Raw genomic sequence first — 115,343 nt, forward strand, 5'->3', positions numbered from 1 at the left:
CCGTCTCGGGCGTTGCGTCCCTCGGCCCGGCGGAGCCGGCCGCGTCCCTCGGCCCGGCGGAGCCGGCCGCCCCGGGCGCCGCGTCCCCCGGCTCCGGGGAAACAGCCGCCCCCGGGGCCTCTTCCAGGATCACGTGGGCGTTGGTTCCGCCGATTCCGAAGGCCGAGACCCCCGCGCGCCGCGGTCGGGTCGAAGCCGGCCAGGGCCGGGGGGCCGTCAGCAGTTCCACCCGGCCCGAGGACCAGTCGACGTGCGGCGTGGGCGACTCGGCGTGCAGGGTCCGCGGCAGCTCCCCGTGCCGCATGGCCTGCACCATCTTGATGACGCCGGCGACTCCGGCCGCCGCCTGCGTGTGCCCGAGGTTGGACTTGACCGACCCGAGCCACAGCGGCTCCTCCCGGTCCTGCCCGTACGTGGCCAGGAGGGCCTGCGCCTCGATGGGGTCGCCCAGCGTGGTGCCCGTGCCGTGGGCCTCCACCGCGTCCACGTCACCGGGGCGCAGCCCCGCGTCCGCCAGCGCCTGCCGGATCAGCCGCCGCTGGGCGGGGCCGTGGGGCGCGGTGAGCCCGTTGGACGCGCCGTCGGAGTTGACGGCGGAGCCGCGGAGCACGGCCAGCACCGGATGGCCGCCTCGCCGCGCGTCCGACAACCGCTCCAGCAGCACGAGCCCCACGCCCTCGCCCCAGGCCGTACCGCCCGCCGCCGCCGAGAACGACTTGCAGCGCCCGTCCGGCGACAGCCCGCGCTGCCGGCTGAACGCGAGGAACGACTTGGGCGTCGCCATCACCGTGACCCCGCCGGCCAGCGCCAGCGAGCACTCGCCCGAGCGCAGCGACCGCGCCGCCCAGTGCAGCGCCACCAGCGAGGACGAGCACGCGGTGTCGACGGTGATGGCGGGACCGCGCAGACCGTACACGTACGACAGCCGCCCGGAGGCCACACTGCCCGTCGAACCGAGCCCCAGGTGCGCCTCCAGCTCCTGGGGACGGGTGAGGCGGGTGGCGTAGTCGCCGTACATCACGCCCACGAACACACCGGTGTCGCTCTCGCGCACCGACGCCGGGTCGATCCCGGCCCGCTCCCACACCTCCCAGGACGTCTCCAGGAGCAGCCGCTGCTGCGGATCCGTCGCGAGCGCCTCGCGCGGCGAGATCCCGAACAGCCCGGCGTCGAACTCCGCGGCCCGGTGCAGGAACCCGCCGTGCCGCGTGTACGACGTGCCGATCCGGTCGGGATCGGGGTCGTACAGGGCGTCCAGGTCCCAGCCCCGGTCGGCCGGGAACTCCGAGATGGCGTCCCGCCCCCGCGACACCAACTCCCACAGGTCCTCGGGGGATTCGACGTCACCGGGGTACCGGCACGCCATGGCGACGATGACGACGGGATCGTCCTCGGCGGACCCGTCCTGTCCGCTCTCCGGCCCCGGGCGGTCCTCGGGCCGGGCTTCGAGGAGCACGACCCTCAGGTACCGGGCGACCGCCTCCGGCGTCGGGTGGTCGAAGACCAGCGTCGACGGCAGGTCCAGGCCGGTCAGCGCGGCGAGCCGGTCCACCAGTTCGACGGCGCCGACGGACGTCATGCCGAGATCGGCGAAGGGACTGTCCGGGCCGGGCGGCTCGTCCGGGGCGAGCCGGCACACCTCGGCCGTCTCGGCGAGCACCGTCTCGCGCAACGCGCGCTGCCGGTCGTCCCGCGACAGCGACAGGAGCCGCTCGCGCAGGGTGGTGGACATGCTGCCGGCGGTGGCCTCGTGCGCGGCGGCGGGCGTGGTGCCGGCGGTGGGGGAGGCGGCCTCGTGCGGGGCCGTGGGCCCGGTGCCGCCCGTGCGGGAGGCGGCCCCCGCCGGGGCGTTCAGCTCGTGCCGGGCGATCTTGCCGGACGCGGTGCGCGGGACGGCGGTGATCTCGCGGATCCGGGCCGGCACCTTGTAGTCGGCCAGGAGGTCCCGGCACGCGGCGAGCACCCGCCGGGGATCCATCCCGTCCGGGCCCGGTACGACGAAGGCGACCGGCACCTCACCGAGCACGTCGTGCGGCTCCCCCACGACCACGGCGTCGGACACGCCGGGACACCGCAGCAGGGCCTGCTCGATCTCCGTCGGGTGGATGTTCTCGCCGCCCCGGATGATCAGCTCGCTGACCCGCCCGGTGAGCCGCAGGTGGCCGTGCTCGACGCGGCGGCCGAGGTCACCGGTGCGGTACCAGCCGTCCCGCAGCGCGGCCGCAGTCGCCTCGGGCCGGCCGTGGTAACCGGTCATCAGGCCGGGCGAACGCACCCAGACCTCGCCCTCCTCACCGTCGGGGACGTCCGCGCCGCTCCCCGAATCGACGACACGCACCTCCACCCCCGGCACGGGCGGCCCGCAGGAACCGTCGACCCGGGGCCCCTCGGGCCGATTGACCGCGATCATGCCGCAGGTCTCGGTGCTGCCGTACGCGTCGAGCAGCGGCGCCCCCAGGGTCTCCTCCACGGCCGCGCGCAGCGCGGGACCACTCGGCGCGCCCGCCACGAGGCACAGCCGCGGCGCCGGCGGGGCCGCACCGGGCGAGTCGACCAGCCCGTGGTACGTCGCCGGCACGCCCGCCAGCAGGGTGAAGGGGCCGCCGAGTTCCTCGTACGCCGTGAGCAGCTCCCGCCGCAGACCGCCCGGCGCCGGCAGTTCCCCGGCGATCCTCGCGCTCGCGCCCACGGCCGTCACGCCCAGGATCGCCAGCGAGTGGCTGAAACTGTGGAACAGGGGGAGCGGCCACAGCAGCCGGTCGTCGGACGAGAGACCGAACACCGGGGCGTAGCAGGCGGCCACGGACCACAGCGCGGCCCGCTGTGTGGACAGCACGCCCTTCGGCCGGTGGGTGGTGCCCGAGGTGTAGAGCATCCAGGCCGGATCGTCGAGGCCGAGCGCGTCGATCTCGGCGGTCCCGTGGCTCTCGGTCCCGTCGCTCTCGGACCCGCCGCTTACGTCCGCGCCGCTCTCCGCCGCGCTGTCGAGCAGCTGGACGTCCGCCGGGACCGGGCCGGCCCCCGCGACCAGGACGCCCAGGCCGTCGTACGGCGGTCCCAGGCGCCGCAGCCGGGCGAGGCGCGGGGCGTCCGTGATGACGAACGCGGCACCGCTGTCCTGGAGGAAGTGGGCCAGCTCCGCGTCCGAGGACCGAGGGTTGAGCGGGACGCCGATCACCCCGGCCCGCAGGACGGCGAGGCAGCTTTCCACCGTCTCCACACGGTTGCCGAGGCAGATCGCGACACGGTCGCCGCGGCGCAGCCCCGTCCGGACGAGGTACGCCGCCAGGCCCCGGGCGCGCCGCTCCAGCGCGCCGTAGGTGACGCTGCGCGAGGAGTCGGCGTACGCGACCCGCCCCGGCGCCGCCCCGGCGTGCTCCTTCAACAGGTCCGCCACCGGCCTGATCAGCTCGTCACGCTCCATGTCCCCCGCCCTCCAAATCCCCGACCGCACAACGATGTTGAGCGTACGCGGACGCGCCGGCGACGACCTCCGGACGACGCCGGGGCGGAGGTGGTGAAACACGGGTGAAAACCCTGTGGAAGCGGTGTCGGTGGGGGCGTTTATGCTGCTCCGAACGATCACGCGGGACCAGGGGAGGGCGCGGCATGTTCGGCAAGCTGTTCGGCAGGGGGGCGGAGAGACCGGTGGCGGATCCGCACGCCCTTCCGGTCCCGCGCAGGCAGAAGAGCGGGATGTACACACTGCGCGCGCTCGGGGACGCGCGGGTGCTCGCGTTGGTCGAGGCGGCCGACGCCGGTGACTGGGAGGCGGTCAAGGCCGCGCTGGCGCCCTTCGATCTCGGCCGCGACCACCAGGTCCTGGGCGAGCTGGCCGAACTGGACGGCGTGCAGGACTGGATCGGCCGGGCCGTCGAGGAGGACAAGGAGCACCGGGCGACGGCCCTGCTGATATCCGGCACGCGCCACATCATCTGGGGCTGGGAGGCACGCACCGCCGCGCGTGCCGTCGACGTCACGCAGGAGCAGTGGCGGGTCTTCCACGAGCGGCTCCACATCGCCGAGGAGCAGCTGCTCGAAGCCGCCGAACTGCGGCCGGAGTGGGTCACCCCGTGGCGCCGCCTCCTCACCTCGGGCCGCGGCATGTCGCTGGGATCCGCCGTCAACGAGACCCGGCTCGGGGCCGCCCTGCGCCGCGACCCGCTGGACCTGGAGACCCACATCGAGTGGGTGTCGCAGCTGCAGCCCCGCTGGGGCGGCGAGCCGGGGCAGGCCCTGGCGTTCGCCCAGGAGGCGGCCGCCCGCGCCCCGGAGGGCCACCGCCTCGGCTGTGTGCTCGCCATGGCGTACATCGAGGAGTGGGTCGAGTCGGAGCGCGGAGACTACCTGGAAACCGACGAGATCCGGGCGCAGTTGCGGGAGGCGGCCGACCACAGCATCCTCCACCCCGCCTACGTGTGGCGCCCGGGCTGGCAGCACGACTTCAACATCTTCGCCATGGCCCTGTCGCTGGCCGGCGAGCGCCACACGGTCCGGCGCGTCTTCCAGACCCTGGACGGCGCCTACACCAAGTGGCCCTGGACGTACTTCGGCGAGCCCGAGAAGCAGTTCGCCCGCCACCATCGCCGCGCCTGACCAGCCACCGTCGCGCCTGACCACCCGGCCGGCCCGGCGCACCACGCACCCGGCGCCGCCCCCTCGGAGCACACACCGGTCCCGCACCGCCCGTCCATTCACCGGACCCGGCTCCGGTGCCGTACGCCCGTAAACCCGTCACCCCTCGCACTTCCGGACTGCCGATGACTCTGCCCGACACCGCCGCGACCCCGGCCGGCGCCGACCGCACCTTCCAGGTGGATCTGCGCGGCCTCGTCGACCTCCTCTCCCACCACCTCTATTCCAGCCCCCGCGTCTACCTGCGCGAACTCATGCAGAACGCGGTGGACGCGCTGACCGCCCGGCACACCCTCGAACCGGCCGCCCCCGCCGACGCCTTCGGTGTCCGCCTGTACGCCGACGGTGCGGTGGTCCGCGTCGAGGACGACGGCGTCGGACTCACCGAGGCCGACGTCCACAGCTTCCTCGCCACCATCGGCCGCAGCAGCAAGCGCGCCGACCGGATCGCCGAGCAGCGCGGCGACTTCATCGGCCAGTTCGGCATCGGCCTGCTCTCCTGCTTCCTGGTCGCCGACGAGATCCACGTCCTGAGCCGCTCGGCCCGCACCCCGGACGCCCCGGCCGTGGAGTGGCGCGGACGCGGCGACGGCAGCTACACCGTCCGCACCCTGCCCGCCTCCGCCCGCCCCCGGCCCGGCACCACCGTCACGCTGACCCCGCGCGCCGACGCGGGCGAGTGGACCCGCCCGGCCCAGGTGCACGCCCTGGCCCGCCACTTCGGGTCCCTGCTGCGCCACCCGGTGACCTTCGACGACGGCACGGCCGGCCCCGGCGCCCCGGGCGCGTCCGTCAACCCCGAGCCCGCCCCCTGGGCGCGCACGTACCCCACCCCGGGAGCCCGTTCCCGCGCCCTGGCCGCGTACGGCGAGGAGGTGTTCGGCTTCAAGCCGCTGGACACCATCGAGCTGGACCTGCCGGCCGTCGGCCTGAAGGGCATCGCCTGTGTGCTGCCCGAGACGGTCCCGGCCGGGCGCCGCCACGGCCACCGGGTGCACGTCAAGGGCATGCTGCTCTCCGAGCAGGCCGAGGAGATCCTGCCCGACTGGGCGTTCTTCGTCCGCTGCGTCCTCGACGCCGAGAGCCTGCGCCCGACGGCGTCCCGCGAGTCCCTGTACGAGGACGACACCCTCGCCGCCGTCCGCGACGCCCTCGCCGAGCGGCTGCGCGCCTGGATCGCCCGGGCCGCCGCCAGCGACCCGGACCTGCTGCACCGCTTCCTCCAGGCCCACCACCTGGCCGTGAAGTCCCTCGCCGTGCACGACGACGAGATCCTGCGGATGCTGCTGCCCTGGCTGCCGTTCGAGACCACCGACGGGCACTGCACCCTCGACGAGTTCGCGCGCACCCACCGCACCGTGCTGGTGACGTCGACCGTGGAGGAGTTCCGCCAGGTCGCGGCGATCGCCTCGGCCGCCGGACTCGGCGTCGTCAACGGCGGCTACACCTACGACCGCGAACTGGTCCACCGCCTGCCCGAGGTCAGGCCCGAGGTCGCCGTCGCCGACCTCGACCCGGCGACCCTCACCGCCCACCTCGACCCCGTCGACCGCGAGACGGAACTCGCCGCCGCGGCCTACCTCGCCCAGGCCCGCGACGCCCTCGCCGTCTTCGACTGCGACGTCGCGCTGCGCACCTTCCAGCCCGCCTCCGCCCCCGCCCTCCTCGTCGACAGCCGCGAGGCCCGGCACGAGCGCACCCGCTCCCAGCTCGCCCGCGAGCAGGAGGGCGGCCTGTGGGGCGACATCCTCGGCGCCCTGCGCCAGGAGGCCCCGCGGGCCCAGCTGATCCTCAACCAGCTCAACCCGCTGGTGCGCACCGCCGTCACCATCGACGAGCCCGAACTGGCCCGCACCAGCGCCGAAGCCCTCTACGGACAGGCCGCGATGCTGTCCCGCCGCCCGCTGAGGCCCGCCGAGTCGAGCCTCATCAACCGCTCCTTCCTCGACCTCCTCGCCCACGCCCTCCGCAAGGACAGCTGACGATGCCGACGACCGCACCCCAGACCATCGACGAGCTGTACCAGGCGCTCCAGGAGAACGACCGGCGCCCCTACGGCCGTACCCGTACCGTCACGGCCGAGGAACTCGTCGACGCCGCCGAGCAGTTCGAGGAGCCCGTCCCGCTCGTCCACGCGCTCCTCGAACTCCAGGAGGCGTACACCTACGGCTCCGAACCCCGCAAGTCGCCCGTCGTCTTCGCGCGCCTGCTCACCCTCTTCGACGAGCAGCCCGACGTCTTCACCGAGAATCTGCGGCACCTGCTGTTCTGGCGGTTCAAGTGGGTGGCCAACGCCCTGCGCCAGCTGCCCGAGATACCGCTGCCCAGCCTGCGCCAGTGGCTGACGGAGATGCGCGACCGGTACGAGAAGGAGGGGCTCGGCCTCCAGCCCTACTACGGGCAGGCGTACCAGCTCGCCGCCCACGTCGGCGAGGACACCACCCTCGCCTACGAGCTGTGGGCGGGCCGCACCCGCACCCGGCTCAGCGACTGCGAGGCCTGCGAGACCTGCCAGCGGGCCCTGTACCACCTCGCCGCGGGCGACGACGAGCGGGCGCTGCGCGCCTGGGAGCCCGTCCTGGCCGGCAAGGAGTCCTGCCAGGAGGAGCCGGCCCGCTCCGTGTCGCACGCGCTGCTGCCCCTGCTGCGCACCGGCCGCACCGACCGGGCCCGCGAACTGCACCTCGCCGGCTACCGCGGCTGCCGCCGCAACCCCTCGATGTCCGGCGAGGTCGGCCGGCATCTGGAGTTCTGCGCGCTCACCGGCAACGAGGCGCGCGGCCTGGAACTGCTCGCCGAGAACCGGAACCTGTTCGACGAGGTCGACTCGCCGCTGGACCAGCTCGACTTCCTCACCGGCGTCGAGGTCCTCCTCCAGCGCGTCGAGTCGCTCGGCCACGGCGAGTTGCCCGCCGCCGGATACGCGGGCCGCACCTGGACCGTGGCCGCACTGCGCGCCGAGGTGCGCGGCCGCGCCGACGACCTCGCCGCCCGCTTCGACGCCCGCAACGGCACCACCACCCACACCGACCGCCGCACGACCCGCCTCGACCGGGCTCCGCTCCTGGACGCGCTGGAACTGACCCTGCGCACCCGCGCCCTCGACGACGTGGCCCCGGCCGCCCCGGCTGCCCCCGCCCCCGCCGCCCGCACGGCCGCCCCCGTCCCCGAGTCGCTGCCCGAACTCATCGTCCGGGCCAGGGCCCTGGAGGAGCAGGGGCACCCGGACGGACGCGCCTGCTGGGCGCGGCTGCGCACCCTCGTCACCGCCCGCGACTACACCCACCCCGACGACCCGGCCGTCGGCCCGCTCGTGCGCCTGCGCGCGGACCTGCTGGCCGACGAGGCGAGCCGGGCCGGCGACAAGGACGAGTTCGCCGACTCCGCCGCCCTCTTCGAGGAGGCCGCGGCCCTGTACGACGACGCGGGCCTGCCCGGTCACGCCGCGGTCGCTCGCGCCGGCGCGCTGTTCGCCACCGCCGAGATCCCCCCGGAGGGCCCCGCCGAGGGCCCGGAGAGGGCCGAGGCGAAGGCCGCCGCGCTGACCGCCGCCCACGCCGCCATGGTCCGCCTGCAGGAGGAGACGCCCGGCCTCGCCCCGCAGCAGGAGTCCCGCCTGCTGCGGATGCGGGCGACCGCGTTCGGCCTGCGCCTGCAGGCCTCGGGGAGCGAGGAGCACGCCGCCGCGGCCTTCGCCGAGGTGGAGCTGCTGCACGCCTTCGCCACCCGGCACGACATCGCCGGGCAGATCTCCGGCGCCCTGCTGCTGCGGGCCGGCACGCACGCCATCTCCGGCGACCTGCCGACCGCGGTCACCGAGATCGACGCCCTCCTCGACCGGCTGAAGACGCACGGCCCCGCCTGGCACCTGCCCCGCACGCTCGGCCTGCGCGCCCGGCTCCAGCTCGGCCTGCGGGACGCGCAGGCCGCGCACGCCGACCTGACCGAAGCCCTGCGGCTGGCCGCCGACTGGCCGGCCGACGCGGTCGACACCGCCCGCCTCCACGGTGAACTGGCCGAGGTCTGCATGCACCTGGGCCGCACCGACGAGGCGCTGCGGCACCTGACGCGCTCGGCGGAACTGGACCTGCGCCACGGCAGCCGCACGGACGCGTACTGCGCCTACAGCAACGCGGCCCAGCTCAGCCTCGACCTCGGCCGCGTCGAGGACAGCATCGCCCTGCTCGACTCCCTGCTGGCCGAGCCGGACGTCGCCGCCGGAGAACTGGACGACCGGCTCGTCGCCCAGCTGCGCCTGACCCGCGCCCGGGCGCTGCACGCGGGGGAGGACCTCAAGGCCGCCACCGCCGAGTTCGCCGCCCTCGCGGCCGAGTCGGCCGGCTGGGACGACGACCCGGGCAGCCACGCCATGATCGCCGCGGAGACGGCCGTACTCCTCGGCGAGTCCGGCGAGTTCGGCCGCGCCCGCGAGGTCGCGGACCAGGCGCTCGCCGCCCACGCCCGGGCACCGCGCCACGAGCAGCTCAGCAACTGCCTGCGCGAACTCGCCCGCCTCCAGGCCCAGCAGCAGGGCCCCGACGGTCTGGCCGGCGCCCGGGCCTTCCTCGCCGACGCCGGCCGGATCGCCGACGAGGCCCGCGCCGCGGGGTTCGAGGCCCACGGCCGCTCCCTGGACACGGCCCTGGCCTACGAACACGGGCGGGTCAACGCCTACGCCCGCGAGTACGAGGACGCCCTCGCCGCCCTGGAGAAGGCCCTCGCCCTCCTCGGCGAGCCGGGAGCGGACCAGGACCAGGCCGGCGAGTGGGCCGAGTGCGTCCGCCTCGCGGGTGCCGTGGAGGGCATCTACCTCGAACGCCCCGCGCCCGCCCTCGCCCGTCTCGACGCGGCGGTCTCCCGGCTGACCGCCCTGGGCCACACCGAGGAGACCGAGTCCCTGACCGCCCTGGTGGACCGACTGCGCGACGAGGACTGACCCGCAGGCAGAAGCCCCCCTTCGGTGGCCGCCCGGGCCACCGGAGGGGGGCTCGGGCGGCGCCGCCGGAACTGCCGAACGGGGGACGACCCCGGAAGCATGGCGCAAGGGCGAGGTCGGACGGGAAGGTTCCCGGGGCACCCGGACCGGGAGCAGCGTCACGACAAGGAGCGTCCGCCATGGGTACCGCCGTCCACGTCCCGCAGACCCGGGACATGATCGGGGACGAGCTCTCCGGAGACGAGGCGTTCACCGCCCTGCGCCACTACGGCGGGTTGCGGCTGCTGGCCGACTCCTTCGCCCGGTTCCGCTACGCCGACGGTTTCACCAACGCCCGGGCCCTCGCCTTCCAGGTGGTGGTCGGGCTGGTTCCCTGCACCGTCGCGCTGGTCGGGCTGGCCACGTCGGTGCACACCGAGGGCGTGGGCCGGGTCATCGAGCTCACGCTCGGCCGGATCGTGCCCGGCGCCAGCGCCGAGATCGTCGAGGACGCCTTCGAGGGGACGCGGCGCACCGCCCACGGCGATGTCTGGAGCACGCTCGCCCTCTGGCTCGGTCTGGGCTTCGCGCTGCTCAACCTCGCCTCGGCCATGGGCCAGATCGAGCGCGGCGCCAACCGCATCTACGGCATCGAGCGCGACCGTCCCTTCCCGCGCAAGTACACCCGGGCGATCGTTCTCGCGCTCGCCGCCGGTCTGCCCCTGGTGCTGGGGTTCGTCGTCCTCGTCGCCGGCGAGGCCGTGGGCGACGCGGTGGCGGACACCGCCGGGTGGGCGGGCGGCGGCGCGCAGTGGTGGGAGGTGCTCGACGTCCCCGTCGGGCTCGCGCTGGCCTGGGTGGCCTCCGCCGTGATCTTCCGCTGGTCGCCCCGCCGCGTCCAGCCCGGCTACACCTGGCTGGCCTTCGGCTCGGCCGTGCATCTGCTGCTGTGGGTGGCGGCCACCTGGCTGCTCGCGCTGTACGTCGAGGAGAGCGGTGCCTTCGGCGCCGTGTACGGGCCGCTCACCGCCTTCATCGCCCTGCTGCTGTGGGCGAACCTCACGGCCGTCGCGCTCTTCCTCGGCATCGCGTTCGCCGCCCAGCTCGAAGCGGCCCGCGCCGGCATCGAGACGGCGGTCCGGCCGGACCCCGGCCCCGGCGCGTGAGACGGCCGCCGCCTCAGCCGGGCCGGCACACCGACGGCCCGCCGGGGCCGGCCCGGGTTCCCCCGGCCGGCCCCGGCGGGAAGATCACCGTGCCCGGCTCGATCCGCACGGTGAGGAAGGCGGGCGGCCCCCGTCACGCCTCGGCGTGGATGACGGTCTCGGACGGTTCCGCGGCGACGATGAGCACCCCCTGCTCCTCGCCGGACGGCAGCGAGGCACGGCGGACGAGGCTCTCCCACTCGCCGGGCCACACGGTCGTGGCGTCCCACAGGATCCCCTCCAGGAGCACACCGTCCAGCTTGGCGCTGCTGAGGTCCGCCCCGACGAAGTCGCTGCTCGCCCGCTCCACCTCGGCGACGGCCTTGGCCAGGGCGTCCGCCTGGTCGCAGCCCTGGGTCAGATCGTCGATGAGGTCCTGAGCGACCGCGTCCACACCGAACACATAGCCGGGCGAGGACGACTCGAGGGTGAGGATCGCCGGTTCCAGCTCCTCGTCGAGCAACTGCTGGATGCGGTGCAGGTCGTGCAGCAGCCGCTCGGCGGGCTCGGCGAGCACCGACTCGACGGCCACCAGGTAGTCCAGGCCGGTGAGCGTCACCGGTGGCCGCTGCGGCTTGGGCAGCCGGGACATCGCCCGCAGGCTCTCCCGGAGCTGCTCGACCACCAGCTCCGCTTCGGCGACGGTCCGGGCGGTGCCCTCCAGCAGGTCGGTCAGGTTCTGCACCATGCGGACCGCCGCCCGCATGCCCGCGGCCAGGTCGGCCGGCCAGTAGCGGTGGGCCAGCCGCAGCGCCTCCTGACGGTACTTCACCCGCACCGGCGAGGGCCGGTTGAAGAGCGGGCCCCGTTCCGCGAGGCGTGCCTCGAGCTCCGGGTTCCGCTGGGCCAGGGCGGCGCGGGCCTCACGGGACCGGCGCCGGGTGACCGCATGCCCGATCGAGCGGTGGGCGGCTGCCAGCAGACGGTCCAGCGCCAGGTCCGGGGGACGCAGTTCGGGCGGCCCGCCCTGTGCGGTGACGCGGTCGGTGACGGCGGTCCCCAACCGGTCGTGGACACGGGCCAGCAGCGTGTCCAGCACGTCCTCGCGGCAGAACGGCGACCCGGGCGTACGCGCATCGCGGTCCGTCACGTCGCCCTCCTCTCCTCGTGGTGACGGCCTTCCAGACGCAGGCCCTCCTTCAGGGCCGCTCTGGCCCGGGCCAGGTTCTGACGCACGGCGGCCCGGGTGGTTCCCATGGCGCGGGCGCTCTCCTCGGTGGTGAAGCCGTCGAGGTGCCAGGCCATGGCGGCGCGCTGCTTGGCCGGCAGCTGGAGCAGCAGGGAGATCACCCGGCGCTCCTCCTCCCCGAGCTCGGCCGCGTGGGCCGGGGTCTGCCAGCGCAGGGTGGTCTCCGGCTCGGGCATGTCGGCGCAGGCGTCCTCCGGTTTGACCTGCTGGCTCACCCAGGACCGCCAGGCGACGGTGCGCAGCCAGGCACGGGGGTGCGTCAACGACAGACCCGGCGCGCACATCTGGGTGAAGGCGTCCTGGGCCGCGTCCTGCGCCTCCGCCCAGGACGCGCCGTGCAGCAGCAGGAACCGGACCAGCGCCGGGTACTGCTCGTGGTGGAGCGCCTCGGCGAGTTCGATGCCGGGCAGGGGCGCCGGGCTGATCTCGACATGGTCGACGAGATCGATCTCAGTACTGAGCGCGTCCTCCACGGCGCCCACCCCCGTTCCCGTCGGCTGGCACCGGGCGCGCGGGGCGGCCGGGGCGCACCTGTCGCGCCGTGAGGCAGCGGATCCGGTCGGTCTGCCCGGACTCGGTGATGCGCGCTATCTCCACATCGGCGTTCAGACGCCGTTGGGCGACCTTCACAACGCCGTTGACAACGGTGACGGCCACGGTCACCACCGCTCCGACGATCACAGGATCCATGCCGCACATTCCCCTTCCGGAAGGCTCGCTCGGGTACCGCCCGCGTCTCGCACGCACCACAACAGTGCTGATTACCACGGCAGTTGTGACATTTACCTGGTCACGGCTCGCGGAATCCGGCCCTCCGGCGGCGACCGGGTCCGGCCGCCGGGGGCGTCAGGGATCCGTCAAAGCCGCGGGCGTGGCCGTATGGGAGCCGTCAACGAGTGGCCCGGTCCCGTCCGGAAGGGGTTTTGCTTCAGTCGTCCCTCTCACCGCACCTCACTCAGGAGTTCGCGATGGCCGACCTGGCCTTCGTCGTCACCGCCCTCGCCGGTTTCGCGCTGGTGGCTCTCGTCGCCAAGGGGGTGACGAAGCTGTGACCGCCGAGAACGTCGTCGGCCTGGTCGTCGCCGTCGCCCTGCTGGGCTACCTCGTCCTCGCCCTGATCTTCCCGGAGAGGTTCTGAGATGGGCCCCGTCCTCGCCGGAGTGCTCCAGCTGCTGGCCCTTGTCGGCGCGCTGGCGCTGGTCCACGTCCCCGCCGGCACCTACATGGCCCGGGTCTACTCCTCGACGAAGCACCTGCGGGTGGAGAAGTGGATCTACCGGAGTATCGGTGCCGACCCGGACGCCGGGATGACCTGGCCCGCGTACCTGCGCGGGGTCCTCGCCTTCTCGGCCGTCGGCGTCCTGTTCCTCTACCTGCTCATGCGGCTCCAGGGCGTCCTGCCGGGCTCGCTCGGCTTCGCCTCGGTCGGCCCGGCGCAGTCGTTCAACACGGCCGTGTCGTTCGTGACCAACACCGACTGGCAGTCGTACTACGGCGAGCAGACCATGGGGCACGTCGTGCAGACGGCCGGTCTGGCCGTGCAGAACTTCCTGTCCGCGGCGGTCGGGATGGCCGTCGCCGTGGCGCTGGTGCGCGGCTTCGCCCGGTCCCGCACCGGTGAACTGGGCAACTTCTGGGCGGACCTGGTGCGCGGTGTCACCCGCGTCCTGCTGCCGGGCGCCTGCGTCGCGGCGATCGTGCTCGTCGCCTGCGGTGCCGTCCAGAACTTCTCCGGCATCCACGAGGTCGGCCAGTTCCTGGGCGGTCCGCAGCAGTGGAACGGCGGCGCGGTCGCCTCGCAGGAGGCCATCAAGGAGCTGGGCACCAACGGCGGCGGCTACTTCAACGCCAACTCCGCCCACCCCTTCGAGAACCCGACGCCCTTCACCAACCTCTTCGAGATCTTCCTGCTCCTGGTGATCCCGTTCTCGCTGCCCCGCACCTTCGGCGTGCTCGTCGGGAACGTGAAGCAGGGGTACGCGATCCTCGCCACGATGGCCACGATCTGGCTGGGCTTCGTGGCGCTGATGATGTGGACGGAGTTCGCGCACCACGGCCCCGCGCTCCAGGCCGCCGGCGGGGCGATGGAGGGCAAGGAGGTCCGCTTCGGCGTCGGCTCGTCCTCGATCTTCGCGGTGTCCACGACCCTGACCTCGACCGGCGCCGTGGACTCCTTCCACTCCTCCTTCACCGGCCTCGGCGGAGGCATCGCGATGCTCTCGATGATGCTGGGCGAGATCGCGCCCGGCGGCACCGGCTCCGGCCTCTACGGCATGCTGGTCCTCGCCGTCATCGCGGTGTTCATCGCCGGCCTGATGGTCGGCCGCACCCCCGAGTACCTGGGCAAGAAGATCGGCGCGCGGGAGATGAAGCTCGCCGCCTGCTACATCCTGGTCACCCCGGCCCTGGTGCTCGTCTGCACGGCGGCCTCCATGGCGCTGCCGACACCGCCGCACTCGATGCTCAACCCGGGCGCGCACGGCTTCTCCGAGGTCCTGTACGCCTTCACCTCCGCCGCCAACAACAACGGCTCGGCCTTCGCCGGCCTGAACGCGAACACCGACTGGTACAACACCATGACCGGACTCGCGATGCTGCTCGGCCGCTTCCTGCCCATGGTCTTCGTCCTGGCGCTGGCCGGCTCGCTCGCCGGGCAGCGGCCGGTCCCGGTCACCGCGGGCACCCTGCGCACCGAGAAACCGCTGTTCACCGGGTTGCTGGTCGGCGCGGTGCTGATCATCACCGGTCTGACGTACTTCCCCGCCCTCGCCCTGGGCCCGCTCGCGGAGGGACTGGCCTCATGACCACGCGCACCGAACCGGTGCCCCGCCAGGACACGCCGCCGGAGCACCGGGCTCCCGAGGGCCGGGTCGGCGCGGGCCTCTTCGAACCCCGGCAGTTGCTCACGTCCCTGCCGGACGCGTTCCGCAAGCTCGACCCCCGGGTGATGGTCAAGTCGCCGGTGATGTTCGTGGTGTGGGTCGGGTCCCTGCTCACCACGGTCTTCTCCTTCGAGGACCCCGGCGACTGGTTCGGCTGGACCATCAGCGCCTGGCTGTGGCTCACCGTCCTCTTCGCCAACCTGGCCGAGGCGGTCGCCGAGGGCAGGGGCAAGGCGCAGGCCGCCACCCTGCGCCGGGCCAGGACCGACAGCGTGGCCCGCCGGGCGGACGGCACCGTCGTCCCCGGCACCGAGCTGAGGATCGGCGACCTGGTCGTCTGCGAGGCCGGCGACACCATCCCCGGCGACGGTGACGTCGTCGAGGGCGTCGCGTCGGTCGACGAGTCGGCCATCACCGGCGAGTCCGCCCCGGTCATCCGGGAGTCCGGCGGCGACCGCTGCGCCGTCACCGGCGGTACGAAGGTGCTGTCCGACCGGATCGTCGTCAGGATCACGACGAAGCCGGGGGAGACCTTCATCGACCGGATGATCGGCCTGGTCGAGGGCGCGGCACGCCAGCGCACACCCAACGAGATCGCGCTGAACATCCTCCTCGCCTCGCTGACGATCGTCTTCCTGCTCGCCTGCGCCACCCTGCCGCCCTTCGCGGACCACGCCGGTACGCACCTTTCGATGGTCGTGCTGGTCGCCCTGCTGGTGTGCCTCATCCCGACCACGATCGGCGCGCTGCTGTCGGCGATCGGCATCGCGGGCATGGACCGGCTGGTGCAGCGCAACGTGCTCGCCATGTCCGGTCGGGCGGTGGAGGCCGCGGGCGATGTGTCGACGCTGCTGCTGGACAAGACCGGCACCATCACGCACGGCAACCGGCAGGCCGCCGCGTTCGTCCCCGTGCGCGGTGTCACCGAGGCCGAACTCGCCGCCGCGGCACGGCTGTCGTCGCTGGCCGACGAGACACCCGAGGGCCGTTCCGTCGTCGTCCTCGCCGAGGAGCGGCACGGACTGCGCGAGCGCGAGCTCGTCGGCGCCCGGTGGGTCGCCTTCACCGCGCAGACCCGCATGTCGGGTGTCGACGTCGACGGCCGCAAGGTCCGCAAGGGCGCCACGGCCTCGGTCACCGCCTGGGTCGAGGAGCAGGGCGGCACGGTCGCCGCGGACGCGGACGACATCGCCCGCCGGATCTCCGCCTCGGGCGGCACCCCGCTCCTCGTCGCGGTCGAGGACGCCGACGGCGCCCGGGTGCTGGGCGTCATCCACCTCAAGGACGTGGTCAAGGACGGCATGCGCGAGCGGTTCGGCGAACTGCGCCGCATGGGCATCAGGACCGTCATGATCACCGGCGACAACCCGCTGACCGCGAAGGCGATCGCCGAGGAGGCAGGCGTCGACGACTTCCTCGCCGAGGCCACCCCCGAGGACAAGATGGCCCTCATCAAGCGCGAGCAGGCGGGCGGCAAGCTCGTCGCGATGACCGGCGACGGCACCAACGACGCCCCGGCCCTCGCCCAGGCGGACGTCGGCGTGGCGATGAACACGGGCACGTCGGCCGCCAAGGAGGCCGGCAACATGGTCGACCTCGACTCCGACCCGACCAAACTCATCGAGATCGTCGAGATCGGCAAGCAACTCCTCATCACGCGGGGCGCGTTGACGACGTTCTCCATCGCCAACGACGTCGCCAAGTACTTCGCGATCATCCCGGCGCTGTTCGCGGCCGTCTACCCGGGCCTGGACAAGCTCAACATCATGCGGCTGTCCTCGCCCGACTCCGCGATCCTGTCGGCCGTCGTCTTCAACGCGCTGATCATCATCGCGCTGGTGCCGCTGTCCCTGAAGGGCGTGCGGTACCGGCCGGTCAGCGCGGACAGGATGCTGCGCCGCAATCTCGCCGTCTACGGCCTCGGCGGCCTGATCGCGCCCTTCATCGGCATCAAGCTCATCGACCTGCTCATCTCGCTCATCCCCGGGATCGGGTGAAGGACATGAACAACTCCGTGACGAACACCGCCCGGCTGCTGGGCGCGGGGCTGCGCGCCCTGTTGGTGCTGACCCTGGTGACCGGCGTCATCTATCCGCTGGTGATCACCGGCATCGCGCAGGGGCTGTTCCCCGGCCAGGCGAACGGCTCCGAGATCAGGTCGGACGGCAGGGTCGTCGGCTCGTCCCTCATCGGCCAGTCGTACGACCTGCCGCTCAAGAAGGGGCAGGAGGCCCCCGAGCCGGACCTGAAGTGGTTCCAGGGGCGTCCCGCCCACGGGCTCGGCACCAACACCCTCAACACGCGGTACCGGCTGCTGCTGTCGGGCGCCACCAACCTGGCCGCCGACAACCCCGAACTCGTCCGGCAGGTCGAGGCCGCCAAGGCCGCGGTCATCAAGGAGAACTCGGTGCCCGGCCACCCGGTCAGGGCCTCCGAGATCCCGGCCGACGCGGTGACCTCGTCCGGCTCGGGCCTGGATCCGGACATCTCCCCGCAGTACGCCGCCCTGCAGATCCGCCGGGTCGCCGAGCGGAACGGCCTGCCCGTCGCCGAGGTCCGCAGGCTCGTCGAGGAGCACACCGAGGGCCGCACCCTGGGCTTCATGGGCGAGCCCCGGGTGAACGTCCTCGAACTCAACATCGCGCTCAAGGAGCTGGTGGCCAGGAGGTGACGGCCCCGGGCGGGGCCGGAAAGCGGGGCTTTCGGGGGCCGTGAGCCGGGCGTGATGAGAGGGTTGTCTCATGTCCACCTCAACGTCCGCCCGGCGGGTCCCGCTGGCCGCCGCGGCCCTCGTCCTCGCCGCGGGCCTCACCCTCACCGCCTGCGGTACGGAGCACGCCTCGGGACCGGCGGCCGGAGCCGCTCCCGGCAGCACCGGCGTGCCCTCGCCCGCCACCGGCACGTCGTCGCCCCCCACCGGCTCGCCCTCGCCGACCAGCGGAACGCCCGGTGCCGCGGGAGCGTCGCCGTACGTGGAGCCGGGGGCCGGTGACGGGGCCCCGCACTACCAGGAGAACAACGCCCACCGGCTGCCCGGCGAGATGTCCCCCGCCCACGCCAAGGACGCCGAGCGGGAGGCCGACCGCATCAGGCCGGTGCTCAAGCGGCTGTGGGAACAGCACACGTGGGACCCCGCGTCGGTGCGGACGGCCCTGCTCCGGCTCGGCTACGAGGAGGAGCGCGTCGCCAAGGACGGCACCCGGCTCGGTGGGGAGCTCACCATCACGGGGATGCGCTCGCGCTACGAGAACGGCGGCTACGTCACGCCGGAGGGGGCGATGGTCGGACTGCGCGTCCATGACGACGCCTGCGTCACGGCGTTCGTGCAGAAGTCGAACTTCCAGGCGCTGGCCAACGGCCCCTACCTGGAGACCGGCTGCTTCCCCCCGCCCTTCGCCCACTGAGCCCTCCGGGGCGCCGCGACGGCCGGACCCTCGCCACGCCCGTCCCTCACCCGTCCGTACGCTCTGTGCGGGGCGCGAACGGGACGCGGCCCCCAGCATGGAGGAGGCCGGGACGCCCGCGCCGGCGGGTCGGCGACGCCTGTGGGGACGGGCGGCCGCCCCGCCCGGGTACGCGCGAGGGAGAGGTATGACCGCGGCAGCTCCGCCCGGAACTGCTGGACCACCGCAGCGACGCCCGGTCGGTGGAGGCCAGGTACCTGTTCGAGCACGCGGGCGGGAAGCGGAACCGCCGCGCGAGCCTGCTGGCGGCCGAGGGCATCGGCGGCAGCGACTCCCGCGACCTCATGACCATCCGCACCGAGTACCCGTACCAGACGCTGGACCTGGTCCGGAGAACGCGGAGCGCCCGGCCTTCCGCCTCTGGGCCGCCTACGTGCCCGAGGACGCCGAGCAGCGCACCTGTCACACCTACGGCCTGCTCATGATCGAGAAACCCCGGATGCCGGGCGCGCTCCACCTGGCCTGGCCGTTCATCAAGCGGTTCACCGAGCGGGTGTTCGCCGAGGACCGCATGGCCGTCGAAGCCGAGCAGCGCACCACGGCGCCGACCCTGATCCTGGACGTCCGCGAGGTGCTGCGCGGCAACGGCGTCCCGCTCCGGCCCGCCGCGTGCGGCACCGGGCGGGCCTGCGCCGGCTGAGGAGACGCCGCGACGGCGTACTGCCTGACGCGTGCCGCGCTCACGCCCCCGACAGCGCCGCGATGCCCGCGTCGAAGGTGATCGGCGGCTCGAACCCCAGGTCGCGGCGGGCGGCTTCGACGCTGAACCAGTGCGGGTGCAGCAGCTCCGCGACGAGGAAGCGGCTCAGGGCGTGGGTGCGGGCGAGGCCGGTCAGCCGCAGGGCGGAATCGCAGGCGGTCGCGGCGGCCCGGGCCAGCGGGCGCGGCACGCCGCACCAGGCGGCGTCGATCCCGGCCGCCCGCAGGAAATGGGCGGTGATCTCGCGCAGTGGGCGCGGCTCGTCCTGGGTGATGAAGTAGGCGCGGCCCCCGATGGGGCGGCCCTCCCGGAGCCCGTCCAGGGCGAGCAGGTGGGCGTGGGCGGCGGTGTGCAGATGGGTCGTGTCGACGAGGTTGCCGCCGTCGCCGGGCATCACCAGCCGGCCCGCGCGCACGGCCCGCGCCAGGGACGGGGCGAAGTGCGGGTCGCCGGGCCCCCAGATGATGTGGGGGCGCAGGGAGACGGTGGCCAGGCCGGGGGAGTGGGCGGCCAGCACGAGGGCTTCCGCGACGGCCTTGGTGCGCGGGTAGGCGGCCAGGTGCCGGTCGGGGTAGGGGCAGCGCTCGTCCGCGTTCTCCAGCCCACCGGGCCGGAAGACGACGCTGGCGGTCGACGTGTGGACCAGCGTGCCGACCCCGTGGGCGCGGCACTGGTCGATGACGTTGCGGGTGCCGAGGACGTTGGTCCTCCAGTACGGCGCGAGCGGGCCGCTGACCCCGGCGAGGGCGGCGTTGTGGAGGACGGCGTCACAGCCGGCGACCGCGCGGGAGACGGCGGCGGGGTCGGCCAGGTCTCCTTGGTGGTGCCGGACACCGAGGCCCTCCAGGGCGGGGCTCGGGCGGCGGCCGAGGGAGGAGACCTCGGTGCCGCGGGCGACGAGCCGGCGGCAGATCTCCTGCCCCAGGAAGCCGCTTCCGCCGGTGACCAGGACCCTCAAGGCCGGCCTCCCGTGGCGGCGTACGCGGCGAGCCGGGCACGGTCGATCTTGGAGTTGTGGCGGATGTCGGTCGGGAAGCGCGGGCGGAAGAGCACGGTGGCGATGTTCCGGGCGTGCGGATGGCCGCCGAGGGCGGCGCGCAGCGCGTCCACGACCGCCTCCTTCCGCGCGCCGCGCTCCGGTTCGACGCAGAGCACGGCCCGCTGCCGCCCGGCGGGGCCGACCCCGACCAGGGCGGTGCGGCGGACGCCGGGGGCGGTGTCGGCGGCGGCCTCGATGTCCTCGGTGGTGAGGGTGAAGCCCGCGCCGGTCACGAGATGGGCCGTGCGGCCGAGGTACCACAGGCGGCCGTCGTCGTCGAGGCGTCCCAGGTCGCCGGTGCGATGCCACAGGGCCCCGTCCGTGAGCGACTTGGCGGCGTCCGTGGCGTCGGGGCGGGCGTGGTAGGCCGGACTGACCATGGGCCCGGCGACGGCGATCTCCCCGAGCCCGGTGCCGTCCGCGTCGAGGACGCGCGCCCTGACACCGGGCAGGGGGTGGCCCAGACAGGTGCCGGCGTGCCCCGCCGGAGGTTTCACGCGCAACGCGTCGGCGTCGATCGCGGCGACCGGCAGGCACTCGGTGGCGCCGTAGACGCTGAGGATCTCCGCCCCGGGCGGAAGGGCCTGCGCCAGCATGTCGACGAGCCGGGGGCGGAGGGGCGCGCCGAACGACAGCACGCGGCGGACCGAGGGCAGCGTCAGGCCGTGGCGGACGCAGTGCCCGGCGATCAGGGCGAGGACCGCCGGTGAGCCGAGGACGAGGGTCGCCCGGTGGCCCAGGAGCGGCCCGACCAGGTGTCCCGGGGGCGTGCGGGCCGGGGCCAGATGGTCGACCTGCGGGGCGACGGTCGTCACGCCGAGCAGCGGGCCCAGCGCGGCGAACGGCAGGAAGCAGGACAGCAGCACGTCACCCGCCTCGGCGCCGAGCACGGCGTCCAGGGCGGCGAGCTGTCCGGCCAGGGTCGAGTGGCGGTACTCCACGCCCTTGGGCTGGCCGGTGGACCCCGAGGTGAAGGCGATCATCGCCAGATCGTCCGGCCGCGGTTCCGGGAGGCCCGGAGCCGGGCCGCTGCCGTCCGGCACCTCCAACGGCAGGCTCTCCCCCAGGAACCGGCCGCGGCCCGGGAAGCCGCGGCCGGTGACCAGAGCCGTACGGACCCGGCCGCGGCCCCAGCCCAGGGCCCGCCGCGCCACATGGGCCAGGGGCTCCCCGATGAACACACCGGGGGCGATCTCGTCCAGGCAGCGCCGCACCTCCGCGCGCGGCTCGATCAGCACGGGGACGGCGCCGAGCGAGATCAACGCGTAGACGGACGCCACGAGCCGGTAGGCGTCCCGGGTCATGACCACGGCCTTGTCGCCGCGCCGCACCCCGGCCGCCCGGAGCGCGTCGGCGGTGCGGCGGCAGCCGTCCAGCAGCTGGGCCGCCGTCACCTCCTCGGTGGACAGGGCGCCGGCGCAGCGGACGAGGACGGTCGCCCGCGGGTGCTCGGTGAGCCGGGCCAGGCGGGTGAAGACACGATCGGGTGCGACGGTCATCGCTGTCCTCGCAGGAAGTCGCGGATGTGGACGCCGAGTTCGGCCCCGGCGTCGTCCATCACCAGATGGCCGGCACGGGGGAAGCGGTGGACGACGGCGTGCGGGTGGCGGCGGATCCACTCGTCGAGGACCAGCGGCGTGAAGACCGGATCACGCATGCCCCAGCCGAGGAGCAGGGGCGGCCGTCCCAGGTCGTCCGCCCCCTCGGGCGGGGTGAGCAGCCGCCACGCCGCGTCCTCGGGGCCCCGGGGGATCGCGCGGACGAACTCGGTGATCGCCCGGCGGTTGTCGCGGCGGAGATGGGGCAGCAGGTAGGCGCGCCGCTCGGCGGCGCTCAGCCGGTGGGTGACGCCGACCCGGACCGTGGCCCGGGCGAAGGCGTTGGTGGCGTGGACGGCGGCGGCCACCGGCCGGTGGTCCCGGATCCAGCGCAGGTAGAACGGTAGCCGGTAGCCGTCGGGCCAGGGGAAGGCGATGGTGTTGAGGACCACCAGGCGGGAGACGACGCCCGGGTTGCGCAGCAGCCACGCGAAGCCCAGCGGGCCGCCCCAGTCGTGCACGACGAACGTCCACCCCCTCGGCGGGACGCCCTCGTCACGGACCAGATGGCGGTACAGGGCGTCCAGGTGGTCCAGTTGGTACAGGTAGCGGTCCGCCGGGCCGGGCGGCGGCGCCAGGTGCTGGGACAGGCCGAGGCCGGGCAGGTCCGGGGCCAGGCACCGGGCGTGCGGGACCAGCGTGGGCAGCAGCTTGCGCCAGGCGTAGCTCCAGGTCGGGTTGCCGTGCAGGAACAGCAGCGGCACGCCGCTGCCGACGTCGAGGTAGTGCTGGCCGGTCGACGGAACGAGCCGCCAGTGCTCGCGCGCCGGGTAGCCGGGCAGCAGTTCCTGCAGGACGGAGGTGCGCGCGGCGGCGGACAGGCGCCGGCTGTCGGCGGTCACCAGCGCACCAGCGCCAGACCGAAGCTCATGCCGCTGGCCAGGCCGAGCATCGCCACGGTGTCACCGGGCTCGATGCGGTCGGTCTCCCGTGCCTTGACCAGTTGCAGGGGCAGGGAGGCCGCGGCGCAGTTGCCGTGTTCGGCGACGGCGGGCAGGCACCGGTCGGCGGGCAGGGGCAGTTTGTCGACCATCTCCTGGTACTGCGGCATGCCGATCTGGTGGAAGGCGATGAAGGCGCTGGAGCGGACGGCCGCCAACTCCCGCTCCGCCGCCTGCCGGAGGAACGTCAGGCCCTCCACCGCGGTCGTGCGCAGCAGGTCGCCGTTGAGCCGGATCGTCAGGTGCTCGTCGTCGAACGCCCGGGGGTGTATCGAGCCGCCGCCGCTCACCGTGCAGGCGTTCCAGGCGGTGGAGTCCGCGGCGAACCGCAGGGCGAGCACCCCCGGGTCGCCGTCCCCGGCGGGCCCGGCGGTGAGGAGCAGGGCGGCGCCGGCGTCGGAGACCGTGTAGCCGGGCATGGCCCGCAACAGGGCCTCGTGGTCGGGGACGTGCCAGCGCGTCACCATGGACCCCACCTCGCCGCAGGCGATGAGCACCGTGCGGTAGCGGCGCGTGGCGATGAACGCGCTCGCCACCTCCATGGCGTTGAGGACGCTGTTGCAGGCGTTCTTCACGTCGAACACCGGGCAGCTGGCGCCGAGTTTGGCGGCCACGAGGTGGCAGGTCGACGGTTCGAGCATGTCGTGGCAGGTGGCGGCGAACAGCAGCAGATCCACCCGGTCGATGGTCGTCCCGGCGTCGGCGAGCGCCTTGCGGGCGGCCGCGACCGCGAGGTCCGAGGCGCACACCCCCGGCTCGCCGGCGTGGACACCGCGCACACCGGTGATGTCCTCCAGGAGGCCGGGCGGCGGGACGTAGGGGCTTCCGGCGGCGGCGATCCCGGCCCGGATCTCCTCCATGGTCCGGTAGCGGGACGGCAGATGGACGGCGACGGCTGTCAAGCGGGCACGCGGAGCTTCGAGCACCGCGCCACCGTAACGGCCGGTCACGCACGGTGACATGACGATCACTCGTGTGGCGGACCGGGATCACACCCACGGGTGAAACGAACCTTGGCCGACGGGCCGCCAGGGCAGTGTCACCCCGCTCGGACGACGAACCCAGGGCAGCAGGGGGGCAGTTCATGGCGGTGGGACGGGACGACCGGTCGGTGGCGGTGGTGGGCATCGGCTGCCGGCTGCCGGGTGGGATCACCGACCTGGACGCGCTGTGGGCGGCGCTGCGGGACGAGCGCGACCTCATCGGGGAGATGCCGCCGGACCGGTTTCCCAAGGACCGGTTCGTCGATCCGGGGGCGGTGCGGCCCGGCCGCAGCTACACCGCCGCCGGCGGCTTCCTCGACGACATCGCGTCCTTCGACGCCGCGTACTTCGGCATCTCGCCCAAGGAGGCGGCCCACCTCGACCCGCAGCAGCGGCTGCTGCTGGAGATGGCCGCCGAGGCGCTGGACGACGCCGCCCTCCCGGCCGAGGCGCTCGCCGGGTCCGACACCTGCGTGTACATGGGCGTCTCCGACCCGGCCTACGGCACCGTCCAGTCGATCCTGGAGGACCACACCAGCCCGCACACCATGCCCGGCGGCACCCTGTCCATCGTGGCGAACCGCCTGTCGTACGCCTTCGACCTGCGCGGCCCCAGCATGGTCATCGACACGGCCTGCTCCTCGTCCCTGGTGGCACTGGACCGCGCCTGCCGCACCCTGCGGGAGGGCACCAGCCGCGTCGCCCTGGCCGGCGGTGTCAACGTGCTCGTGAACCCGTTCTCGTACGCCGGGTTCTCCTACGCGGGCATGCTGTCGCGGCGCGGCCGCTGCGCGGCCTTCTCCGCCGACGCCGACGGCTTCGTACGGGCCGAGGGCGGCGCGGTCCTCGTGTTGAAGCGGCTGGCGGACGCGGTGGCCGACGGCGACCGGATCCACGCCGTCCTCGCCGGCACCGGCAGCAACTGCGACGGCCGCACCACCGGCATGACACTGCCCAGCTCGCAGGGCCAGGAGGCGTTGCTGCGGGCGGTGTGCGAGGAGGCCGGCATCGGCCCGGACGACCTGGTCTACTTCGAGGCGCACGGCACCGGCACACCCGTCGGCGACCCCGCCGAGGCCCGCGCCGTCGGCCGCGCCCTCGGCACCCGGCGCGGCGCCGGACCGCTGCCCATCGGCTCGGTCAAGTCCAACCTGGGCCATCTGGAGCCCGCGGCGGGCATGGCCGGACTGCTCAAGGCGATCCTGGTGCTCCGCCACCGGACCGCCCCCGCCTCGCTGCACGCCCTGCCGCTCAACCCGGCCATCGACTTCGGTGCCCTCGGCCTGGCGCCCACCGTCACACCGGTGCAACTGCCCCGCGGGGAACGCGCCGCGGTGGGAGTGAACTCCTTCGGCTTCGGCGGCGCCAACGCCCACGCCATCGTCGTACCGCCTCCTCCCGGGCCGCCCGCGCCGCAGCCGGTGGACCGGCCCCTGCCGGTGGTGGTCTCCGCGCGGTCGCCCAAGGCACTGCGGGAGCTGACCGCGCGGATGGCCGAACGGCTGCGCGGCGCGGCACCGGAGGAGTTCTACGACCTCGCCCGCACCAGCACGCTGCGGCGCAGCGCCCACCCGCACCGTGCCGCCGTGCTCGCCGCCGACGCGGGGCAGGCCGCCGACGCGCTGGACAACCTCTTCACCGACGCGCCGGCCGGCGGGGCCGTGGCCCGCAGGGCCGAGCGGGGCGCCGTGGCGTTCGTCTACTCCGGCAACGCCTCCCAGTGGCCGGGGATGGCCGCCGGACTGATGGCGGCCGAGGCCGTCTTCCGCGCCGCCGTGGAGGAGACCGACGCCGCGCTGGCCCCGCATCTGGGCTGGTCCGTCGCGAAGGAGCTGGAGCGCCCCACCGCGGCACGCTGGGCGCGCACCGAGATCGCCCAGCCGGTGCTGTTCGCCGTGCAGACGGGCCTGACCGCCCTCCTGGCCTCCCAGGGACTGCGCCCCGCCGCGGTCGCCGGGCACAGCGTCGGCGAGGTGGCCGCCGCCCACGCGGCCGGGGCGCTGACCCTGGAGCAGGCCGCGCTGGTGCTGGCCCAGCGCAGCCGCACCCAGGCCACCACCGCGGGCCGGGGCCGCATGGCCGCCGTCGGGCTGGCCGAGGACGCGGTCCGAGCGGAACTGGCCCGCTTCGACGGGGCGTTGGAGATCGCCGGGATCAACAGCGACCACGACGTCACGGTGGCCGGGGACCCCGACGCGCTGGCCGCCCTCGGCGCCGGCCTGACGGCCCGGGACGTCTTCTTCCGCGAACTGGACCTGGACTACGCCTTCCACAGCCGCGTCATGGACCCCATCGAGGAACCGCTGTGCGCCGCCCTCGCCGGCCTGACCCCCGGCGAGGCACGGGTGCCGTTCGTCTCCACCGTCACGGGCACCCCGCTGGCCGGGCCGGAGCTCGACGCGGCGTACTGGTGGCGCAACGTGCGCGAACCGGTCCGCTTCGCCGAGGCCATGGGCCGGCTCGCGGACGAGGGCGTCGGCATCGTCGTGGAGATCGGACCGCATCCGGTCCTGCGCCCCTACCTGCGCCGCACGGCTCTGACGTACGTGCCGACCCTGCACCGGGACGGGGACGGGCCGCGCGAGGCCACGGCCGCCGTCGCCGCCCTGCTCGCGGCCGGCGCCGACGTGGACTGGCAGACCCACTTCCCGCACCCCGGCCGGGTCGCCGACCTGCCCGCCTACCCCTGGCAGCGCGACCGGCACTGGCACGGCACCCCGCAGGACCTCGTCCTGCACACCAGCGGCACCGGGGCCCTGGACCACCCCCTGCTCGGCGAACGCCAGCCCGCGCCCCACCCCCTGTGGCACGGCGGCGTCGAACCCCAGCTCGTGCCCTGGCTGGGCGACCACCGGGTCGGCGGCAACGTGCTCATGCCCGCCGCCGCGTACGTGGAGATGGCCGTCACGGCCGGACTGCGGGCGCTGGACCGCCCGGTGGAGGTGCGGCACCTGGAGATCTCCCGCCCCTTCGCGATCGCGTGGCCCGACCCGGCGGGAGCCGCGCTCCAGACCGCCGTCACCCCCGCCGACGGCACCCTGACCATCAGCAGCAGGGACACCCGCGACACCGAGGTCCAGCCGGTCGTCCGCGCCCAGGTGCGCACCCGGCTGGGCACCGCCCCCGCACCGCTGGACATCGCCGCGGTGAAAGCCCGCTGCCCCCGCGCCCTCACCGGCCCGGACTACTACGAGCACTGCCACCGCGTCGGACTGGAACTCGGCCCGGGGTTCCAGCTCCTGCACAGCCTGGACGTCGGCGACGGCGAACTCCTCGCCCGGTACCGGCTCGACCACCCCGCCGACGGCTACACCGTCCACCCCGTCCTGCTGGACGGCCCCCTGCAGGCCACCGTCGCCCTGGCCGACCGGCCGACCCCGGAAGCCGCCGGCTACCTGCCCTCGGCCTTCGGCGCGGTCCGGGTGTGGCGCACCCCCGCGCAGGAGGGCGTCGTCCACCTGCGGCGCCGCAGCCGCAGCGCCAACGAGATCTGCTGGGACATCACCTACGCCGACCTCGACGGCACCGTCAGCGCCCAGATCGACAAGTGCCGCACCCGGCGCGCCCGCCTCTCCGACCACGCCCCGCTGACCGTCCAGCGCACCGTCCTGCGCGCGGCCCCGCACCCCTCGACGCCCGCCCCGCCGTCCCCGCTGCCCGCTCCGGCCGCACTGGCCAAGGCCGCCCGAGGCCGTATCGCCGCCGCCCGCGCCGCATGGGAGGACAGCGGCCACGCGGCCTTCACCGCCGCCGCCGAAAGGGCCGGCGCGGCCTGCTGGGCAGCGGTCCTGCGCGACCTGACGCCCCGCCCCGGCGAGCCGTTCACCATGCCGGACCTGGTCGGCCGGGGTCTGGCACCGCGCCACCGCAGGCTGGTACGCCTGATGCTCCCCCTGCTGGCCGAGCACCGCCTGGCGGAGGCCGACGGGGAGACCTGGCGGCTGACCGACGCCACACCGTCCCCCGAGGAGTCGCTGCGGAGCCTGGTGGCGGAGCACCCGCGGTTCGGTCCGGTCGCCCTGCTGATCAACAGTCAGCTGCGGCAGCTGCCCGAGGTGCTGCGCGGCGACCTCGACCCCCGCGACCTGCTGTCCGTCGGCGACACCTTCCTCGAACAGTGGCAGGAGACCGCACCCGCCCACCGCTTCACCCACCGCGTCGTGCAGGCCCTGCTCGACCGGATCGTCCACGACTGGCCCGCCGACCGCCCCCTGCGCGTCCTGGAGGTGGGCGCGACCACCACGGCCCTGACCGCCGCCGTGCTGCCGCTGCTCCCGGCCGACCGCGCCCACTACACCTGCACCGCCCCGTCCAACGCCCCCTTCGCCCGCGCCCGGCACCGCTTCGCCGCCTGCCCCTTCATCGAGTACCGCACCCTCGACCCGGACGCCGACCCGGCCGTCCAGGGCTTCGCACCGGCGAGCTTCGACCTCGTCCTGGCCGGCGACGCCCTGCACGCCACGGCCGACCTGGCCCCCACGCTGGGACACGTGCGCTCGCTCCTCGCCCCCGGCGGCCACCTGCTCGCCACCGAACGGCACCACGACCGGCTCGACGCCCTGCTGCTCGGCGGACTGGAGTCCTGGTGGAAGCGCGGTGACCGGGCCCTGCGCCCCACCACCCGGCTGCTGCCCCACGACGCCTGGATCCCCCTGCTGGAGCGGTGCGGCTTCACCGCCCCCTGGCAGACCGGGCCCGCCGACCACTCGGTCGTGGCGGCCGCCGCACCAGCCGCTCCGGCGGCCCCGCCCGCCCTGCCCGCACCACCGCCCGACACGGCCTGGATCGTCGCCACGGAGACCGACACCGAGACCCCCACCGCACGCGAACTGGCCGCACTGCTCGGCCCGGCGACCGTCCTGACCGCCCCCGCCGACACCGGCGCATGGACGACGGCCCTGCCCGCCGAGGCCGCGCCGCGCATCGTCCTGCTCCTCGCCGAGCCCGACCCGCGGCAGCTCGTCGCCCGGACCACCCACCGCGCGAGCGTCCTGAGCGCCCTGGCCGCCGCCTGCCGCACCCGGCCCGAGGACCGCCCGCCCCAGGTGTGGCTGGTCACCCGCCCCACCGGCCTCTTTCCCGCCCCGGAACGCCCCGCGCACCCCGAGGACGCCGCCGTCTGGGGCGCCGCCCGCACCCTGGCCAACGAACAGCCCGGCCTGGGACTGCGGCGCGTCTCCCTCGACCGCACCGCCGACCCGGCCGCCGACGCCCGGCGGCTGGCCGCGGAACTGCTCACCCCGGGCCACTCCCCGGACGGGACCGACGGCGCCGACGAGGACGAGGTCGTCCTCACACCGTCCGGCCGCTTCACCCCCCGGCACGTCGAGCACCCGGCCGACGAGCCCCCCGCCGTCCGCACCGGCGCCCCCTTCTTCCTGGAGACCCGCGACCCCGGACCGGCCCGGCGCCTGATCTGGCGGGAGACCGCCGTCCCCCTCCCCGGCCCCGGGGAAGTCGCCGTCGAGCTGCGCGCGGTCGCGCTGAACTACCGCGACCCGCTGCGGGCCAACGGCCTGCTGCCGCCCGAAGCCGTGGAGGACAGCCCCCTCAGCCGCGGCCTCGGCACCGACGGTGCCGGGATCGTGTGCGCCGTCGGACCCGGCGTGACCGGCTTCGCGGTCGGCGACCGGGTCTGCGGTGTCGTCCCCGCGGCCCTCGCCTCCCACGGCGTCACCTCCGCCCACGCCCTGCTGAAGATCCCCGACGGCATGAGCCATGCCGAGGCGGCGACCTTCCCCGTCGCCTTCCTGACGATCCACCACGCCCTGGTCGAGCAGGCCCGCCTGGCAGCCGGGGAGACGGTGCTCGTGCACGGCGGCGCCGGAGCCGTGGGCCTGGCCGCCCTGCAGTGCGCCCACGCCCGGGGCGCCCGCGTCATCGCCACCGCCGGCACCGAGACCAAGCGGAACCTGCTGCGCAGCCTCGGAGTCCGGCACGTACTGGACTCACGCAGCCTGGACTTCGTCCCGCGCGTCCGCGAAGTCACCGAAGGGCGGGGCGTCGACGTCGTCGTCAACTCCCTCAGCGGTGAGGCGATCGCCCACGGCCTGGACCTGCTGCGCCCCAACGGCCGCTTCGTCGAACTGGGGAAACGCGACATCTACCTCAACAACACGCTGCCGCTGCGCCCCTTCGACCGCAGCCTGACCTTCATCGGCTTCAACCTCGACCACGTCCTCCTGGATCCCGAACGCGGTGCCCGCCTCGTCGCGGACCTCGTCTCCCACATCGACCGCGGCGTCTACCGGCCACTGCCGCACACGGTCCACCCCGCCGCCCGGGTGGAGGAGGCCTTCCAGGTCCTCCAGCACTCCCGGCACATCGGCAAGGTCGTCGTCTCCTTCGAGCACCCGCTGGACGAGCCCGTCCCCGTCCGCCCCGCACCCCACGTGCCCGCCCTCGACGCCGACGGCACCTACCTCGTGACCGGCGGCGCGAGCGGCTTCGGCGCCGCCACCGCACGGTGGCTGGCCGACCACGGCGCCCGGCACCTGGCGCTGGTCTCCCGCCGCGGCCAGGCCACCCCCGAGGCCCCGGCCCTGCTGGAGGAACTGGCCCGGCGCGGCGTCCACGCCACCGCCCACGCCGCCGACGTCACCGACGAGGCGGCGCTGCGCCGGGTCGTCGACGCGGTCGACGCCACCGGGCACCGGCTCCGCGGGGTCGTCCACGCCGCGATGCACCTCGACGACGCGGCCCTGGCGGACCTCACCGACGACCGGTTCACCGCCGTCCTCGCCCCCAAGGCCGACGGCGCGGCCCTGCTCCACCGCGTCACCGCGGACCACGACCTCGACCTGTTCCTCACCTACTCCTCGATCGCCGCCGCCGTCGGCAACGCCGGCCAGGCCCCGTACGCGGCCGGCAACGCCTACCTGGAGGCCCAGACCCGGGCCCGCCGCGCCCAGGGCCGGCCGGCCACGACCCTCGCCTTCGGCCCGATCGGCGAGACCGGATACGTCGCCCGGCACGGCATCGGCGACGCCATGGCCGAACGGGGCTTCCAGCCCCTCTCCGTCGCCGAGGCCCTCGCCACCGCCGGCGGCCTGCTCCAGCAGGGCACCGACGTGGCGGGCATCGGCCGCTACCGCTGGAGCCGCGCCCGCCGCCTGCTGCCAGCCCTGGCCACGGCCCGCTTCACCGGCATCGTCCCGGCGGACGCCGCCCCCGACCCGGAGGGCCGCGCCGACCTGCTGCGGGAACTGTCCGCCATGACATCCGACGACGCCCGGGCCGCCATCGCCCGGACCCTGACCCGGCTGCTCGCCGCCGTCCTGCACAGCGACCCCGACGAACTGGACCCGTCCCGGCCGGTGACCGACTTCGGCCTCGACTCGCTGCTGAGCACCGAGTTCCTGGTGCGGGCCGGCGAGCACTTCGACGTCCGCCTCACGGCCGCCGAGCTGATGAGCAGCGACCGGACACTGACCCACCTCGCCCACCTCGTGCACACCCGCCTGGACCTGACGTGACGCCGGACACCGTCCGGAAGCCGCCTCCCCACGGCGGGGAGACGGCCCCCGGGCCGGCGCTACAGCACCTCGGCCCGCCCGGCGGTGTCGTCGAGGAACCCGCCCGACTGGTGCTCCCACAGCTTCGCGTAGGCCCCGTCGAGCGCGAGCAGCTCCTGGTGCGTGCCCTGCTCCACGATCCGGCCGCGGTCCAGGACGACCAACTGGTCCATGCCCGCGACCGTGCTCAGCCGGTGCGCCACCACCAGCGCGGTCCGCCCCTCCATGAGCCGCCACAGCGCCTCCTGGACGAGCAGCTCGCTCTCCGAGTCCAGGGCGCTGGTCGCCTCGTCCAGCAGCAGGATCGGCGCGTCCCGCAGGATCGCCCGGGCGAGGGCGACGCGCTGGCGCTGACCGCCGGACAGCTTGACGCCCCGCTCGCCCACCATGGTGTCGAAGCCGTCCGGCAGCGCGTCGGCGAACTCCGTGACGTGCGCCGCCTCGGCCGCCCGGCGGACCTCGGCCTCACTGGCGTCCGGCCGGGCGAACGCGATGTTCTCCCGCAGGGTGCGGTGGAACATCGCCGGGTCCTGCGGCACGTAGGCGATCTGACCGCGCAGGTCGGCCTGGCGCAGCCGGCTGATGTCCTGGCCGCCGATCAGGATGCGGCCGCCGTCGATGTCCGTCATCCGCAGCAGCAGCCGGGTCAGCGAGGTCTTGCCGCCGCCGGACCGGCCCACGAGGCCGAGCTTCGCCCCGCTCGGCACGGTCAGGTCGAGCCCGTCGAACAGCGGCCGGCCACCCCGGTGCGCGAACGTCACCTTCTCGAAGCGGACATCGGCCGCCCGCGGCCGCAGCGGCTCCGGTTCCGGCGGGTCGAGGACGGTCGGCGGCGTCAGGAGCAGCTCGGTGAACTGCGCGGCCTCCGTCATCGAGCTCTCCAGCCGGCGGTAGATCTGATTGAAGTCGAACATGATGCGGGTCGCGTTGGTGTAGTACGTGAAGGCGACCACGATCCCCTCCACACCGAGGGAGCCTCCGGCGAGCGTCACCGCGAGCAGCAGACCCACCGTGTTGGTGACCACGGACATCGGCGCGACCAGCGTGTCGATGCGCAGATTGCCGTAGTCCCACGAGCGCAGGGTGAGCCGGCGTGACGTGGCGACCCGGGAGCGGTGCTCGGCGGCCTCGCGCTCCTCTGCGGCGAACGCCCGCACCGTGTCCATGTTCATCAGGCTGTCGGCGACATGGCCCGACACCCGGGCGATCGCCTCCTCACGCTCGTCGACGAGCCGCTGCCGCCGGCGGATGAGCGGCACGACCAGCACCGCCGTCAGCGCGATCATGGACAGCAGGCCGACGACGAGCAGCGGCTCGTAGCGCCACAGCACCACCGCGCCGAACGTCAGCGGCACGAAGCTGCCCATGATCTGGAACGTCAGCGTGTCCACGAACGGCTCGAAGCGGGAGGCGAAGCTGAGGACCCGCTTGGTCAGCGAGCCGGCGAAGTTGTCGTGGAAGAACGTGGCGTCCTTGGCGAACAGCTCGTCCATCCCGATGACGTACAGGTGCTCGATGCCGAGGGCGTCGAGCCGGTTGAGGCAGTGCAGGGCGATGCGCCACAGTGCCTCCGCGACCAGCAGGACCCCGGCGAAGCCCAGCACGTACGGCAGTGCCGAGGCGACGGTGACGTCCTTGTCACCGGCTATGTCGCCGACGAGCTTGGCGACGATCAGCGGCGCGACGTAGTTGATGCCGATGTTGCCCAGCGCCGAGAGCAGCATCGCGGGAGCCGTCCACCGGCGGAGCCGGGCCAACTCCCGTCCGTAGTAACGAAGTGCGAGAAGCACCGAGCGCTTGCCCGGCTGAACCCTGCGTGTTCCAGGCGTTTCCATCCCACCCCTGTGTCGTCCTGTGGCCCGCCGCCACGCGCTGTGGGCGGGCAGGGGCCATCGCCGCAACGGATGTGTGGATTTCGGTTCGAGTCCGGAAGTGTCCCGCGACGGCGACCGCTCAGTCCAAGTGTTTTCCGGCCCGGCGGTGGTGTGCGGGGAGCGCCAAGGGGCACGGCGGGCGGACTCAGGACGCGGGGTCGCTGTGCGGGCGCAGAGTGAAGACCTGGTCGAGACCGACGAGGGTGAGGACGCGCAGCAGGTGCGCCGGTACGGCGGCCAGGACGGCGTCGGCCTCCGCGGCCAGGGCGTGCTGGCGGGCGGCGAGGAGGGCGGTGATGCCGGAGGAGTCGCAGAACTCCAGCCCGGACAGGTCGAGGACGAGGCACTGTCCCGGCGCGAGGGGCAGCAGGCCGATCCTGCGGCGCAGTTCGGGGGCCTGGTTGAAGTCCAGGTCACCGGCCACGCGCAGGACGGGGCCGGTCGCGGTGGAGCGGTGGTCGATGGTCAGCGGCTTCATGAGGTGGGGCTCGTGGTCGGGCGTATCGGGGTCGGGGCGGCGGGGACGCCGAGGGCGAGCAGGGCCGTGTCGTCGTCAAGACCGTCGCCGAAGCTCTCCAGCAGCCCGGTCAGCGCGGTGATGACCTCGCGTGGTCCGGCGGGGGCGCGGTCGGCGCCGAAGGCGCGCAGGGCGTCCTCGCCGTAGAGGGCGTCGCGGGCGGGGCCGGTCCGGGCCTCGGTGAGGCCGTCGGTGTACAGCACCAGCGTGTCGCCGGCGGCCAGGACGGTCTCCGCCGTGCCGATCGGCGCGCCGGGCAGGATGCCGACGAGCATGCCGCCGGGGGTGGGCAGGTACCCGGCGCTGCCGTCGGACCGCAGGACGAGCGCCGGCGGGTGGCCGCCGGAGGCGATGCGCACGGTCGCGGACCCGTCCTCGCCGCCGGGCTCGACGACGCCGAAGACGCAGGTGCAGTAGCGGGGGTCGCCGTCGGCGGTGTACCGCTCGTGGAGCACGGCGTTGAGCGTGGCCAGGGCGGCGGCCGGCTCCGGATCGTGGTGCGCGGCCGCCCGGAGGGTGTAGCGGGTCAGCGAGGTGAGGGAGGCGGCCTCGGGGCCCTTGCCGCACACGTCGCCGAGGAAGAACGCCCACCGGTCGCCGGCGACGGGGAACAGGTCGTAGAAGTCGCCGCCGAGCTGGTCGGGCGCGGCCGTGTGGTAGTGGACGGCCGTCTCCAGGCCCGGTACGGCGGGCAGCGAGTCCGGCACGAGGGACTGCTGCAGGACGGCGAGCGCGGCGGCCAGCCGGGTCCGGTCGGCTTCGGCCTGCCGCCGGGCCTGGTCCGCCTCGGCATGGGCCCGCTCGGACTCGGCACGGGCCCGCTCCGCTTCCGCCCGGGCCTGCTCGGCCTCGACGCGGGCCTGCTCGGCGTCCTTGCGGCGGCGCAGCAGTTCCTCTTCGTAGGAGCGGCGGTCGGAGGCGTCGAAGACGGTGGTGCGGATCAGCAGGGGCTCGCCGCCGGTGCCGTGCTTGACCACGGCGGAGACCAGCACCGGCAGCCGGCCGCCGCCCTGCCTCCTCATCTCCAGCGCGACGCCGCGCAGCTCGCCCTGCATGCGCAGCAGCGGCGCGAAGTGCGTCTCGTGGTACAGCCTGCCGCCGACGGTGAGCAGATCCGCGAAGCGCCTGCGGCCCACCACGGCCTCGCGTTCCAGGCCGAGCCAGTCCAGCAGCGTCGCGTTGATCTTGGCGATGGTGCCGTCCATCATCGTGGACAGATAGCCGCACGGCGCCGACTCGTACAGGTCCTCCGCGCTGTCCTCCAACAGCGCGGAGAACGCCGCGTCCGTACCGGGCCCGTTCCCCGCGGGCTCCGGCATCCCGCCCGCGCGGCACATCACTGCCGGGACTCCAGGAAGCCGAGGATCGCCTCGGCGGTGGCCTCCGGCGCGCTCAGCTGCGGGCAGTGCCCCGTGGCGGCGAGCGTGACCAGGCGGGACGAGGGGATCGCCGCGTGCACGTAGGCGCCGACCTCGCGGGGCGCGATGGCGTCCTGCTCGCACTCCAGCACCAGCGTCGGCACGGACACGCTCTTCAGGTCCTGGCGGCTGTCGGAGAGGAAGGTCGTACGGGCGAAGACCCGGGCGATGTCGGGGTCGGTGGCGCAGAAGCTGTTGGTCAGCTCCCGGCCCAGCTCCGGCCGGTCCGGGTTCCCCATGATCACCGGGGCCATCGCGGACGACCAGCCCAGGTAGTTCGCCTCCAGGGAGTCCAGCAGTTCGTCGATGTCCGCCGTGCTGAAGCCGCCGCGGTAGCCCTCGTCGTCGATGTAGCAGGGCGAGGGCGTCACCATCACGAGCGCCCCGATCCGCTCGGGCGCGGCCTGCGCCGCCAGCACCCCGGCCATGGCGCTGACCGAGTGCCCCACGAACACCGCCCGCCGCAGGTCAAGCTCCTCGCACACGTCGACGACGTCCGCCGCGTAGCCGTGCAGCGACGCGTACCTCTCCTCGCTCCACGCCGACAGGTCCGAGCCGCCGGAGCCGACGTAGTCGAACAGCACGACCCGGTACCGCTCCGCCAGCGCGGGCACCACCAGGCGCCACATGTTCTGGTCGCAGCCGAACCCGTGGGCCAGGAGCAGCACCGGCGCGTCGTCGCGACCGGTGATGTGCACGTTGTTCCGGCGGCGGATGTCCATGCCCCCATGCTCCCACCTCAGCCGGAACCCTCCGACCGCGGGCCCCTGAGCAGCGGGATCGTCCTCCCCGGGAGCCTGACCGGCCGGCCGGGGAACGCGTCAGCCCAGGTACAGCGGGAGCCTCGCGGACAGCTCGCCGAGCTCGGCCCGCTCCGCCTCGGTCGGCGCCCGCCGCCCGGTGCCGACCAGCAGCGCGTCCACGTCGTGGAGCGACGCGGGGAACGGACTCCCCACGATCCGCTCCAGCAGCTCGCGGGACCGGGTGAGCGCCTCCGCCGGCGGCTGCTCCGGGTCCGGCAGGTACGCGATCAGGTCGAGGTGGTGCAGCGTCCACTCCAGGACGTACACCGAGAGGTAGTCGGCCACCGTGAGGACCTCGTCGCGGGTGCCGACCCTGGCGGCCGGGTCGGCGAGCAGGGCGGCGCGGCCGGCGGCGGAGCCGACGTCGTCCAGGTGGAACGTGAGCAGGTGCGGCTCCTGGTACGCCGCGGCCAGCCGGACCGTCAGCGCGTCGAGCGGGTCGTCGCCCGTCGGCGGTGTGCCGGAGACCTCCCAGTAGGTCACCGCGTCCCGGGTCGGCTCCCGGTCGGAAGGGGTGGCGAGGGTGATCAGGACGTCCTGGGCGTCGATGACCAGATGGCACACCAGGTCCCGCACCAGCCAGCCGGCGCAGCCGGACGGCCGGGCGAAGTCCTCGTCGGAGAGAGAGGCGACAGCCTCGCGCAACGCCGTCCAGGAGCGTGAGAAGAGATCCACCTCGGCAACGTAGTGCGGCGCCGCGAGCGTGGACAAGCGAATTCGGGGCAACCGGCTGGGTACCGAGGGCGTCGCGACCGTTGACGCGGACGGCTCCCGCGGACCACGGTGAGTAACCGGGCACGGGTGGCGCATCGGTGAAGCCCGCGATCCCCAGGGGGTGAGCATGACGGTCCTGCAGAACCCCGGAGTACCCGCCGCGAACGGCGAGCCGGCGGAGCAGCTCGTGTCGCCGGTCGACTCGCACACCGAGTGGGACCCGCTGGAGGAGATCATCGTCGGACGCCTCGAAGGCGCCACGATCCCCTCCGACCACCCGGTGGTGACCTGCAACGTGCCCCCCTGGGCCGGGCGGCTTCAGGGGCTCGCCGCGGGCTTCCGGTACCCGCGGATGCTCATCGAGAAGGCGCAGCAGGAGATCGACGGGTTCGTCACCCTGCTGGAGTCCCTCGGCGTCACCGTCCGGCGCCCGGACGCGGTCGACCACCGGCGCCGCTTCGCCACCCCCGACTGGTCCTCACGCGGCTTCTGCAACACCTGTCCCCGGGACAGCATGCTCGTGATCGGCGACGAGATCATCGAGACCCCGATGGCGTGGCCCTGCCGGTACTTCGAGACGCACTCCTACCGCCCCATCCTCAAGGACTACTTCCGGCGCGGCGCGCGCTGGACCGCGGCCCCCAAACCGCAGCTCACGGACGAGCTGTTCGATCCGGACTTCCGCGTCCCGGAGGACGGCGACCCCATGCGGTACATCCTCACCGAGTTCGAACCCGTCTTCGATGCGGCGGACTTCGTCCGGGCGGGCCGCGACCTGTTCGTCACGCGCAGCAACGTCACCAACGCGATGGGCATCGAGTGGCTGCGCCGCCACCTCGGGCCGGGGTACCGCATCCACGAGATCGAGAGCCGCTGCCGCACGCCCATGCACATCGACACCACGTTCGTCCTGCTCGCGCCCGGAAAGGTGCTGGTCAACCCCGAGTACATCGACGTCGACCGGCTGCCCGGCATCCTGGACTCCTGGGACGTCCTGGTCGCCCCCGAGCCCGACCCGATCGACGAGCGGCTCCTCAAGGTCACCTCGATGTGCGGCAAGTGGCTCAGCATGAACGTGCTGATGGTCGACGAGCGGCGGGTGATCGCCGAGCGGCACCACACCGGCATGCTGCGCGCGCTGGAGAAGTGGGGCTTCGAGCCGATCCCGTGCGACCTGCTGCACTACGCGCCGTTCGGCGGCTCGTTCCACTGCGCGACGCTCGACGTCCGCCGCCGCGGCTCGCTCCAGTCGTACTTCGACTGACCGGCGCGCCCTCCTCGTCAGCCGCCGCTCCCGGCCGCCCCCAGCCGCTGTCCCGCCGCGAGGGCGGCCAGCTCGTCCGGCGTACGCGGGCCCGGCGCCGACTCGGTCAGCACGCCCTGAGCCCGGAGGAGTTCCGCCGCGGCGGCGCCCCACGGCAGCCGCAGCCCCGCCTCCCGGAGGAGATCGGTGCGGGCCAGTGCCACCGGCGCGGGCCCGGTGCGCACGCCGGACGGGGTGAGGAGCGCCGCGTCGTCGGCCCAGCGCAGGGCGAGATCGACGTCGTGGGTGGCCATCACGACCGTGGTGCCCCGGGCGCGGAGCCCGTCGAGCGTGCCGAGGAGCCGTTCCTGGCCGTCGGGGTCGAGCCCGGCCGTCGGCTCGTCGAGGACGAGGACCCGGGGCCGCATGGCGACCGCGCCGGCGATGGCGGTCCGCTTGCGCTGCCCGTAGGAGAGCAGATGGGTGGGCCGGTCGGCCAGGGCGGCGATGTCCAGGGCGTCGAGCGCCTCGGCCACCCGCGCCCGCACCTCCGCGTCGTCCAGGCCGAGGTTCAGCGGCCCGAACGACACGTCCTGCTCGACGGAGGCCGCGAACAACTGGTCGTCCGGGTCCTGCACCACCAGCTGGACGGTCGTCCGCAGCCGGGTCAGGCCCCTGCGGTCGTACGTCACCGGCTGCCCGTCGACCGTCAGCCGGCCCTCGCGCGGCCTCAGTCCGCCGCTGAGCAGCCGCATCAGCGTGGTCTTGCCGCTGCCGTTGCGGCCGAGCAGCGCGAGCGCGCGCCCCTCGCGGATCTCGAAGTGGAGGCCGCTGAGCACGGCCGGGCCGTCCTCGTAGGCGAAGGACGCGCCCCGCAGGGCGACCAGGGCGGCCTCGCTCATGTCAGCGGCCTTTCCAGCACGAAGGTGAGGACGGCCAGCGCCGCGAGGAGCGCGCAACTGGCCGTGGTGAAACGGACGGAGACCCGGGCCTCGGGCACCAGGACGCGCAGGGTGCCGTCGTAGCCGCGCCCGGCGAGACCGGCCTGGAGGCGGGCCGCCCGGTCGAAGGCCCGGACGAACGCGGTGGCGCCCAGCCCGGCCAGGGACCGCCACTCCGCGGCCCGGCTGGTGTGCCCGAGCCGGGCGGCCTGGGCGTCCCGGACGCGGCGCACGGAGTCCAGGAGCAGGAAGCTCATCCGGTACGTCACCAGCGCGACGTCGACGACGGGCGCGGGCACGCCCGCCCGCACCAGGCGGGGCAGCAGGTCGGACATCGGCGTGGTGAAGGCGAACAGCAGCACGCCCAGGGAGGCCGCCGAGGTGCGCAGCAGCAACTCGGCGGCCCGCACCGGCCCGTCACCGGCGAGGGAGACGAAGCGCCCCGGCCCGCCGACCTGGACGAGCAGGGTGAGCGCGCCCGTCACGCAGAAGCCGAGCGGCACCCGGTAGGCCCGCCACAGCCGCCGCCCGGGCACACCGGCCGGCCCCAGCAGCAGGGACAGCGCCGCCACGAGCACCAGGGCCGCGCCCGGCCAGGGCGGCAGCGAGACCGCCAGCACGGTGAGGCCGAGTCCGAGCACGGCCTTGTCCACGGGGTGGCGGCGGCGCCAGCGACTGCCGTGCGCCGCCGCGTCGATCGGCAGCACGCGGCTCAGGCCCCTTCGGCCGGGGACTCCCCGGGGACGCCCACGGCACCCCCGTCAGCGGCCTGTTGACGGGCCGCGGCCCGTTCCTCGCCCTGGCGGCGGCCGCGCCGCAGGCCGAAGTAGTAGGCGAGGACCCCCGCGCCGATCGCCGCCTGGAGGGCGAACAGCGCCGACTCGATCTCCCCGGACGGCGGCTCGTACAGCGGTGAGAACCAGGGCTCGTAGCCCGGGTCCAGCTCGGTGATCGCCGTCTCCGCCTGGGCGTCGGCGCCGGTGAACGGTTCCTTCTTGTGGTCGCCGAGGCCGAGCGCGAGCGGCAGCACGGCGAGCGCGGCCACGGCGAGCAGCAGCACCAGGTTGATCTTCGTGTTCCGGCTCATCGGGCCACCGCCTCGGTGCCGGTCCGCGACCGCTTCCCGGCGAGGAGCACGCCCAGCCGGGTCAGTTCGCCCTTGCTGGACTGCATCAGCAGCCGCATCACGAGGACGGTCAGCAGGCCCTCGCTCACCGCGAGCGGGATCTGTGTGACGGCGAAGATGGAACCGAACTTGCCGAGCGCGCCGAGGAATCCGCTGCCCGGGTCGGGGAACGCGAGCGCCAGCTGCACGCTGGTGACGCAGTAGGTGGTCAGGTCGGCGACGAACGCCCCGCAGAACACGGCCGCCATCAGCGGCGCGTCGTACCGCCGCAGCAGCCGGTAGACCGCGTATCCGGCCCAGGGTCCGACGATCGCCATGGAGAAGACGTTGGCGCCGAGCGTGGTGAGGCCGCCGTGCGCGAGCAGCAGGGCCTGGAAGAGCAGGGTGATGGTGCCCAGCACCGCCATGATGGGCGGGCGGAACAGGATGGCTCCCAGCCCCGTGCCGGTGGGGTGGGAGCAACTGCCGGTGACGGACGGCAGTTTCAGGGCGGACAGGACGAACGTGAAGGCGCCGGAGGCACCGAGGAGCAGTGTGCTCTCGGGGTGCTCGCGCACTTCACGGGTGAGCGACCGGACTCCGTGGACGACGAACGGCGCCGACGCGACGCTCCAGGCGACCGCGTGCGCCGGAGGCAGGAAACCCTCGGCAATGTGCATGGCTCAGCAGACCCTCTCCAGCACCTCGTGGATGGTTGACGCGCCTTGGCCGGTCTCCTGGCTGACGGGTACCACCGCCCGTGCTCCGCCTTCCCGGGTCCTTCAGGACCCAGTGGCTGCCCGTGAGGGCCGGAGCCGGACTTCCCGATTCACAGTGGCGAGGGCCGCACCGGCATCACACCGGATTTCCCGTTCACCAAGGCGTGGTGACAATAAGGCCGGGATAAGGACGATGACAAGCCACGCAGGGGGCGCGTGAGGGGGCGCCCGCTCGCACACCGGCGCATGACGCCGCGGATCCACGCGAGACGGACGGCGCCCCGGCCGTCGGAGGGCGGGCCGGCTCCGGGACGGGGGCACCCCGGCCGTCGGAGGGCGGGTCGTGTCAGTCGTCGCCCCCGTCGTCCCCGTCGTCGTCGCCGTCCCCGACCGGCCGGACGTGGCGCGGGATCTCCTGCCGCGGCTTCTCCGCCTTCTCCGGCGCGCCGGTGGCCGCCTCCTGCGTGGGGGCCGCGGGGCTGGGGGTCGGCGAGGGGGCGGCCGGGGCTGTGGACGGAGTCGTGGCCGGGGTGACATCGGCCACGGTGCCGGCGGTCGGAGCGGTGGCCGTCCCCGGGTCGGAGGAGAGGGGCGAGGCCGGGCCGTCGGCGGGGGTGGCGGCCGGGCTGCTCGCGGACGGTGACGCGTCCGGTTCCGTGCCCTTGGTCGCCGTGTTGTCGGGGGAGAACCAGAGCATGCCGGCGAGCATCGCGGCGACGAAGAGGGCCGCCGCGGCGATCGTCGCGGCCGCTCGGTGGTTGCCGAGGCCCCCGCGGGGCGCGGAGCGGCGGCCACGCCCGGCCTGGGGCGTACGGGTGGTGTGCAGCGAGGGGGCGCCGGGCAGCGCGTAGGTGGTCACGCTGCGGGGCTCGGCCGGAGCGTACGCTCCCGGCGCGGCGGACGGCACCGGGGACGCGGCCTCCGGCAGCGGCTCGGGCAGCCCCCGCCAGGCGCCGCCGGCGAACCACTCGGCGGCCTGCTGGGCCGAGGGCCGGTCCTCGGGCTGCTTGGCGAGGAGCCCGAGGAGGTAGTTCTCGAAGGCCGGCGGCAGCCCGGCGACCCCCAGTTCCCGGGGCGGCACGGGGGCGCTGTCGAGGTGCTGGTGGAGGAGTGCGACGGCGGTGTCCGCCTGGAACGGCGGTCGGCCGCTGAGGAGCTGGTAGAGCACGCACCCCAGGGAGTACATGTCGGAGGCGGGCCCGGCGGGCTGCCCCAGGGCGCGTTCGGGCGCGAGGTAGAGGCCGGTGCCCACGATCTGGCCGGTGGCGGTGAGCGCGGCGCCGGGATCGTCGAGGAAGCGCGCGATGCCGAAGTCGCCGATCTTCAGGGTGCCGCCCGTGTCCAGCAGCAGGTTGGCGGGCTTGATGTCGCGGTGGACGATGCCCTGCGCGTGCGCGGCGGCGAGTCCCGCGGCGGCCTGGGCGGCGAGGTCGGCCACCCGTCCGGCCGGGAGCGCGCCCGACGCGGCCAGCACCCCGGCGAGGCTGTCGCCCTCGACCAGCTCCATCACCAGGTACAGCCGGTTGTCGTACTCGCCGAAGTCCAGCACACCGACCAGGTTCGGGTGGTTGAGGCGCCCGGCGGTCTGGGCCTCCAGGCGGAACCGGGAGGCCGCCGTGGCGTCGGTGTCCTGGGGCAGCAGCAGCTTGACCGCCACCGCTCTGGCGAGCGTCTCGTCGTACGCGCGCCAGACCTCTCCCATTCCACCGCGCCCGATCTCAACATCCAGCCGGTAGCGGCCCGCTAGCAGCACTCGTCCTCGTCTCATGCGTGTGGGAAGGTTGCCGCAGACCGAACTCCCCGCGTTCGCACGGGGATTGGTGGGGGGTGCCGCAGCCGACCCAGGATACTGGCGCCGGATGATCAGTGTGTTCCTCGGCGGTGATCCCGGACGGAACGGTCCCGGAAAACCCGGGGGAGCGCCGTCGCCCTGCGGAGTGACGCTCCCGTCCGCCCGGTTGCCGGGCCCGGTCAGGCCGCCGGGGCCGACCGTCCCTCCCGGCGGGGCAGCAGCGCCACCGCCAGCGCCGGCACGGCCGCGAGGACCAGCCACGGCACCGCGGCCGGCAGGCCCGAGTCGAGCAGGGAGCCGGTGGCGGCGCTGCCGACGAGCACGATCAGGCCGGAGACGGAGGACAGCGCACCCATGTACAGGCCGAGCCGGCCCTCCTCGGCGAGGTCGGGGACCCAGGCGCGGGCGGCGGGCACCACCAGCATCTGCCCCACGGTGAGCAGCACGACGAACCCGGCGGCCGGCAGCAGCCCGGCCGTGCCCGTCCACCCGGCGGGTCGGGCGGCGGCCACCACCGCGAAGCCCGAGGCGATCAGCAGCAGCCCGGCGGCCATGGAGCGGCGCAGGTCGAGCCGGTCGCCCGCCCAGCGGGTCACCGGGAGCTGGGCGAACACCACGAGCACCGACGACAGGGCGAACAACCAGGACAGCGGCGCCTGGGAGCCCGCCGCGCGCTGCACCTCGTCCGGCAGGGCCAGGTACAGCTGGTTGTAGGCGAGCAGGTACGTGCCGTACGCGCAGCACAGGGCCAGGAAGCGGCGGTTGCGCAGCAGCACGCGCGCTCCGCCCCGCTCCCGGACGCGGACCCGGCCGGGGATGTGCTGCGGCATCAGCCACAGGTGCCCGGCGAGGACGAGCACGAAGACCGCGGCACCGGCCAGGCACGCGGTGCGGAAGTCGACGGCGAGCAGCAGCGCGCCGAGCAGCGGTCCGACGAAGGCCCCGGCCTGCCCCGCCACGCTGAACAGGGCGAGCACCCGCGTGCGCGGGCCGTGCCCCTCCTCCTCCCAGGCCACCGCCTGGCGGGCCACCTCGGACTCCACGGCGGGGGAGAACAGCGCGGCGGCGAAACCGATCACCAGCACCGCCCCGATCACGGCCCAGCTCGCCTCCGCGTACCCGAGCCACGCGAACCCGGCGACGCGCAGCACGCAGCCGGCCAGCACGACCGGCCGCACGCCCCACCGGTCGACGAGCCAGCCGCCGACCACGAACAGCCCCTGCTGGCTGAAGGTGCGCAGCCCGAGGACGAACCCGACCAGCCAGCCCGCCATGCCGATGGCGGTGCCGAGGTGCTCGGCGAGGAACGGCAGGACGGCGTAGAAGCCGATGTTGAAGGCGAGCTGGGTGAGGATCAGCAGCCGCAGCAGTGGGGACAGGTCCCGCCAGAGCCGCCAGGTGCTCTCGCGCGGGGCGCGGGGGGCCTTGGGCGTACGGGAGGTTCGGCGGGGCAGCACGCGGGATATGCGGTCGGTCATCGTTCTTCTGTCGGTGAGGGGGACACGGGGACGAGGAGGGCGTCGGGGCGGTTCCGCCCCCGGCCCGGGGCGGAACCGCCCGGTTCCCCGGGCGGCCCGGCCGGGCTTTCGGGCCGCTCGCGCCGCCGGGGCAGCCGTACGCCGCCCGCGGCCGTCACCGCGAGCGCCCCGAGCAGGGCGAGGACGGCGGCGGGGAAGAGGACGGCCCAGGGGGCGCGCTCGGCGTACGGCTGGTTCTCGGCGAGCAGCAGGCCCCACTCGGGCGAGGGCGGCTGGGCGCCCAGGCCGAGGAAGCCGAGCGCCGCGAGACTCAGCGCGATGCCGGGCAGCCGGATCAGCGCGTGCCGGGCCACCGGCGGCAGCACGGCGGGCAGCAGTTCGTGCCACAGCAGGTAGCGGCGCCCGGCGCCCAGCGCGCGGGTGGCGGCCAGGTGGGTGGTCGCCCGTTCCTGGCGCAGCAGGGAGGAGGTGTGCGCGGCCAGCGGGGCCCAGGCCACGACGCCCACGGCGAACGCCGGTGTCCAGGGGCCGCTGCCCGCGACGCCGGCGACGAGCAGACCGGCCAGGACGGGCGGCACGGCGCTGACGAGGTCGACCAGCGGCCCGGACAGCCGCGGCAGCAGCCCCAGCAGCAGGCCCACGGCCAGCGCGGCGGCGCTCACCGCGAGGGCGGTGCCGAGGGTGGTCAGCGCGCCGTGGGAGACCCGGGCGAGGACGTCCCGGCCGAGCGCGTCCGTGCCGAACGGGTGCGCCGGGGAGGGGGCTTGCAGCCGGCCCAGGGCGTCCAGGGCGAGCGCGTCACGGGGCAGGCCGAAGCCGATGACGGCGGCGAGCAGCGCCCCGTACAGCAGGGGCAGCGTGCGTGGCGCGGGCGGACCGGGGGGGTGCAGGGAGTGCAGGGCGCCGTCGCGCAGCGCGGGCCCGATCAGCAGCCGGGCCGTGAGCCGGGCGAGGAGCCCGGCGGCGGCCGCGAGCAGGACGAGGGCGAGCGTGCCGGTCTGCAGCACGGGCAGGTCCTGGGCCAGGGCGGCCTGCAGGGTGAGCCGGCCCAGGCCCGGGATGTCGAAGATCTGCTCGACGGCGACCGAGCCGCCGGTCAGGCCGACCACGAACAGGCCCAGGTTCGGCAGCAGCGCGGGCACGCAGCGGCGCACCGCCTGCCGCGCCACGGACTTCGGCGGCACCCCGCGCGCAGCGGCGGCCAGCGCCCAGGGCTCGGCGAACGCGCCGGGCAGCAGGTCGTCCAGCATCCGCCCGAGAACCGCCCCGGCGGGCAGACCGAGGGCCAGGGAGGGCAGCACCATCCACTGCGGCCCGTACCAGCCCAGGGCCGGCAGCCAGCCCAACTGCACGCCGATCACGGAGGCCAGCACCGAGGCGACGAGGAACTCGGGCAGCGCCGCCAGCACGGCGGTCGCCGTGCCGCCGGGGCCGCGCGTACCGAGCCGCCGCCGCGAGCCGAGCCGGAGCGTACGGGCGCACACCGCCGCCGTGCCCGCCGCGACCACGAGGGCTCCCGCCATCAGCAGCAGCGACGCGCCGAGCGCCTGCACCACGCCGGGCAGCACCTGCGTGCCGGACACCCACGAGGTGCCCGCGTCCCCGTGCAGCAGCCCGCCCAGCCAGCGGCCGAGCAGGGCCGGCGGGCCGTCGTCGAGGCCGAGTTGGTCACGGACGGCCCGCAGCGTCTCGGGTGTCGGGTCGCGGTCGGCCGAGCGGGCCTTGAGCACGGTCAGTGCCGGGTCGGTGCGCGACAGCCACGGCAGCAGGCCGATCGCGCCCACCAGGGCGGCCATGAGGACGGCCCGCCACAGCAGCGTCGGGCCCCCGCCCCGCGCGAGGACGCGCAGGGCGGCGAGGCCCCTGGTCACGGAGGACGATTTCGACACCACTGTGCTCAGGCGAAGGGGATCTCGAAGTGCACGACCCCGCTGCCCCCGCCGGGCACGTCCTCGCGCTCGTCGCACAGCACCTTGCCCAGCGCCAGCCACAGGCCCATCGCGCCGGGTGAGTGCGGATACGTGTGCAGGTAGACGGACCGGTAACCGCCGTCGGCCCGCGCGAACTCCAGCAGTCCCGCCACGAGTTCCCGGGCCAGGCCCCGCCGCCGGTGCTCGGGGCGCACGTACACCCGCCGCAGCTGCGCGGTCTCACCCGAGGGGAACCGCTCGGCCAGCCAGCGCGGGTTCGGCGGATGCGCCGGCCCGCGCGCGTCGAGCGCCGCCGTGGCCGCCACCGTCCCGTCGCGCTCGTCGACGGCCACCAGGAGCGTGTGCCGCGGCGGCGCGAGGTAGAACGACACCGGGTCGATGATGTCGGCGTGCCACCGCGGCACGTAACCGGTGTCGAAGTCGCGGTACACGGTGTCGAGCATCACCACCCGGGCCCCGTCGACGTCGGCTGCCGTGGCTTCCCTGATGGTGTAGTCGCGCATTTGCGCATCATATGCAAGAAGGTTTACGGCTCAACCGGGGGGAGTCGACGGTCGGTCGGGGGCGAAGCCGGGTCAACCCCGTGCTGCGGGATGTTCAGCAGTCCAGGTGACCTGCCGCGTTCCGCGAGCGGGGGAGGGAAAGCATGCGGGTGATCGCTGCCCGGCCTGCCCGCCTGCCGCCTGCCCCTCCTGCCGCCTGCCCGCCCTCAGCCCGAAGGGGTTCGCCCGTGTCTCTCACCGCCCCCGCGCAGCCCGCAGCCGACACGCCGCTGCTGTCGCAGAGCCCCGTCGACATCCGGCCGCAGGCCACCGACGTCTCGGCCGTGCCGCCGCTGCGCCTGCGGCATCCGGCACGGCTCGCGCTGAGCCTGCGCTTCGAACGGCCCCGTGAGCACCGGCCCGACTGCGACCGGCCCGAGGAGGGCACGGTGAAGGCCGAGCCGCCGACCGGCGCGGGGTGCCTGCTGAGCGTCGGCGACGCCACCTACCGGCTGGAGGACGTCCACTGGCACACCCCCTCCGAGCACACCGTCGGCGGGGTGGCGTTCCCGATGGAACAGCACCTGAAGTACGCACGGACGCTCGGGGACGAAGCGGAGACCGGGGCCGGTGCGAAGGAGTACGCGGTGCTGGGCGTCTTCCTCCATCCGGGCGAGGCCAACGACTCCCTGGACCGGCTGCTGGCCTCGGCCCGCCGCCGCGAGGAGCCCTGGCAGGTGCCCGGTGTGACGCTCGACGCGCTGCTGCCGCCCTGCACCGAGTCGTACCGCTACCTCGGTTCCACCACCACCTGCCCCTACGTCACCGGAGTGCGCTGGACGGTGCTCACCCATCCGGTGCAGGCGTCCGCCGCGGCGCTGGCGCACTACCGGAGCCTCTTCCCGGAGGGCAACGCCCGTGCGGTGCAGCCGCTCGGGGACCGGCGCATCGCCGGGGACCGGCATCGCTGGTGGTGACGCGGCAGGCTCAGCTCTCCGCCGGGGTGAGCACCACGAAGTCCGCGTTCGCCGGGTCGAGGCAGACGGCCAGCCGGCCGACGCCCTCCGCGTCCTCGGGGCCCATCTGCACGCTGCCGCCGTTCTCCCTCACCCTGGCCACCGCCGCGTCGCAGTCCTCGACCGCGAAGACCGGGTGCCAGTACGGCTGTCCGTTCGCCAGCGAGAGGTTCTCCTTGCCCATCTCCATGAGGCCGCCGTGCATGCGCTCCTCGGGCAGGCCGGCGGGGGTGATGAGCGTGTACGTGCCCCCGCCGCCGGGCAGCGGCATGTCGCTGAACTGCCAGCCGAAGAGGCCGCCGTAGAACTCCTTCGCCGCCGCGGCGTCGCTCGTGTACAGCTCCACCCACGACAGCGAGCCCGGCTGGTCCACCAGCTCCATGCCCCGGTTCGTCCCCGGCTGCCAGACGGCGAACTGGCCGCCCAGGGGGTCGCTGAACTGCGCCATGCGGCCCCATTCGTCGAGGTCCATCGGCGCCACCCGCACGATGCCGCCCGCCTGCTGTACGGCCTGGGTCGTGGCGTCCGCGTCGGTGACGCAGTAGTAGAGCATCCAGGCCGAGCGGGCGCCCTCCTCGGTGAGCTTGCCGAGTCCGGCGACGGTCTTGCCGTCCTTCTTGAACATCCCGCCTTCGAAGTCCTCGCTCTCGCCCATGGACTCGTACTCCCAGCCGAGCACCGCGCCGTAGAAGGCCGCGGCGGCGGGGACGTCCGGGGCGCCAAGGTCGAGCCAGCAGGGGGAACCGGGGGCGTACTCGGTGGTGATCATGGCGATGCATCCCTTTCGCAGGTCCTGTCTGCCCAGCGTGGCACCGGCCGCTGACACTCGCCCGTCGGCCGCGTCCCCGGCCGGGGGAGTTCCGGTGAGGGGTGGCCCGGCCGTGGGAAAATCGGGCCGGTCGCCCGGCCGGGTGGTGGCGGAGTTCTGTGCGGTGAGGGTGGTGGGCGGCGTGGTCGCCGACTGGGAGTGGGACGACACGCTGTTCTCCGGGACGGCCGCCTACTACGAGCGGGGGCGGCTGCCGTACGCGCCCGGGCTGGCGGACGCGCTCGCCGAGGCGCTGCGGCTCGACGGGCGGGGGCGCCTCATCGACGTGGGCTGCGGGCCCGGGATCATCGCGCTGCGCCTCGCGCATCTGTTCGGCGAGATCGTCGGCGTGGACCCGGACGGCGGCATGATCGCCGAAGCCGCGCGCGGAGCCGCCGACCGGGGCGTCGCGGACAAGTCCCGGTGGGTGCGGGCCCGTGCCGAAGCCCTGCCCGCGGGGCTCGGCACGTTCTCCGTCGCCGTCTTCGGTCAGTCCTTCCACTGGATGGACCGGGACCTGGTCGCGGCGGCCGTCCGCCCCATGCTCCGGCCCGGTGGGGCCCTCGTGCACATCTCCGACCTGAAGACGGAGGTCCGGACCGTCGACGGCCTGCCGCACCCGGCGGTCCCCTACGCGGCGGTGGACGAACTGGTCAGGCGTTACCTGGGGCCGGTGCGGCGAGCGGGCCGCGGCGTGCTGCCGCGAGGGACGCCGGGCGGTGAGGCCGAGGTGTTCGCCCGGGCGGGATTCACCGGCCCCCGGCGGCTCGTCGTGCCCGGCGGGCAGGCGCTGGAGCGGAGCGTCGACGACGTCGTCGCCTGGGTGTTCTCGATGTCGTACTCGGCTCCGCACCTGTTCGAAGGGCGCCGGGACGACTTCGAGGCGGATCTGCGCCGGCTGCTGCGGGAGGCCTCCGCGTCGGGCCGGTTCTCCGAACGGGGCCCGAGCACGGAGGTCTTCGTGTGGGGGAAGGGCCCGTCCGCGGGCTGACCGGCCCGGGCCGCGTCAGTGGACGGACAGCCCGCCGTCGACGAAGACCGACTGCCCGGTGATGTAGGAGGAGGCCGGGCTCGCCAGGAAGACCGCCGCGCCCGCGAAGTCCTCGGCCAGGCCGTTGCGCCCGATCATCGTGCGGGCGGCGAGGGCGGCCACCTTCTCCGGGTCCGACGACAGCCGCGCGTTGAGCGGTGTCATGACGAAGCCAGGGACCAGGACGTTGCAGGTGACGCCGCGCGGCGACCACGCCTCCGCCTGGGACCGCGCCAGTGCCTCCAGCCCGCCCTTGGAGGCGCCGTAGGCACCGCTCTGGACGAACGCCCGGTGCGCCTGCTGCGAGCTGATGTGCAGGATCCGCCCGTACCCGCGCTCCGCCATGCCGGGGCCGAAGCGCTGCCCCAGCAGGAAGGGCGCCTCCAGGTTGACGGCCATCGTGGCGTCCCAGACGTCCTCGGTGAGCTCGTCCATCGGCGGACGCAGGTTGATGCCGGCGCTGCTGACGAGGATGTCGGGCTCCCCGAACGCCTCGACCGCCCGCTCGGCGGCCGTCCGCACCCCCGCGCGTGTGCTCAGGTCCGCGCTCACGGACGCGGCGCGGCAGCCCTGGGCCGTCAGTTCCCCGACCGTCGCCGTCAGGCCGGCCTCGGTGCGGGCCACGACCACGACGCTGGCCCCGGCCCGGGCGAGGGCGCCGGTGATGGCGCGGCCGATGCCCGAGCTGCCGCCCGTGATCACCGCGACCCGGCCCTCCAGGGAGAACAGCTCGGAGAGATAGGCCTGTGTCTGCCGGGTCGACCGCGGCGGCTGCGTCGTCATGGCGAGCACTCTAGATCGACTCGGCGTCACGACCTCTGGCGGTATACCCCTAGGGGGTATACGCTCGGAGTCATGGACCACACCACTCACAACCCCGCGGAGCACTCGCACGGGACGGCGTCCTGGGGGACCGCCGTGAAGGCGACACTGCACTGTCTGACCGGGTGTGCGATCGGCGAGATCCTCGGCATGGTGATCGGCACCGCGCTGGGATGGGGCAACCTGCCCACCATGGTGCTGGCGATCGGGCTGGCGTTCCTCTTCGGCTACTCGTTCACCCTGTTCGCCGTCCTGCGGGCCGGCCTCGGGCTCGCGGCGGCGGTCAAGGTCGCGCTGGCCGCGGACACGGTCTCGATCACGGTGATGGAGTTCGTCGACAACGCGATCATCGCCCTGACCCCGGGCGCGATGGACGCCCACCTGACGGACGCGCTGTTCTGGTCCGCGCTGCTGGGTGGTTTCGTCGTCGCCTTCGTGATCACGACCCCGGTCAACAAGTGGATGATCGGCCGGGGCAAGGGCCACGCCGTCGTCCACGCCCACCACTGACGCGACGCCGTCCGGCGCTCAGCCCCTGATCCCCGTTCCTGGACAGTGGCCTGAATCACATCTCGCCGATTGAGTGTCCCGGGAGTATGTCCGTACCCATGGGGGACGGGGCGGGGCCGGATGCGAGGATGAGGCGCCATGACAGCTGGGTGGTGTGCTCGCGCGATACGGGCCGCGGTGTTCGCGGCCGTCTGTGTCGTGCTCGCCGCCCTGGGCCACGTCATGATGTCCGGCGACCACGTGCCCCTGCCGACCCTGGTGGCCGGCTGGGCCGCCACGGGTGCGGCGGGCTGGTGCCTGGCGGGCCGCGAGCGCGGCCTCCGCCTCGTGGTCGCCGTCGCCGTCGCCGTCCAGACGGCCCTGCACTCGGCGTTCTCGCTCGCACCGCAGGCGCAGGGCACCGGACCGGCCACCGGAACCCCCGCCCCGGGCGCGCACTCCATGGACATGGCATCCATGGGACACGGCGCGGACTCCCTGGAGTCCATGTCCGCGCACATGGGACACATGGGGCACATGGGGAACGCCCCCGGCGGGGACTCCTCCCTCGGCATGCTCGCCGCCCACCTCCTGGCCGCCCTGCTGTGCGGACTGTGGCTGGGCCACGGCGAACGGGCCGCCTTCCGGCTGCTGCGCGCCGTGGGCGGCCGGCTCGCCGCGCCCCTGCGGCTGCTGCTCGCCCTGCCGACACCGGCGCCCCCGCCCGTGCGGGTCCGGCGGGCGTCCTCCGACCGGGCGCCGCGCCTCTCCCTCCTCGTCCACGCGATCACCTCCCGGGGACCTCCGGCGGGGGCCGCTGCCGCCTGACGGCGGCCGGTCATCCCCGGGGCCGCCCCTGCGCGCCCCGGTCTCGGTCGTCCCCGCGTACGTCGGTGCGCCGCGCTGCCAGCGGCTGGCCGGGCCCTACCCGGCCCGGGCACGCGCGCGTCGCCCGCAGCCGCCCGGGCTCTTGCCCGGCCCGGGCACGCGCCGCGTTACCTGCGGCAGCTCGGGCCCGCCCGGCCCGAGCGCGCGCCGCGCGTTGCACGCGGCTGCCCGGGCTCGTGCCGGCCCGAGCGCGCCGTACGGGTACGACCGCATCCCCGCTCACCGGACCACGCGGCCGGGCGTGCGCCCCGCCGGACCCTCAGGGTGCCGGCGCGCCCGCCCGTGCGCGCGTGGTCCCGGACATCCGAGAAGGACATCAGGTGATCACTCCTGCCCCGCCCCTCGCCACCGCGAGACCGGCCTCGGCCGACGAGTCGGCGACCGCCTGGGCGCTGGCCGCCCGGGGCGGTGACTCCGCGGCCGTCGACCGGTTCGTGCGCGCCCTGCACCGCGACGTCATCCGGTACGTCGCCCATCTGTGCGCCGATCCGCAGGCCGTGGACGATCTGGCACAGGACACGTTCCTGCGGGCGCTCGGCAGCCTGCACCGGTTCGAGGGCCGCTCCTCGGCCCGCGCCTGGCTGCTCGCCATCGCCCGGCGCGCGGTGGCCGACAGCATCCGCGGCACCGCCGTACGCCCTCGCCCCGCCGACCTGCCGGACTGGGAGCTGGCGGTCGAGCACGCCCAGCCGTGCGGCCTGCCCGGCTTCGACGACGGCGTGGCGCTGCGGGAGCTGCTGGCCGCGCTGCCGCGGGAGCGGCGCGAGGCGTTCGTCCTCACCCAGTTGCTCGGACTGCCGTACGCGGAGGCAGCCGAGCTGAGCGACTGCCCGGTCGGCACGGTCCGCTCCCGAGTGGCCCGCGCCCGGGCCACGCTCATGACGCTGCTGGCCGAGGCGGAGGAGGCCCGGCCGCCGGCGTCCCCCGCGCCGGTCGCGGCCTGACGCGGCGCGAGCGGCAGGGGCCCCTGCCGCTCGCGCCCCCTTTCCCGCCTGGCCGCAGCCCGGCCCGCCCGGAGGCCCGTCAGGCGAGCGTGACCTCCACCGGCAGTTTCTTGATGCCGTTGACGAAGTTGGAGCGCACGCGCGGCACCTCACCGGCCAGGCGGATACCGGCCAGGCGCGGGATCAGCTCCTCGAACATGATGCGGATCTCCGTGCGGGCCAGGAGGTTGCCCAGGCACAGGTGGGGGCTGCCCTTGCCGAAGGTGACGTGGTCGTTGTCCCGGCGGGTGACGTCGAAGTCGTAGGGGTTGCCGAAGACCTCCTCGTCGCGGTTGCCGGAGGCGAACCACATCACCACCTTGTCGCCCTCCCTGACCCGCTTGCCGCCCAGCTCGACATCGCGCGTGGCGGTGCGGCGGAAGTGGTAGACGGGGGAGGCCCAGCGCAGGAACTCCTCGACGGCGACCGGGATCAGGGAGGGGTCCTCCTGGAGGCGGGCGAGCTGCTCGGGGTGCTGGATGAGGGCCAGCATGGAGTGGGAGATGGTGTGCCGGGTGGTCTCGTTGCCGGCGACGACCAGGAGCAGGAAGTAGTTGTCGAAGTCCTGCGGGGAGAGCGGGACCCCGTCCCGGGGGACGGTGTTCACCAGGCGCGAGATCAGGTCCGTGCCGTCGCCGCCGCGCCGCTGCCGCGCCAGTTCCCGGCCGTACTCGAACACCTCCAGCGAGGCGGGGGAGCGGAACGGCAGGTCGCGGTACCGCTCGCTCTCCTCGCTGTGCAGCAGGACGTCCGCGTAGTCGGGGTCGGTGTGTCCGATGATGCGGTTGCCCCAGTCGATGAGCTTCTGGTTGTCCTCCGGCGGCACGTCCAGCAGCCGGGCGAGGACGTTGATGGGGAAGTCCGCCGAGACGTCCGCGACGAAGTCGAAGCGCCCCTTGGCGAGGGCGGCGTCGAGGGTCCTCGCGGTCAGGCCGCGCAGGAAGTCCGTGTAGCCGTTGATCACGTTCGCGCCGAACTGCCGCTGGATGACGCTGCGCAGCGCCCGGTGCCGGACTCCGTCCAGTTCGAGGATCGAGGCGCGTTTCTTGATCTGGTCGTCGTCGACCTCCTCCAGGTTGACGAACCTCGTCGACGTGAAGGTCTCCGGGTCGCGGTCCACCCGGACGATGTCCTGGTGCCGGGTCACCGCCCAGAACCCGGAGTTGGGCGCCTCCTCGGGCTGCCAGTGCACCGGGTCCTCGTGGCGCAGCGTGTGGAACATCCGCCAGGGGGTGACCCCGTCGGTGAAGCGGTCCAGGTCGGCGAGGTCCACGTCGGCCAGGGGCAGCGGCTCGCGCGCCGCGTCGGGCAGGGTCTCGGTCGTCATCGGCGTGCTCCTCGGCGTCACAGGGGGCGTCACAGGTGGTAGGCGTACTCGGTGAACTCCCAGTCCGTCACATGCCGGTGGAAGCGTTCGACCTCGTCGCGCTTGTAGGAGAGGAAGGACGTGGTGAAGCCCTTGCCGAGCAGGTCGGTCAGGGCGGTGTCCGCCTCCAGCGCGTCCAGCGCGGCGGACAGGGTCTGCGGCAGGACGGCCGAGCGGGCGGTGTCGTAGCCGTAGCCCTCCAGCGGGGCGGGCGGCTCCTCGCCGGCCAGGACACCCAGCAGCGCGGCGGCGATCGTCCCGGCGATCGCCAGGTACGGGTTGGCGCTCGCGTCGCCGAGGCGCAGTTCGAGCCGGGCGCCGGAGCCCCGCTCGGGCGGGATGCGCACCATGGCGCTGCGGTTGTCCAGGCCCCAGTCGATCAGCCAGGGCGCGAGCGTGTCGGGGCCGAAGCGTTTGTACGAGTTGACCGTGGGGTTGAGCAGCGCGGCCAGGGCGGGCGCGTGCGCCAGGACGCCGGCGACGGCGTGCCGGGCGGTGGCCGACAGGCCGTACGCACCGGACGGGTCGTCGAAGGTGTTGCGGCCCTCCTCGTCGTCGCAGGACAGGTGGAGGTGGAAGCCGGAGCCGCCCGCGTCGTTGAAGGGCTTGGCCATGAAGGTGGCCAGCCGGCCCTCCTTCCGCGCCAGTTCCTTGATCGCGGCCTTGAAGCGGAAGGACCGGTCGGCGGCCGACACGGCGTCCGAGTGCGCCAGGTTGATCTCGATCTGGCCGCCGTCGAACTCGTGGTTGCCGCTGATCGCGCCGACCTTCAGATCGCGTACGTGGCGCAGGGTGCGCAGCAGGTGGTTGTCCGGGTCGGCGCGCAGGCCAGCGGTGTAGACGACCCCGGGGTCGGGCGCGTAGCGGCGCCAGCCTCCGGCCGGGTCCGGGTCGCACAGGAAGTACTCCAGCTCCGGCCCGACCACCGGCCGCAACCCGTGCTCGGCGCACCGGGCGAGGACGGACCGCAGCAGGTCGCGGGGCGACTCGGGCGCGGGGGCGCCGGTCGCCGGGTCGACGACCTCGCCCAGACAGGCCGCCACTCCCGGCTCCCAGGGCAGCTGCACCAGCGTGTCGAGGTCGGGCCGGACGCAGATGTCCGGCAGGCCCGCGTCGAGCCCGCCGCTGACCGGGACCACGTCGCCCTGCGGGCTGGTGTGGTAGACGGCCCGGCAGAACGCCAGCCCGTGCTCGCACGCCCGGGGCAGCTCTTCCAGCAGCACGTCTCGAGCCCGGTCGGTGCCGATCAGGTCGGGATAGGTCACCCGGACCACGTCGATGCCGTCGGCGGCGAGCCGGTCCATGTGGCGGCGGACTTCTTCAAGGTCGTGAGCGCTCACCGTTGTCTCCTCGGGCGGACGTCGGGACACCTCCGGGACACGGGGGCCGGGGAGGCGGGTGGCGTGGGAGCGAGCGGCCGGGCGCGGCGGAGCCAGGACCGCCCGGATCTTGTTTGATGCCAAACGGTAGGGGTGGGTGAAGGGTGCCGCAAGAGGGCGGGGGCAAGAATTTATCCATCCGGATAGCTATTGACCAGGCCCCTGCCCCTGCCTACCTTGTTTGAAGCCAAACGAGTTCGGGGCGCGTCCACCGCACCCCGTTGGCCCGGGCCCGGCCCCTTCCGGCCGGGCCCCTCTTCCCTTCCGCTTCGACGCCCTCACATTCAGGAGGACCGGCCATGAAGGTCGTCGTCGACATGAACAAGTGCCAGGACCACGGCCAGTGCGTCTTCTCGGCCCCCGACGTCTTCCGGATGGACGACGACGGCCGCCTGGCCTACGTCCCCGACCCCGACGACGCCCTGCGCGACGAGGTCGAGGAGGCCGCGGACGTCTGCCCGCTCCAGGCCATCCGGATCGAGGACTGACATGAGCGGGCGCATCGTCGTCGCCGGCGCCTCCCTCGGCGGACTGCGCGCCGCCGAGCAACTGCGCGCCGCGGGCTGGACCGGCGGCATCACGGTGGTCGGCGACGAGCCGCACCCGCCGTACAACCGGCCCCCGCTGTCCAAGGAGGTCCTCGCGGGCAAGGCGTCCTTCGCCTCGCTCGCCTTCACGCCGAAGCCGTCCGCGGCCGACGTGGAATGGCGGCTGGGCACCAAGGCCGTGCGGGCCCGGCTCGCCGAGCGGACCGTCGTACTCGACGACGGCTCGGTGCTGTCGTACGCCGGGCTGGTCGTCGCCACCGGGATGCGGCCCCGGCGGCTGCGCTGCCCCGGGCCGGTCGCCGGCCGGCACACCGTCCGCACGATCGACGACGCCCGGGGGCTGCGGGCCGAGCTGACCCGGCCGGGCGTGCGGGTCGTCGTGGTCGGCGCCGGGTTCATCGGCTGCGAGGTCGCCGCGACCGCGGTCGGGCTCGGTGCGGCAGAGGTCACCGTCGTCGATCCGCTGCCGTTGCCCATGGTCGGGCCGCTCGGGGAGCTGCTCGCACGCCTGCTGCTGCGCCGGCACCAGGAACGCGGGGTCCGCTTCGCGCTCGGCTCGGGGGTCGCCGGGTTCGAGGGCGACGACCGGGTCACCGGTGTCGTGCTGAGCGACGGGTCCGTGCTCGCCGCCGACGTGGTGGTGGAGTCCGTCGGCTCGGTCGCCAACACCGAATGGCTCGACGGCAACGGGCTCGACCTGGGCGACGGCGTGCTCACCGACGAGCACCTGAGGGTCGGCGGCCGGCCCGAGGTCGTCGCGGTGGGTGACGTCGCCCGTTTCCCGAACGCCCGCTACGACGGTGTGCCGCGGCGGGTCGAGCACTGGTCCGTGCCGACGGATTCGGCCAAGCACGCGGCGAAGGTGCTGGTGGCGGGCGGTGCCGGCCTGGCGCCCTTCGCGCCGCTGCCCACCTTCTGGAGCGACCAGCACGACTTCCGGTTGCAGTCCTTCGGTGCGCCCGCGCTGGGGCTCGGCGATGTCCGGGTCCTCGACGGTGACCCCTCGGGGGACGTGCTGGCCGGTTACCACCGCGACGGACTGCTGGTCGGTGTCGTCGCGCTCGGCGGGCCTGCCGCGGCCCGCGCCGCCGCCCGGTACCGCGCCGATCTGCTGAAGCAGCCCGCCCTCACCTCGTAAGGAGCCCTTCCGTGACCGGTCTTCGTGGTTACTTCCATCCCAAGACGGCGACGGGTGCGTCGTCGCTGATTCCCTCTCCGCCGTGGCGGTACTCCGGTGACCTGTTGACGGTCGAGTACCGGACCGATCCGGCGCGGGTGCGTGAACTGCTCCCCGAGCCACTGGAGTTGGCCGACGAGGATCCGGGCGCGGTCGCCCTGATCTGGGCCGACTGGCAGTCCTGCTCGGCCTCCGGGGAGGAGCTGCTCGATCCCGTGCGGGCGCAGTACAAGGAGGCGTTCGCGGTGGTGCGGTGCCGGTACGGGGGGCGGACGTACTCGCGGTGCGTCCACATCTGGGTCGACAAGGACTTCGCGATCGCGCGGGGGCTGCACCAGGGGTATCCGAAGAAGCTGGGCTCCATTCATCAGACGCGGCCGCATCCGTACGGGCCCGCTCCGCGGATCGAGGCGGGGGCGCGGTTCGGGGCGACGCTGGCCGCCGCGGACCGGCGTATCGCGCAGGCCGTGGTGACGCTGCGGGAGCCGTCGCAGAGCGGTGGGTTCGTCAACGCCCACCCCATGGCGCATCACCGGTGGCTGCCGTCGATCGAGAAGGGGAAGGGGCTGGCGCTCGACGAGCTGGTCGAGAGTGGTGCGGCTTCCTTCGAAGGTGGTCAACCGTGGGTCGGGGACGCCGAGTTGGAGTTGTTCGAGGCGCCTACAGAGGAACTGGCCCGGCTGGAGGTGCGGGAGCCGATCGCCGCGTATTACCGGCAGGTCGGGGTGGTTTGGGATGGGGGGCGGCTGTTGGAAGTCGGTACGTCGGGAGCGTCTGCCGCGTAGTGCCCGTGGTCGGGTGCGGGTGTGTGGTGGCTTGTCGCGCAGTTCCCCGCGCCCCTAGGTAGCTGAAATTCCCCTCGCTTGAATGGAACCCTTCTCATGCCTGAGAAAATCACCGTCGCCGGTGTTTCCGTCGACACCCGGCACTGGATCGGCGGGCGGCGGGTCGCCTCCGACGGCACCTTCACCGACTACTCTCCGATCGACGGCAGCGTGCTGGGCGAGATCGCCCGGGGCGGGCCCGACGAGGCCGGAGACGCTGTCGTCGCCGCCCGGGACGCCTTTCCCGCCTGGGCCGGCACCTCGCGCGGCGAGCGCGCCCGCATCCTGCACGCCATCGCCGACGGTGTCGAAAAGCGTCTCGAAGAGCTGGCGATCGTGGAGACCACCGACAACGGCGCGCTGCTGCGGTCGCACCGGCGGGGCGTCATGCCCCGCGTCGCCCACAACTTCCGGTTCTTCGCCGACTGGCTGCTGACGCTGGAGCACGAGGACTTCGACACCCGGGGACACACCAACCACGTCAGCTGGGATCCGGCCGGGCCCTGCGTGCTGATCACGCCGTGGAACGCGCCGCTGATGCTGGCCACCTGGAAGGTCGCCCCCGCCCTCGCCGCCGGGAACACCGTCGTCCTCAAGCCCGCCGAATGGTCACCGCTGACCGCCTCCCTGCTGGCCGACATCGCGGCGGAGGCCGGACTGCCGGCGGGTGTCCTCAACGTCGTCCAGGGGTACGGCTCCGAGATCGGCGACGCCCTCACCGCGCACCCCGACGCGCGGCGCATCAGCTTCACCGGCTCGGTGCCGACCGCGCGGCGGATCGCCGCCTCGGCCGCGGCGAACCTCACGCCCCTCAGTCTCGAACTCGGCGGCAAGTCACCGCTGTTGGTCTTCGCCGACGCCGATCTCGACCTGGCCGTCGACCTCGCCGTGGAGCAGTACGACAACGCCGGGCAGGTGTGCCTCGCGGGCACCCGGCTGCTCGTCGAGGAGCCGGTCGCCGAGGAGTTCACCCGGCGGTTCGTCGAGAAGGCCACGGCCCTGCGGCAGGGCGACCCGCGGGACGAGGCCACCGACATCGGACCCACCATCCACCCCCGCCAGCTGGGGAAGATCGACGGTTTCGTGCGACGGGCGGTCGCCGCCGGGGCACGGGCGGTCATCGGCGGGCACCGCAAGGACGGCCAGTACTACGCGCCGACCCTGCTCACCGGCGTCACCCAGGACTCCGAGATCGTGCAGGAGGAGGTCTTCGGGCCCGTCCTGACCCTGCAGACCTTCACCGGCGAGGACGAAGCCGTCCGGCTCGCCAACGACACCCGCTTCGGGCTGGCCGCCACCGTCGCCACCGGTGACCGGGAGCGCGCGGAGCGGGTCTCGGCGCAGCTCGTCGCGGGGACCGTCTGGGTCAACTGCTTCTTCGTACGGGACCTCCAGGCGCCCTTCGGCGGCTCCCGGCAGTCCGGGGTCGGCCGCGAGGGCGGCACCTGGAGCTTCGACTTCTACTGCGACCTGAAGAACACCGTCACCGCCCCGAACGGATGGAGCCAGGACCATGGGTGAGATCGTCGGGGCCGGGCTGCTCGCCCACGTCCCCACCATCGTGCTTCCCGAGGCCGACCGCCTGGAGCTCAACGAGGGCAAGGAGATCACCCTCGTCACCGGGCTCCGGGAGCTGCGCCGGGACGTCTTCGAGCGGGACGACTACGACACCGTCGTCGTCCTCGACTCCCACTGGGCCACCACCGTCGAGTTCGTCGTCACCGCCCAGCAGCGCAGAGCCGGACTCTTCACCTCCGAGGAGCTGCCGCGCGGCATGTGCCGGATGCCGTACGACTACCCGGGCGACCCCGAACTCGCCCACAGCATCGCCTCGTTCGCCGACAAGCACGGCACCTGGATCACCCCGATCGACGACGCGTACCTGCCGGTCTACTACGCCACCATCAACCTCTGGAAATACCTGGGCGAGGGCCTGCCCGACAAGCGATGGGTCACCATCGGGGTCTGCCAGACCGGTGACATCGAGGACCACCTGCGGCTCGGGCGGGCGCTCGCCGACGGCGTCGCCGCCACCCCGGGGCGACGGGTGCTGCTCATCGCCTCCGGCGCCCTCTCGCACACCTTCTGGCCGCTGCGCGAACTGCGCGACCACGAGGCCAGCGACCCGGTGCACATCCGCACGCCCGAGGCGCGGGAAGCCGACCTGGAGCGCATCGCCTGGTTCAAGGAGGGCCGCCACGACAAGGTCCTCGACACCATGGACGAGTTCTGGAAGTTCAAGCCCGAGGCGAAGTTCTTCCACTACCTGATGATGGCCGGCGCCCTCGGCGAGCGGCACTGCACCGCCCGGGCCCGCCAGTACGGCGCGTACGAGAACTCCGTCGGCACCGGCCAGGCCCACCTCTGGTTCGACCGGCCGACCGACGGCTGGACCGGCAGCCCCACCACCGCACCCCAGGAGTCCGCCCATGCCTGAGTACCGCCGCATCCTCCTCGACGGAGCCGCCGTCCAGGTCACCGTCGACGGTGACGAACTCGTCGCCGGGGACGGCCGCCGCGTCAAGACCGACGACGCGCGGCACCTGCCGCCGGTCGTTCCGTCCAAGGTCATCGCCGTGCACCTCAACCACCGCAGCCGGGTCGACGAGTTCCGGATCGGGCTGCCCGACACGCCCACCTACTTCCACAAGCCGACCTCGGCCCTCAACGCCCACCAGGGCGCCATCGTCCGCCCCGAGGGCTGCAAGTGGCTCAACTACGAGGGCGAGGTCGCCATCGTCATCGGGAGGACCGCGCGGAACATCGCGCCGGGCGAAGCGGGGGAGTACATCGCCGGGTACACCATCGCCAACGACTTCGGCCTGCACGACTTCCGCGACACCGACGCCGGTTCGATGCTCCGGGTGAAGGGCTCCGACACCCTGTGCCCGCTCGGCCCCGGCCTCGTCACCGACTGGGACTTCCACGGCAAGCGGCTGCGGACCCACGTCAACGGCGAGGTGGTGCAGGACGGGTCGACGGACGAGATGACCTGGGACATGCACTACCTCGTCGCCGACATCGCCCGCACCATCACCCTGTACCCGGGTGACGTCCTGCTGTCCGGCACGCCCGCCAACTCGCGGCCCGTCCAGCCGGGCGACGTGGTGGAGGTGGAGGTCGAGGGACTGGGGCGGCTCACCAACCACATCGTGACCGGCCCGACCGCCGTCCGCACCGACGTCGGCGCCCAGCCCACCGAGTCGGAGGAGGTACTGTCGACCGCGCTCGGCGGCGACTGGGAGTTCCGTGGCATCCGGCCGCCGCGTCGCTGAGGGCCGCCCTGTCGCTGAGGGCCGCCGCGTCGCTGAACGGGACGGCTTGGGTAGGGTCGCGGGCATGACCGAGCCCGCCCGCCGCCCCCGCAAGCGCGTGCACTACGGCACGGGCCGCGAGGCCCTGCTGGAGGCCGCCGTGCGCGTCGTGGCCCGGGGCGGGCTGCGCAAGCTCACCTACCGGGCGGTGGCGGAGGAGGCCGGGGTCACCCACGGCCTGGTCGTGCACCACTTCGGTTCCCGCGACGCCCTGATCGAGGAGGCCGTCGCCCACGCCATCCGCTCCTCCCTCAGCAGCAGCGCCCTCGCACCGGGCACGGGCGAGGTGGCCGACTTCTCGGCGGGCCTGACGGACATGGTCGAATCCGGTCCTGACCTCCAGGCGTTCCAGTACGAACTGCTGCTGGAGTCCCGGCGCCGCCCCGAGCTCCTCGCCCACCTGCGGTCGCTGTACGACGAGTACTTCGACGCCACCCGGCGCGAACTCACCCAGATGCTGCCCGGCCCGGTGGACGAGGGGCTGTCCCGGATGGTCTTCGCGACGCTGGAGGGGCTCGTCCTGCACCAGCTGGTCTTCGGGGAGCGCGAGGTCATCGACCAGGCGCTGGACGAACTGCGCTCGGTGCTGCGGCTGCTCGCGGAGCGGCAGGGCGGCGAGGGTTGCGGCGACGGCTGCGGCGAGGACTGCGGCGAGGGCTGAGCCCGCCACCCCCGCCGCCGCCCGCGTCCGCGATTCCTCGTCCCTCACCCCTTGCCAAACGGATAGTTCCGCCCCACCATGAGGCAACTCGTTTGGCCTGAAACGATCCTTCCTCCCCTCTGGCAGGTGATCCGAGTGGACAGTCAGACGGTCTCCCGGCACGCGGCGAAACCGGACGAGCCCACCGCAGGCACGCTCAAGCCCGACGCCCTCGGCGTCCTGGGCATCCTCTTCTTCGTCCTGTCCGCCCAGGCCCCGCTCACCGGCATCGCCGGCGCGGCCCCCATCGCCGTGGCCCTCGGCAACGGCCCCGGCGTGCCCGCCGCCTATCTGGTGGCGGGGCTGGTGATCCTGCTGTTCTCGGTGGGCTTCGTCGCCATGGGCCGCCACGTCGTGGACGCGGGCGCCTTCTACACCTACATCGGCAAGGGCCTCGGCCGGACCACCGGCACCGGCAGCGCGGGCCTCGCGCTCTTCGCCTACTGCACCATCCAGGCCGCCATGTACGGCCTCTACGGCTCCATCGTCAGCGGCCTGGTCGCGAGCCACACCGGCCTCGACCTGCCGTGGTGGCTCTGGACGCTGGCGACCATGGCCGTGGTGCAGGCGCTCGGCGCCGCCGGTATCGAGATGGGCGCCAAGGTGCTGGCCGTCTTCGTCCTCGCGGAGTTCAGCATCCTGTCGGTGTTCGCCCTCGTCACCCTGGTCAAGGGCGGCGGGCCCGAGGGGCTCGGCCTCGCCGAGAGCTTCTCCCCGGGCGCGGCTCTGGACGGGGCGCCGGGCGTGGCCGTGATGTTCGCCGTGGCGTCCATGTTCGGCTTCGAGGCGACCGCCATCTACGGCGAGGAGGCCCGCGAGCCCCGCAGGACCGTGCCGCGCGCCACCTACCTCGCGGTCGTGGTGGTCACCGGCTTCTTCGCCCTGGTCTCCTGGACGCTCATCTCCTCCTACGGCGCCTCCAAGGCCACGGCCGCCGCGGGCAAGGCCCTGGCGAGCGGCGACGGCGCCGGCTTCGTCTTCGCGCCCATCGCGGCGGACTTCGGCGGCTGGGTGGGCGACGTCCTGCCGGTCCTGCTCGCCACGTCCCTCTTCGCCGGCATCCTCACCTTCCACAACTCCGCCAACCGCTACCTGTTCTCGCTCGGCCGCGACCGGCTGCTGCCGCGCCGGCTGTGCGGGCTCAACCGCCGCCACGCGCCCTGGGCGGCCGGGTGCGTGCAGACCGCCCTGGCCGTCCTCCTGGTGGCGCCCTTCGCGCTGGCGGGCAAGGACCCGGTGCTGACGCTGTTCTCCTGGTTCAGCGGCGTCGCCGTCCTGGCGATGATGCTGCTGTACCTGCTGACGTCGGTGTCCGTCGTGGTCTTCTTCCGCCGCGAGCGCCTCGACGCCCGGCCCTGGAACACCCTGATCGCACCCCTGCTGGGCGCGCTCGGCATCGCCGGGGCGATCTGGCTCATCCTGGCCAACTTCACCACCCTCATCGGCGGCGCACGCACCACCGCCCTGTGGCTCACGCTGTCCGTGCCGGTGGTCATGGCACTGGGCCTGATCGCCGCGCGGACGCGGGGCAGGGCCGCCGGCGGCTGACCACGGGCACCGTCCCCCACGGACAGCCCCGCCCATATCGTTCGAGATCAAAGGAGGATCCTCCATGCCGGCCGTCACCCACGACGAGTGGCTCCGCCGCGCCAAGGCGTTCCAGCTCTCCGGCGCCCATCACATCGACGGCGCCGAGGAGGCCGGGGGAGGGGCCGCGTTCCCGGTGGTGTCCCCGCGTGACGGCCGGGTCCTCGCCGAGGTCGCCGACGGCGGCGCCGCCGAGGTGGACGCGGCCGTCGCCGCCGCCCGGCGGGCCTTCGACAGCGGGCCCTGGCCGCGTCTGGCACCCGCCGAGCGCGGCCGGGCCCTGCTCCGCCTCGCCGACCTGCTCGAAGAGCGGCGCGAGGAACTCGCCCTGACCGTCACCCTGGAGATGGGCAAACCCGTCACGGACGCGTACGGCATCGAACTGCGCGCCCTCATCGGCACGTTCCGCTGGTACGGCCAACTCGCGGACAAGCTCACCGACACCTCCCCGCACACCGCCCCGGACGCCCTCGCCCTGGTCACCCGGGAACCGGCCGGGGTGGTCGGCGCGGTGGTGCCCTGGAACTTCCCGCTGACCCTGGCCGGCTGGAAGGTCGCCCCGGCCCTCGCGGCGGGCTGCGCGGTCGTGCTGAAACCCTCCGAGAACTCCCCGCTCTCCGCCCTCCTCCTGGGCCGCCTCGCGACCGAGGCCGGCCTCCCGCCCGGCGTGCTCAACGTCGTCACCGGCGACGGCCCCACGGCAGGGCGGGCCCTCGGCCTCCACCCGGACGTCGACGTCCTGGCGTTCACCGGCTCCACCGCCGTCGGCCGCCACTTCCTGCGCTACGCCGCCGACTCCAACCTCAAGCGCGTCTGGCTGGAACTCGGCGGCAAGTCGCCCAACATCGTCCTGCCCGACGCCCCCGACCTGGACCGGGCCGCCGCCACCGCCGCCTGGGGCATCTTCTTCAACCAGGGCGAGATGTGCACGGCCCCCTCCCGGCTGCTCGTGCACACCTCGATCGCCGAGCGGGTCACCGAGGCCGTGGTCCGGCGGGCCCGCGAGCTGCGGGTCGGTGACCCGCTCGACCCGGAGACGGAGATGGGCGCGCTGGTCGGCCCGGCCCACCTGGAGCGCGTGCGCGACCACATCCGGCACGGCCTCGACGAGGGCGCCCGCCTGTGCACCGGAGGTGAGCGCGCGCTCGTGGAGTCGGGCGGAACGTATCTGGAGCCGACCGTCTTCGACCGCGTCGACCCCGGCTCCCGGCTGGCCCGGGAGGAGATCTTCGGGCCCGTGCTGTCCGTGCTGGCCTTCGACGACCTCGACGAGGCGGTCCGCCTGGCCAACGCCACCGAGTACGGCCTCGCCGCCGGCCTGTGGACCTCCGACCTGTCCACCGCCCACCGGGTCTCCCGCAAGCTCAGGGCCGGGACGGTCTGGGTCAACTGCTACGAGGAGGGCGACCTGACCGTCCCCTTCGGCGGCATGAAGCAGTCGGGCAACGGCCGCGACAAGTCCGCCCACGCCCTGGAGAAGTACACCGAGCTCAAGACCACCTGGATCCAGCTGTGAGGCCCCTGATCGCGATCCCCGCCCGGTTCGCGGCCCGGACCTCCGCGCTCCGGTACGCCGCCGAGGCCAACGCCCGTGCCCTGATCGAGGCCGTGTGGCGGGCCGGCGGCGAGCCGGTGAGCATCCACCCGGCGGACACCGGCACCGCCGAACGGCTCACCCGCTTCGACGGCGTCCTCCTCCCCGGCGGCGGGGACCTCGCGCCCGCCCGCTACGGCGCCACCGACACCCACGCCACCGTCTACGACGTCGACCCCCTCCAGGACACCTTCGACCTGGACGTCGCCCGCCACGCCCTGGAGTCGGGCCTGCCGCTGCTCGCGATCTGCCGCGGCCTCCAGGTCGTCAACGTCGCCCTCGGCGGCACCCTGGAGCAGGACATGGGCGGCCCGGAACACGAGCACCGGCACGTCGTGCACCCCGTCACCCTGGAACCCGGCTCGGTCCTCGCCCGGGCCACGGGCGCCGAGAAGGCCGACGCCTCCTGCTACCACCACCAGCGCGTCGACCGCCCGGGCACGGACCTCCGCGTCACGGCCCGGGCGGCCGACGGCACCATCGAGGGCCTCGAACTCCCCGGCGCGGGCGGCTGGTTCACGGCCGTCCAGTGGCACCCCGAGGACACCGCCCACGCGGACCCGGCCCAGCAGGGCCTGTTCGACGCGCTCGTGCGGGCCGCGGCCCGGTGAGGCGGTGGCGGGCGTCAGGCCCGGGGCCGTCGGCCGCTGCGCCGGGGGGCGGGCTCGGCGCCGCCCAGCAGGGCCTGCCGCCGCTCCTCGCCGTGCTCCTCCACCTGGAGCACCACGCTGCGCAGCCCCTCCGCGAGGCTGCGGCACTCCGCGTCGCTGAGCCCGGCGGTGACGAACGCCTCCTCCTCGTTGAACGCCGGGAACACCCGCCGCATGAACTCCTCGCCCTCGTCGGTGAGGCTCAGCAGCACCAGCCGCCCGTCGCTCGGATGGTCCGCCCGCCGCAACAGCCCCCGCGACTCCAGCGTGCGGACCACCCCCGTCAGCGTGCCCTTGGAGATCCCCGCCTCCTCCGCCACGTGCCGGGTCTCGGACTCGCCCCACACCCAGACCACCCACAGCACCACGAAGGCCGTCCAGGTCAGGTCGGAGCCGCGCAGCACGGAGTTCTCCAGGTGCTGCCGCACGGCGGACGCGGCCCGGTAGATGTTCGCCACCGCCGCCATCTGCTCCCGGCGGATCGGAATGCCCCCGAGCTTCGCCGCGGCGAGTTTCTCGGCTTCGGTGATCGATCGGTGGCCCGGCACGGGCGGCTCCTTCGTCTGGTCCTGACGCGTCACGCCCGGGCGGCTCAACCTCACCGTCCGGTCGTTCGGGCTCAAATTGTACGAAGCCGGCCCCGCACGGGGCGCGGACCCACCTCCCCCTCCCCGAAATGAGGTCATCCGTGAGCGACACCGCTCCCACCCTCGTCCTGACCGGCGGCCAGGTCCTCACCGTCGACGCCGGCTTCACCGTCGCCGAAGGCGTGGCCGTGCGCGGCCGGGACATCCTGGCCGTCGGCGGCGACGCGGAGATGCGCGCCCTGGCCGGGCCCGGCACCCGGATCGTCGAGCTGGGCGGCCGGACCGTGCTGCCCGGCATCAACGACTCGCATCTGCACGGGGCCGCCTACGGGATGACCAAGCCGCCGTTCGCCGTCGACGTCGGTCATCCGGCGGTCGGTTCCCTCGCCGACATCGCCGCGGCCGTGGCACGGGCGGCACGGGAACTGCCGGACGGCACGTGGGTCGTCGGCCTGGGCTGGGACCCCGGCTACCTCGCCGAGTGCCTCGCCGACCCCGGCCGCTTCCCGCACCGCCGGGACCTGGACGCGGTGGCCCCGCACCACCCGGTCTGCCTGACCGACTTCTCCTCCCACATGGTGTGGGCCAACTCCGAGGCACTGCGCCGCTGCGGCATCGACGCGGACACCACGCCCCCGCCCGGCGGCGTCATCGACCGCGACCCCGACGGCCGCCCGACCGGCATCCTGCGCGAGGCGGCCGGACGGCTCGTCCAGGCCGCGCTGCCCGCCCCGACCCTCGCCCAGCGCCGCCGGGCCATCCAGGGCGTGATCGGCGAGCTGCACTCCCGCGGCATCACCAGCTACACCGAGCCCGGCCTCGGCCCCGGCGGCGCGGGCACCCTCTTCGGCGGCCTGAGCACCGACAACTGGACCGCCTACGCCGACCTCGCCGCGCGCGGCGAACTCCAGGCCCGGGTCAGCGTCCTGCTCCTGCCCGCCCCCATGGGCGGCTCCGCCGACGACGTCCGCAAGGGCCTGGCCGAACTGCGCCGCCCCGAGTCGGCCGATCCCCGGCTGTTGCGGGCCATCGGCGTCAAGATCTTCGGCGACGGCGTCCCGCCCAACCGCACGGCGTGGATGAGCGAGCCCTACCCGGACGGCGGCCACGGCGCCCTCTGCGTCCACGGCGACACCCCCGCCCTCCAGGTGCGCGAACTGCGCGAGATGATCCGGCTCGCCCACGAGGTCGGCTTCCAGCTCGGCGTGCACGTCACCGGCGACCGCGCCATCGACACCGTCGTGGACGCCTTCGTCGCCGCGAACACCGCCGCACCCCGCCCCGACGCCCGGCACTACGTCATCCACGGCGACTTCATCAGCCCGCGAAGCCTGGCGAAGCTCGCCGCGCACGGCTACGGCGTCAACATGAACCCCGCCATCAAGTGGACCATCTCCGACCTCATGGACGAGGTCGTGGGCCCCGAACGCTCCGCGTACCAGTGGCCGGTGCGCTCCGCGCTCGACGCCGGAGTACGGGTCTGCGCCAGCTCCGACGCCCCCATCACCGAGCCCGACTGGCGCCAGGGCGTGGCCTCGATGATGCTGCGCGAGTCCAAGGCCGGCGGCCGGCCCAGCGGCCCCGAGCAGTGCGTGCCGCTCGCCGACGCCCTGCGCGCCTACACGGCCACCGCCGCCTGGCAGGACTTCGCCGACGACTGGAAGGGCACGATCGAGCCGGGCAAGGCGGCCGACCTCTGCGTCCTGGACCGGCCGCTGCTGGACCTCGACCCGCACGAGATCACCGAAGCGCGGGTCGACCTCACAATCTTCGACGGACGGGTCGTCTTCGAACGGTGAGGCGCCTCAGGCCGGCCGCGGCACCGCCCGCCGCGCTCCCCAGCGCCGGGTCCGGTACCGCCCCGCCACCCGGCACACCGCGTAGATCGTGAACGAGATCGTCGTGACGTAGGGGCTGATGGGGATGCTGCTGCCCAGCGCGAGCAGGATGCCGCCCTCGATCGAGGCCACGGCGAACAGCACGCTCAGCACGGGCAGCAGCACCGGCGAGGCGGTGACGCGGGCCGCCGCGGCGGCCGGGGTCACGACCAGCGTGAGCACCAGCAGCGCGCCGACGATCTGCACCGACAGGGCGACCGCCAGCCCCAGCACCAGCATGAACGCGAAGGACAGCCCCCGCACCGGCACCCCGCGCGCCTCGGCCACGTCCGGGTCGGTGCTGGCGAAGGTGAGGGGCCGCCACATGACGGCCAGGGCGACCAGCACCAGGACGGACGTGCCGAGCAGCCAGGACATCTGCGGGGTGTCGACGGCGACGATCTGCCCGGTGAGCAGCCCGAACTTGTTGGCCGCCCGGCCCTTGTAGAGGGCGAGGAACAGCACCCCGAGCCCCAGCCCGAACGGCATGATGATGCCGATCACCGAGTTGCGGTCCCGGGCCCGTGCCCCCAGCACGCCGATGGCACCGGCCGCGAGGAGCGAACCGGCGATCGAGCCCGCCACGATGTTCGCCCCGAGCAGCAGTGCCGCCGACGCGCCCGCGAAGGACAGCTCGCTGATGCCGTGCACCGCGAACGGCAGGTCCCGCATCAGCACGAACACCCCGGCCAGCCCGCCCACGAGGCCGAGCGCCACACCGGCGATGAGGGAGTTGCGGACCAGGGCGAGGAGTTCGCCGTAGTCGGTGAAGTCGAAGATCTGGTGCCAGATCCCGTCGGCGAGTGTCATGCGCGCACTCCGTCCGTCTCGTCGGCCTGCTCGGGGTGGTGCGGCGGGGAGGCCGGGTCGTCGGGCGCCCCGGCGACGACGACCCGGCCGCGGACGCGCACGACGTCGACCTGCGTGCCGTAGAGCCGGGACAGCGACTCGGAGGTCAGCACCTCGTCCGGGGTGCCGATCCGGTGCCCGCCCCGGGCCAGGTACAGCACCCGGTCCACCAGCCCCAGCACCGGGTTGATCTCGTGCGTCACGAACACCACCGCCGTGCCGTGGGAGCGGCGCCGGGCGTCGATCAACTCGGTGACGGCCCGCTGGTGGTTCAGGTCGAGCGACAGCAGCGGCTCGTCGCAGAGCAGGATCCGCGGATCGGTCGCCAGGGCCTGTCCGATGCGCACCCGCTGCCGTTCGCCGCCGGACAGCATCCCGAGCGGGACGTCCGCGTACGCCGCGGCCCCGACCGACTCCAGGATCTCGTCCACCCGGCGCCGGACCCCGCCGCCGCGCGGCCGCGGCCCGAAGCGGTGCCCGTCGATGCCGAACCGTACGAGGTCCCGGGCGCGCAGCAGCGCCTGCGCGGACAGGGCCGCCTGCTGCGGGACGTAGCCGATGTGCCGGGCGGACTCGCGCGCCGGCCGGCCGAGGACCGTCAGCGTCCCGGCGGACAGCGGCTGACGGCCCAGCAGCGCCCGGACGAAACTGGTCTTGCCCGCTCCGTTCGGACCCAGCACGGCCAGGAACTCCCCGGGCCGGACGTCGAGATCGAGGCCGCTCCACACCTCGCGGTCGCCGTAGGACAGGGCCGCGGCGCGCAGGCTGATGACGGGCGTGCGGTCCTGGCGGGGGAGCGCGGTCACTTGGCCAGCGCGCTCGCGAGCGCGTCGACGTTGCCGGTCATCCAGCCGAGGTAGTCCTTGCCCTTGGGCAGGGTCTCGGTGACGGGTACGACGGGGACACCGGCCGCCTTGGCCGCCGACTCGGCCTTCTCGGTCTGGGGGCCGGAGGTCTGCTCGTTGTAGACGAGCGCCTTCACCTTGTGGCCGCTGAACAGGGCCAGGCTCGCCTGGAGGACCCTGGGGGAGACGTCGTCGCCCTCCTCGATGGCCTCGCTGAACGCCGGGGGCGTCTTGTCGACCAGTCCGCTCGCCTCGGTCATGTACAGCGGCACGGGCTCGGTGATCGCCACCCCCTCGCCGCCGTGCTCCTTCTTGATCTGCGCCTCCTTCGCCTCCAGCGGCGCGAGCTTCGCCTTGAAGGCGGCGGCGTTCTTCCGGAAGCCGGCGGCCCCGTCCGGGTCGGCCTGGGCGAGGGCCGCGGCTATGCGGTCGGTGACCTTGGCGACGGTGGGGAAGTCGTACCAGACGTGCTCGTTGAGCTCGCCGCCCTTCGGGGCGGTCTTGCCGGACACCTTCACCGCGTTGATCACCTGGGCGGAGTCGTTGTGGCCGCTCTTCAGCATGCGGTCGACGAAGTCGTCGTAGCCGCCGCCGTTCTCGACGACGACCTTCGCCTTGGACAGGGCCAGCTGGTTCTGGGTGTCGGCCTCGTAGGAGTGCGGGTCCTGGTCGGGGTCGCTGATGATCGAGGTGACGTCGACTCTGTCGCCGCCGATGTGCCGCACGATGTCGCCGTAGACGTTCGTGGAGGCGACCACGGCCACCCGCGCCGGAGCGCTCTTGCCGGCGGGCTCCGACGAGCTGCCGCAGCCCGCGAGCAGGGCCAGTGACGCGCTGGTCAGCAGCGCCAGGCGGCGGGACGTGGACAGGGGCATGGCTCCTCCAGAGCGGATGTGCAGGGGGTTGCAGAGGGGTTTCTCGGCGACAGGCGCCACGCTAGATGGCAATGAATGTCAAGAGCGGGTTCTGGCCGAAGTCATGTGAAAACCATTGCCAACTGTTGGGAATTTCTGGACGGACTATCCAAGAACTGGATTGCTGGTCTAATGTGGACGCGTATGGAGGGGAGGCACCATGTCCGCCGAACAAGCCCTGGACGCCGAACGGGACGCGATCCTCGCCGCGCTCGAACCGGTCGTGGAAGGCATCGCCGCGACCTTCGGGCCGGTCTGCGACGTCGTGCTGCACGACTACCGGAACCCGGAGAAGTCCGTGGTCGCCGTCGCCGGATCGGTGACCGGGCGGACGGTGGGCGGCGCGATGAGCGAGATCGGCCTGCGCGTCCTCGCCCGCGGCGACGAGGCCACCGACGAGCTGAACTACGTCACCCGCACCCGGAACGGAACGCTGCTGAAGTCCTCCACGATGGTGCTGCGGGACTCCACCGGAGCGGTGTTCGGCGCGCTCTGCGTCAACGTGGACATCAGCGCCGTCCACCAGGTCCACACCCTGCTCGGCGCGCTCGCCGGAGCCGGCGCCGCCCCGGCGGAAGCGCCCACCACCACCTTCGGCAACGACATCGACTCCGTGGTCGACGCCCTCGTCGACGCCCACCAGTCGAAACAGCGCGGCAGCTGGGCGGAACTCGACCGCGCGGAGCGCCTGGAGCTGTTCGGCGGGCTGGACGCCCGTGGTGTCTTCGCCGTGCGCGGCGCCGTCGAACAGGTCGCCGCCCGGCTCGGCATCTCCCGCGCCTCCGCCTACAACTACCTCTCCCGGGCCCGGGCCGCCCACGACACCCCCACCGGAGGACCCGCGTGACGACCACCACCCCACCCGTCACCCTCGAGGACGTCCGGGCCGCCGCCGCCCGTATCGAGGGCATCGCCCACCGCACCCCGGTCCTGCGCTCCCGCACCCTCGACGCGCTCGCCGGTGCCGAGGTCCACCTCAAGTGCGAGAACTTCCAGCGCATGGGCGCCTTCAAGTTCCGCGGCGCCTACAACGCCGTCTCCCGCCTCACCCCCGAGCAGCTGTCCCGGGGCATCGCCGCCTACTCCTCGGGCAACCACGCCCAGGCCGTCGCCCTGGCCGCCCGTGAGCTGGGCACCACCGCCGTGATCGTCATGCCGGAGGACGCCCCGCCGTCGAAACGGGCGGCCACCGCAGGCTACGGCGCCGAGATCGTCACGTACGACCGCTACACCGGCGACCGTGTCGCCCTCGCCGAGGCCCTGGCCGCCGAGCGGGGCCTGACGGTCATCCCGCCCTACGAGCACCCGCACGTCATCGCCGGGCAGGGCACCGCCGCGCTCGAACTCGTCGAAGAGGTGGGCGAGCTGGACGCACTGCTCGCGCCCGTCGGCGGCGGGGGACTGGTCGCCGGCAGCGGCACGGCCGTCAAGGGCCTGCACCCCGGGACCCGCGTGATCGGCGTCGAACCGGAGGCCGGGGACGACACCAAACGGTCCCTGGAGGCCGGCCGGCGCGTCAGCATCCCGGTCCCGCACACCATCGCCGACGGCCAGGCGCTGCACACGCCCGGAGAGCTGACCTTCTCCCTGAACCGCAGGCTCCTCGACGACGTCGTCCTGGTCGGCGACGACGAGATCCGCCACGCGATGCGGTTCGCCTTCGAGCGGCTGAAGATCGTCCTCGAGCCGAGCGGCGCCACCCCGCTGGCCGCGCTGCTCACCGGCCGCGCGGGCCGCCTCCCGGGCCGCGTCGGCGTCATCCTCTCCGGCGGCAACATCGACGCCGAACGCTTCGCCGCGCTGTGCGGCGGCGGCACCTGAACCGGGTGCCCCGAATGGCGGCCCCCGGTGGACGGGCGGACCATGGAGGTGTAGAGGGCCGACCGCCGACGGCGGTGTCCAGGGCCGCCGGGGCGACCCGGCCCCGGCCGCGGCGCACCGCGGCCGGAAGGGAGCGCGTCATGTTGGAAGTGAAGACGCTCGACAAGCCCGACGAGCGGCGTGATTTCCCCCGCGGCCACCTCGAAGCCATCCACATGACGGATCTCGACTTCGCCGTGGCGACCTTCGAACCCGGTTGGCGCTGGACGGAGTCCGTGGGCCCGATCGCGGGCACCGAGAGCTGCCAGATGCACCACAACTGCTACATGGCCCAGGGCCGGATGCACATCCGCATGGACGACGGCGGCGAGAGCGAGGTCGGACCCGGCGACGTCTTCGTCTGCTCGCCCGGCCATGACGCGTGGGTCGTGGGCGACGAGCAGGTCGTGGTCTACGACTTCCAGGGGCAGACGGCCCGGGAGTACGCGAAGCAGGGATAGCACCCACCGGCCCGCGCGGACGTGTCACCCGATGACGACCACCTCCGCCCGCGCGTGGTCCGCCTCCGGGCACCGGATCGCCTCGGCGGTCCGGTGTCCGGACGATACCCACGGTGCCGCGAGGTCCGCCGTGCGCCGCTCCGCCTGATCACACCGGCAGCAGCCGCGCCACCAGCGCGCTCAGCTGCCGCGCGGTGCGGCACTCGTGCATCTCGACCAGCTCGGCGTACGCGGGCGCGACGGAGTCGCCCGTGCCCCAGCGGGAGCGCTGCTCGGGATTGAGCCAGTAGACGCGGCGTGCCCGCTCGGCGATCCGCCGCACGGCCGGCAGGTTCGGGTCGGCGCGGTTCGTCCGGGCGTCGCCCAGGACGAACACCGTCGTGCGCGAACCCACCGCGTCGGCGTAGCGCTCCGCGAACTCGCCCAACGCCATGCCGTAGTCGCTGCTGCCGTGGTAGCCCGTGACCGCCGCCTCCGCCTGGATGCGGGTGCCCAGGCCCTCGGGGTCGGCGCTGCCGTGCTCCAGCAGCCCGGTCACCTCGTCGATCCGGTTGACGAAGGCGAAGGCCCGTACCTTGCCGAACTGGTCGTGCAGCGCCTGCACCAGCAGCATCGTGAAGTCCGAGAAACCGGAGACCGAGCCCGACACATCGCACAGCAGGACCAGTTCGGGACGGGCGGGACGCCGCCGGCGCAGCACCGGCTTCATCGGCACGCCACCCGTCGACAGCGAACCGCGCAGGGTCCGCCGCAGGTCGATCGTGCCGCGGGAGGCACGCCGGCGGCGGGCCGCGAGCCGGGTCGCGAGCTTGCGGGCGAGCGGCTGGACCGTTCTGCGCAGCTCGGCCAGCCGGTCCTGTCCGGCGAACAGGAAGTCGACCCGGTCGGCGGTCGGGGCCACCGCCCGCCGGGCGATCTCGTCCCGCCCGCGCCGCTCGGCGACCCGCCGCCGCGCCTCCGCGGCCACCAGCGCGCGGAAGGTCTCGATGCGCCGCCGGATCTCGTCCTCCAGCAGCCGGTCCGTGAAGCCCTGACTCCCGCCCCGGCCGCGCACGGTGTCGCGGACCCGCGCCATGAGCGTCTGCGGGCGCAGCCGCTCCAGCGCCTGGTAGGACGACCAGCCGTCCGACTCCGGCGCCGAACCGTAGCCGCCGAAACCGTCGACCGCCTCGATCGCCAGCCGGCCCAGCAGGGCACGGTCGTCGGCGGCCAGGGCGTCGGCCAGCCGGTCCCGCAGGTCCTCCCGCCCCGCCGGCCGCTGCTCCGGGCCGCCGACCCCACGCGGGAAGTACAGGTCGAAGACCGGGTCGAACACCTGCCGCTGCCCGGGCGCGTGCAGCAGCGTCGCCGCGAGCCCCTCGCGCAGCAGCTCCCGGTCGGCGAGGCCGAGTTCCTCGACCGCCCGCGCCGCGTCGACCGTCTCGCCGGTGCCGATCCGGACGCCGTGCGCGCGCAGGGCCCCCACGAGGGACGTCAGCCGCTCCGCGACGCCCGACCGCGTGGTCACAGGGCGTCCAGGTCGAGCTTGGCGGACGCCTTGAGGAGGTCGTCCTGATGCTTGAGGAGGACACCGAGGGTGGCCTGGACGACCGTCTCGTCCAACGTGTTGGCGCCGAGCGCGAGCAGGGTGCGCGCCCAGTCGACGGTCTCGGCCACCGACGGCACCTTGCGCAGGTCCATCGCCCGCAGCGCGCCCACCACCCGCACGACCGAGCGGGCCAGCGCCTCGTCCAGCTCCGGCACCTTCAGCCGTACGATCCGGCGCTCCAGCTCCTCGTCCGGGAAACCGATGTGCAGGAAGAGGCAGCGGCGGCGCAGCGCTTCGGACAGCTCCCGGCTCGCGTTGGAGGTGAGGACGACGAAGGGGCGGCGCGTCGCGGTGATGGTGCCCAGCTCGGGGACGGTCACCTGGAAGTCGCTGAGCACCTCCAGCAGCAGGCCCTCCACCTCGACGTCCGCCTTGTCGGTCTCGTCGATCAGCAGCACCGTCGCCTCGTCGCCCCGGATGGCGGTCAGCAGGGGCCGCGTGAGCAGGAACTCCTCGCTGAAGATGTCCGTCCGCGTCTCGTCCCAGGTCTCGTCGCGGCCCGCGCTGATGCGCAGCAGCTGCTTGGCGTGGTTCCACTCGTACAGCGCCCGGGACTCGTCGACCCCCTCGTAGCACTGGAGGCGGACGAGCCGTGCCCCGGCCACCTCGGCGACCGCCTTGGCGAGTTCCGTCTTGCCGACCCCGGCCGGGCCCTCCACCAGGAGCGGCTTGCCGAGGCGGTCGGCGAGGAAGACGGTCGTGGCGACGGCGGGCGAGGCGAGGTAGCCGGTCTCGGCCAGACGTGCGGAGACGTCGTCGACGGACGTGAACAACGGGGGCCTCCAGGTCGGCGGCGACAGCGGGCGGACGAAGCACTATCTAAGCGCTTGTTCAGCGCTGCTGTCACGGGGTTCCCGCACCGGGCCCGCCGGGCCGGCGCTCACGCGGCCGACGTCACCGCCCGCACCGCGGGCGTGCGCAGCACCCGCCGGGCCGTCGCCAGGCCCGTCCCCAGCGTCACCGCCGCAGCGGCCCCGGCGACCGCGAGCCACACGCCGAACAGCTGGTCCGGCAGCACCGCGTCGCTGCGGACCACGGTGAACGGGACGACCCCGGCCAGCGCCGCCAGCGTGCCGCAGCACACGCCGGTGACCGTCAGGACCAGCCCCTCGGCCGCCACCACACCGAGCACCTGCCCGGGGGCCGCCCCGGCGAGACGCTGCTGCCCGAACTCCCGCTCCCGGTAACTGGTCGCCGCGTACAGCGAGTTGACCAGCATGACGCAGACGAAGACCACGATGACGCCGACGACCGTGAAGTTGAGCGTCTCCAGGTTCTTCGCGTCGACCGACTTCACCAGCCCCGAGGCGGCGACGGCGTCGCTCTCCACCGCCTGCATGGTCAGCGTCGCCGTGGCGATCGCGGTGAACAGGATCAGCGACATCAGGATCCCGGCGAGCTGCCCGGCCCGCTCCCGCAGGTTGCGCACCGCCAGCCAGCCGCTGGCGCCGCCGAGCGGCAGCCGGTCCAGCACCACCGCCAGCAGCCGGGGCGCCCGCAGCGCGCACCCGACGGAGAGCAGGATCGCCCCGTACGCCGGCGGCGCCATCAGCGCGGCGTCCGTCGCCGAGAACACGAACGTCGAGGTCACCGACGCGGCTCCCGCCACGAGGGCCGTGTGGGCGAGGACCGTGCGCGCCCGGCCCCGCCGCCGGCTCGGGCGCGTCGCCCGCCGCACGGCGAGGAACGCGGCCCCCGCGGCGGCGGCGAGCGTGATGCCGGCCCCGGTCGCCAGGGCCACCGGACCGAAGGAGAACCCGACCGACCGCGCGACCTGGCCGCTGTCCTGGAACACCCCCAGCAGCGCCCGGCCACCGAGCATCGCCGGACCGACCGCCAGCGCCGCCCCGGCCAGGGCCACGGCCACCGCCTCGCCCACGACCATCCGCCCGAGCTGCCCCGGAGTCGCCCCCGAGCAGCGCAACAGCTCCATCTCGGCGGCCCTTTGGCGCACGTTGACCGTCAGCGTCGAGGCGATCGCGAAGAACACCAGCAGGGTGCCGTAGCCGCCCACCACCCCCGCCGCCGTGGAGAGGGTCTCCGCGCTCACGGCGTCCACCCCGGCCTGCCCGGCGGTGTCGTGCATCGCGTTGAAGGTCATGATGATCGCCGCGCCCAGGAACGCACACAGCAGCGTCGCGAGGAACCGCCCGGGCCGCTGCCGGATCGACCGCATCGCCAGTACGAACATCCCTCACACCCCCGCCGGCACGTCGTCGCCCAGGTGCGCCAGCCGCTCGGCGACCGCGTCCGCCGCCGGGGCGTCCAGCCGGCCCGCCAGCCGGCCGTCCGCGAGGAACAGCACGGTGCCGGCGTACGAGGCGGCGACCGGGTCGTGCGTCACCATCACCACCGTCCGGCCGTGCACCCGCACCGCCTGCCCCAGCAGCCCCAGCACGTCCCGCGCGCTGCGCGAGTCCAACGCGCCCGTCGGCTCGTCCGCGAAGATCACCCGGGGTTCGGTGACCAGCGCCCGCGCGATCGCCACCCTCTGGCGCTGCCCCCCGGAGAGCTGGTCCGGCCGGTGCCCGAGCCGGTCGCCCAGCCCCACGGCCGTCAGCACCTCCCGCACCCGCTGCCGGTCGACGCGCCGCCCGGCCAGCTTCAGCGGCAGCACCGTGTTCTGCGCGACCGTCAGCGTCTCGAGCAGGTTGTACTGCTGGAACACGAACCCGATCCGGCCGCGCCGGAACCGCGTCAGTTCGGCCTCGCCGCCGCCCGTCAGCTCCGTGCCGTCCACCCGCACGATCCCGCTGTCCGGCCGGTCCAGGCCCGCCGCGCACTGCAGCAGCGTCGACTTGCCGGAGCCGGACGGCCCCATCACCGCCGTGAACGTGCCCCGCCCGAGACCGAGCGTCACACCGTCCAGGGCGGTCACGGCGCTGTCGGCGCTCCCGTACGTCTTGGTGACCTTGACCAGCCGCAGCGCCTCGGCGGCGGGTCCTCGGTCCTGGTCCTTCCGTGGCCTGGTGCGCGACATCGTCGCCCCCCTCCTGCGGCACGCCCTGTGCCTCGCCGACGACGCTACGGAGAAGGCGGCATGACCACACGGGCCGCAGAACCCGTATCGCGGGGTGTACTCAGCGACACCCCGCGACACGGGAGAACCGGAGCCCGGCCGGCCGTCAGCCGTCGCCGCCCGGCGGGGGCGTGACGGGCGAGGGCCAGGCGAAGGCGTTGGTGTAGAGGCGCACCTTCGGGTCCTTGGTCCGGTAGTAGCCGACGGTGTCGTAGGAGGTGATGGCGAAGTCCAGCCTGCCGTCACCGTTGAAGTCCGCCACCGCGATCCGGGCCGTGGACTCCGTGCTCACCTGCTGTTCGAGCAGCGTGTTCCCCTGCGCGTCGAGCTTGTAGTACCAGACGCCCTGCGCCGGGGCGGGACCGCGCATGCCGATCAGGAACTCGTCGTCCCCGTCGTTGTCGAAGTCCGCCACCACCACGTGGTGTCCGGCGGCGTCGAACTTCGGGTCGGGGTGGGCGAACACCTTCAGCACCTTGCGCCGCCACGGCTTGGTGAACGGCGAGGCGGTGCCGTCGGGCCGTACGTACGCCGCGACGGTGTTGCCGTGGAACGGCTCCAGCGTGAGGATCACCGCGCAGGACCGGCCGCCGATCCGCCCGACCGCGAGGTTCCCGCTGCCCCGGAAGTACCGGCCCAGCTCCGGCGACTTCTGCGGCGGCACCCCCGCACCGAGCGTGAAGTGCTGCCAGGGGCTCGTCGAGCCGGGGCCCGGGCCGGGGCCCAGCCAGCTGATCCCCTCGCCGCCGGCCAGCAGGAACGACTCCCGGTCCGGCCGCGGGGTGCCCGGGAAGCGGGCCGACACCACGCCGTGCACCACGGTGAAGTGCGAGGTGTCCACGGCCCGGCCCGCCCAGCCCTCGGTGCCCAGCACGTCGTCGGGCATGTCGTACACCGTGATGTGCACGGGGGAGTTGACGCCGGCCGCGCCGCCCTGCGGCCCGACCACCGGGAACGCGGCGAGCTGGAGGCGCCGGTCGGTGGTGAAGTGGCCCAGCCGCACCCGGTGGGTGGAGACCAGGTCCGCGACGTGCCGGCGCTTCCACGGACCGTCGGGCTGTCCGGTGCCCGGGTTCTGGAGCCAGGAGATCTTGCCGTCCTGGGGGCCGCAGTCGAACATGCAGTTGCCGTAGTCGTGGCTGAGGACGAGGTCCGGCAGGCCGTCGCCGGTGAGGTCGGCGGCGTCCAGGGCGACCGGCTTGCGGCCGCGGAGGTCCGCGATGGTCCGCTTGGTCCAGGACGGGTTCTGGTACCAGACGACCTGGCCCTCGCTGAGCCCCGAGGCGACCAGGTCGGGGCGGCCGTCGCCGTCGATGTCGACGGCCTGGAGGAAGTAGCCGTCACGGGGATCGGCGTCGATGACGGACTCGGTGAACTTCGGTGTGGCGTACGCGCTCACAGCCCCAGCCCCCTCAGGTACTCGCGGGCCAGCTTGGCGTAGTACAGCGGCGGGCGCGGCCCGTGCGGGTCCTGCTCCGCCTCCACGACCAGCCAGCCCTTGAACTGCTTGGCCTCCAGGGCGGAGAGGACGGCCGGGAAGGGCACCCCGCCGGACCGGTCGCCCGGCACCGTGAAGATCCCGGCCCGGACGAACTCCTCGAAACTGGCCGAGGCCAGTTGGGGCCGGTCGCGTACGGCCTTGCGGATGTTCTTCAGGTGCACGTGCCGGATACGGCCGGCGTGCGCCTCCACCACCGCCACCGGGTCGCCGCCGGACCAGTACAGGTGGCCGGTGTCCAGCAGCAGGTGCACGTACGCGGGATCGGTGCGCCGCATGAGCGTGTCCACCTCGCCCTGCGTCTGCACCCCGGTGCCCATATGCGGGTGGTACACGAGCTGGAAGTCCCGCTCCTCGGCGAGTTTCCCGGCCTCGTCGAGCCCTTCGGCCAGCGCCTTCCAGTGGTCCTCGGTGAACACCGGCTTGGAGGCGCTCAGGCTGATGGGCATCAGGTGGATGGAGTTGCCGAACTCGGCCACTCCGATGCTCCTGGTCTTCACGGGCCCCTTGATCGCGTCCAGGAAGTCCATCCGCTCCTCGAAGGCCGCGAGGGTCCGCCCGCGCATGCCGGGCACGGTGAAGAACGTGCTCACCCAGGGCTCGGTGACGCTGAGCCCGCGCAGGGCGAGGGCCTCGTTCAGCGCGTTCACGTCGGTCGGGAACTTGTGGCCGATGCTGCACCCCTCGAAGCCCGCTAACGCGATCTCGCTGACGCACTGTTCGAAGGTGATGTCGTCGCCCAGCAACGGGAAGTCGTCGTTGGTCCAGCCGGTCGGCGTGATGCCGATGTGCGTGTCGGCCAGCCTGATCTGTGCCATGGTCGTGCCTCCTTCACGTGTTCAGGCGCTCGGCAGGATGCGCTTGAGCTGCTCGACCGACTGCAGCGCCATGGCGACGCTGGTCAGCGTGGGGTTGGCGGCGTTGCCGAACGGGTGCAGGCCGTTGCCGCCGAGGAAGAGGTTCTTGACGCCCCACACCTGCGAGTTCGGGTCGACGACACTGGTCTTGCGGTCCTTGCCCATGCGCGTGGTGCCCGCGATGTGCAGGGGCAGGCCCGGCGTGAGGAACTGCGGCTCGGAGCCGGGCATGAAGCCGCCGAGCTGGGCGGCGACCCGCATCATGTGGTCCATCATCCGGCCGCAGTCGACCCGCTCCTCCTTGCTCAGCTCGAAGTGGAACGTCGGCTGGGGCATGCCGAACGTGTCCTTGATGTGGCTGCTGAAGGTGACCCGGTTGCTGCGGCGCGGCCGGGACATGCCGAACCACCGCAGGTCCACGATGAGCCGGCTGTCGATGTTGGGCGGCACCTCGCCGTAGCTGAACGCGTCACGGTGGATCTGGCAGTGCCAGGGCTGTCCCGGGACGGCCGGGATCCACAGGTTCGGCTCCAGCTCCCCCTTGGGGAACGGCACCGGGTCCGCACCCGGCGTCTTCTCCTCCTGCTTCTGCTTCTGCTTCTCGATGTACTCCTTCACCCGCTTCTGGGCGTCCGGGTACTTGCCCAGCAGGGTGACGACGTCGTCGAGCAGCGACTGCTTGAGGACGGTCTGGCAGAACGCCATCGGCTGCTCGGTCAGGTAGCGGCCGAGCGACTCGGACTGCAGGCCCGAGGCGAACAGCAGCTGCGGGGTGAGCACCGGGTTGCAGGCGACGACGAACGCCTCGGCGTTGATCGTCACCTTCTCGTTCAGGTCGCGCAGGTTGCGGACCTTCACGCCGGTCACCCGCTGCTCGCCGTCACCGGTGTCGGAGAACTCCAGCCGCGTGCACTGGTGCTCGGGCAGCAGCCGGAAGGACCCCTGGGTCGGGGAGTGGCGCGGGTTGGCGAGCTCGCCCAGCACGGTGTCCGCGGCGCTCCAGTGCACGGCGTCGGACTTCGCCTGGTCGGGCCGGGTACGGACGGCGAGCGGGAGTTCCCTGACGTTGGTGAACTGGGCCCGGTGCAGCACCTCCCGCACCAGGAGGTGGCGGGCCGAGGACGCGAACACCGTCTCGGACCGGTGCAGCAGCGCCGCGGCCTCCTTGTAGAGCTTGTCCATCGTGGTCGCCTCGATGGGGTAGGCCTCGCCGTTGTACGTGCGCTCCAGGGTGGCGTGGAACTCCGGGACGGCACACGTCCAGTGCGTCGCCATGCCGCCGACGGCGTACGTGGACGCGCACGCGGCGAGGTTGTCGCGTTTCTTCTGCTCCGGGTTCTGGTTGTTGAGGACGAATCCCGGCCATTCCTCCGGGTTGTACGAGAAGGAGGACGGGTCGAGAGTGACCACCGGGGAGTCGTCCGACGCGATGGACATCGGATGCAGATGTCCTCGGATCACCGACGCGAAAAGATCCACGTTCTTCTGGTACAGGAAGCTGTTCTTGAGGTGCTCTCCGTAATTCCCGGAGAGCTGTGCGCCGGCGTCGATCATCAGGACATGATGTCCGGCGTCCACGAGTTTCCGTGCGAATGTGGCGCCGACCGGGCCACTTCCGACGATGAGAACATCGACGTCGTACTTGCTCATGGTGCGGCCTCCCTTTCACGGAATTGGGTCCATCCCATTGAGGCGGCGGTCGGAAATTCCGTAAATAGCGGGGCCCCAGGTTCCCCTGAAGGGGGTATTCCTGTGATGAACCGACAAATATTTCGTGTTTTCCGGAAAAGGGAATGACTGTGACCCCGGCCGGAAAAGCCGGGGTGCACAGCCGTTTATGCGGCTAGGAAATGACCCGCAATTCTTCGATTCCCGGCCGCTTTCCCTTCTCGCCGGGATCCGCCGCGCGGACCTCCACCCGCACGAAGCGCGCGGTGACACCGGGCACCGCCTCGCTCCAGCGCTCCCCGTCCGCGGAGGCGAGCAGCCGGAACGAGCCCGGGCGGACGTCCGTCCACTCCACCTCGACCTTCGAGACCCGCACCGCGCGGCCGAGGTCGACGGTCAGCCGCGCCTCGGCCGCCTTCGGCGACCAGGGCGTCGTCCCGTCCCCGTCGACGGCCGCGTTCGCGTAGAGGCCCGGCTGCTCCGAGGTGGCCTCGGCCGGCCGGCAGCGGGCGAGGTTTTCCGTCGGCACCCGGTCCGGGCGGCGGGTCTTCAGCACCGCCGGCGCCGTGGAGCTGACGATCTGCGAGCCCTGCGGCGTCTGGAGCTCGAACGGCTCCCCCTGCACCAGCCGCACTGTCGTCTCCTCGGCCCCGATGGCCACCTCGTAGGTCCTGCCGTGCGCGCGCAGTCCCCTGAGCGTGACGCCCTCGGACAGCTGCGGCGGGAGCATCGGGTCCACGCGCACCGCGCCCGAGCGGGTGCGCAGCCCGGTCAGCCCGTGCGTGAAGACCTGCACGAAGCCGCCCTTCCCGGTCAGGAAGTCCTCCGCCGGGAACCCGGCGTGCGGGTCGCCGGCCCCGGCCGCGCGGTCGCCGCGCGCCTCGGAGAACAGCGCGAACGGCCCCCGCACGAACGGCCGGATCGACCGCATCAGATACGTGTGGGTGGCACAGCCCGGCTTGCCGATGGCCGCCGCGTCCACCGCGTGCACCGAGTCGGTCATGGCCGGGCCGTCCGGGTCGGAGCGGGCGGCGTAGTAGTCCAGGGTGTTGGCCGCGGCCTCCTCGGACATGGGCCACTCCAGCGGATACATCAGCAGGACGGCGTCCGCCTGCTTGATGGGCGCCCCGTCGTACCCGTCGTACTGCCGGAACACCTTGGTCTTCTCGTCGTACGGGATGCGCAGCCCGTCGGCGATCGCCGTCCATGCGTCCGGCGCGCGCTCGCCGAGGACCCGGGCCGCGCGGGCGGCGTTGCGCAGGGTGGTCGCGGCACCGGCGTTGGTGAAGACCGCGTCGTTCTTGTAGTTGCTGTACTCGTCCGGCCCGGAGACGTTCCGGATCGAGTAGCTGCCGTCGCCGTTGCGGGTCACGCGGCTCTCCCAGAACTCCGCGATGCCCTTGAGCAGCGGCCAGCCCCGCTCCCGCAGCCACTCCTCGTCCCCGGTCTGCTGATGGAACTGCCAGACGGCCAGCGCGATGTCGGACTGGAGGTGGATCTGCGTACGGCAGTGGTCCGGCTCCACGCTGTGGCACTCGGACGGCAGATCGCCCCGGTCGGCGCTGGTCCAGGGGAAGAACAGGCCGCGGTGGCCGAGCGCGGCGGCGTTGCGCCGGGCGGCCGGCATGGTGCGGTGCCGGTACTCCAGGACCGGCCGGGCCAGTTCGGGCCGGAAGGCCAGCAGGCCCGGGAACATCCACGTCTCCGCGTCCCAGAACTTCAGCCCCGCGTAGTCGTCGCTGGTCAGACCAGCCGGGGCGATGCTGTCGGGCGAGCCGGCCCGCGTATTGGCCAGCAGCCCGTACAGGCCGGCGCGCAGCCATCTCTGCAGCTCGGGCTGCCCGGCGACCTCGATGTCACCGCTCCACAGCTGCTCCCACTCGGCCGCGTGCCGCCCGAACAGCCGCTCCCAGCCCCGGTCCGCGGCCCGCAGCGACTCCTCGGCGGCACTCCGCGCGGGCGACGCGGAGGTCAACGCGGTGTCGACGCCGACGAACTTGGTGAACGCGTACGAACGTCCGGCGCGCACCGGCACGGCTGCCGACTGCCGCGCGGTCAGCCCTTCGCCGCCGCGGGTCCAGCCCCGCACCGGCACCCCCTGGTCCGGACGCAGCGTCGACACGACCGCCCCGTCCACCCCGGTCCCGTCGGTGCGGAACGCCACGGCGATCCGGTCCTCCACCGACCCGCCGGGGCCGTCCGCGGTCGCGGAGACCCGCCGTGCCCCGCGGCCGTCGATCAGGTCCGTGACGCTCGCGGTGCCCCGCCAGCGCGGGGTCACCCGCAGCCGCACCGCACCGACGTGCCGGTACTTGCGGTCGGCGACGACGTCGTAGACCAGGTCGGTCGCCCGGCCTTCCCCGGTGGTCCACGTCAGGGACGTGCGCACCAGGCCGCAGCGCAGGAAGACGGTCTGCCGGTAGCCGGAGATCCGGTCGGCGGGCGTCGTCGGGCCGAAGGTCTCGTCCCCGACCGTGACGGAGAGCCCCGACCAGGTGGGCAGCGCCGCGATGACGTGCCGGTCCTCGGCCGTCCGCTGGTTGTGCGCGTAGAGGCCCGCCACGTAAGCCCCGTCGTAGCGGGGCCTCTTGAGGGGCCAGCCGGTGTTGCGCTCCGAGACGGAGTAGCCCGAGCCGGCCGGCGGCAGGCTGTGCCCGAGGAAGCCGTTGGCGACGTAGGCGTGGTGGTCGTTCGCCGGGTCGGTGGACGTGAGCGCCCAGTCCGCCGGCGCCGCGTGCCCCTCGTCGGGGCAGAGCCGCGCGGCGCGTTCCGCCGGGGGAGCGGCGCCGGACAGCGACGCGGTGGTGAGGAGCGTGCAGAGGAGCAGTGGGACGGCGAGTCGGGTACGGCGGGAGAGGCCTAAAGGCGGTAAGGACCGCCTGGGCGCATGCGGCATGGGGGTCTCCACGAGGTCGGAGGAAGGGAGGCGAGCCGGAACGCGGCAAGGCGTGCGAAGCGGACGTCGGTCGATGCCCGGGTGCGAGCGTCAGCGGACGCGTATGTGGGAGGCTCCGCAGGGCAGGGGAGTGGGCCGAGAGGCGGCGTCCACACCCTGCACAGTCATCCCTGCTGCCCTCCTGGGGCCGATGGCCCGGCGTCAACTCGTCGTTACCCAAAGGGTCATGGGTGTAACCCTGAGTAGTGTTCACAGGTCGTGTGCGCCTTTGCGTGCTCCGGCGCGGTCGGATGCGCCCCTGGCCTCCCCGGCGCGTATCGGCCTCCTGGTGCGCCGCCTTCTGTATGACTGGGAGTGCCCGGCGAGCACCCGCGGGTACCCGACCACTCCCGTACGGAAAGGGCTGAACACGGTATGCGGATCGATCTGAAGGGCCGCACCGCTCTGGTGACCGGCTCCACGCAGGGCATCGGCGCCGCGATCGCGTCGGGCCTGGCCCGGGCCGGCGCCCGGGTGGGCGTCAACGGCCGCTCGTCCCCGCGCGTCCAGGAGGCCGTGGACCGGATGCAGGGCGAGGTCCCGGACGCCGATCTGGTGCCCGTGGCCGCCGACGTGACGACCGACGAGGGCGCGGGGCAGGCGCTGGACGCCCTGGGACAGGTGGACATCCTCGTCAACAACCTCGGCGTCTTCGAGTCCGCCGACCCCCTGGAGATCAGCGACGAGGAGTGGCGGCGCTACTTCGACGTGAACGTCCTGTCCGCCGTGCGCCTCACCCGTCTCGTCCTGCCCGGCATGACCGAGCGCGGCTGGGGGCGCGTGCAGAACATCGCCAGTGACTCGGCGGTCGTCATCCCGGCCGAGATGATTCACTACGGCATGTCGAAGACCGCCCTGCTCGCCGTGAGCCGGGGCTTCGCCAAGCAGGCCGCCGGCACCGGCGTCACGGTCAACTCCGTCATCGCCGGGCCCACTCACACGGGTGGTGTGGAGGACTTCGTCTACCAGCTCGTCGACCGCGACCTGCCCTGGGACGAGGCCCAGCGCGCCTTCATGCGGCAGCACCGGCCGCAGTCGCTGCTGCAGCGGCTGATCGAGCCGGAGGAGATCGCCAACATGGTCGTCTACCTCGCCTCCGACCAGGCCTCGGCGACCACGGGCGGTGCCCTGCGCGTCGACGGCGGCTACGTCGACTCGATCCTGCCCTGAGTCACGCCTCGCCCACGAGGATCACCTCCAGCGTGCGCGGGCCGTGCACCCCCTCGACCCGGTCCAGTTCGATGTCGCTGGTCGCCGAAGGACCGGAGATCCAGGTCAACGGGCGAACCGGGTCGAGGCGTTCGAGGGCCTGCGGCACGGACGACACGACCTGGTCCGGGACCCGGACGACGCAGATGTGATGGTCCGGGACCAGGGTGATCCGGCGCCGCCCCTGGTCGGGGGAGCCGTCCAGCACGATCGTCCCGGTCTCCGCGATCGCGACCGCACAGGCCGTCACGACACTGTCCACCCGGTCGAGTTCGGCCGGGGTGCTCTCCGCCCGGTCCGCGACCCGCGTCACCCCGGTCGCCGCCGGCCAGTTCCCGTCCAGCCCGGGCGGCACCAGCACCGAGGCCGCCCCGCGCTTCTCCAGCAGCCCCGCGATCAGCCCGGGCAGCCCCGCGCTGTCGGTACGGTGCACGATCGCCCGGTAGTCCGCCAGGTTCTCGGCGAGCAACTCCACCGTCTCGGCGACCGTCCGCCGCCCGTGCTCGCGCAGGTAGTCCCGCACGATCGGCGACGCGTCGGCGGAGTTCCGCGTGGTCGGCGACGCGTCGGCGGAGTCCTGCGCGATCTGTGGCTCGTCGGCGGAGTCCTGCGTGGTCGGCGAGGCGTCGGCGGAGTCCCGCGCGATCGGTGGCTCGTCGGCCGGCACGTCCGCCAGTGCGCGTCGCACTCGGCCCAGGATCCGTTCCCTGCTGTTCACTCGGCCCCGTCCTTTCCGCCGCGCGTGCGCTGCCACCAGTCCCGGAACGGCTCGGCCGGCACCGGCGGCAGGTCCCGGGTCCCGCTCCACGCCCTGCCCGGGCCGGGCAGCGTACGGGGATGGAAGCGCCGGGTCCGGGAGGCGGCGCGCTGTCCGGTGCGCAGCGCCCCCGGGTGTGTGAACGCCCAGCGCGCCGCGCGCATCGCGGCCCGCTCGGCGGCGTGCCCCTTCGCGGGCCGCAGCACGACCCGGTTGCCCTCCCGGGTCACCTCACCGCCCTCCACCACCCGTTCCCGCAGATGCACCAGCACCTCGGGGATGTCGATGGCCACCGGGCACACCTCGTAGCACGCCCCGCACAGCGAGGACGCGTACGGCAGCGAGGCGTCGATCTCGCTGCCCGTGCCCCGCAGTTGGGGGCTGAGGATCGCGCCGATCGGGCCGGGGTAGACCGAGCCGTAGGCGTGGCCGCCGGCCCGCTCGTACACCGGGCAGACGTTCAGGCACGCCGAGCAGCGGATGCAGCGCAGGGCCTGCCGGCCGACCTCGTCGGCGAGGGTGTCGGTGCGGCCGTTGTCCAGCAGCACCAGATGGAAGGTGCTCGGCCCGTCACCGTCGGTCGTGCCGGTCCAAGTTGACGTGTACGGGTTCATGCGCTCGGCCGTCGAGGAGCGGGGGAGGGTCTGCAGGAACACCTCCAGGTCCCGCCAGGTCGGCACGATCTTCTCGATCCCGACGACCGAGATCAGCGTCTCGGGCAGGGTGAGGCACATCCGCCCGTTGCCCTCGGACTCCACGACCACCAGCGTGCCCGTCTCGGCGACCATGAAGTTGGCGCCGGAGATGCCGACCTTGGCCCGCAGGAACTTCTCCCGCAGGTGCAGCCGGGCGGCTTCGGCGAGTTCGGCCGGCGTGTCGGTCAGGCCCTCGGGGGCGGGGCGGCCCCATTCGCTCATCTCGCGGGCGAAGATGTCGCGGATCTCGCCCCGGTTGCGGTGGATGGCCGGCACGAGGATGTGCGAGGGCCGGTCCTGGCCCAACTGCACGATCAGCTCGGCGAGATCGGTCTCGTAGGCGCGGATGCCCTCGGCCTCCAGTGCCTCGTTGAGCCCGATCTCCTGCGTGGCCATCGACTTGACCTTGACGACCTCCGACTCGCCGGTCATCTTCACCAGTTGGGTGACGATCTCGTTGGCCTCGGCCGCGTCGGCGGCCCAGTGCACGATGCCGCCCGCGGCCGTGACCGACTCCTCCAACTGGATGAGGTAGCGGTCGAGATGGCGCAGCGTGTGGTCCTTGATCCGCTTGCCCGCCTCGCGCAGCTCGGCCCAGTCGGACACCTCCGACACGGCCTTGGCCCGCTTGGCGCGGATGGTGTGCGTGGCGTGCCGCAGATTGCCGCGCAGGGTCGCGTTGCCGACGGCCTCCCGCGCGGCTTCCGGGAACGCCGGCATCCCGACGAACGTTCCGCTCATACGGCCGGTTCCTCCTCCGTGCTCGCCAGGATCTCCGCGATGTGCACCGGCCGCATGCCGGTCCGCAGCCGGGCCATCGTGCCGCCGATGTGCATCAGGCACGAGTTGTCGGCCGCGCACAGCACCTCGGCGCCCGTCGACTCGGCGTTGCGCACCTTGTCCGCGCCCATCGCCGCCGAGACGTCGGAGTTCTTCAGCGCGAACGTGCCGCCGAAGCCGCAGCACTCCTCCGCGCCCGGCAGTTCCACCAGCTCCAGCCCCTTCACCGCCCGCAGCAGCCGCAGGGGCCGTTCGCCGAGCCCGAGCCCGCGCAGGCCGTGGCAGGTCGGGTGGTAGGTCACCGTGTGCGGGTAGTACGCCCCGACGTCCGTCACGCCCAGCACGTCCACGAGGAACTCGGTGAGCTCGTACGTCTTCGGCACCACCGGCGCCAGCGTGGCCGCGAGGGTGTCCCCGCGGCCCTCGGCCCGGGCCCGCTCGCCCATCCGCGGATACAGCTCCCGCACCATCGCCCCGCACGACCCGGACGGCGTCACGATCGCCTCGTACCCGCCGAAGACATCGGAGAAGTGCCGGGCGAGCGGCTCGGCCTCATGGCGGTACCCGGTGTTGTAGTGCGCCTGCCCGCAGCAGGTCTGCGCCATCGGGAAGTCGACCTCGACGCCCAGCCTGGTCAGCAGTTTCACCACAGCGCGCCCGGTGTCCGGATACAGCGTGTCGTTGACGCAGGTCAGGAACAGAGCGACACGCATCGCGGCTCCTTGGGGTTGATCATCGGATGAGTGCAGGGTAGTCCGGGCGTACGGCCGGGGGGAGACCCCGTCAGTCCCCGGCGAGCCGGGCCTGCGCGGCACGCCACCGCTCGGTCCCGCCGCGCGGCTCGTACCGCGTGAGCGGCTGGGTGCGGACGAGCAGCTCCCGCATGCCCGCGAGGTCCCCGACCAGCCCGTGCGCCCGCGCCTGCACGAGCACGTTCCCCAGGGCGGCCGCCTCGGTGGGCCCGGCGACCACCGGCAGCCCGCAGGCGTCGGCGGTCAGCTGGCACAGCAGCGCGTTGCGCGTGCCGCCGCCCACCACGTGCACGACGTCGACCGTCTGCCCGGCGAGCCGCTGCGCCTCCTGGACGGCCCTGCGGTGCGCGAGGGCGAGCGAGTCGAGGATGCAGCGCGTCACCTCGGCCGGCGACCGCGGCACCGGCTGCCCCGAGACCCGGCAGGCCTCGGCGATCCGCTCCGGCATCCGCCCCGGCGCGAGAAACGCCGCGTCACCGGCGTCCACGACCGACCGCAGCGCCTCCACCTTGGACGCCTCCAGCAGCAGCCCGCCCAGGTCCGGTTCGCCCCAGGCCCGCACGCACTCCTGGAGCAGCCACAGTCCCATGATGTTGCGCAGGTAGCGGACCGTGCCGTCGAGCCCCAGTTCGTTGGTGAAGTTGGCCGCCCGGCTCTCCTCGGTGAGCACCGGGGCGTCCAGCTCCAGTCCGGCCAGGGACCAGGTGCCGGTGCAGATGTAGGCGAACCGCTCACCCGTCGCGGGGACGGCGGCGACCGCCGACGCGGTGTCGTGCGACCCGACGGCTGTCACCGGCACCGGACCGGCCAGCCCGGTCTCCTCCAGCACCTCCGGCCGCAACAGCCCCGCGGGATCACCGGGCTGCCGCAGCGGCGCGAACAGCCCGAGGTCGATCCCGAGCCGCTCCGCGACGCCGTGGGCCCAGTCGCGGGTGCGGGGGTCGATCAGCTGGGTCGTGGACGCGTTGGTCAGCTCCGTGCCCTGCTCGCCGGTCAGCCAGTACGTCAGCAGGTCCGGCATCAGCAACAGCCGTTTCGCCTGGGCGAGTTGGGCAGTGGAACGGGCCGCCGTCAGCTGGTACAGGGTGTTGAAGGGCGCGTACTGCAACCCGGTCGCGGCGTACAGCTCCTGGGCGGGCACGGTCGCCCACACCTTCTCCGCGACGCCCTCGGTCCGCGCGTCCCGGTAGTGCACGGGGTTGCCGAGCAGCGCCCCGTCCGCGTCGAGCAGCCCGTAGTCGACGGCCCAGCTGTCGATGCCGACGGAGTCGACCCGCCCGGCCGCCTTCAGCCCGTCGAGCACGCCCGCGTACAGCCCGAGCACGTCCCAGCGCAGCCCCTCCGGCACGCGCACCGGCCGGTTCGGGAAGCGGTGGATCTCGCTCAGCTCCAGCGAGTCCGGGCCGACGCGGCCGACCATGACGCGCCCGCTGGACGCGCCGAGGTCGACCGCGGCGTACGACTTCACGGCCGCGCTCACCGCAGGAAGGCGGCCGCGACGCCCGCGTCGACGGGGATGTGCAGACCGGTCGTGTGGGTGAGGTCCCCGCCGGTCAGCGCGAACACGGCGTTGGCGACATGCTCGGGCAGCACCTCGCGCTTGAGGATGGTCCGCTGGGCGTAGAACTCGCCCAGCTTCTCCTCCTCGACCCCGTACACGGCGGCCCGCTTGGCGCCCCACCCGCCGGCGAAGATCCCCGACCCGCGCACGACACCGTCGGGGTTGATCCCGTTGACTCGGATCCCGTGTTCGCCCAGCTCGGCCGCGAGCAGCCGCACCTGGTGGGCCTGGTCGGCCTTGGTGGCCGAGTAGGCGATGTTGTTCGGCCCGGCGAACACGGCGTTCTTCGAGGCGATGTAGACGATGTCACCGCCCAGCTCCTGGGCGATCATCACCCGGGCCGCCTCCCGCGACACCAGGAACGAGCCGCGCGCCATGATGTCGTGCTGGAGGTCCCAGTCCTTGGCGGAGGTCTCCAGCAGCGGCTTGGAGATCGAGATGCCCGCGTTGTTGACGACGAGGTCGACACCGCCGAAGGCCAGCGCGGCCGCCCGGAACGCCTCGGCGATCTGCTCCTCGGACGTCACGTCGACGGTCACGGCGACGGCCTTGTCAGGCCCGCCCAGCTCCTCGGCGACCGCCTCGGCGTTCTCCGTGTTGAGGTCGGCGACGACCACACACGCCCCCTCGGCCACGAGCCGGTGCGCGATGGCCTTGCCGATCCCACTCCCGGCACCCGTCACCAGCGCGACCCGGGTCGCCAGCGCCTTGGGCTTCGGCATCCGCTGGAGCTTGGCCTCCTCCAGCGCCCAGTACTCGATCCGGAACTTCTCGGACTCCTCGATCGGCGCGTAGGAGGAGACGGCCTCGGCGCCGCGCATCACGTTGATGGCGTTGACGTAGAACTCGCCGGCGACCCGGGCGGTCTGCTTGTCCTTGCCGAACGAGAACATGCCGACCCCCGGGATCAGCACGATCGCCGGGTCGGCACCGCGCATGGCGGGGGAGTCGGGCTCGGCGTGCCGCCGGTAGTAGGCGGCGTACTCCTCGCGGTACTCGGCGTGCAGCTCCTTGAGCCGGGCGACGGCCTCGTCGAGCGGGGCGGTCGGCGGCAGGTCGAGGACCAGCGGCCGCACCTTGGTCCGCAGGAAGTGGTCCGGGCAGGAGGTGCCGAGAGCGGCGAGCCGCGGGTGCTCGGCGCTCGCGAGGAAGTCGAGCACCACCTCGGAGTCGTTGAAGTGCCCGACCTGGGGCCGGTCCCGCGAGGCGAGGGCGCGCACGTACGGCGCGAGGGCGGCGGCCCGCTCCCGCCGCTCGGCGGCGCCCAGCGCGGCGTATCCCTCGATCACCGGCCCGAAGGGCTCGGGCTTCCCGCGCTCGGCGAGGAACTTCTCGGCGGTCCGGATGATGTGCAGCGAGTTCCGCTCGCACTCCTCGGAGGTGTCACCCCAGGCGGTGATGCCGTGCCCGCCGAGAATGCACCCGATGGCCTGCGGATGGGCGGCCTTCACGGCGGCGATGTCCAGCCCCAGCTGGAAGCCCGGCCGCCGCCACGGCACCCACACCACACTGTCCCCGAAACACTCGGCGGTCAGCTTCTCCCCGTCGGCGGCACAGGCGAGCGCGATCCCCGAGTCCGGATGCAGATGATCGACGTGCGCGGCCTCGACCAGCCCGTGCATGGCGGTGTCGATGGACGGGGCGGCCCCGCCCTTGCCGTGCAGGCAGTAGTCGAACGCGGCGACCATCTCGTCCTCGCGCTCGACCCCCGGGTACACGTCGACGAGCGCCCGCATCCGGTCCAGCCGCAACACGGCCAGCCCCGCCTCGGTCAGCGTCCCGAGATCACCGCCGGACCCCTTGACCCACATCAGCTCGACGTCCCCGCCGGTGACGGGATCGGTCCCGGTGCCCTTGGCGGAGGCGTTGCCCCCCGCGTAGTTCGTGTTCCGCGGATCGGCCCCGAGCCGGTGCGACCGGCCGAGCAGAGCGTCAGCTTCGGGATGAACAGCCATCAACAGTTCCTTTGCAACGGAGAGTGTGTATGTCAGGGGCGCGGGAACTGCGCGACAAGCCACAACCGGCCCGCAGCCCGAACGAAGACAGAACCCGGCAGACGCTCACGCCCCCCAACCGGCCTGCTGCCCACCCACCCGCTCGGCAACGATCTTCTCGGCCCACCCGGACCGCCGGTACGCGGCGAGAGGCTCGGGGTCCAACCCCATCTCCTCCCGCACCTCCCGCAGCAACGGCCGCACATCCGTGTTGTACGCGTCCATCAGCACGGCATTGGCCTCCAGCACATCCCCCGCCCGCTGCGCCGCACCCAACGCGTCCCCGTCGACCAGCAGCGCCTTCGCCGTGGCCTCCTGCACGTTCATCACCGACCGGATGATCGCCGGGATCTTCGCCTCGATGTTGTGGCACTGGTCGAGCATGAACGCGACCTCGGGCGAGAACCCACCGCCCCGCACCACCTCGTACATGATCCGGAACAGCTGGAACGGATCCGCGGCGCCCACCATCAGGTCGTCGTCCGCGTAGAACCGCGAGTTGAAGTCGAACCCGCCGAGCTTGCCCTCCCGCAGCAGCGTCGCCACGATGAACTCGATGTTGGTCCCCGGCGCGTGATGCCCCGTGTCGACGACGACCTGCGCCTTCGGCCCGAGCTTCAGACAGTGGGCGTACGCCGTACCCCAGTCCGGCACGTCCGTCGTGTAGAAGGCCGGCTCGAAGAACTTGTACTCCAGCAGCATCCGCTGCCCGTCACCGAGCCGCTCGTACACCTCGGCCAGCCCTTCGGCCAGCCGGTCCTGCCGCGCCCGGATGTCGTCCTGCCCGGGATAGTTCGTCCCGTCGGCGAACCACAGTTTCAGATCCGTGGACCCGGTGGCGTCCATGATGTCGACGCACTCCAGCAGATGGTCCACGGCCTTGCGCCGCACCGCCGCGTCCGGGTGGCAGATGCTGCCGAGCTTGTAGTCGTCGTCCTGGAAGGTGTTGGAGTTGATCGCACCGAGCTTCACCCCGCGGTCCTCGGCGTGCTTCGCCAGCGCCGCGTAGTCGTCGACCTTGTCCCACGGGATGTGCAGCGCGACCGTCGGGGCGACCCCGGTGAACTCGTGCACCTTCGCCGCGTCGTCCAGCTTCTCCTGCGGGGTGCGTGGAACGCCCGCTTGCGCGAACACCTTGAACCGCGTGCCGGAGTTCCCGTACGCCCACGACGGCGTCTCGACGGCCTGTGTCTTGAGAGCGGCCTTCGCCGCGGCGAGCTCGGTCACGTCAGAACTCCTGAGACATCGGGTCGCCACGACCATGCGTGACCACCACTGAATGAAACGATTCAGGACGCGAAGTTATGGGCCCCCCGAAGGGGTGTCAACCCCTCCGGCCAAGACGGTTTCCCGTGACCAGCGCGTGACCTTCTGGCATCGAAACTTTTTCGACCGGAACCCATTGACGTGACATGCGCGGCCCGCCTAACGTCCCGGCAACCCAGTTGAAACCTTTCACGACGCCCACGACGCCGAGAGGCCGTCCCGCCGGCGTCGTCGAGGAGCCCCCAATGACCCACCCGTCCACCACGGGTCCGGCCCCGGTTCTGGCACTGAAGGACGTCTCCAAGTCCTTCGGCGCGGTCCGCGCCCTGCGGGACGTCTCCCTGGAGCTGTTCCCCGGGGAGGTGCACGCCCTGGCCGGAGAGAACGGTGCCGGCAAGTCGACCCTCATCAAGACACTCGCCGGAGTGCACCGGCCGGACGCCGGCCAGGTGCTGCTCGACGGCGCGCCCGTGGCCTTCCACGGCCCCGGCGACGCCCGCGACGCCGGCATCGCCGTGATCTACCAGGAGCCCACGCTCTTCCCCGACCTGTCGATCGCCGAGAACATCTACATGGGCCGCCAGCCGCGCCGCGCGCTCGGCCGGATCGACCACAAGGCCACGCACAACGCGACCGCCGAGCTGATGAAGCGCCTCGGCGTCGAACTCGACCCCGACCGCCCCGCGCGGGGCCTGTCCATCGCCGACCAGCAGATCGTCGAGATCGCCAAGGCCCTCTCCTTCGACGCCCGCGTCCTGATCATGGACGAGCCGACCGCCGCCCTCACCGGCAGCGAGGTCGCCCGCCTCTTCGGCGTCGTCCGCACCCTGCGCGAACAGGGCGCCGCCGTCCTGTTCATCTCCCACCGGCTGGAGGAGATCTTCGAGATCTGCCAGCGGGTCACCACCCTGCGCGACGGCGCCTGGATCGCCAGCGAGCCCCTGGACGGCATGACCGAGGACGACCTCGTGCGCCGCATGGTCGGCCGCGACCTCGACGAGCTGTACCCCAAGCAGGAGGTCGAGCCGGGCGAGGTCGCCCTGAGCGTGCGCCGGCTGACCCGCGAGGGCGTCTTCACCGACGTCTCCTTCGAGGTACGGCACGGCGAGATCGTTGGCCTGGCCGGACTCGTCGGCGCCGGGCGCACGGAGGTCGCCCGGGCGATCTTCGGCATCGACCGCTGGGACGCCGGTGAGGTCTCCGTCCAGGGCAAGACCCTGGTCAACGGCGCCCCCTCCACCGCCATGGCCGCCGGACTCGCCCTGGTCCCCGAGGACCGGCGCGCCCAGGGTCTGGTGATGGACATGTCCATCGAGCGGAACATCGGCCTCACCGGACTCCGCACCGCAGTGAAGGCCGGGCTCATGGACCGCGGCGCCGAGCGCAGCCGCTCCCTGGACTGGGCCGTCAAGCTCCAGGTGAAGTACGCCCGCATCGCCGACACGGTCAACACGCTCTCCGGCGGCAACCAGCAGAAGGTCGTGCTCGCCAAGTGGCTCGCCACCGGCCCCAGGGTGCTGATCGTCGACGAGCCGACCCGCGGCATCGACGTCGGCACCAAGGCCGAGGTGCACCGGCTGCTGTCGCAACTGGCCGCCGACGGCGTGGCCGTCCTGATGATCTCCTCCGACCTGCCCGAGATCCTCGGCATGGCCGACCGCGTGCTGGTCATGCACGAGGGCCGGCTCACCGCCGAGATCCCACGCTCCGACGCCACCGAGGAAACCGTGATGGCCGCAGCCACCGGGAGGGCCGCCGCATGACGGTCGTCACCCCGCAAGAGGCCCCCGTGGCCGACGTGCCCAAGTCGAGCGGCACCCGGCTCGTCGACCGCGTCTTCAAGATGCGCGAACTCGCCATCCTGGTCGTCTTCCTGGTGATGATCGGCGTCACCCAGGCCGGCAACAGTGAGTTCCTGTCCGAGCAGGGCATCAAGGACCTGCTGCTGAACGCGACGATCCTCGTCCTGGTCGCCACCGGCCAGTCCCTCGTCGTCATCACCCGCAACGTCGACCTGTCCGTCGGCTCCACGCTCGGCATCAGCGCCTTCGCCGCCGGCACCTACCTCCAGGGCGGCGGCAACGCGGTCGTCGCGATCGCCCTGGCCGTGCTGCTCGGCATCGGCTTCGGACTGCTCAACGGACTGCTCGTCAGCCTCGGCCAGGTGCCCGCGCTCGTGGTCACCCTCGGCACGCTGTACATCATCCGCGGCATCGACTCCATCTGGGTCGGCTCCCGGCAGATCACCGCGGCCGACCTGCCCGGCGGGTTCGTCGACTTCGGCTCCGGCGGCATCTCCGCGGTGCCGTACCTGGCGCTGATCGCCCTGGCGGTCCTCATCGCCACCGCCTACTACCTCAAGCACTTCGGCAGCGGCCGCGAGCTGTACGCGCTCGGCTCCAACCCGGAGGCCGCCCGCCTCGCCGGCATCCCCGTGCGCAAGCGGATCCTCGCCGCGTACACCTTCTGCGGCGCCCTCGCCGGACTCGCCGGCGCGATGTACCTCGCCCGGTTCGGCAACGTCGACTCCGGCACCGGCAACGGCTACGAACTGACCGTCGTCAGCGCGGTCGTGGTCGGCGGCGTCGTCTTCACCGGCGGCTCCGGCAGCGTCTACGGCGCGGCCCTCGGCGCGCTGCTGCTGACCTCCATCAACAGCGTGCTGCCCGCCCTCGGCGTCAGCTCCGTCTGGGTGCTCGCCATCAACGGCATCCTGCTCATCCTCGCCATCGCGGTCGACCGGATCGTCGCGCTGCGCGTGGCCTCCGCCCTGAAGAAGAGGAACGCCCGCCATGGCTGACATCTCCCTGAGCCGAGCGGTCCGCTGGGACACGGTGGTCGGCGCCCTGCTGATCGTGGTGCTGCTGTTCTCGTTCGGTTTCGTCGACGGCTTCGGCAACGCGCTCAACCTGTCGTTCCTGATCGGCAACACGCTGCCCATCGCCCTGATCGCACTGCCCATGACCCTGCTGGTCGTCTCCGGCGAGATCGACCTGTCGGTGGCCTCCACGGCCGGTCTCTCCGGAGCGGTGATGGGCGCCCTGTGGAACCAGGGCATGGCCATCGAGACGATCATCCCGATCTGCTTGCTGCTGGGCGTGGTGTGCGGGCTGGTCAACGGCCTGCTGGTGACCAGACTGGGGCTGCCGTCGCTGGCCGTCACCATCGGCACGCTGGCCGCGTACCGGGGCATCGCGCAGATCGTGCTCGGCTCGGACGCGGTGACCGACTTCCCGACGCAGTACCTGGACTTCGCGGCCGGGCGCATCGGGGACACCTTCATCCCGTACGCCTTCCTGCCGTTCCTCGTCCTGCTCGCCATCGCCGTGGTCGCGCTGCACGCCACGCCGTTCGGGCGCTCGCTGTTCGCGATCGGAGCGAGCGAGGAGGCGGCCCGCTTCGCCGGGATCCGGGTCAAGCGGCAGAAGCTGATCCTGTTCACGCTGACGGGCCTGATGGCCTCGCTGACCGGGATCTTCTGGGCGCTGCACTACGCGAGTGCGCGGTACGACAACGCGACCGGCCTCGAACTGTCCGTTGTGGCCGCCGTGTTGCTCGGGGGGATCGACTTCGACGGGGGCAAGGGAACGCTGGGCGGTGCGATCGCCGGAGTGTTCCTGCTGGGGGCGTTGCAGAACGTGATGAGCCTCCAGGACGTTTCCGCGCAGTCCCAGATCGTCGTCACCGGCGTCCTGCTCGTTCTCTCCGTGCTCGGCCCCCGGGTCGTACGGCAGATCTCCACAGCGAGGGCGGGCCGCAGAGCCGCCTCGACTCCCACCTCATAACCAGCCCTTCCTCGTAAAGGACGACAACAGCCATGCGCAAGACAACCCTCCGCCGCAGCTGCGCGGCGCTCGCCACCGTCACCTCCCTCGCCCTGGCGCTCACCGCCTGCGGTGGCGGCACCACCAAGAAGGACGTCGCCAACGAAGGCGGTTCCGCCGCCACCGCCGGCAAGGCCGACCCGAACGCCGAGTTGAAGAAGGGGCTGACCGTCGGGTTCCTGCCGAAGCAGGTCAACAACCCGTACTTCACCACCGCCGACAAGGGCGGCGAGAAGGCCCTGGCCGAACTGGGCTCGAAGTACAAGGAGGTCGGGCCGTCCAGCGCGACCGACACCGCCGGGCAGGTCTCCTACGTCAACACGCTCACCCAGCAGCAGGTCGACGCGATGGCCGTGTCCGCCCAGGACCCGGGCGCCCTGTGCACCGCGCTCAAGCAGGCCATGAAGAACGGCATCAAGGTCGTCACCTACGACTCGGACACCACCCCCGACTGCCGCAACGCCTTCGTCTCGCAGGCCTCCGCCGAGGACCTGGGCCGTACCGAGGTGCAGCTGCTCGCCAAGCAGATCGGCTACAAGGGCGAGATCGCGATCCTGTCCGCCGCGCAGACCGCGACGAACCAGAACACCTGGATCGACTTCATGAAGGACGAGCTGAAGAAGCCCGAGTACAAGAACATGAAGCTGGTGAAGGTCGCGTACGGCAACGACGACGCCCAGCAGTCCTTCCAGCAGACCCAGGGCCTGCTCCAGGAGTACCCGAACCTGAAGGGGATCATCTCCCCGACCACCGTCGGCATCAAGGCCGCCGCCCAGTACCTGTCGGGCTCCAAGTACAAGGGCAAGGTCAAGCTGACCGGCCTCGGCACCCCGAACGACATGCGCAAGTACGTCAAGAACGGCACCGTCGAGGCGTTCGAGCTGTGGGACCCGGCCAAGCTCGGCGAGCTGGCCGCACGGACGGCCGTCGCGCTGTCCTCGGGGCAGATCACCGGCAAGGAGGGCGAGACCTTCAAGGCCGGCTCCATGGGCGAGTACACGATCGGCAAGGACGGCGTGATCAGCCTCGGCAAGCCGACCGTGTTCGACGCCAAGAACATCGACCAGTTCAACTTCTAGTCCCCGGAGGTTTGTTGATGCAGCGCGTGTGCTTCCTGCTGAAGGTCCGGGCGGACCGCCTCGACGAGTACCGCGAGCGGCACGCCGCCGTGTGGCCCGAGATGCTCGACGCCCTGAAGGCGACCGGCTGGCACAACTACTCGCTCTTCCTGCGCGAGGACGGACTGCTCGTCGGCTACCTCGAGACCGAGGACTTCGCCGCGGCCCAGGCCGGCATGGAAGCCACCGACGTCAACGCCCGCTGGCAGGCGGAGATGGCGCCGTTCTTCGAGTCGCTGGACGGCGCCCGGCCCGACGAGGCCATGAAACCGCTCACGGAAGTGTTCCACCTCGCCTGAACGATGGAGTTCATGAGATGCACAGACGTACATTGCTGGCCGCCGCCCTCGCCGGTGCGGTGGTGACCCCCGCCCTGGCCTCCGGCACCGCCCGGGCCGCCGACCCCGGCCCCTCGGTCACCCGGACCGGCACCACCACGCTCGACAACCAGGCCCTCTTCTTCGTGTCGTACGACGGGCTGGTCAACAACAACTCGTTCCAGAAGAACGGCCTGCTGACCTACAAGGGCTACCAGTACGCCGTGTGGTACACCGCCGACCGCAACGCCGTCGTCGGCCGCCGCCCCCTCGGGGCGAGCACCTGGGCGACCGTGAAGGTCGGCCACACCCTGCGCTACAACGACTCCCACAACGTCATCTCCATGGGCGTCTCCAGGGTCGACGGCCGGCTGCACCTCAACATGGACTCCCACAGCGACGGCTTCACCTACGTCAAGTCCGTCGCGGGACTGATGGACAACCCCGCGGGGCTGAGCTGGACCGCCAGCTGCTTCGGCGCGCCCCAGTCGACGCTAGACGGCCTCGCGCTGACCTCGCAGTTCACCTACCCCCAGTTCATCGCCACGCCGGAGGGCAGGCTCCAGCTCAGCTACCGCGTCGCCGTCTCCGGCAACGGCCGCAACGCCCTCGCCGAGTACGACGGCACCCGGTGGACCAACCTGGGGGAGTGGTCCAGCTCCACCGGCACGTACACCAGCGAGCACGGCTCCTCCACCGCCCGCAACATGTACCTGCACGGCATCGACTACGACCGGAACGGCCGGCTGCACTCCTTCTTCACCTGGCGCGAGCAGAACGGCGCCGTGATGTGCAGCAGCGGCGGCATCACCAACCACGACACCGGCTACGTCTACTCCGACGACCGCGGCCGCACCTGGCGCAACAACGCCGGCACCGTCGTCGGCACCACCGGCGGCTCCGACAAGGTCTCCGTGACCGACGCCGGCCTGGTCGTCGACCCGCTCAACCCGGACCACTCCCTGATGAACCAGGAGAGCCAGTTCACCGACTCCGCGGGCCGGCCGCACGCGATCATCTCCTACGTCCCCGGCCGCTTCGGGCAGTGCACCACGAACTACGTGGCCGACCGCACCGCCAACGGACGCGCCTTCCACGTCCGCAAGAACGCCTCGGGCTCCTGGCAGAAGACCGAGATACCGGTCCCGCTGGGCTCCAGCCAGCGCACCAAGCTGATCCTGGACAAGTACGACAACGCCTACGCGATCTTCCCCTTCGGGCGGATCGCCGCCGCCTCGGCGGCCTCCGGGTACACCGACTGGAAGATCCTCTTCGACGGCAGTGGCCTCAACGCCTTCGGCGAGGTCGTCATCGACGAGACCCGGGTCGCGCAGGACGGCGTGCTGTCCTTCATGTACCAGGAGAAGTCCAGCGGCACGACGCCCTCGGCGCTGCGCGTCGTCGACTTCCGGCTGCCCGCCTGACCGCGACCGGTTCCCGGGGCGGCGTGCCGGTAATGTGAAGCCGCCCCGGCCGCCGCCCCCACGCCGCCCCCCTCGTCTCCCTCTGGAGGTCCCTGCCCGATGGCCCAGTCGGTGGGTATCAAGGACGTCGCCCGCGCCGCCGGAGTCTCCGTCGGCACGGTCTCGAACGTGATCAACCGCCCGGACACGGTCGCCACCGAGACCCGGGCCCGCGTGCTGTCCGCGATAGACCGGCTCGGCTACGTCCGCAGCGAGTCCGCGCGCCAGCTGCGCGCCGGCCGCAGCCGCATCATGGGGCTGCTCGTCCTCGACATGGGCAACCCCTTCTTCGTCGACGTCGCGCGTGGCGCCGAGCGCGCCGCCCGCCAGGCCGGGCTCGGCGTGATGGTCTGCAACAGCGCCCAGAACCCCGGCGAGGAAGCCGAGTACCTGTCGCTCTTCGCCGAGCAGCGCGTACGGGGCGTGCTGCTCACCCCGGCCGACGCGACCGGCCGCAACATCGAGGCGTTCCGCCGGCACGGCATCCCGTTCGTCCTGGTCGACCGCGTCGCCGAGGGCACCACCGAGTGCTCCGTCTCCGTCGACGACGTGGCGGGCGGCGCCCTCGCGGTCCGCCACCTCGTCGACGCCGGGCACCGCTCCCTGGCCTACGTCAGCGGCCCGCCCGGCCTCAACCAGGTCCGCGACCGGCGCACCGGCGCCCTCGAAGCGCTCGCCGAGGCCGGGCTCGGCCCCGACGCCCTGCGCGAGCTGCCCACCGAGCGGCTGGACGTCGCCGCCGGCCGCGACGCCGGGGCCCGCCTCCTCGGCCTCGCCGACCGGCCCACCGCCGTGTTCTGCGCCAACGACCTGCTCGCCCTCGGCGTGCTCCAGGCCATGTACGCGGCCGGGGTGCGCGTCCCCGACGACCTCGCCATCGTCGGCTACGACGACATCGAGTTCGCGGCCGCCGCGGCCGTCCCGCTCACCTCCGTACGGCAGCCCGCCGTCACCATGGGCGCCATGGCCGCCGACCTGCTCCTGGAGGAGACGGAGGAGGAGGGCACCGCACGTCCGCACGAGCACCGGCGGGTCGTCCTCCAGCCCGAACTGGTGGTCCGCCGCTCCAGCCTGGCCGCCCGCTGACCTGAACCGCCGTTCAGCACGACGTCATGATCCGAAGGGCCTCCGCCCGGACGTGCCCTGTGATGAACTGGGACGCGGTCCGACCATCCGCCCCGTCCCGGGAGCCCTGTTGACGCTCAGCTACCGCCAGCCCGGAGTCGTCCTCACCGACCGCCGCTTCACCGTCCCCCTCGACCACGACCACCCCGGGGGCGAGACGATCGAGCTGTACGCCCGCGAGGTCGTCGCGACCGACAAGGCGCACCAGGACCTGCCGTGGCTGCTCTACCTCCAGGGCGGGCCCGGCTTCGGCGCGGACCGCTCCGTCGGCCGGCCCGGCTGGCTGGGCCGGGCCCTGAAGGAGTACCGCGTCCTCCTCCTCGACCAGCGCGGCACCGGCCACTCCACGCCCGCCACCCGCCAGACGCTCCCGCTGCGCGGCGGCCCCGCCGAACAGGCCGAGTACCTCACGCACTTCCGCGCCGACTCCATCGTCCGCGACTGCGAGGCCATCCGCGCCGAGGTCACCGGCGGCGCGCCCTGGACCGTCCTCGGCCAGAGCTTCGGCGGCTTCTGCCTGACCACCTACCTGTCCCTCGCGCCCGAGGGCCTGGCCACCGCCGTCATCACCGGCGGGCTGCCCTCCCTGGACGCCCACGCGGACGACGTCTACCGGGCAGCCTTCCCGCGCGTCGAACGCAAGGTCACCGCCCACTACGCCCGTTACCCGCAGGACGTCGAGCGCGCCCGCCGGATCGCCGACCACCTCCTCACGCACGAGGTGGTCCTGCCGAACGGCTACCGGCTCACCGCCGAGGCCTTCCAGTCCCTGGGCATCGTCCTCGGCACCGGCGACGGCACCCACCGCCTCCACTACCTCCTGGAGGACGCCTTCGTCCGCACCCCGCAGGGCCACACCCTCTCCGACGCCTTCCAGGAGCAGGTGCAGGGCATGCTGTCCTACGCCCGCCACCCGCTGTACGCCCTGATCCACGAGTCGATCTACGGCCAGGGCACCCGGCCCACCGCCTGGTCGGCCGAGCGGGTCCGCGCCGAGTTCCCGCGGTTCGACGCCGCCAAGGCCCTCGCGGGCGACGAACCGCTGCTGTTCACCGGCGAGTCGATCCACCCCTGGATGTTCGACTGCGACCCCGCCCTGCGCCCCCTGCGCGAGACCGCCGACCTGCTCGCCGCCCGCACCGACTGGACGCCCCTGTACGACCCGGCCCGGCTCGCCGCCAACGAGGTGCCGGTCGTGGCGGCCGTCTACCACGACGACATGTACGTCGACACGGCCCACTCCCTGCGCACCGCCCGCACCATCCGCGGGCTGCGCACCTGGGTCACGGACGAGTTCGAACACGACGGCATCCGCACCGGCGGCTCCCGGGTCCTCGACCGGCTCCTGGCGCTGGCGCGGGACGAGGCGTGAGCCGGGCGGCGCGGACTAATCTGCCGACATGACCGAGCCGACGAGCACTCAACTCCGCCCCATGCCGGCCGACTGGCGGCGCGCCCTCGCGGTCGTGGCGCACCCCGACGACCTCGAGTACGGCTGCTCCGCGGCGATCGCGGCCTGGACCGACGAGGGCCGCGAGATCGCCTACGTCCTCGCCACCCGCGGCGAGGCGGGCATCGACACGCTCGCACCCGAGCAGTGCGGCCCGCTGCGCGAGCGGGAGCAGCGGGCGAGCGCGGCGGTGGTCGGCGTGTCCGAGGTGGAGTTCCTCGACCACAAGGACGGCGTCATCGAGTACGGCACCGCCCTGCGCCGCGACATCGCCGCCGCGATCCGCCGCCACCGGCCCGAGCTGGTCATCACGCTCAACCACCGCGACACCTGGGGCGGCGTCGCCTGGAACACCCCGGACCACGTCGCCGTCGGCCGGGCCACCCTCGACGCGGCCGGCGACGCCGGCAACCGCTGGATCTTCCCGGAACTCGTCGAGCAGGGCCTCGAACCCTGGGACGGCGTGCGCTGGATCGCCGTCGCCGGCTCCAGCACCCCCACGCACGCCGTGGACGCGACGCCCGGCCTGGAACGCGCGGTGCGCTCCCTGCTCGAACACCGCACCTACATCGAGGCGCTGACGAATGAGGACCCGGAGGCGTACGTCCGCGACTTCCTGACGCACCACGCCGAGACGACGGGGGAGCGGTTCGGGGGCCGGCCCGCGGTGGCGTTCGAAGTGTTCGGCAGATGACGCGGAAGACGGGGGAGACCATGACAGGCAGCGAGGAACTGGCCGGCCGGTTCGAGGAGCACCGGGGGCGGCTGAAGGCGGTCGCCTACCGCATGCTCGGCTCACTGGCGGAGGCGGAGGACGCCGTCCAGGAGACCTGGCTGAAGCTCGGCCGCACCGACCCGGACGACATCCAGAACCTCGGCGGCTGGCTGACCACCGTGACCGGCCGGGTCTGCCTGGACCTGCTGCGCTCACGCGCCGCCCGTCGCGAGGAGCCGATGGGCGACACCCACGACACCTGGGACACGTTCGTCCCCGACCCCGTGCTCCGCCCCCTGTCCCACATCGACCCGGCCGAGGAGGTGCTCCAGGCCGACTCCGTGGGCCTGGCGCTGCTCGTCGTGCTGGAGAACCTGGCGCCCGACGAGCGGCTCGCGTTCGTGCTGCACGACATGTTCGCCGTGCCGTTCGACGACATCGCGCCGATCGTGGAACGCGGCCCGGCCGCGACCCGGCAGCTGGCGAGCCGGGCCCGGCGCCGGGTGCGCGGCGCCACCCCGGCGGCGGAACCGGACCTCGGCCGGCAGAAGGAGGTCCTCGACGCCTTCCTGGCCGCCTCGCGCGGCGGGGACTTCGAGGCGCTGCTCGCACTCCTGCACCCGGACGTGGTGCTGCGGGCCGACTCGGGCGAACTGGTGCGCGGCGCGGCCGTGTCCAAGCTCGTCCAGGGGGCGAAGGCGGTGGCGGAGCAGGCGCTCATGTTCGCCCGGTTCGCCCGGTCCGCGGAGCTGGTCCTGGTCAACGGCTCGGTCGGGGTCGTCAACGCGCCCGGGGGACGCCTGCAGTCGGTCATGGGCGTCACGATCGTCGACGGCCGGATCACCGGCATGTACATCCTGGCCGACCCCGAGCGTCTGGAGCGCCTCGAGCGCGTGGAGGCGCCACCGGCTCATCGGTGAGTTGTCGTTTCGTATGCTGAACGCCATGCGAGATCACCACGCCGCGCGAGCGGAACTGCGCGGCGACTGCGCCCGGTGCTTCGGCCTCTGCTGCGTCGCCCTGCCGTTCACGGCCTCGGCCGACTTCGCGGTCGACAAGGCCGCCGGCACCCCCTGCCGCAACCTCCAGGACGACCACCGCTGCGGCATCCACGCCAAGCTGCGGCAGAAAGGTTTCACCGGCTGCACGGTGTACGACTGCTTCGGCGCCGGGCAGCGGGTCTCGCAGATCACCTTCGGCGGGCAGGACTGGCGGACCGGGACGCCCGGGCACTCCCGCCGCATGTTTGACGTCTTCCCGGTCGTCCGGCAACTGCACGAGCTCCTCTGGTACCTCACCGAGGCACTCGCCCTGCCCGCGGCCCGCCCCGTCCACGCCGAGCTGCGCGAAGCCCTGGAGAAGACGGAGGAACTGACCGGCGGGACCCCCGAGGAGCTCGCCGGGCTGGACGTGGCCGCCCACCGCCAGGAGGTCAACGTCCTGCTGCTGAGGACCAGCGAGCTGGCCCGGGCCGGCATCAAGGGGCGCAAGAAGGACCGCCGGGGCGCGGACCTCATCGGCGCCCGCCTCAAGGGCGCCGACCTGCGCGGTGCCAGCCTCCGCGGCGCCTACCTCATCGCCGCCGATCTCACCGGCGCGGACCTCAGGGACGCCGACTTCATCGGCGCCGACCTGCGCGACGCGGACCTCACCGACGCCGACCTGACCGGGGCGTTCTTCCTCACCCAGCCGCAGCTCGACGCGGCGCGTGGCAGCGCCGGTACCCGGCTGCCGGAGTCAGTCACCCGCCCCGGGCACTGGACAGCGCGGCAATGAGGCCGGCCGGTTCCCGGGTCAGGCACTTGCCCCGGGTTCTGGACGGCGTGCGGCTCTGAGGCCGGCCCGTTCCCAAGTCAGGCATCCGCCCCGGGTACGGGGCAGCGCGGCTCCGGGGCCGGTGCGGGCACCGGCGTCCGGTGTTCCGGGTGGAGCCGCAGCCCCTCCGGCATCAGCGTCAGCCGCTCCGTCACGCGCAGCCGGTAGTCCGGCTCGGGCCGCAGCTCGTAGCGGCGCAGCAGCAGGCCGAGCACCAGCGTCGCCTCGTGCAGCGCGAACTGGCGCCCGATGCACGCCCGCGCCCCCGTCCCGAACGGCTTGAAGGTGTGCGGGGCCCGGGACCGTACGGCCCGCGCCTCGAAGCGGTCCGGGTCGAACCGCTCGGCGTCCGCGCCCCACACCTCGGGGTCCCGGTGCAGCATCGGCGTCAGCACCAGCGCCCACGCCCCGCGCCGCATCGGGTGCTCTCCGGCCAGCACGGTGTCCTCCCGGGCCTCCCGGGCGAAGGCGGGCGCGGTGGGCCACAGCCGCAGCGACTCGTCCAGCACCCGGCGCACGTAGCGCAGTCTGGCCACCTGCTCGTAGGCCGGTTCCGCCGTGTCGCCCCACACCTGGTCCACCTCGGCACGCGCCCGGGCCGCGACCTCGGGGTGCCGGGAGAGGTAGTGCAGTGCGAAGGAGAGCGCGCCGGACGTCGTCTCGTGGCCGGCGACGAGGAACGTGATGACCTGACGGCGGACGTTCCGGAGCTCCAGCCGCTCCCCGGTCTCGGGGTGGGCCGTCTCCAGCATCCGGTCGAGCAGGTCCCCGTCCCCGCCGCCCCCGGCGCGCCGGGCCCGGACCAGCTCGTCGACCGTGCGGTTGAGGTAGGCGATGTCGGCCGCGTTGCGCCGGCTCGCGCCGCGCAGCAGCAGCGGGGCCAGCGGGAACGGCACGGTGTTGAGCCGCTGCGCGTAGGTCAGCGTGCCGACCATCGCGGTCACGAACGGGTGCGGCCGGGAGCGTTCGAACGAGCCGAAGTCGTGCCCGAAACCGGTCCGCGCGATCGTCTCCAGCGTCAGCTTGGTCATGTCGCCCGGCACGTCCACCGCCCGGCCCGCCGCGGCCGCCCGGTCCCAGTGCTCCGTCAGCTGTCGTGCGACGGCCAGCATCATCGGGTGGTAACCCGCCATGGCCTCCCGGCTGAACCCGGGGGCGAGCACGTCGTGCGCCAGCTGCCAGTTCGGCTCGTGGTTGTACGCCGTGAACAGGCCGTCCCCGGCCACGGGGCGCAGATTGGCGATGCCGAGCCCCACGTGCTTGGCGAACCGCGACTCGTCCGCGAGGTCGGCCGCGTGCCGGGCACCCCAGACGAAGACGAACTCCTTGCCGAAGGCCTTCCGCCGGAAGACCGGCCCGAGTTGCCGGGCGTACCGGAGCGAGTCCTGCAGCGGCGTGCGCCGGTTCACGCCCACCACGTCACCGAGCAGCGGGATCCGGTGCGGCGGATGCGGAATGCGGTCCAGCTTCGGCCAGCCCAGCTCGGCACTCCGGAAGCCCTTGGGCACCCCGTCCCGTGTCGGCGCCTGGGTCATCGCGATCTCCCTTGATCCAGCGGCGGGTTCGCACGTGTCGCCCGTGTGTTGTACGTCGGTTCAATAGCGCGCTTCAGTCTGGTCCCGTTGTTGAACCGGCGTCAAGTAAAGTGCGGGTATGGCCGCGAACCAGGCCGGGCGCACCCGCCGCCGGCTCAGCACCCAGGAGCGCCGCGAGCAACTGCTGGCGGTCGGGGCGCGGCTGTTCTCCGAGAGGCCGTACGACGATGTGTGGATCGAGCAGGTCGCCGAGATCGCCGGGGTGTCGCGCGGGCTGCTGTACCACTACTTCCCGACCAAGCGGGACTTCTTCGCGGCGGTGGTCGAGCGCGAGAGCGAGCGGATGCTGCGCATGACGGCGGCGGTTCCGGGCGTCCCGGTGCGCGAGCAGCTCGCGGACGGTCTCGACACGTTCCTGGGGTACGTCCGGGAGCACGCGCACGGCTACCGGGCCTTCCACCGCGCCGACGCGGCCGGGGACCAGGCGGTGCGCCGGGTGTACCAGCGGGCCCTGGCCGCGCAGGAGCGGCAGATCCTCGCGGCGCTGGCCGCGGACCCCGAGTTCGGTCCGGCCTTCGAGGAGCGGCCCGAGGTGCGGCTCGCCGTGCGCGGCTGGCTGGCGTTCACCACGGCCGTCTGCCTGGAGTGGCTGCGGGGCACGGAGTTGAGCCGGGATCAGGTGCGCGAGCTGTGCGCGCGCGCCCTGCTGGGCGTTCTCACTCCCTGAAAGGTCTCGCAAAGATCACGTGTGGAGGTTGGCGCACACCCCGATCTTCGATAGGTTAGGTGAGGCTTACCTAAGGAGGTCTGGGATGGGTGACGACAGCCACAGCTGGACGGCGGCCCCTGCCGCGGCGGAACGGGCGCGCTCGGTGCTCGCCGCCGCGTGGTCCTGCTCGGTGACCGCGGAGGGCGCGCGGGAGGAGCTGGTCGGCGCGCACACGGTGGCCGAGGACGGCCGGGTGCTCGTGGACGTGCCCGAGGACAGCGCCCTGCTCGCGGCCGCGATCTGCGCGCCCCGGGGCGAGCCGTCCGCGGTGCTGGAGTTCGCCGACGTGGCGCCCGTCCCGCTCCGCAGCCGGATCCGCGCCCGGCTCTGGCTCGCGGGCTGGTTCGCCGTCGAGGAGGGCCGGCTCGCCTTCACGCCCACGCGCGTGGTGCTGCGGCAGCCGTCCGGCGCCGTCGTCGTGGACCTGGACGACTTCGCCGCCGCCGCGCCCGACCCGCTCACCACGGCCGAGGCCAGGCTGGTGACCCATCTCGCCGACTGCCACGCCGACGCCGTCGAGCGGCTCACCCGCCTGGTCGACTCCGACAGCCTGCACGGCGCGGTCCGGGTCCAGCCGCTCGCCGTCGACCGGCACGGCCTCACCCTGCGCATCGAACGCGCCCGCGCCCACGGCGACGTACGCCTGGCGTTCCACCGGCCCGCCGACGACGTCGCGCAGCTCACCGAGCGCATGCACGTCCTGCTCGGCCAGGCGAGCGCCGCGTCCTGCCCCCGGGCGCTACAGCGGCAGCGCACAGACGGCGACCGGTGACGAGAACGGTTCGCCGGCCCGTCGCAGGGCTCCGCTCGTCCCGTCCACGTGGAAGACGGTGACGGTCGAGGACTTCTGGTTCGCCGCGAACAGCAGCGTGCCCTCCGGCGAGAGGGCGATCTGGCGCGGGAAGTCCCCGTCCACCGGCACCGTGTCCAGCAGCCTGAGCCGGGCGCCGTCCGCCTCGATCGCGTAGCGCGTGAGGCTGTTGTCGCCGCGGTTGGCGAGATAGGCGTACCGGCCGTTCGGGGTGACGAGGATCTGCGCCGGGTAGCTGGTGCCCGGACCCGTGCCCGTGGACTGCGCCTCGCCGACCCGCACGCGGCCGGAGGCGGGGTCGTACGAGCAGACCGCCACCGTGTTGTCGACCTCGTCGGCGAGGTAGGCGTACCGGCCGCCGGGGTGGAAGGTGAGGTGGCGCGGGCCGGCGCCCGGCCGGGTTCGCGCCCGAGTGACCTCGGTGAGCCTGCCGGCCTTCTCGTCGAGCCGGTACGTGTAGACGGTGTCGGTCCCCAGGTCGACGGCCAGCACATGACCCCCGTCGGGGCTCGTGATGATCTGGTGGGCGTGCGGGCCCTCCTGGCCGGGGCCGGGCGGCGGACTGGAGTGCGTGACGAGGTCGGCGCGCTCGCCGAGGGCTCCCGAGGCGTCGATCGGATGCACGGCCACGCTGCCCGAGCCGTAGTTCGCGCTGAACAGCCAACGCCCGCCCGGATGCACCGACAGATGGCAGGGTGCGGCGCCGCCGGTGCTCCGGCTGCCCAGGACCTTCCGGTCGGACAGCCGCACGGCGGTCACGGCGCCGTCCTCGCGCTCGTCCACCGCGTACAGCGTCCGGCGGTCCGGGTGGATCGCGAGGTACGACGGGTCGCCGACGCCGGTGAGCGTGCCCGTGCCGGTGATGCGGCCCGTCGCCGGGTCGTACTCGGCCAGCCCGATGCCCTTGCCGCCGCCCTCGGCCGACGTGTACGTGCCGAGGTAGAGGGGGCGCGGGCCGGAGGGGCGCCGGGCCTCGCGGGACGGGCTCGCACTCGCCTCGGGCGCGGGGGAGGCGGCGGGCTCGGGCGCCTTGTCGCAGGCCGGCAGCGCCGCCGCGGCGGACCCTCCCGCCAGCACGCCGACGAACCGGCGCCTGCTCCAGCCAGTGCTGTCCATGTCGCCCCTCAGGTCGTCACTCGTCCCCGTCGCGACAGCCACCTTGGCGTGGATCACCCGTCGGGTGCAACAAAGGCACTTTGCGTTGCGTCCGGCGCAACAGGACGCGGGGTCGGCCGGGATCCGTCCCCTCCCTCAGCGGGAACGTCCGCCGACCCCGGTCCGGTTCCGCCACAGCTGCTCCTGAACGCCCAGGCGCTCACGCATCCGCGTCAGCCGTGGCATGCGCACGCGCTGCTCCCGCGACACCCGGTCCAGTTCCTCCAGCAGGCGGCGCGTGCGGTGCTCGGTGTCGAGTTCGTCGAGGATCCGGTTCACCTCCGTCAGGACGGCGCCCGGAAGCTGCCAGTGCCCGGGGTCGCGCTCGGCTTCCTCACGCAGCAGCAGGGCCAGCTTGTCGCGGGTGCCCGCCGCGGTGCGCAGTTCCGCGGCGAGACGTTCCTCCGCCGACTCGGCGCTGGCGCTGAGATGGGTGGTGACCAGCACCGCGAAACTCACCACGGCGTCGGCGATCTCGGACAGCAGCTGCTCCAGCGCCGCGCCCGTCTCGGTCTCGAACAGCGGCTCCGGCTCGCGTTCCTTCGCCAGGTCGGTGAGGGAACGGGCCAGCACCCGCAGCACGACCGTGCAGATCTCCAGCGTGTCCAGGCCGGTGCGCAGCACCACCCGGTGCAGCAGGCCCTCCCGGACGCGCGGGTTGAGCCGCAGGCTGTCCTCGGCCTGTCTGAGGGCGGCGTCCACCTCGACGATGTCGTGGTCCAGGCGGCGCGCCTCGTGCAGCCGCTCCGCCGTGCGGTCCACGGGCGGTGCGCCGGCGGCCTCCTCGCCCATGCGGATCATCAGCTGTCGCAGCCGACGTGCCAGGCCCTCGATCGACTCGCCCGCCTCCTCCACCCACACCGGGGGAGCCAGCAGCAGATTGCAGCCGAGCCCGACGACCGCGCCGATCAGCGTCTCCACCACCCGCGCCCAGGCGGTGTCCCCGACGGTGGTGACCCCGAGGACCAGCATCGCGCTGATCGCGACCTCGGGCACGTACTCCTCGACCCGCACCAGCCGCCCCACCGCCAGCGAGGCGATGAGCAGGAGCGCCAGGCTCCACCAGGTCAGGCCCACCAGCAGGCTGAACGCGATGGCGACAAGGACACCGGTCACCACCGCGTTCACCCGCCGGAAGCCGTTGGTGAGGGTGGCGTACAGCGTCACCTGGACGACCAGCAGGGCCGTCAGGGGAGCGGTGAGGGGCAGTTTCTCGGGGCTCAGCCGGAGCGCGATGACGTAGGCGATCGTCGCCGCGAACGCGGACCGCAGCGTCTGGACGACGACGGGATCACGGCGCTTGTCCAGGATCCTGGTGACCCGCGCCGTCCACTCACGTACCTCTTGCATCCTGGGGCTGTTCCCCTTCCCCTGGCATCGAACGCATCCATGAAGGACGTTAGTGCCGTCGGATACCGCGGGCGACCGAGGGCGGTCAGGCGTACAGCTTGTCGAGGAAGGCGGCCAGGTGGCCCGTGGTCCGGTCGATCTGCTCCTCCAGCGTGAGGCTCTCCTCGAAACGGGCGCCGGTCTCCGGCACCTTCTTCCCGCGCACGTACAGCGAGCAGGCGAGGTCGGTGCACATGTACACGCCGACGGAGTTCCCCTCCCGTCCGGCCGTCCCCGCCTTCCGCGCGGTCATCAATGAGACCCCGCCCCGCGGGTGCGTCGTCAGGCACAGCGAGCACATGCTGCGGTGCAGGAACCCGCGCTGCGCCGCCTGGAACCGCATCGCCACCCCGACGAGCCGCCCCCCGCGCTCGGTCACGAGATAACTCCGGTCAGGTGCTCCCGGATCCCGCCACCCGAGGAAGTCGAGATCGTCCCACGGGCGCTCGGCGAGGTCCCGGGGCACGGCCAGGCGCTTGGCCTCTCCCTTGGAGCAGTTGACAAATGAGTTGCGGATGTCCTGCTCGGTGAGTGATCTCATGGGAGGGCTCCTGGTCGTCGTCGCCGTAACCTAGGGGTCCTAGGTTTCTGTGTCCGGGCCAGGGTAGACATCGGCGGCGAGGGGGAGCCAATGGATTTCCGCGGGGTTGTCGGTTCGTGTGCCCGGGCGGCGCTGCGTCATGTCGCGGCCCGCTCGGCGGGGCCCGCCGTCGACGCGCGCCTGCGCATCACGCTGAACTTCCACCCGGACCGGACCGCGCGCGGCCGGCCCGTCCTCGCGGCGCTGGCGCAGGACGGCAGATACCACTCGCAGTTCGTCACCGGCACGAGCAACGGCGGCCTCACCGCCCACCCCGGAGGCGACCGGTGGCGCTGGGAGAGCAGGATCTTCGGCGGCGCCTACGACGCCGCGGCCGGGCACGAGCGGCCCGTGTACGGCGCCCTGAACTTCCGCCGGCAGGTCGTCGGCGCGGCACCCCGGTTCGGCTCCTCGCACTTCCGGCTGCGCGCCGCGACCCTGGACCGCGCCACGTTCTGCTATCCCGACAGCGCCGCAGAGCCGGCCCACTTCGGCGTCGCGGCCGGCATGTCCCTGATCGCACTGGCCGAGGCGGACGAGCAGGATGCCCTCAACGACTACATCGAGGCGCAGGTGCACGGCGGCGTCGACCTCGCCCGCGACGTGGAAGCCCTCGTGCTCGACGCCTGCTACCGCGGCACACCCGTCGAGGCAGCGGCCCGGCGGCTGCCCTGCCCCCTCGAGTGGCACCCCGGCTACCGGCTCACGGTGGCCGCGCTGCGCCGCCACGGCGACTACCGCGGACAGGAGTACGCCGAACTCGGGGCCAGGATCGCCCGGGACGGCCTCGTCGACCCCCGGGCCATCGGCGACGCCGCCCGGACCGGCCGGTACGAGCTGCAGGACCTCAAGATGGTCTGGCACACCCTCGCCCGCTTCGGCGCCCCGGAGGGCGCGGGCACGGCCTACTCCGGGACGGAGGCCTCCGGCGGCCACACACCGGGCGTGAGCACCCCCAGCGCGTAGGCGCGGGCCACCAGTTCCGTGCGGTTGGCGGCGTTCCAGCGGGAGGACAGGCGGCGCAGGTGGTAGGTCACGCCGTCGGTGGTGAGGCCGGTCTCACGGGCCGCCCGGGCCGTGGTGGCGCCACCGGCCAGGAGGGCGAGGATGCGGGCCTCCACCGGGGTGACCCGGGGGTGCCCGGCGGACGGGTCCGCACGGGGCCGCTCGCGTTCGCCCTCCACCCGCAGCATCACCAGCAGCGCCGGCGTGTCCTCCACCGTGTCGCTCACCGGGTCCGCCGTCAGCTCCCCGTACCGCTCGGCGCCGCCGGGTGCCCGCCAGCGCACCGACACCTGGTAGCGCGAGCGGTGCCGCAGCCGCAGCGCCTCGGCGATCCGCTCCACCTGCGTCGCCTCCCGCGGGCTGAACAGCTCCAGCACGTCCCGGCCGCGCAGCCGCCCCGGCGTCGTACCGCACTCCGCGGCCATCGCCGGATTGGCCAGCAGCACCGCCCCGTACACATCGCACACCGCGACCGGCATCGCGATCCGGTCGAAGAGGAGCAGCGCGCGGTTGCGCCACATCACGGCCTCCAGCCGGGCCAGCTCCACGGGTCTCTCCTGCCACGCCGGGCCGCTCCCGCGCAAGAGCGACGCGTCTGCTTGCACTACACAATCATGTAGGGCGGCGACACTGCCCGCCGGGGCCCGTGGATCACTCTGGAAGCAGTACTTCCGTACCGCGAAAGGCAGTTGCCGCGTCATGCCCCCCACCGGACAGACTCCCCTCTCCCTCCCCGGCGTTCCCGTCGCCGACATCTCCGCCACCGGACCCGGCGGTGCGCCCGTCCAGCAGGCCATGGACCTGATGCGCGAGCACGGGCCCGTCTTCGTGCGGCGGCTGTACGGGCGGGACACCCTGTTCGTGGGCGACCTGGACCTCGTGGCCGACCTCGCGGACGAGCAGCGGTTCGCCAAGCACATCGGGCCCGGTCTGGAGAACGTCCGCGAGTTCGCCGCCGACGGCCTGTTCACCGCGTACAACGACGAGCCCAACTGGGCCAAGGCGCACGACATCCTCATGCCCGCCTTCGCGCTCGGCTCGATGCGGACCTACCACCCCGTGATGCTGAAGGTGGCCCGCCGGCTCATCGCGTCCTGGGACCGCGACGCCCGCGCCGGACGGCCCGTCGACGTGCCCGGCGACATGACCCGCATGACGCTCGACACCATCGGACTCGCCGGATTCGGCTACGACTTCGGGTCCTTCGAACGGCCCGAGCCGCACCCCTTCGTCGAGTCGATGGTCCGCTGCCTGGAGTGGAGCATGACCCGCCTCGCCCGCGTCCCGGGCCGGGACTACTCGGCGGCGGACGCGGCCTTCCGCGACGACGCCGCCTACCTCGCCCAGGTCGTCGACGACGTCATCGCCGCCCGCACCGGCACCGACCAGAGCCAGGCCGACGACCTCCTCGGCCTGATGCTCACCGCCGAACACCCGGCCGACGGCACCACCCTCGACGCCGCCAACATCCGCAACCAGGTCATCACCTTCCTGATCGCCGGCCACGAGACCACGTCCGGCGCCATGTCCTTCGCGCTGTACTACCTCGCCAAGCACCCCACCGCGCTCCGGCTGGTGCAGCGCGAGGCCGACGAACTGTGGGGCGACCAGGCCGACCCCGAGCCGACCTACGACGAGGTCGGCAAGCTGACCTACACCCGCCAGGTCCTCAACGAGGCGCTCCGGCTGTGGCCCACGGCGGCCGTGTTCGCCCGGCAGGCCCGCGAGGACACGCTGCTCGGCGGCCGCGTCCCGCTGCGCGCCGGCCAGTCCGCCCTCGTCCTCACGCCGATGCTGCACCGGCAGCCCGTCTGGGGGGACAACCCCGAGCTGTTCGACCCCGCGCGCTTCACGCCCGAGGCGGAGGCCGAGCGCCCGGTGCACGCCTTCAAGCCGTTCGGCACCGGCGAACGCGCCTGCATCGGACGGCAGTTCGCGCTGCACGAGGCGACCATGCTGCTGGCCATGCTCGTCCACCGCTACCGGCTGCGCGACCACGCCGACTACCGGCTCACGGTCAAGGAGGCCCTCACCCTCAAGCCCGAGGGCTTCACCCTCACCCTCGCCCCGCGCACCTCCGCCGACCGCGTCCACCCGCCGCTGCCCGGCGCCGCCCCGGCCCAGCAGTCCCGGTCGGCCGAACCCCAGGGCCTGCCCGCCCGCGTCCGCCCCGGCACCGCCGCCCTCTTCCTGCACGGCAGCAACTACGGCACCTGCCGCGACTTCGCCGCCCAGCTCGCCGACGAGGCCGCCGCGCTCGGCTGCGACACGCAGGTGGCACCCCTGGACGCCTACGCCGACGGCCTGCCCACCGACCGGCCCGTGGTCATCACGGCCGCCTCCTACAACGGCCGCCCCACCGACGACGCCACCGCCTTCGCCGCCCGGCTGGAGGAGGACCATGACCTGTCCGGCGTGACCTACGCCGTCCTCGGCGTCGGCGACCGCAACTGGGCCGCCACCTACCAGCACGTCCCCACCCGGATCGACGACCGGCTCGCCGCGTCCGGCGCGACCCGCCTGCTGGAGCGTGCCGCCGCCGACGCCTCCGGCGACCTCACCGGCACCGTCCGCGTGTTCACGGCCGCCCTGCGCACCGCCCTCCTGGAGCGGTACGGCGACCCGGACGCCACCGCGCCGGACGCCGGCGAGCCCACGGCCGCCTACGAGGTCCGCACCCTCACCGGCGGGCCGCTGGACGCCCTCGCCGAACGGCACGACCTCGTCCCCATGCGGGTCACCGAGGCCCACGACCTCACCGCGCCCGGCCACCCGCGCCGCAAGCGGTTCCTCCGCGTGGCGCTGCCGGAGGGCGTCACCTACCGCACGGCCGACCACCTCACCGTGCTGCCCGCCAACGCCCCGGACCTCGTCGCCCGCGCCGCCGCCGCGCTCGGCGCCGACCTCGACACGGTCCTGGACATCCGCGCCACCCGCCCGCGCCGCGACGGCATCGCCGTCGACCGGCCCGTGACGGTACGCCAGCTCCTCAGCCACCACGTCGAGTTGCAGGAGCGTCCGAGCGCCGGGCAACTGGCCGCGC

The 115,343-nt window shown here is 73.4% G+C and carries 94 protein-coding genes, 1 pseudogene and 1 riboswitch (1 of these 96 cut by a window edge); of the genes and pseudogenes, 48 read left to right on the forward strand and 47 right to left on the reverse strand.

Annotated features, from left to right (window positions below):
- On the reverse strand, positions 1 to 3,424 hold a 3,424-nt coding region (locus ABZ386_RS19925; protein ID WP_358965389.1), incomplete at its 3' end, for a beta-ketoacyl synthase N-terminal-like domain-containing protein.
- A gap of 185 nt (positions 3,425 to 3,609) precedes the next feature.
- On the opposite strand from ABZ386_RS19925, the gene ABZ386_RS19930 reads away from it, so the two are divergent.
- The 4 genes from ABZ386_RS19930 (at position 3,610) to ABZ386_RS19945 (ending at position 10,716) form a co-directional block, all read left to right on the forward strand.
- Complete coding sequence (locus tag ABZ386_RS19930) at positions 3,610 to 4,596, forward strand: hypothetical protein (protein ID WP_355727859.1); 987 nt, start codon at positions 3,610 to 3,612, stop codon at positions 4,594 to 4,596.
- A 164-nt stretch (positions 4,597 to 4,760) separates the two neighbouring features.
- Positions 4,761 to 6,617 (forward strand): HSP90 family protein, encoded by a 1,857-nt coding sequence (locus ABZ386_RS19935; RefSeq protein WP_351335945.1) that lies wholly within the window; start codon positions 4,761 to 4,763, stop codon positions 6,615 to 6,617.
- Positions 6,618 to 6,619: 2 nt separating this feature from the next.
- Entirely contained in the window at positions 6,620 to 9,571 is a 2,952-nt protein-coding gene (locus ABZ386_RS19940; RefSeq protein WP_358965391.1) for a hypothetical protein, read from the forward strand.
- A gap of 179 nt (positions 9,572 to 9,750) precedes the next feature.
- Positions 9,751 to 10,716: a YihY/virulence factor BrkB family protein gene (locus ABZ386_RS19945; RefSeq protein WP_351335940.1), complete on the forward strand. Its 966-nt coding sequence runs from the start codon at positions 9,751 to 9,753 to the stop codon at positions 10,714 to 10,716.
- 133 nt (positions 10,717 to 10,849) lie between these two features.
- On the opposite strand, the gene ABZ386_RS19950 is transcribed toward ABZ386_RS19945, so the two are convergent.
- Together ABZ386_RS19950 and ABZ386_RS19955 are read right to left on the reverse strand one after the other, a co-directional pair.
- Complete coding sequence (locus tag ABZ386_RS19950) at positions 10,850 to 11,845, reverse strand: hypothetical protein (RefSeq protein ID WP_351335938.1); 996 nt, start codon at positions 11,843 to 11,845, stop codon at positions 10,850 to 10,852.
- Complete coding sequence (locus ABZ386_RS19955; protein ID WP_355725382.1) at positions 11,842 to 12,417, reverse strand: sigma factor-like helix-turn-helix DNA-binding protein; 576 nt, start codon at positions 12,415 to 12,417, stop codon at positions 11,842 to 11,844. The genes ABZ386_RS19950 and ABZ386_RS19955 overlap by 4 nt, the downstream gene beginning before the upstream one ends.
- 450 nt (positions 12,418 to 12,867) lie before the next feature.
- On the opposite strand from ABZ386_RS19955, the gene ABZ386_RS19960 reads away from it, so the two are divergent.
- From ABZ386_RS19960 to ABZ386_RS19990, 7 genes and pseudogenes are all read left to right on the forward strand, one after another.
- Complete coding sequence (locus tag ABZ386_RS19960; protein ID WP_269803225.1) at positions 12,868 to 12,996, forward strand: hypothetical protein; 129 nt, start codon at positions 12,868 to 12,870, stop codon at positions 12,994 to 12,996.
- Positions 12,993 to 13,082 carry a K(+)-transporting ATPase subunit F gene (kdpF, locus tag ABZ386_RS19965; protein WP_009326374.1) on the forward strand — a complete coding sequence of 30 codons (90 nt, stop codon included), beginning with the start codon at positions 12,993 to 12,995 and terminating at the stop codon, positions 13,080 to 13,082. Before ABZ386_RS19960 ends, kdpF begins: the two co-directional genes overlap by 4 nt.
- 1 nt (position 13,083) lies before the next feature.
- Entirely contained in the window at positions 13,084 to 14,748 is a 1,665-nt protein-coding gene (gene kdpA / locus ABZ386_RS19970; RefSeq protein WP_351335933.1) for a potassium-transporting ATPase subunit KdpA, read from the forward strand.
- Entirely contained in the window at positions 14,745 to 16,823 is a 2,079-nt protein-coding gene (kdpB, locus tag ABZ386_RS19975) for a potassium-transporting ATPase subunit KdpB (protein ID WP_351335930.1), read from the forward strand. The genes kdpA and kdpB overlap by 4 nt, the downstream gene beginning before the upstream one ends.
- A 5-nt stretch (positions 16,824 to 16,828) precedes the next feature.
- On the forward strand, positions 16,829 to 17,497 hold the full coding sequence (locus tag ABZ386_RS19980) for a potassium-transporting ATPase subunit C (RefSeq protein ID WP_355725371.1): 669 nt from the start codon (positions 16,829 to 16,831) through the stop codon (positions 17,495 to 17,497).
- A gap of 70 nt (positions 17,498 to 17,567) precedes the next feature.
- Complete coding sequence (locus ABZ386_RS19985; protein WP_358965393.1) at positions 17,568 to 18,230, forward strand: hypothetical protein; 663 nt, start codon at positions 17,568 to 17,570, stop codon at positions 18,228 to 18,230.
- Positions 18,231 to 18,427: 197 nt separating this feature from the next.
- Positions 18,428 to 18,930: pseudogene (locus ABZ386_RS19990) on the forward strand (aromatic ring-hydroxylating dioxygenase subunit alpha); the annotation flags it as partial.
- Positions 18,931 to 18,970: 40 nt separating this feature from the next.
- Here ABZ386_RS19990 and ABZ386_RS19995 read toward each other — a convergent pair.
- Genes ABZ386_RS19995 through ABZ386_RS20010 form a run of 4 tightly spaced genes read right to left on the reverse strand, consistent with a single transcriptional unit; the run spans position 18,971 to position 23,494 of the window.
- Positions 18,971 to 19,948 carry an NAD-dependent epimerase/dehydratase family protein gene (locus ABZ386_RS19995; RefSeq protein ID WP_351335921.1) on the reverse strand — a complete coding sequence of 326 codons (978 nt, stop codon included), beginning with the start codon at positions 19,946 to 19,948 and terminating at the stop codon, positions 18,971 to 18,973.
- Positions 19,945 to 21,528, reverse strand: coding sequence for an AMP-binding protein (locus tag ABZ386_RS20000; protein WP_358965395.1), 1,584 nt, complete (start codon positions 21,526 to 21,528; stop codon positions 19,945 to 19,947). Before ABZ386_RS20000 ends, ABZ386_RS19995 begins: the two co-directional genes overlap by 4 nt.
- A complete protein-coding gene (locus ABZ386_RS20005) occupies positions 21,525 to 22,469 on the reverse strand; it encodes an alpha/beta fold hydrolase (RefSeq protein WP_358965396.1) in 945 nt (314 codons plus the stop codon). The genes ABZ386_RS20000 and ABZ386_RS20005 overlap by 4 nt, the downstream gene beginning before the upstream one ends.
- Positions 22,466 to 23,494: a 3-oxoacyl-[acyl-carrier-protein] synthase III C-terminal domain-containing protein gene (locus ABZ386_RS20010; RefSeq protein ID WP_356617514.1), complete on the reverse strand. Its 1,029-nt coding sequence runs from the start codon at positions 23,492 to 23,494 to the stop codon at positions 22,466 to 22,468. Before ABZ386_RS20010 ends, ABZ386_RS20005 begins: the two co-directional genes overlap by 4 nt.
- A gap of 158 nt (positions 23,495 to 23,652) precedes the next feature.
- On the opposite strand from ABZ386_RS20010, the gene ABZ386_RS20015 reads away from it, so the two are divergent.
- On the forward strand, positions 23,653 to 31,026 hold the full coding sequence (locus ABZ386_RS20015) for an SDR family NAD(P)-dependent oxidoreductase (protein ID WP_358965398.1): 7,374 nt from the start codon (positions 23,653 to 23,655) through the stop codon (positions 31,024 to 31,026).
- Positions 31,027 to 31,085: 59 nt separating this feature from the next.
- Here the strand turns inward: ABZ386_RS20015 and ABZ386_RS20020 are convergent, their stop codons facing one another.
- The 5 genes from ABZ386_RS20020 to ABZ386_RS20040 form a co-directional block, all read right to left on the reverse strand.
- A complete protein-coding gene (locus ABZ386_RS20020) occupies positions 31,086 to 32,900 on the reverse strand; it encodes an ABC transporter ATP-binding protein (protein WP_351335907.1) in 1,815 nt (604 codons plus the stop codon).
- A 184-nt stretch (positions 32,901 to 33,084) separates the two neighbouring features.
- A complete protein-coding gene (locus ABZ386_RS20025) occupies positions 33,085 to 33,417 on the reverse strand; it encodes an STAS domain-containing protein (protein WP_351335905.1) in 333 nt (110 codons plus the stop codon).
- Entirely contained in the window at positions 33,414 to 34,793 is a 1,380-nt protein-coding gene (locus ABZ386_RS20030) for a SpoIIE family protein phosphatase (protein WP_356617512.1), read from the reverse strand. The genes ABZ386_RS20025 and ABZ386_RS20030 overlap by 4 nt, the downstream gene beginning before the upstream one ends.
- A complete protein-coding gene (locus ABZ386_RS20035; RefSeq protein ID WP_351335899.1) occupies positions 34,793 to 35,596 on the reverse strand; it encodes an alpha/beta hydrolase in 804 nt (267 codons plus the stop codon). Before ABZ386_RS20035 ends, ABZ386_RS20030 begins: the two co-directional genes overlap by 1 nt.
- A gap of 99 nt (positions 35,597 to 35,695) precedes the next feature.
- Entirely contained in the window at positions 35,696 to 36,352 is a 657-nt protein-coding gene (locus ABZ386_RS20040) for a maleylpyruvate isomerase N-terminal domain-containing protein (protein ID WP_351335896.1), read from the reverse strand.
- 166 nt (positions 36,353 to 36,518) lie between these two features.
- On the opposite strand from ABZ386_RS20040, the gene ABZ386_RS20045 reads away from it, so the two are divergent.
- On the forward strand, positions 36,519 to 37,655 hold the full coding sequence (locus tag ABZ386_RS20045; protein ID WP_351335894.1) for an amidinotransferase: 1,137 nt from the start codon (positions 36,519 to 36,521) through the stop codon (positions 37,653 to 37,655).
- Between the two features lie 17 nt (positions 37,656 to 37,672).
- On the opposite strand, the gene ABZ386_RS20050 is transcribed toward ABZ386_RS20045, so the two are convergent.
- The 8 genes from ABZ386_RS20050 to ABZ386_RS20085 all read right to left on the reverse strand — a co-directional run bounded on the left by ABZ386_RS20050 (position 37,673) and on the right by ABZ386_RS20085 (position 46,103).
- Positions 37,673 to 38,536, reverse strand: coding sequence for an ATP-binding cassette domain-containing protein (locus tag ABZ386_RS20050; protein WP_358965400.1), 864 nt, complete (start codon positions 38,534 to 38,536; stop codon positions 37,673 to 37,675).
- Positions 38,533 to 39,282, reverse strand: coding sequence for a cobalt ECF transporter T component CbiQ (cbiQ, locus tag ABZ386_RS20055; protein ID WP_356524269.1), 750 nt, complete (start codon positions 39,280 to 39,282; stop codon positions 38,533 to 38,535). Before cbiQ ends, ABZ386_RS20050 begins: the two co-directional genes overlap by 4 nt.
- Before the next feature lie 5 nt (positions 39,283 to 39,287).
- A complete protein-coding gene (locus ABZ386_RS20060; RefSeq protein WP_358965402.1) occupies positions 39,288 to 39,662 on the reverse strand; it encodes an energy-coupling factor ABC transporter substrate-binding protein in 375 nt (124 codons plus the stop codon).
- Positions 39,659 to 40,360: an energy-coupling factor ABC transporter permease gene (locus tag ABZ386_RS20065; protein WP_356504215.1), complete on the reverse strand. Its 702-nt coding sequence runs from the start codon at positions 40,358 to 40,360 to the stop codon at positions 39,659 to 39,661. Before ABZ386_RS20065 ends, ABZ386_RS20060 begins: the two co-directional genes overlap by 4 nt.
- 29 nt (positions 40,361 to 40,389) lie before the next feature.
- Positions 40,390 to 40,576: riboswitch (cobalamin riboswitch) on the reverse strand.
- A gap of 169 nt (positions 40,577 to 40,745) precedes the next feature.
- The gene (locus tag ABZ386_RS20070; protein WP_358965404.1) at positions 40,746 to 42,167 is read right to left on the reverse strand and encodes a serine/threonine-protein kinase; all 1,422 of its coding nucleotides are present in this window, start codon (positions 42,165 to 42,167) and stop codon (positions 40,746 to 40,748) included.
- A gap of 203 nt (positions 42,168 to 42,370) precedes the next feature.
- Positions 42,371 to 43,669 (reverse strand): MFS transporter, encoded by a 1,299-nt coding sequence (locus ABZ386_RS20075; RefSeq protein WP_351335879.1) that lies wholly within the window; start codon positions 43,667 to 43,669, stop codon positions 42,371 to 42,373.
- Complete coding sequence (locus ABZ386_RS20080) at positions 43,666 to 45,465, reverse strand: ABC transporter permease subunit (protein ID WP_358965513.1); 1,800 nt, start codon at positions 45,463 to 45,465, stop codon at positions 43,666 to 43,668. Before ABZ386_RS20080 ends, ABZ386_RS20075 begins: the two co-directional genes overlap by 4 nt.
- A 101-nt stretch (positions 45,466 to 45,566) precedes the next feature.
- A complete protein-coding gene (locus ABZ386_RS20085; protein WP_358965405.1) occupies positions 45,567 to 46,103 on the reverse strand; it encodes a GNAT family N-acetyltransferase in 537 nt (178 codons plus the stop codon).
- 227 nt (positions 46,104 to 46,330) lie between these two features.
- Here ABZ386_RS20085 and ABZ386_RS20090 point away from each other — a divergent pair, with 227 nt between their 5' ends.
- A complete protein-coding gene (locus ABZ386_RS20090) occupies positions 46,331 to 47,059 on the forward strand; it encodes a carbonic anhydrase family protein (RefSeq protein ID WP_358965407.1) in 729 nt (242 codons plus the stop codon).
- A gap of 10 nt (positions 47,060 to 47,069) precedes the next feature.
- On the opposite strand, the gene ABZ386_RS20095 is transcribed toward ABZ386_RS20090, so the two are convergent.
- Positions 47,070 to 47,867, reverse strand: coding sequence for a VOC family protein (locus ABZ386_RS20095; RefSeq protein ID WP_356504209.1), 798 nt, complete (start codon positions 47,865 to 47,867; stop codon positions 47,070 to 47,072).
- Between the two features lie 181 nt (positions 47,868 to 48,048).
- On the opposite strand from ABZ386_RS20095, the gene ABZ386_RS20100 reads away from it, so the two are divergent.
- On the forward strand, positions 48,049 to 48,897 hold the full coding sequence (locus ABZ386_RS20100) for a class I SAM-dependent methyltransferase (protein ID WP_358965515.1): 849 nt from the start codon (positions 48,049 to 48,051) through the stop codon (positions 48,895 to 48,897).
- 15 nt (positions 48,898 to 48,912) lie between these two features.
- Here ABZ386_RS20100 and ABZ386_RS20105 read toward each other — a convergent pair whose 3' ends face one another.
- Positions 48,913 to 49,719, reverse strand: a complete 807-nt coding sequence (locus tag ABZ386_RS20105; protein WP_358965409.1) for an SDR family oxidoreductase — start codon at positions 49,717 to 49,719, stop codon at positions 48,913 to 48,915.
- A gap of 72 nt (positions 49,720 to 49,791) precedes the next feature.
- On the opposite strand from ABZ386_RS20105, the gene ABZ386_RS20110 reads away from it, so the two are divergent.
- The 3 genes from ABZ386_RS20110 to ABZ386_RS20120 all read left to right on the forward strand — a co-directional run bounded on the left by ABZ386_RS20110 (position 49,792) and on the right by ABZ386_RS20120 (position 52,079).
- Positions 49,792 to 50,268: a DUF4396 domain-containing protein gene (locus ABZ386_RS20110; RefSeq protein ID WP_198678379.1), complete on the forward strand. Its 477-nt coding sequence runs from the start codon at positions 49,792 to 49,794 to the stop codon at positions 50,266 to 50,268.
- A 138-nt stretch (positions 50,269 to 50,406) separates the two neighbouring features.
- Positions 50,407 to 51,075 (forward strand): hypothetical protein, encoded by a 669-nt coding sequence (locus ABZ386_RS20115; protein WP_358965411.1) that lies wholly within the window; start codon positions 50,407 to 50,409, stop codon positions 51,073 to 51,075.
- 380 nt (positions 51,076 to 51,455) lie between these two features.
- Positions 51,456 to 52,079 carry a sigma-70 family RNA polymerase sigma factor gene (locus ABZ386_RS20120; RefSeq protein WP_351335862.1) on the forward strand — a complete coding sequence of 208 codons (624 nt, stop codon included), beginning with the start codon at positions 51,456 to 51,458 and terminating at the stop codon, positions 52,077 to 52,079.
- A gap of 79 nt (positions 52,080 to 52,158) precedes the next feature.
- On the opposite strand, the gene ABZ386_RS20125 is transcribed toward ABZ386_RS20120, so the two are convergent.
- Entirely contained in the window at positions 52,159 to 53,445 is a 1,287-nt protein-coding gene (locus ABZ386_RS20125; protein WP_358965413.1) for a cytochrome P450, read from the reverse strand.
- Positions 53,446 to 53,474: 29 nt separating this feature from the next.
- Positions 53,475 to 54,824: a glutamine synthetase family protein gene (locus ABZ386_RS20130; RefSeq protein ID WP_356524253.1), complete on the reverse strand. Its 1,350-nt coding sequence runs from the start codon at positions 54,822 to 54,824 to the stop codon at positions 53,475 to 53,477.
- A 338-nt stretch (positions 54,825 to 55,162) separates the two neighbouring features.
- On the opposite strand from ABZ386_RS20130, the gene ABZ386_RS20135 reads away from it, so the two are divergent.
- From ABZ386_RS20135 to ABZ386_RS20180, 10 genes are all read left to right on the forward strand, one after another.
- Positions 55,163 to 55,351: a ferredoxin gene (locus ABZ386_RS20135; protein WP_031108213.1), complete on the forward strand. Its 189-nt coding sequence runs from the start codon at positions 55,163 to 55,165 to the stop codon at positions 55,349 to 55,351.
- 1 nt (position 55,352) lies between these two features.
- Positions 55,353 to 56,549, forward strand: coding sequence for an FAD/NAD(P)-binding oxidoreductase (locus ABZ386_RS20140; protein WP_356504205.1), 1,197 nt, complete (start codon positions 55,353 to 55,355; stop codon positions 56,547 to 56,549).
- Between the two features lie 11 nt (positions 56,550 to 56,560).
- On the forward strand, positions 56,561 to 57,373 hold the full coding sequence (locus ABZ386_RS20145) for an acetoacetate decarboxylase family protein (protein WP_356524250.1): 813 nt from the start codon (positions 56,561 to 56,563) through the stop codon (positions 57,371 to 57,373).
- 96 nt (positions 57,374 to 57,469) lie between these two features.
- On the forward strand, positions 57,470 to 58,933 hold the full coding sequence (locus ABZ386_RS20150) for an aldehyde dehydrogenase (protein ID WP_358965415.1): 1,464 nt from the start codon (positions 57,470 to 57,472) through the stop codon (positions 58,931 to 58,933).
- Entirely contained in the window at positions 58,926 to 59,849 is a 924-nt protein-coding gene (locus tag ABZ386_RS20155) for a 3,4-dihydroxyphenylacetate 2,3-dioxygenase (RefSeq protein ID WP_356504202.1), read from the forward strand. The genes ABZ386_RS20150 and ABZ386_RS20155 overlap by 8 nt, the downstream gene beginning before the upstream one ends.
- Positions 59,842 to 60,687, forward strand: coding sequence for a fumarylacetoacetate hydrolase family protein (locus tag ABZ386_RS20160; protein WP_356524248.1), 846 nt, complete (start codon positions 59,842 to 59,844; stop codon positions 60,685 to 60,687). The genes ABZ386_RS20155 and ABZ386_RS20160 overlap by 8 nt, the downstream gene beginning before the upstream one ends.
- A 64-nt stretch (positions 60,688 to 60,751) precedes the next feature.
- Entirely contained in the window at positions 60,752 to 61,387 is a 636-nt protein-coding gene (locus ABZ386_RS20165) for a TetR family transcriptional regulator (protein WP_351335838.1), read from the forward strand.
- Positions 61,388 to 61,522: 135 nt separating this feature from the next.
- Positions 61,523 to 62,974, forward strand: coding sequence for an APC family permease (locus ABZ386_RS20170; RefSeq protein WP_355728078.1), 1,452 nt, complete (start codon positions 61,523 to 61,525; stop codon positions 62,972 to 62,974).
- 64 nt (positions 62,975 to 63,038) lie between these two features.
- Positions 63,039 to 64,529, forward strand: coding sequence for an aldehyde dehydrogenase (locus tag ABZ386_RS20175; RefSeq protein WP_358965418.1), 1,491 nt, complete (start codon positions 63,039 to 63,041; stop codon positions 64,527 to 64,529).
- Positions 64,526 to 65,218, forward strand: a complete 693-nt coding sequence (locus tag ABZ386_RS20180) for a gamma-glutamyl-gamma-aminobutyrate hydrolase family protein (RefSeq protein WP_358965419.1) — start codon at positions 64,526 to 64,528, stop codon at positions 65,216 to 65,218. The genes ABZ386_RS20175 and ABZ386_RS20180 overlap by 4 nt, the downstream gene beginning before the upstream one ends.
- Before the next feature lie 14 nt (positions 65,219 to 65,232).
- Here the strand turns inward: ABZ386_RS20180 and ABZ386_RS20185 are convergent, their stop codons facing one another.
- Entirely contained in the window at positions 65,233 to 65,805 is a 573-nt protein-coding gene (locus tag ABZ386_RS20185) for a MarR family transcriptional regulator (protein WP_351335826.1), read from the reverse strand.
- Between the two features lie 140 nt (positions 65,806 to 65,945).
- Here ABZ386_RS20185 and ABZ386_RS20190 point away from each other — a divergent pair, with 140 nt between their 5' ends.
- Positions 65,946 to 67,643 carry an amidohydrolase gene (locus tag ABZ386_RS20190; protein ID WP_358965421.1) on the forward strand — a complete coding sequence of 566 codons (1,698 nt, stop codon included), beginning with the start codon at positions 65,946 to 65,948 and terminating at the stop codon, positions 67,641 to 67,643.
- 6 nt (positions 67,644 to 67,649) lie between these two features.
- Here ABZ386_RS20190 and ABZ386_RS20195 read toward each other — a convergent pair whose 3' ends face one another.
- Genes ABZ386_RS20195 through ABZ386_RS20205 form a run of 3 tightly spaced genes read right to left on the reverse strand, consistent with a single transcriptional unit; the run spans position 67,650 to position 70,290 of the window.
- The gene (locus ABZ386_RS20195) at positions 67,650 to 68,531 is read right to left on the reverse strand and encodes a metal ABC transporter permease (protein WP_351335820.1); all 882 of its coding nucleotides are present in this window, start codon (positions 68,529 to 68,531) and stop codon (positions 67,650 to 67,652) included.
- Entirely contained in the window at positions 68,528 to 69,376 is an 849-nt protein-coding gene (locus ABZ386_RS20200; RefSeq protein ID WP_351335818.1) for a metal ABC transporter ATP-binding protein, read from the reverse strand. Before ABZ386_RS20200 ends, ABZ386_RS20195 begins: the two co-directional genes overlap by 4 nt.
- The gene (locus ABZ386_RS20205; protein ID WP_358965423.1) at positions 69,373 to 70,290 is read right to left on the reverse strand and encodes a zinc ABC transporter substrate-binding protein; all 918 of its coding nucleotides are present in this window, start codon (positions 70,288 to 70,290) and stop codon (positions 69,373 to 69,375) included. The genes ABZ386_RS20200 and ABZ386_RS20205 overlap by 4 nt, the downstream gene beginning before the upstream one ends.
- A gap of 199 nt (positions 70,291 to 70,489) precedes the next feature.
- On the opposite strand from ABZ386_RS20205, the gene ABZ386_RS20210 reads away from it, so the two are divergent.
- From ABZ386_RS20210 to ABZ386_RS20220, 3 genes are all read left to right on the forward strand, one after another.
- Positions 70,490 to 71,176, forward strand: a complete 687-nt coding sequence (locus tag ABZ386_RS20210) for a helix-turn-helix transcriptional regulator (protein WP_351335811.1) — start codon at positions 70,490 to 70,492, stop codon at positions 71,174 to 71,176.
- The gene (locus ABZ386_RS20215; protein WP_358965425.1) at positions 71,173 to 72,150 is read left to right on the forward strand and encodes a pyridoxal-phosphate dependent enzyme; all 978 of its coding nucleotides are present in this window, start codon (positions 71,173 to 71,175) and stop codon (positions 72,148 to 72,150) included. The genes ABZ386_RS20210 and ABZ386_RS20215 overlap by 4 nt, the downstream gene beginning before the upstream one ends.
- A gap of 140 nt (positions 72,151 to 72,290) precedes the next feature.
- On the forward strand, positions 72,291 to 72,650 hold the full coding sequence (locus ABZ386_RS20220) for a cupin domain-containing protein (RefSeq protein WP_031117700.1): 360 nt from the start codon (positions 72,291 to 72,293) through the stop codon (positions 72,648 to 72,650).
- 148 nt (positions 72,651 to 72,798) lie between these two features.
- On the opposite strand, the gene ABZ386_RS20225 is transcribed toward ABZ386_RS20220, so the two are convergent.
- The 8 genes from ABZ386_RS20225 to ABZ386_RS20260 all read right to left on the reverse strand — a co-directional run bounded on the left by ABZ386_RS20225 (position 72,799) and on the right by ABZ386_RS20260 (position 84,176).
- Entirely contained in the window at positions 72,799 to 74,157 is a 1,359-nt protein-coding gene (locus tag ABZ386_RS20225) for a VWA domain-containing protein (RefSeq protein WP_351335805.1), read from the reverse strand.
- On the reverse strand, positions 74,154 to 75,011 hold the full coding sequence (locus ABZ386_RS20230) for a MoxR family ATPase (RefSeq protein ID WP_351335802.1): 858 nt from the start codon (positions 75,009 to 75,011) through the stop codon (positions 74,154 to 74,156). Before ABZ386_RS20230 ends, ABZ386_RS20225 begins: the two co-directional genes overlap by 4 nt.
- A gap of 107 nt (positions 75,012 to 75,118) precedes the next feature.
- Positions 75,119 to 76,429 carry an FtsX-like permease family protein gene (locus ABZ386_RS20235; protein WP_358965427.1) on the reverse strand — a complete coding sequence of 437 codons (1,311 nt, stop codon included), beginning with the start codon at positions 76,427 to 76,429 and terminating at the stop codon, positions 75,119 to 75,121.
- A gap of 3 nt (positions 76,430 to 76,432) precedes the next feature.
- The gene (locus ABZ386_RS20240) at positions 76,433 to 77,218 is read right to left on the reverse strand and encodes an ABC transporter ATP-binding protein (protein WP_356504188.1); all 786 of its coding nucleotides are present in this window, start codon (positions 77,216 to 77,218) and stop codon (positions 76,433 to 76,435) included.
- A 145-nt stretch (positions 77,219 to 77,363) separates the two neighbouring features.
- Positions 77,364 to 78,656, reverse strand: a complete 1,293-nt coding sequence (locus tag ABZ386_RS20245; RefSeq protein WP_351335793.1) for a VCBS repeat-containing protein — start codon at positions 78,654 to 78,656, stop codon at positions 77,364 to 77,366.
- Complete coding sequence (iolE, locus tag ABZ386_RS20250; RefSeq protein ID WP_351335790.1) at positions 78,653 to 79,573, reverse strand: myo-inosose-2 dehydratase; 921 nt, start codon at positions 79,571 to 79,573, stop codon at positions 78,653 to 78,655. Before iolE ends, ABZ386_RS20245 begins: the two co-directional genes overlap by 4 nt.
- Before the next feature lie 21 nt (positions 79,574 to 79,594).
- On the reverse strand, positions 79,595 to 81,262 hold the full coding sequence (locus ABZ386_RS20255; RefSeq protein ID WP_351335787.1) for a pyranose oxidase: 1,668 nt from the start codon (positions 81,260 to 81,262) through the stop codon (positions 79,595 to 79,597).
- A gap of 193 nt (positions 81,263 to 81,455) precedes the next feature.
- Positions 81,456 to 84,176: a discoidin domain-containing protein gene (locus tag ABZ386_RS20260; protein ID WP_358965429.1), complete on the reverse strand. Its 2,721-nt coding sequence runs from the start codon at positions 84,174 to 84,176 to the stop codon at positions 81,456 to 81,458.
- Positions 84,177 to 84,590: 414 nt separating this feature from the next.
- Here ABZ386_RS20260 and ABZ386_RS20265 point away from each other — a divergent pair, with 414 nt between their 5' ends.
- The gene (locus ABZ386_RS20265; RefSeq protein ID WP_351335781.1) at positions 84,591 to 85,385 is read left to right on the forward strand and encodes an SDR family oxidoreductase; all 795 of its coding nucleotides are present in this window, start codon (positions 84,591 to 84,593) and stop codon (positions 85,383 to 85,385) included.
- 1 nt (position 85,386) lies between these two features.
- Here ABZ386_RS20265 and ABZ386_RS20270 read toward each other — a convergent pair whose 3' ends face one another.
- The 6 genes from ABZ386_RS20270 to rhaI form a co-directional block, all read right to left on the reverse strand.
- Entirely contained in the window at positions 85,387 to 86,010 is a 624-nt protein-coding gene (locus ABZ386_RS20270; RefSeq protein ID WP_358965517.1) for a lactate utilization protein C, read from the reverse strand.
- A gap of 128 nt (positions 86,011 to 86,138) precedes the next feature.
- The gene (locus tag ABZ386_RS20275; RefSeq protein ID WP_351335775.1) at positions 86,139 to 87,617 is read right to left on the reverse strand and encodes a LutB/LldF family L-lactate oxidation iron-sulfur protein; all 1,479 of its coding nucleotides are present in this window, start codon (positions 87,615 to 87,617) and stop codon (positions 86,139 to 86,141) included.
- The gene (locus ABZ386_RS20280; protein WP_114256958.1) at positions 87,614 to 88,369 is read right to left on the reverse strand and encodes a (Fe-S)-binding protein; all 756 of its coding nucleotides are present in this window, start codon (positions 88,367 to 88,369) and stop codon (positions 87,614 to 87,616) included. Before ABZ386_RS20280 ends, ABZ386_RS20275 begins: the two co-directional genes overlap by 4 nt.
- 70 nt (positions 88,370 to 88,439) lie before the next feature.
- Positions 88,440 to 89,888: a rhamnulokinase family protein gene (locus ABZ386_RS20285; protein ID WP_351335770.1), complete on the reverse strand. Its 1,449-nt coding sequence runs from the start codon at positions 89,886 to 89,888 to the stop codon at positions 88,440 to 88,442.
- Positions 89,885 to 91,924, reverse strand: a complete 2,040-nt coding sequence (locus ABZ386_RS20290) for a bifunctional aldolase/short-chain dehydrogenase (RefSeq protein ID WP_351335767.1) — start codon at positions 91,922 to 91,924, stop codon at positions 89,885 to 89,887. The genes ABZ386_RS20285 and ABZ386_RS20290 overlap by 4 nt, the downstream gene beginning before the upstream one ends.
- A 105-nt stretch (positions 91,925 to 92,029) precedes the next feature.
- The gene (gene rhaI / locus ABZ386_RS20295) at positions 92,030 to 93,190 is read right to left on the reverse strand and encodes an L-rhamnose isomerase (RefSeq protein WP_351335764.1); all 1,161 of its coding nucleotides are present in this window, start codon (positions 93,188 to 93,190) and stop codon (positions 92,030 to 92,032) included.
- A 284-nt stretch (positions 93,191 to 93,474) separates the two neighbouring features.
- On the opposite strand from rhaI, the gene ABZ386_RS20300 reads away from it, so the two are divergent.
- The 11 genes from ABZ386_RS20300 to ABZ386_RS20350 all read left to right on the forward strand — a co-directional run bounded on the left by ABZ386_RS20300 (position 93,475) and on the right by ABZ386_RS20350 (position 105,017).
- Entirely contained in the window at positions 93,475 to 94,992 is a 1,518-nt protein-coding gene (locus ABZ386_RS20300; protein WP_358965430.1) for a sugar ABC transporter ATP-binding protein, read from the forward strand.
- Positions 94,989 to 96,029: an ABC transporter permease gene (locus tag ABZ386_RS20305; protein ID WP_356504176.1), complete on the forward strand. Its 1,041-nt coding sequence runs from the start codon at positions 94,989 to 94,991 to the stop codon at positions 96,027 to 96,029. Before ABZ386_RS20300 ends, ABZ386_RS20305 begins: the two co-directional genes overlap by 4 nt.
- Positions 96,022 to 97,014 carry an ABC transporter permease gene (locus ABZ386_RS20310; RefSeq protein WP_351335757.1) on the forward strand — a complete coding sequence of 331 codons (993 nt, stop codon included), beginning with the start codon at positions 96,022 to 96,024 and terminating at the stop codon, positions 97,012 to 97,014. Before ABZ386_RS20305 ends, ABZ386_RS20310 begins: the two co-directional genes overlap by 8 nt.
- A 32-nt stretch (positions 97,015 to 97,046) precedes the next feature.
- Positions 97,047 to 98,132 carry a rhamnose ABC transporter substrate-binding protein gene (rhaS, locus tag ABZ386_RS20315; protein WP_358965432.1) on the forward strand — a complete coding sequence of 362 codons (1,086 nt, stop codon included), beginning with the start codon at positions 97,047 to 97,049 and terminating at the stop codon, positions 98,130 to 98,132.
- 17 nt (positions 98,133 to 98,149) lie between these two features.
- The gene (locus ABZ386_RS20320) at positions 98,150 to 98,470 is read left to right on the forward strand and encodes an L-rhamnose mutarotase (protein ID WP_020272132.1); all 321 of its coding nucleotides are present in this window, start codon (positions 98,150 to 98,152) and stop codon (positions 98,468 to 98,470) included.
- A gap of 17 nt (positions 98,471 to 98,487) precedes the next feature.
- Positions 98,488 to 99,912, forward strand: coding sequence for a BNR repeat-containing protein (locus ABZ386_RS20325; protein WP_358965434.1), 1,425 nt, complete (start codon positions 98,488 to 98,490; stop codon positions 99,910 to 99,912).
- Between the two features lie 99 nt (positions 99,913 to 100,011).
- Positions 100,012 to 101,037: a LacI family DNA-binding transcriptional regulator gene (locus tag ABZ386_RS20330; RefSeq protein WP_037764268.1), complete on the forward strand. Its 1,026-nt coding sequence runs from the start codon at positions 100,012 to 100,014 to the stop codon at positions 101,035 to 101,037.
- 109 nt (positions 101,038 to 101,146) lie between these two features.
- On the forward strand, positions 101,147 to 102,448 hold the full coding sequence (locus ABZ386_RS20335) for an alpha/beta fold hydrolase (protein ID WP_355727772.1): 1,302 nt from the start codon (positions 101,147 to 101,149) through the stop codon (positions 102,446 to 102,448).
- 28 nt (positions 102,449 to 102,476) lie between these two features.
- Positions 102,477 to 103,220 (forward strand): PIG-L deacetylase family protein, encoded by a 744-nt coding sequence (locus ABZ386_RS20340; protein WP_351335743.1) that lies wholly within the window; start codon positions 102,477 to 102,479, stop codon positions 103,218 to 103,220.
- Between the two features lie 20 nt (positions 103,221 to 103,240).
- The gene (sigJ, locus tag ABZ386_RS20345; protein ID WP_358965519.1) at positions 103,241 to 104,161 is read left to right on the forward strand and encodes an RNA polymerase sigma factor SigJ; all 921 of its coding nucleotides are present in this window, start codon (positions 103,241 to 103,243) and stop codon (positions 104,159 to 104,161) included.
- A gap of 13 nt (positions 104,162 to 104,174) precedes the next feature.
- Positions 104,175 to 105,017: a pentapeptide repeat-containing protein gene (locus ABZ386_RS20350; RefSeq protein WP_358965436.1), complete on the forward strand. Its 843-nt coding sequence runs from the start codon at positions 104,175 to 104,177 to the stop codon at positions 105,015 to 105,017.
- 77 nt (positions 105,018 to 105,094) lie between these two features.
- Here ABZ386_RS20350 and ABZ386_RS20355 read toward each other — a convergent pair whose 3' ends face one another.
- Entirely contained in the window at positions 105,095 to 106,591 is a 1,497-nt protein-coding gene (locus tag ABZ386_RS20355) for a cytochrome P450 (protein ID WP_358965437.1), read from the reverse strand.
- Positions 106,592 to 106,709: 118 nt separating this feature from the next.
- Here ABZ386_RS20355 and ABZ386_RS20360 point away from each other — a divergent pair, with 118 nt between their 5' ends.
- Positions 106,710 to 107,318, forward strand: coding sequence for a TetR/AcrR family transcriptional regulator (locus ABZ386_RS20360; RefSeq protein ID WP_358965439.1), 609 nt, complete (start codon positions 106,710 to 106,712; stop codon positions 107,316 to 107,318).
- A gap of 85 nt (positions 107,319 to 107,403) precedes the next feature.
- Positions 107,404 to 108,132, forward strand: a complete 729-nt coding sequence (locus ABZ386_RS20365; protein ID WP_358965441.1) for a DUF2470 domain-containing protein — start codon at positions 107,404 to 107,406, stop codon at positions 108,130 to 108,132.
- On the opposite strand, the gene ABZ386_RS20370 is transcribed toward ABZ386_RS20365, so the two are convergent.
- The 3 genes from ABZ386_RS20370 to ABZ386_RS20380 all read right to left on the reverse strand — a co-directional run bounded on the left by ABZ386_RS20370 (position 108,100) and on the right by ABZ386_RS20380 (position 111,256).
- Positions 108,100 to 109,287, reverse strand: a complete 1,188-nt coding sequence (locus tag ABZ386_RS20370) for a lactonase family protein (RefSeq protein ID WP_358965443.1) — start codon at positions 109,285 to 109,287, stop codon at positions 108,100 to 108,102. The genes ABZ386_RS20365 and ABZ386_RS20370 overlap by 33 nt on opposite strands.
- Positions 109,288 to 109,422: 135 nt before the next feature.
- The gene (locus ABZ386_RS20375; RefSeq protein WP_351335725.1) at positions 109,423 to 110,676 is read right to left on the reverse strand and encodes an FUSC family protein; all 1,254 of its coding nucleotides are present in this window, start codon (positions 110,674 to 110,676) and stop codon (positions 109,423 to 109,425) included.
- Positions 110,677 to 110,761: 85 nt separating this feature from the next.
- Positions 110,762 to 111,256 carry an FBP domain-containing protein gene (locus ABZ386_RS20380; protein WP_358839444.1) on the reverse strand — a complete coding sequence of 165 codons (495 nt, stop codon included), beginning with the start codon at positions 111,254 to 111,256 and terminating at the stop codon, positions 110,762 to 110,764.
- Between the two features lie 90 nt (positions 111,257 to 111,346).
- Between ABZ386_RS20380 and ABZ386_RS20385 the strand changes: the two genes are divergently transcribed.
- Positions 111,347 to 112,261, forward strand: a complete 915-nt coding sequence (locus tag ABZ386_RS20385) for a DUF3626 domain-containing protein (protein ID WP_356504159.1) — start codon at positions 111,347 to 111,349, stop codon at positions 112,259 to 112,261.
- Here the strand turns inward: ABZ386_RS20385 and ABZ386_RS20390 are convergent.
- Positions 112,201 to 112,848, reverse strand: a complete 648-nt coding sequence (locus ABZ386_RS20390; RefSeq protein ID WP_351335718.1) for a PAS domain S-box protein — start codon at positions 112,846 to 112,848, stop codon at positions 112,201 to 112,203. The two genes, ABZ386_RS20385 and ABZ386_RS20390, sit on opposite strands and share 61 nt — an antisense overlap.
- A gap of 151 nt (positions 112,849 to 112,999) precedes the next feature.
- Here ABZ386_RS20390 and ABZ386_RS20395 point away from each other — a divergent pair, with 151 nt between their 5' ends.
- Positions 113,000 to 115,343: the 5' portion of a cytochrome P450 gene (locus tag ABZ386_RS20395; RefSeq protein ID WP_358965445.1), read on the forward strand. The gene runs 833 nt beyond the window's last position; the window shows 2,344 of its 3,177 coding nt (coding positions 1-2,344); its start codon is at positions 113,000 to 113,002; its stop codon lies off the right edge, out of view.

The organism is Streptomyces sp. NPDC006140 (assembly GCF_040628815.1).
Classification (GTDB): Bacteria; Actinomycetota; Actinomycetes; order Streptomycetales; family Streptomycetaceae; genus Streptomyces.

Coding starts and splice junctions, on each gene's coding strand:
- ABZ386_RS19930 (WP_355727859.1), top strand. CDS start 3,610: ATGTTCGGCAAGCTGTTCGGCAGGGGGGCGGAGAGACCGGTGGCGGAT.
- ABZ386_RS19935 (WP_351335945.1), top strand. CDS start 4,761: ATGACTCTGCCCGACACCGCCGCGACCCCGGCCGGCGCCGACCGCACC.
- ABZ386_RS19940 (WP_358965391.1), top strand. CDS start 6,620: ATGCCGACGACCGCACCCCAGACCATCGACGAGCTGTACCAGGCGCTC.
- ABZ386_RS19945 (WP_351335940.1), top strand. CDS start 9,751: ATGGGTACCGCCGTCCACGTCCCGCAGACCCGGGACATGATCGGGGAC.
- kdpA (WP_351335933.1), top strand. CDS start 13,084: ATGGGCCCCGTCCTCGCCGGAGTGCTCCAGCTGCTGGCCCTTGTCGGC.
- kdpB (WP_351335930.1), top strand. CDS start 14,745: ATGACCACGCGCACCGAACCGGTGCCCCGCCAGGACACGCCGCCGGAG.
- ABZ386_RS19980 (WP_355725371.1), top strand. CDS start 16,829: ATGAACAACTCCGTGACGAACACCGCCCGGCTGCTGGGCGCGGGGCTG.
- ABZ386_RS19985 (WP_358965393.1), top strand. CDS start 17,568: ATGTCCACCTCAACGTCCGCCCGGCGGGTCCCGCTGGCCGCCGCGGCC.
- ABZ386_RS20000 (WP_358965395.1), bottom strand. CDS start 21,528: ATGACCGTCGCACCCGATCGTGTCTTCACCCGCCTGGCCCGGCTCACC.
- ABZ386_RS20015 (WP_358965398.1), top strand. CDS start 23,653: ATGGCGGTGGGACGGGACGACCGGTCGGTGGCGGTGGTGGGCATCGGC.
- ABZ386_RS20020 (WP_351335907.1), bottom strand. CDS start 32,900: ATGGAAACGCCTGGAACACGCAGGGTTCAGCCGGGCAAGCGCTCGGTG.
- ABZ386_RS20025 (WP_351335905.1), bottom strand. CDS start 33,417: ATGAAGCCGCTGACCATCGACCACCGCTCCACCGCGACCGGCCCCGTC.
- ABZ386_RS20030 (WP_356617512.1), bottom strand. CDS start 34,793: ATGTGCCGCGCGGGCGGGATGCCGGAGCCCGCGGGGAACGGGCCCGGT.
- ABZ386_RS20035 (WP_351335899.1), bottom strand. CDS start 35,596: ATGGACATCCGCCGCCGGAACAACGTGCACATCACCGGTCGCGACGAC.
- ABZ386_RS20045 (WP_351335894.1), top strand. CDS start 36,519: ATGACGGTCCTGCAGAACCCCGGAGTACCCGCCGCGAACGGCGAGCCG.
- ABZ386_RS20050 (WP_358965400.1), bottom strand. CDS start 38,536: ATGAGCGAGGCCGCCCTGGTCGCCCTGCGGGGCGCGTCCTTCGCCTAC.
- ABZ386_RS20060 (WP_358965402.1), bottom strand. CDS start 39,662: ATGAGCCGGAACACGAAGATCAACCTGGTGCTGCTGCTCGCCGTGGCC.
- ABZ386_RS20065 (WP_356504215.1), bottom strand. CDS start 40,360: ATGCACATTGCCGAGGGTTTCCTGCCTCCGGCGCACGCGGTCGCCTGG.
- ABZ386_RS20070 (WP_358965404.1), bottom strand. CDS start 42,167: ATGAGACGAGGACGAGTGCTGCTAGCGGGCCGCTACCGGCTGGATGTT.
- ABZ386_RS20075 (WP_351335879.1), bottom strand. CDS start 43,669: ATGACCGACCGCATATCCCGCGTGCTGCCCCGCCGAACCTCCCGTACG.
- ABZ386_RS20080 (WP_358965513.1), bottom strand. CDS start 45,465: ATGGCCGCCCTGGTGGGCGCGATCGGCCTGCTGCCGTGGCTGTCGCGC.
- ABZ386_RS20085 (WP_358965405.1), bottom strand. CDS start 46,103: ATGCGCGACTACACCATCAGGGAAGCCACGGCAGCCGACGTCGACGGG.
- ABZ386_RS20095 (WP_356504209.1), bottom strand. CDS start 47,867: ATGATCACCACCGAGTACGCCCCCGGTTCCCCCTGCTGGCTCGACCTT.
- ABZ386_RS20105 (WP_358965409.1), bottom strand. CDS start 49,719: ATGACGACGCAGCCGCCGCGGTCGACCCGGCAGACACAGGCCTATCTC.
- ABZ386_RS20110 (WP_198678379.1), top strand. CDS start 49,792: ATGGACCACACCACTCACAACCCCGCGGAGCACTCGCACGGGACGGCG.
- ABZ386_RS20115 (WP_358965411.1), top strand. CDS start 50,407: ATGACAGCTGGGTGGTGTGCTCGCGCGATACGGGCCGCGGTGTTCGCG.
- ABZ386_RS20125 (WP_358965413.1), bottom strand. CDS start 53,445: ATGACGACCGAGACCCTGCCCGACGCGGCGCGCGAGCCGCTGCCCCTG.
- ABZ386_RS20135 (WP_031108213.1), top strand. CDS start 55,163: ATGAAGGTCGTCGTCGACATGAACAAGTGCCAGGACCACGGCCAGTGC.
- ABZ386_RS20140 (WP_356504205.1), top strand. CDS start 55,353: ATGAGCGGGCGCATCGTCGTCGCCGGCGCCTCCCTCGGCGGACTGCGC.
- ABZ386_RS20150 (WP_358965415.1), top strand. CDS start 57,470: ATGCCTGAGAAAATCACCGTCGCCGGTGTTTCCGTCGACACCCGGCAC.
- ABZ386_RS20155 (WP_356504202.1), top strand. CDS start 58,926: ATGGGTGAGATCGTCGGGGCCGGGCTGCTCGCCCACGTCCCCACCATC.
- ABZ386_RS20160 (WP_356524248.1), top strand. CDS start 59,842: ATGCCTGAGTACCGCCGCATCCTCCTCGACGGAGCCGCCGTCCAGGTC.
- ABZ386_RS20165 (WP_351335838.1), top strand. CDS start 60,752: ATGACCGAGCCCGCCCGCCGCCCCCGCAAGCGCGTGCACTACGGCACG.
- ABZ386_RS20175 (WP_358965418.1), top strand. CDS start 63,039: ATGCCGGCCGTCACCCACGACGAGTGGCTCCGCCGCGCCAAGGCGTTC.
- ABZ386_RS20195 (WP_351335820.1), bottom strand. CDS start 68,531: ATGACACTCGCCGACGGGATCTGGCACCAGATCTTCGACTTCACCGAC.
- ABZ386_RS20205 (WP_358965423.1), bottom strand. CDS start 70,290: ATGCCCCTGTCCACGTCCCGCCGCCTGGCGCTGCTGACCAGCGCGTCA.
- ABZ386_RS20210 (WP_351335811.1), top strand. CDS start 70,490: ATGTCCGCCGAACAAGCCCTGGACGCCGAACGGGACGCGATCCTCGCC.
- ABZ386_RS20220 (WP_031117700.1), top strand. CDS start 72,291: ATGTTGGAAGTGAAGACGCTCGACAAGCCCGACGAGCGGCGTGATTTC.
- ABZ386_RS20235 (WP_358965427.1), bottom strand. CDS start 76,429: ATGTTCGTACTGGCGATGCGGTCGATCCGGCAGCGGCCCGGGCGGTTC.
- ABZ386_RS20240 (WP_356504188.1), bottom strand. CDS start 77,218: ATGTCGCGCACCAGGCCACGGAAGGACCAGGACCGAGGACCCGCCGCC.
- iolE (WP_351335790.1), bottom strand. CDS start 79,573: ATGGCACAGATCAGGCTGGCCGACACGCACATCGGCATCACGCCGACC.
- ABZ386_RS20255 (WP_351335787.1), bottom strand. CDS start 81,262: ATGAGCAAGTACGACGTCGATGTTCTCATCGTCGGAAGTGGCCCGGTC.
- ABZ386_RS20260 (WP_358965429.1), bottom strand. CDS start 84,176: ATGCCGCATGCGCCCAGGCGGTCCTTACCGCCTTTAGGCCTCTCCCGC.
- ABZ386_RS20265 (WP_351335781.1), top strand. CDS start 84,591: ATGCGGATCGATCTGAAGGGCCGCACCGCTCTGGTGACCGGCTCCACG.
- ABZ386_RS20275 (WP_351335775.1), bottom strand. CDS start 87,617: ATGAGCGGAACGTTCGTCGGGATGCCGGCGTTCCCGGAAGCCGCGCGG.
- ABZ386_RS20280 (WP_114256958.1), bottom strand. CDS start 88,369: ATGCGTGTCGCTCTGTTCCTGACCTGCGTCAACGACACGCTGTATCCG.
- ABZ386_RS20290 (WP_351335767.1), bottom strand. CDS start 91,924: ATGGCTGTTCATCCCGAAGCTGACGCTCTGCTCGGCCGGTCGCACCGG.
- ABZ386_RS20300 (WP_358965430.1), top strand. CDS start 93,475: ATGACCCACCCGTCCACCACGGGTCCGGCCCCGGTTCTGGCACTGAAG.
- ABZ386_RS20305 (WP_356504176.1), top strand. CDS start 94,989: ATGACGGTCGTCACCCCGCAAGAGGCCCCCGTGGCCGACGTGCCCAAG.
- ABZ386_RS20310 (WP_351335757.1), top strand. CDS start 96,022: ATGGCTGACATCTCCCTGAGCCGAGCGGTCCGCTGGGACACGGTGGTC.
- rhaS (WP_358965432.1), top strand. CDS start 97,047: ATGCGCAAGACAACCCTCCGCCGCAGCTGCGCGGCGCTCGCCACCGTC.
- ABZ386_RS20320 (WP_020272132.1), top strand. CDS start 98,150: ATGCAGCGCGTGTGCTTCCTGCTGAAGGTCCGGGCGGACCGCCTCGAC.
- ABZ386_RS20325 (WP_358965434.1), top strand. CDS start 98,488: ATGCACAGACGTACATTGCTGGCCGCCGCCCTCGCCGGTGCGGTGGTG.
- ABZ386_RS20330 (WP_037764268.1), top strand. CDS start 100,012: ATGGCCCAGTCGGTGGGTATCAAGGACGTCGCCCGCGCCGCCGGAGTC.
- ABZ386_RS20340 (WP_351335743.1), top strand. CDS start 102,477: ATGACCGAGCCGACGAGCACTCAACTCCGCCCCATGCCGGCCGACTGG.
- sigJ (WP_358965519.1), top strand. CDS start 103,241: ATGACAGGCAGCGAGGAACTGGCCGGCCGGTTCGAGGAGCACCGGGGG.
- ABZ386_RS20350 (WP_358965436.1), top strand. CDS start 104,175: ATGCTGAACGCCATGCGAGATCACCACGCCGCGCGAGCGGAACTGCGC.
- ABZ386_RS20355 (WP_358965437.1), bottom strand. CDS start 106,591: ATGACCCAGGCGCCGACACGGGACGGGGTGCCCAAGGGCTTCCGGAGT.
- ABZ386_RS20360 (WP_358965439.1), top strand. CDS start 106,710: ATGGCCGCGAACCAGGCCGGGCGCACCCGCCGCCGGCTCAGCACCCAG.
- ABZ386_RS20365 (WP_358965441.1), top strand. CDS start 107,404: ATGGGTGACGACAGCCACAGCTGGACGGCGGCCCCTGCCGCGGCGGAA.
- ABZ386_RS20370 (WP_358965443.1), bottom strand. CDS start 109,287: ATGGACAGCACTGGCTGGAGCAGGCGCCGGTTCGTCGGCGTGCTGGCG.
- ABZ386_RS20375 (WP_351335725.1), bottom strand. CDS start 110,676: ATGCAAGAGGTACGTGAGTGGACGGCGCGGGTCACCAGGATCCTGGAC.
- ABZ386_RS20380 (WP_358839444.1), bottom strand. CDS start 111,256: ATGAGATCACTCACCGAGCAGGACATCCGCAACTCATTTGTCAACTGC.
- ABZ386_RS20385 (WP_356504159.1), top strand. CDS start 111,347: ATGGATTTCCGCGGGGTTGTCGGTTCGTGTGCCCGGGCGGCGCTGCGT.